General features: G+C 67.2%; 106 protein-coding genes, 4 pseudogenes and 1 riboswitch (2 of these 111 running past the window's edge). Of the genes and pseudogenes, 65 read left to right on the top strand and 45 right to left on the bottom strand.

From position 1 onward, the window contains the following. From A6W98_RS15695 to A6W98_RS15675, 5 genes are all read right to left on the bottom strand, one after another. Window positions 1-926, bottom strand: the 5' portion of a protein-coding gene (locus A6W98_RS15695; protein WP_042463022.1) for an aminotransferase. Its footprint begins 451 nt before the window's first position; only the first 926 of its 1,377 coding nucleotides appear in the window; the start codon lies at window positions 924-926; its stop codon lies beyond the left edge, outside the window. 72 nt (window positions 927-998) lie between these two features. After that, window positions 999-1,571 carry a PqiC family protein gene (locus A6W98_RS15690; protein WP_042463019.1) on the bottom strand — a complete coding sequence of 191 codons (573 nt, stop codon included), beginning with the start codon at window positions 1,569-1,571 and terminating at the stop codon, window positions 999-1,001. 1 nt (window position 1,572) lies between these two features. After that, window positions 1,573-3,657 carry an MlaD family protein gene (locus tag A6W98_RS15685; RefSeq protein ID WP_042463017.1) on the bottom strand — a complete coding sequence of 695 codons (2,085 nt, stop codon included), beginning with the start codon at window positions 3,655-3,657 and terminating at the stop codon, window positions 1,573-1,575. Then, a complete protein-coding gene (locus tag A6W98_RS15680) occupies window positions 3,654-4,262 on the bottom strand; it encodes a paraquat-inducible protein A (protein WP_042465259.1) in 609 nt (202 codons plus the stop codon). Before A6W98_RS15680 ends, A6W98_RS15685 begins: the two co-directional genes overlap by 4 nt. A 14-nt stretch (window positions 4,263-4,276) precedes the next feature. After that, the gene (locus A6W98_RS15675) at window positions 4,277-4,924 is read right to left on the bottom strand and encodes a paraquat-inducible protein A (RefSeq protein ID WP_042463015.1); all 648 of its coding nucleotides are present in this window, start codon (window positions 4,922-4,924) and stop codon (window positions 4,277-4,279) included. A gap of 408 nt (window positions 4,925-5,332) precedes the next feature. Here A6W98_RS15675 and A6W98_RS15670 point away from each other — a divergent pair, with 408 nt between their 5' ends. Continuing rightward, on the top strand, window positions 5,333-6,169 hold the full coding sequence (locus tag A6W98_RS15670; protein ID WP_052678093.1) for a glycosyl hydrolase: 837 nt from the start codon (window positions 5,333-5,335) through the stop codon (window positions 6,167-6,169). A gap of 246 nt (window positions 6,170-6,415) precedes the next feature. Further along, a complete protein-coding gene (locus A6W98_RS15665; protein WP_042463011.1) occupies window positions 6,416-7,315 on the top strand; it encodes a UTP--glucose-1-phosphate uridylyltransferase in 900 nt (299 codons plus the stop codon). A gap of 73 nt (window positions 7,316-7,388) precedes the next feature. Here A6W98_RS15665 and A6W98_RS15660 read toward each other — a convergent pair whose 3' ends face one another. Genes A6W98_RS15660 through A6W98_RS15650 form a run of 3 tightly spaced genes read right to left on the bottom strand, consistent with a single transcriptional unit; the run spans window position 7,389 to window position 10,548 of the window. Continuing rightward, window positions 7,389-8,453, bottom strand: a complete 1,065-nt coding sequence (locus tag A6W98_RS15660; protein ID WP_042465256.1) for a TRAP transporter substrate-binding protein — start codon at window positions 8,451-8,453, stop codon at window positions 7,389-7,391. Between the two features lie 20 nt (window positions 8,454-8,473). Beyond that, entirely contained in the window at window positions 8,474-10,012 is a 1,539-nt protein-coding gene (locus A6W98_RS15655; protein ID WP_042463009.1) for a TRAP transporter large permease, read from the bottom strand. Continuing rightward, the gene (locus A6W98_RS15650; protein WP_042463006.1) at window positions 10,009-10,548 is read right to left on the bottom strand and encodes a TRAP transporter small permease subunit; all 540 of its coding nucleotides are present in this window, start codon (window positions 10,546-10,548) and stop codon (window positions 10,009-10,011) included. Before A6W98_RS15650 ends, A6W98_RS15655 begins: the two co-directional genes overlap by 4 nt. A gap of 212 nt (window positions 10,549-10,760) precedes the next feature. Between A6W98_RS15650 and A6W98_RS15645 the strand changes: the two genes are divergently transcribed. The 13 genes from A6W98_RS15645 to A6W98_RS20470 all read left to right on the top strand — a co-directional run bounded on the left by A6W98_RS15645 (window position 10,761) and on the right by A6W98_RS20470 (window position 26,441). Further along, window positions 10,761-12,389 carry an FAD-dependent oxidoreductase gene (locus A6W98_RS15645; protein ID WP_042463004.1) on the top strand — a complete coding sequence of 543 codons (1,629 nt, stop codon included), beginning with the start codon at window positions 10,761-10,763 and terminating at the stop codon, window positions 12,387-12,389. 157 nt (window positions 12,390-12,546) lie between these two features. Further along, window positions 12,547-15,945 (top strand): transglutaminase family protein, encoded by a 3,399-nt coding sequence (locus A6W98_RS15640; protein WP_042463001.1) that lies wholly within the window; start codon window positions 12,547-12,549, stop codon window positions 15,943-15,945. Window position 15,946: 1 nt separating this feature from the next. After that, window positions 15,947-18,349, top strand: a complete 2,403-nt coding sequence (locus A6W98_RS15635; protein WP_042462998.1) for a circularly permuted type 2 ATP-grasp protein — start codon at window positions 15,947-15,949, stop codon at window positions 18,347-18,349. A 20-nt stretch (window positions 18,350-18,369) separates the two neighbouring features. Further along, window positions 18,370-19,248 (top strand): transglutaminase family protein, encoded by an 879-nt coding sequence (locus A6W98_RS15630; RefSeq protein WP_081251967.1) that lies wholly within the window; start codon window positions 18,370-18,372, stop codon window positions 19,246-19,248. Between the two features lie 256 nt (window positions 19,249-19,504). Further along, on the top strand, window positions 19,505-19,798 hold the full coding sequence (locus tag A6W98_RS15625) for a hypothetical protein (protein ID WP_042462996.1): 294 nt from the start codon (window positions 19,505-19,507) through the stop codon (window positions 19,796-19,798). Continuing rightward, window positions 19,795-20,163, top strand: a complete 369-nt coding sequence (locus tag A6W98_RS15620; protein WP_042462994.1) for a response regulator — start codon at window positions 19,795-19,797, stop codon at window positions 20,161-20,163. The genes A6W98_RS15625 and A6W98_RS15620 overlap by 4 nt, the downstream gene beginning before the upstream one ends. A gap of 3 nt (window positions 20,164-20,166) precedes the next feature. Continuing rightward, a complete protein-coding gene (locus A6W98_RS15615) occupies window positions 20,167-22,341 on the top strand; it encodes a chemotaxis protein CheA (RefSeq protein WP_042462992.1) in 2,175 nt (724 codons plus the stop codon). Then, a complete protein-coding gene (locus A6W98_RS15610) occupies window positions 22,316-22,783 on the top strand; it encodes a chemotaxis protein CheW (protein ID WP_042462990.1) in 468 nt (155 codons plus the stop codon). The genes A6W98_RS15615 and A6W98_RS15610 overlap by 26 nt, the downstream gene beginning before the upstream one ends. Next, the gene (locus A6W98_RS20480; RefSeq protein ID WP_072071709.1) at window positions 22,780-23,649 is read left to right on the top strand and encodes a CheR family methyltransferase; all 870 of its coding nucleotides are present in this window, start codon (window positions 22,780-22,782) and stop codon (window positions 23,647-23,649) included. The genes A6W98_RS15610 and A6W98_RS20480 overlap by 4 nt, the downstream gene beginning before the upstream one ends. Before the next feature lie 31 nt (window positions 23,650-23,680). Next, window positions 23,681-24,067, top strand: a complete 387-nt coding sequence (locus A6W98_RS15605) for a response regulator (RefSeq protein ID WP_042462987.1) — start codon at window positions 23,681-23,683, stop codon at window positions 24,065-24,067. Further along, entirely contained in the window at window positions 24,064-24,432 is a 369-nt protein-coding gene (locus A6W98_RS15600) for a hypothetical protein (protein WP_155734828.1), read from the top strand. The genes A6W98_RS15605 and A6W98_RS15600 overlap by 4 nt, the downstream gene beginning before the upstream one ends. 456 nt (window positions 24,433-24,888) lie before the next feature. Beyond that, on the top strand, window positions 24,889-25,881 hold the full coding sequence (locus A6W98_RS20475) for a CheB methylesterase domain-containing protein (protein WP_072071708.1): 993 nt from the start codon (window positions 24,889-24,891) through the stop codon (window positions 25,879-25,881). Continuing rightward, window positions 25,878-26,441, top strand: coding sequence for a chemotaxis protein CheD (locus A6W98_RS20470; protein ID WP_072071707.1), 564 nt, complete (start codon window positions 25,878-25,880; stop codon window positions 26,439-26,441). Before A6W98_RS20475 ends, A6W98_RS20470 begins: the two co-directional genes overlap by 4 nt. 91 nt (window positions 26,442-26,532) lie before the next feature. On the opposite strand, the pseudogene A6W98_RS20465 reads toward A6W98_RS20470, so the two are convergent. From A6W98_RS20465 to A6W98_RS15580, 5 genes and pseudogenes are all read right to left on the bottom strand, one after another. After that, window positions 26,533-26,682: pseudogene (locus A6W98_RS20465) on the bottom strand (integrase core domain-containing protein); the annotation flags it as partial. 34 nt (window positions 26,683-26,716) lie between these two features. Continuing rightward, a complete protein-coding gene (locus A6W98_RS15595; protein ID WP_042456999.1) occupies window positions 26,717-27,538 on the bottom strand; it encodes an IS3 family transposase in 822 nt (273 codons plus the stop codon). Next, window positions 27,535-27,852 carry a DUF1153 domain-containing protein gene (locus A6W98_RS15590; RefSeq protein ID WP_042456997.1) on the bottom strand — a complete coding sequence of 106 codons (318 nt, stop codon included), beginning with the start codon at window positions 27,850-27,852 and terminating at the stop codon, window positions 27,535-27,537. The genes A6W98_RS15595 and A6W98_RS15590 overlap by 4 nt, the downstream gene beginning before the upstream one ends. 47 nt (window positions 27,853-27,899) lie before the next feature. After that, a pseudogene (locus tag A6W98_RS22015) lies at window positions 27,900-28,319 on the bottom strand (IS3 family transposase); the annotation flags it as partial. Window positions 28,320-28,570: 251 nt separating this feature from the next. After that, window positions 28,571-28,957 carry a rhodanese-like domain-containing protein gene (locus A6W98_RS15580; RefSeq protein WP_042462983.1) on the bottom strand — a complete coding sequence of 129 codons (387 nt, stop codon included), beginning with the start codon at window positions 28,955-28,957 and terminating at the stop codon, window positions 28,571-28,573. A gap of 249 nt (window positions 28,958-29,206) precedes the next feature. On the opposite strand from A6W98_RS15580, the gene tatA reads away from it, so the two are divergent. The 4 genes from tatA to A6W98_RS15560 are packed head-to-tail and all read left to right on the top strand — an operon-like array spanning window position 29,207 to window position 31,658. Next, a complete protein-coding gene (gene tatA / locus A6W98_RS15575) occupies window positions 29,207-29,419 on the top strand; it encodes a twin-arginine translocase TatA/TatE family subunit (RefSeq protein WP_042462981.1) in 213 nt (70 codons plus the stop codon). Between the two features lie 24 nt (window positions 29,420-29,443). Further along, window positions 29,444-29,908: a Sec-independent protein translocase protein TatB gene (gene tatB / locus A6W98_RS15570; protein ID WP_042462978.1), complete on the top strand. Its 465-nt coding sequence runs from the start codon at window positions 29,444-29,446 to the stop codon at window positions 29,906-29,908. Then, a complete protein-coding gene (gene tatC / locus A6W98_RS15565; protein ID WP_042462974.1) occupies window positions 29,905-30,786 on the top strand; it encodes a twin-arginine translocase subunit TatC in 882 nt (293 codons plus the stop codon). Before tatB ends, tatC begins: the two co-directional genes overlap by 4 nt. Continuing rightward, complete coding sequence (locus A6W98_RS15560; protein ID WP_042462971.1) at window positions 30,783-31,658, top strand: ATP-binding protein; 876 nt, start codon at window positions 30,783-30,785, stop codon at window positions 31,656-31,658. The genes tatC and A6W98_RS15560 overlap by 4 nt, the downstream gene beginning before the upstream one ends. A 124-nt stretch (window positions 31,659-31,782) precedes the next feature. Here A6W98_RS15560 and A6W98_RS15555 read toward each other — a convergent pair whose 3' ends face one another. The 7 genes from A6W98_RS15555 to radA form a co-directional block, all read right to left on the bottom strand. After that, on the bottom strand, window positions 31,783-32,976 hold the full coding sequence (locus tag A6W98_RS15555) for a peptidoglycan DD-metalloendopeptidase family protein (RefSeq protein ID WP_075788330.1): 1,194 nt from the start codon (window positions 32,974-32,976) through the stop codon (window positions 31,783-31,785). Window positions 32,977-33,046: 70 nt separating this feature from the next. Beyond that, window positions 33,047-33,694: a protein-L-isoaspartate(D-aspartate) O-methyltransferase gene (locus A6W98_RS15550; protein WP_042462967.1), complete on the bottom strand. Its 648-nt coding sequence runs from the start codon at window positions 33,692-33,694 to the stop codon at window positions 33,047-33,049. Beyond that, entirely contained in the window at window positions 33,691-34,476 is a 786-nt protein-coding gene (gene surE / locus A6W98_RS15545; RefSeq protein ID WP_042462964.1) for a 5'/3'-nucleotidase SurE, read from the bottom strand. Before surE ends, A6W98_RS15550 begins: the two co-directional genes overlap by 4 nt. 177 nt (window positions 34,477-34,653) lie before the next feature. After that, window positions 34,654-35,316: an SDR family NAD(P)-dependent oxidoreductase gene (locus A6W98_RS15540; protein ID WP_042462961.1), complete on the bottom strand. Its 663-nt coding sequence runs from the start codon at window positions 35,314-35,316 to the stop codon at window positions 34,654-34,656. Between the two features lie 85 nt (window positions 35,317-35,401). After that, window positions 35,402-36,859, bottom strand: coding sequence for an amidophosphoribosyltransferase (gene purF / locus A6W98_RS15535; protein ID WP_042462960.1), 1,458 nt, complete (start codon window positions 36,857-36,859; stop codon window positions 35,402-35,404). A 166-nt stretch (window positions 36,860-37,025) separates the two neighbouring features. Continuing rightward, window positions 37,026-37,586: a CvpA family protein gene (locus tag A6W98_RS15530; protein WP_042462957.1), complete on the bottom strand. Its 561-nt coding sequence runs from the start codon at window positions 37,584-37,586 to the stop codon at window positions 37,026-37,028. 19 nt (window positions 37,587-37,605) lie between these two features. Continuing rightward, window positions 37,606-38,973: a DNA repair protein RadA gene (gene radA, locus A6W98_RS15525; RefSeq protein ID WP_042462955.1), complete on the bottom strand. Its 1,368-nt coding sequence runs from the start codon at window positions 38,971-38,973 to the stop codon at window positions 37,606-37,608. Window positions 38,974-39,095: 122 nt separating this feature from the next. Between radA and A6W98_RS15520 the strand changes: the two genes are divergently transcribed. The 23 genes and pseudogenes from A6W98_RS15520 (at window position 39,096) to A6W98_RS15415 (ending at window position 60,159) form a co-directional block, all read left to right on the top strand. Then, window positions 39,096-39,890, top strand: coding sequence for a crotonase/enoyl-CoA hydratase family protein (locus tag A6W98_RS15520; RefSeq protein WP_042462952.1), 795 nt, complete (start codon window positions 39,096-39,098; stop codon window positions 39,888-39,890). 293 nt (window positions 39,891-40,183) lie between these two features. Then, window positions 40,184-40,501: an NADH-quinone oxidoreductase subunit A gene (locus A6W98_RS15515; RefSeq protein WP_202923896.1), complete on the top strand. Its 318-nt coding sequence runs from the start codon at window positions 40,184-40,186 to the stop codon at window positions 40,499-40,501. Continuing rightward, on the top strand, window positions 40,492-41,025 hold the full coding sequence (locus A6W98_RS15510) for a NuoB/complex I 20 kDa subunit family protein (RefSeq protein WP_196760189.1): 534 nt from the start codon (window positions 40,492-40,494) through the stop codon (window positions 41,023-41,025). Before A6W98_RS15515 ends, A6W98_RS15510 begins: the two co-directional genes overlap by 10 nt. A 3-nt stretch (window positions 41,026-41,028) precedes the next feature. Next, window positions 41,029-41,631 carry an NADH-quinone oxidoreductase subunit C gene (locus tag A6W98_RS15505; protein WP_042462946.1) on the top strand — a complete coding sequence of 201 codons (603 nt, stop codon included), beginning with the start codon at window positions 41,029-41,031 and terminating at the stop codon, window positions 41,629-41,631. Beyond that, window positions 41,631-41,756 carry a hypothetical protein gene (locus A6W98_RS22155; RefSeq protein ID WP_256714908.1) on the top strand — a complete coding sequence of 42 codons (126 nt, stop codon included), beginning with the start codon at window positions 41,631-41,633 and terminating at the stop codon, window positions 41,754-41,756. Before A6W98_RS15505 ends, A6W98_RS22155 begins: the two co-directional genes overlap by 1 nt. A gap of 1 nt (window position 41,757) precedes the next feature. Further along, the gene (locus tag A6W98_RS15500; RefSeq protein WP_042462944.1) at window positions 41,758-42,969 is read left to right on the top strand and encodes an NADH-quinone oxidoreductase subunit D; all 1,212 of its coding nucleotides are present in this window, start codon (window positions 41,758-41,760) and stop codon (window positions 42,967-42,969) included. A 43-nt stretch (window positions 42,970-43,012) separates the two neighbouring features. After that, window positions 43,013-43,738, top strand: a pseudogene (gene nuoE / locus A6W98_RS15495) (NADH-quinone oxidoreductase subunit NuoE); the annotation flags it as partial. 144 nt (window positions 43,739-43,882) lie between these two features. Beyond that, window positions 43,883-44,494 carry an endonuclease gene (locus A6W98_RS22010; RefSeq protein WP_231098293.1) on the top strand — a complete coding sequence of 204 codons (612 nt, stop codon included), beginning with the start codon at window positions 43,883-43,885 and terminating at the stop codon, window positions 44,492-44,494. Between the two features lie 162 nt (window positions 44,495-44,656). Then, the gene (gene nuoF / locus A6W98_RS15485; protein WP_042462937.1) at window positions 44,657-45,952 is read left to right on the top strand and encodes an NADH-quinone oxidoreductase subunit NuoF; all 1,296 of its coding nucleotides are present in this window, start codon (window positions 44,657-44,659) and stop codon (window positions 45,950-45,952) included. Between the two features lie 2 nt (window positions 45,953-45,954). Further along, window positions 45,955-46,392, top strand: a complete 438-nt coding sequence (locus A6W98_RS15480) for a DUF5333 domain-containing protein (protein ID WP_052678091.1) — start codon at window positions 45,955-45,957, stop codon at window positions 46,390-46,392. A 148-nt stretch (window positions 46,393-46,540) separates the two neighbouring features. Further along, window positions 46,541-48,550 (top strand): NADH-quinone oxidoreductase subunit NuoG, encoded by a 2,010-nt coding sequence (gene nuoG / locus A6W98_RS15475; protein ID WP_042462935.1) that lies wholly within the window; start codon window positions 46,541-46,543, stop codon window positions 48,548-48,550. Between the two features lie 23 nt (window positions 48,551-48,573). Further along, entirely contained in the window at window positions 48,574-48,966 is a 393-nt protein-coding gene (locus A6W98_RS22005) for a hypothetical protein (protein ID WP_063490939.1), read from the top strand. Between the two features lie 16 nt (window positions 48,967-48,982). Then, the gene (nuoH, locus tag A6W98_RS15465; RefSeq protein WP_042462932.1) at window positions 48,983-50,020 is read left to right on the top strand and encodes an NADH-quinone oxidoreductase subunit NuoH; all 1,038 of its coding nucleotides are present in this window, start codon (window positions 48,983-48,985) and stop codon (window positions 50,018-50,020) included. A 1-nt stretch (window position 50,021) separates the two neighbouring features. After that, window positions 50,022-50,516, top strand: coding sequence for an NADH-quinone oxidoreductase subunit NuoI (gene nuoI / locus A6W98_RS15460; RefSeq protein WP_042462930.1), 495 nt, complete (start codon window positions 50,022-50,024; stop codon window positions 50,514-50,516). Then, entirely contained in the window at window positions 50,513-50,923 is a 411-nt protein-coding gene (locus A6W98_RS15455) for a carboxymuconolactone decarboxylase family protein (protein ID WP_042462928.1), read from the top strand. Before nuoI ends, A6W98_RS15455 begins: the two co-directional genes overlap by 4 nt. Continuing rightward, entirely contained in the window at window positions 50,920-51,534 is a 615-nt protein-coding gene (locus tag A6W98_RS15450; protein WP_042462925.1) for an NADH-quinone oxidoreductase subunit J, read from the top strand. Before A6W98_RS15455 ends, A6W98_RS15450 begins: the two co-directional genes overlap by 4 nt. Before the next feature lie 58 nt (window positions 51,535-51,592). Next, entirely contained in the window at window positions 51,593-51,898 is a 306-nt protein-coding gene (gene nuoK, locus A6W98_RS15445) for an NADH-quinone oxidoreductase subunit NuoK (RefSeq protein WP_042462923.1), read from the top strand. Between the two features lie 6 nt (window positions 51,899-51,904). Next, window positions 51,905-53,950 (top strand): NADH-quinone oxidoreductase subunit L, encoded by a 2,046-nt coding sequence (nuoL, locus tag A6W98_RS15440; protein ID WP_042462921.1) that lies wholly within the window; start codon window positions 51,905-51,907, stop codon window positions 53,948-53,950. After that, on the top strand, window positions 53,950-55,491 hold the full coding sequence (locus A6W98_RS15435) for an NADH-quinone oxidoreductase subunit M (RefSeq protein ID WP_042462919.1): 1,542 nt from the start codon (window positions 53,950-53,952) through the stop codon (window positions 55,489-55,491). The genes nuoL and A6W98_RS15435 overlap by 1 nt, the downstream gene beginning before the upstream one ends. A gap of 10 nt (window positions 55,492-55,501) precedes the next feature. Continuing rightward, window positions 55,502-56,944 carry an NADH-quinone oxidoreductase subunit NuoN gene (gene nuoN / locus A6W98_RS15430; protein WP_042462918.1) on the top strand — a complete coding sequence of 481 codons (1,443 nt, stop codon included), beginning with the start codon at window positions 55,502-55,504 and terminating at the stop codon, window positions 56,942-56,944. Continuing rightward, on the top strand, window positions 56,934-57,698 hold the full coding sequence (locus A6W98_RS15425; protein WP_042462916.1) for a biotin--[acetyl-CoA-carboxylase] ligase: 765 nt from the start codon (window positions 56,934-56,936) through the stop codon (window positions 57,696-57,698). The genes nuoN and A6W98_RS15425 overlap by 11 nt, the downstream gene beginning before the upstream one ends. Window positions 57,699-57,712: 14 nt before the next feature. Next, window positions 57,713-58,492, top strand: coding sequence for a type III pantothenate kinase (locus A6W98_RS15420; protein WP_042462914.1), 780 nt, complete (start codon window positions 57,713-57,715; stop codon window positions 58,490-58,492). After that, window positions 58,489-60,159 carry a ribonuclease J gene (locus A6W98_RS15415; protein ID WP_042462911.1) on the top strand — a complete coding sequence of 557 codons (1,671 nt, stop codon included), beginning with the start codon at window positions 58,489-58,491 and terminating at the stop codon, window positions 60,157-60,159. The genes A6W98_RS15420 and A6W98_RS15415 overlap by 4 nt, the downstream gene beginning before the upstream one ends. Before the next feature lie 124 nt (window positions 60,160-60,283). On the opposite strand, the gene A6W98_RS15410 is transcribed toward A6W98_RS15415, so the two are convergent. Both A6W98_RS15410 and A6W98_RS15405 read right to left on the bottom strand, forming a co-directional pair. Then, window positions 60,284-61,813, bottom strand: coding sequence for a DEAD/DEAH box helicase (locus A6W98_RS15410; RefSeq protein ID WP_042462909.1), 1,530 nt, complete (start codon window positions 61,811-61,813; stop codon window positions 60,284-60,286). 157 nt (window positions 61,814-61,970) lie between these two features. Next, window positions 61,971-62,561, bottom strand: coding sequence for an exopolysaccharide biosynthesis protein (locus A6W98_RS15405; RefSeq protein ID WP_042462906.1), 591 nt, complete (start codon window positions 62,559-62,561; stop codon window positions 61,971-61,973). 260 nt (window positions 62,562-62,821) lie between these two features. Between A6W98_RS15405 and A6W98_RS15400 the strand changes: the two genes are divergently transcribed. Continuing rightward, window positions 62,822-64,177, top strand: coding sequence for an esterase-like activity of phytase family protein (locus A6W98_RS15400; RefSeq protein ID WP_042462903.1), 1,356 nt, complete (start codon window positions 62,822-62,824; stop codon window positions 64,175-64,177). A 303-nt stretch (window positions 64,178-64,480) separates the two neighbouring features. Further along, entirely contained in the window at window positions 64,481-65,473 is a 993-nt protein-coding gene (locus A6W98_RS15395) for a lactate/malate family dehydrogenase (protein WP_042462900.1), read from the top strand. Between the two features lie 81 nt (window positions 65,474-65,554). Here A6W98_RS15395 and A6W98_RS15390 read toward each other — a convergent pair whose 3' ends face one another. From A6W98_RS15390 to A6W98_RS15380, 3 genes are read right to left on the bottom strand one after another with little or no spacing between them, the layout of a single operon-like run. Then, on the bottom strand, window positions 65,555-67,165 hold the full coding sequence (locus A6W98_RS15390; protein ID WP_042462897.1) for a peptide chain release factor 3: 1,611 nt from the start codon (window positions 67,163-67,165) through the stop codon (window positions 65,555-65,557). Window positions 67,166-67,219: 54 nt separating this feature from the next. Next, window positions 67,220-68,488: a pentapeptide repeat-containing protein gene (locus A6W98_RS15385; protein WP_052678090.1), complete on the bottom strand. Its 1,269-nt coding sequence runs from the start codon at window positions 68,486-68,488 to the stop codon at window positions 67,220-67,222. 60 nt (window positions 68,489-68,548) lie between these two features. Beyond that, window positions 68,549-69,379 carry a universal stress protein gene (locus A6W98_RS15380; RefSeq protein ID WP_042462894.1) on the bottom strand — a complete coding sequence of 277 codons (831 nt, stop codon included), beginning with the start codon at window positions 69,377-69,379 and terminating at the stop codon, window positions 68,549-68,551. 158 nt (window positions 69,380-69,537) lie between these two features. On the opposite strand from A6W98_RS15380, the gene A6W98_RS15375 reads away from it, so the two are divergent. Beyond that, a complete protein-coding gene (locus tag A6W98_RS15375) occupies window positions 69,538-70,170 on the top strand; it encodes a ParA family protein (RefSeq protein ID WP_042462891.1) in 633 nt (210 codons plus the stop codon). Between the two features lie 79 nt (window positions 70,171-70,249). After that, on the top strand, window positions 70,250-71,029 hold the full coding sequence (locus A6W98_RS15370; protein WP_042462888.1) for an SDR family oxidoreductase: 780 nt from the start codon (window positions 70,250-70,252) through the stop codon (window positions 71,027-71,029). 18 nt (window positions 71,030-71,047) lie between these two features. Here A6W98_RS15370 and A6W98_RS15365 read toward each other — a convergent pair whose 3' ends face one another. The 3 genes from A6W98_RS15365 to pepN all read right to left on the bottom strand — a co-directional run bounded on the left by A6W98_RS15365 (window position 71,048) and on the right by pepN (window position 75,066). Beyond that, entirely contained in the window at window positions 71,048-71,530 is a 483-nt protein-coding gene (locus A6W98_RS15365; protein WP_042462884.1) for a hypothetical protein, read from the bottom strand. Then, the gene (locus tag A6W98_RS15360) at window positions 71,530-72,405 is read right to left on the bottom strand and encodes a lysophospholipid acyltransferase family protein (protein ID WP_143540902.1); all 876 of its coding nucleotides are present in this window, start codon (window positions 72,403-72,405) and stop codon (window positions 71,530-71,532) included. Before A6W98_RS15360 ends, A6W98_RS15365 begins: the two co-directional genes overlap by 1 nt. Window positions 72,406-72,498: 93 nt before the next feature. After that, window positions 72,499-75,066, bottom strand: a complete 2,568-nt coding sequence (gene pepN, locus A6W98_RS15355) for an aminopeptidase N (RefSeq protein WP_042462881.1) — start codon at window positions 75,064-75,066, stop codon at window positions 72,499-72,501. Window positions 75,067-75,163: 97 nt separating this feature from the next. Between pepN and A6W98_RS15350 the strand changes: the two genes are divergently transcribed. The 3 genes from A6W98_RS15350 (at window position 75,164) to A6W98_RS15340 (ending at window position 77,943) form a co-directional block, all read left to right on the top strand. Continuing rightward, on the top strand, window positions 75,164-76,393 hold the full coding sequence (locus A6W98_RS15350; protein ID WP_052678089.1) for an FAD-binding domain-containing protein: 1,230 nt from the start codon (window positions 75,164-75,166) through the stop codon (window positions 76,391-76,393). Window positions 76,394-76,613: 220 nt separating this feature from the next. Beyond that, window positions 76,614-77,390, top strand: a complete 777-nt coding sequence (locus A6W98_RS15345; protein WP_042462878.1) for a gamma-glutamyl-gamma-aminobutyrate hydrolase family protein — start codon at window positions 76,614-76,616, stop codon at window positions 77,388-77,390. Between the two features lie 124 nt (window positions 77,391-77,514). Continuing rightward, on the top strand, window positions 77,515-77,943 hold the full coding sequence (locus A6W98_RS15340) for a c-type cytochrome (protein WP_042462877.1): 429 nt from the start codon (window positions 77,515-77,517) through the stop codon (window positions 77,941-77,943). 7 nt (window positions 77,944-77,950) lie between these two features. Here A6W98_RS15340 and A6W98_RS15335 read toward each other — a convergent pair whose 3' ends face one another. Together A6W98_RS15335 and kynU are read right to left on the bottom strand one after the other, a co-directional pair. Then, on the bottom strand, window positions 77,951-78,478 hold the full coding sequence (locus tag A6W98_RS15335) for a GNAT family N-acetyltransferase (protein WP_155734827.1): 528 nt from the start codon (window positions 78,476-78,478) through the stop codon (window positions 77,951-77,953). After that, window positions 78,436-79,629: a kynureninase gene (gene kynU / locus A6W98_RS15330; RefSeq protein ID WP_042462873.1), complete on the bottom strand. Its 1,194-nt coding sequence runs from the start codon at window positions 79,627-79,629 to the stop codon at window positions 78,436-78,438. Before kynU ends, A6W98_RS15335 begins: the two co-directional genes overlap by 43 nt. Window positions 79,630-79,756: 127 nt before the next feature. On the opposite strand from kynU, the gene A6W98_RS15325 reads away from it, so the two are divergent. The 7 genes from A6W98_RS15325 (at window position 79,757) to A6W98_RS15295 (ending at window position 87,976) form a co-directional block, all read left to right on the top strand. Then, entirely contained in the window at window positions 79,757-80,212 is a 456-nt protein-coding gene (locus A6W98_RS15325) for a methyltransferase family protein (protein ID WP_042462870.1), read from the top strand. 118 nt (window positions 80,213-80,330) lie between these two features. Then, window positions 80,331-81,905, top strand: coding sequence for a Re/Si-specific NAD(P)(+) transhydrogenase subunit alpha (locus A6W98_RS15320; RefSeq protein ID WP_042462868.1), 1,575 nt, complete (start codon window positions 80,331-80,333; stop codon window positions 81,903-81,905). 13 nt (window positions 81,906-81,918) lie between these two features. Next, the gene (locus A6W98_RS15315; RefSeq protein ID WP_042462865.1) at window positions 81,919-83,364 is read left to right on the top strand and encodes an NAD(P)(+) transhydrogenase (Re/Si-specific) subunit beta; all 1,446 of its coding nucleotides are present in this window, start codon (window positions 81,919-81,921) and stop codon (window positions 83,362-83,364) included. 287 nt (window positions 83,365-83,651) lie between these two features. Further along, window positions 83,652-84,935, top strand: coding sequence for a DUF3422 family protein (locus A6W98_RS15310; protein WP_042462863.1), 1,284 nt, complete (start codon window positions 83,652-83,654; stop codon window positions 84,933-84,935). A gap of 335 nt (window positions 84,936-85,270) precedes the next feature. Next, complete coding sequence (argE, locus tag A6W98_RS15305) at window positions 85,271-86,437, top strand: acetylornithine deacetylase (RefSeq protein WP_042462861.1); 1,167 nt, start codon at window positions 85,271-85,273, stop codon at window positions 86,435-86,437. A gap of 6 nt (window positions 86,438-86,443) precedes the next feature. Continuing rightward, complete coding sequence (locus A6W98_RS15300; protein ID WP_042462859.1) at window positions 86,444-87,610, top strand: M20 aminoacylase family protein; 1,167 nt, start codon at window positions 86,444-86,446, stop codon at window positions 87,608-87,610. 96 nt (window positions 87,611-87,706) lie between these two features. Continuing rightward, window positions 87,707-87,976 (top strand): hypothetical protein, encoded by a 270-nt coding sequence (locus A6W98_RS15295; protein WP_042462856.1) that lies wholly within the window; start codon window positions 87,707-87,709, stop codon window positions 87,974-87,976. Here the strand turns inward: A6W98_RS15295 and A6W98_RS15290 are convergent. The 12 genes from A6W98_RS15290 to A6W98_RS15235 form a co-directional block, all read right to left on the bottom strand. Beyond that, complete coding sequence (locus A6W98_RS15290; protein WP_042462853.1) at window positions 87,973-88,584, bottom strand: hypothetical protein; 612 nt, start codon at window positions 88,582-88,584, stop codon at window positions 87,973-87,975. The genes A6W98_RS15295 and A6W98_RS15290 overlap by 4 nt on opposite strands. 107 nt (window positions 88,585-88,691) lie before the next feature. Then, window positions 88,692-89,393, bottom strand: coding sequence for an HAD-IA family hydrolase (locus A6W98_RS15285; RefSeq protein WP_042462850.1), 702 nt, complete (start codon window positions 89,391-89,393; stop codon window positions 88,692-88,694). Further along, the gene (gene gph, locus A6W98_RS15280) at window positions 89,390-90,052 is read right to left on the bottom strand and encodes a phosphoglycolate phosphatase (protein WP_143540134.1); all 663 of its coding nucleotides are present in this window, start codon (window positions 90,050-90,052) and stop codon (window positions 89,390-89,392) included. The genes A6W98_RS15285 and gph overlap by 4 nt, the downstream gene beginning before the upstream one ends. After that, complete coding sequence (locus A6W98_RS15275; RefSeq protein ID WP_042462846.1) at window positions 90,049-90,606, bottom strand: thioredoxin family protein; 558 nt, start codon at window positions 90,604-90,606, stop codon at window positions 90,049-90,051. Before A6W98_RS15275 ends, gph begins: the two co-directional genes overlap by 4 nt. A 273-nt stretch (window positions 90,607-90,879) precedes the next feature. Next, complete coding sequence (gene rpe, locus A6W98_RS15270; RefSeq protein WP_042462844.1) at window positions 90,880-91,575, bottom strand: ribulose-phosphate 3-epimerase; 696 nt, start codon at window positions 91,573-91,575, stop codon at window positions 90,880-90,882. Between the two features lie 71 nt (window positions 91,576-91,646). Beyond that, window positions 91,647-93,035 carry a ribulose-bisphosphate carboxylase gene (locus A6W98_RS15265; protein WP_042462841.1) on the bottom strand — a complete coding sequence of 463 codons (1,389 nt, stop codon included), beginning with the start codon at window positions 93,033-93,035 and terminating at the stop codon, window positions 91,647-91,649. Between the two features lie 110 nt (window positions 93,036-93,145). Next, entirely contained in the window at window positions 93,146-94,210 is a 1,065-nt protein-coding gene (gene fba / locus A6W98_RS15260; protein ID WP_042462839.1) for a class II fructose-bisphosphate aldolase, read from the bottom strand. Between the two features lie 13 nt (window positions 94,211-94,223). Further along, window positions 94,224-95,432: a phosphoglycerate kinase gene (locus A6W98_RS15255; RefSeq protein ID WP_042462837.1), complete on the bottom strand. Its 1,209-nt coding sequence runs from the start codon at window positions 95,430-95,432 to the stop codon at window positions 94,224-94,226. Further along, on the bottom strand, window positions 95,432-96,433 hold the full coding sequence (gap, locus tag A6W98_RS15250) for a type I glyceraldehyde-3-phosphate dehydrogenase (protein ID WP_042462834.1): 1,002 nt from the start codon (window positions 96,431-96,433) through the stop codon (window positions 95,432-95,434). Before gap ends, A6W98_RS15255 begins: the two co-directional genes overlap by 1 nt. A gap of 17 nt (window positions 96,434-96,450) precedes the next feature. Then, entirely contained in the window at window positions 96,451-98,442 is a 1,992-nt protein-coding gene (gene tkt / locus A6W98_RS15245; protein ID WP_042462831.1) for a transketolase, read from the bottom strand. 10 nt (window positions 98,443-98,452) lie between these two features. Further along, a complete protein-coding gene (locus A6W98_RS15240; RefSeq protein WP_042462827.1) occupies window positions 98,453-99,325 on the bottom strand; it encodes a phosphoribulokinase in 873 nt (290 codons plus the stop codon). A gap of 17 nt (window positions 99,326-99,342) precedes the next feature. Further along, on the bottom strand, window positions 99,343-100,350 hold the full coding sequence (locus tag A6W98_RS15235; protein WP_042462824.1) for a class 1 fructose-bisphosphatase: 1,008 nt from the start codon (window positions 100,348-100,350) through the stop codon (window positions 99,343-99,345). A gap of 110 nt (window positions 100,351-100,460) precedes the next feature. Here A6W98_RS15235 and A6W98_RS15230 point away from each other — a divergent pair, with 110 nt between their 5' ends. From A6W98_RS15230 to A6W98_RS15190, 9 genes and pseudogenes are all read left to right on the top strand, one after another. After that, complete coding sequence (locus tag A6W98_RS15230) at window positions 100,461-101,387, top strand: LysR family transcriptional regulator (protein WP_042462821.1); 927 nt, start codon at window positions 100,461-100,463, stop codon at window positions 101,385-101,387. 145 nt (window positions 101,388-101,532) lie between these two features. Next, window positions 101,533-103,974 (top strand): heavy metal translocating P-type ATPase, encoded by a 2,442-nt coding sequence (locus tag A6W98_RS15225; RefSeq protein WP_042462819.1) that lies wholly within the window; start codon window positions 101,533-101,535, stop codon window positions 103,972-103,974. Continuing rightward, window positions 103,971-104,360 (top strand): Cu(I)-responsive transcriptional regulator, encoded by a 390-nt coding sequence (gene cueR / locus A6W98_RS15220; protein WP_042462816.1) that lies wholly within the window; start codon window positions 103,971-103,973, stop codon window positions 104,358-104,360. Before A6W98_RS15225 ends, cueR begins: the two co-directional genes overlap by 4 nt. A gap of 38 nt (window positions 104,361-104,398) precedes the next feature. Continuing rightward, window positions 104,399-104,608: riboswitch (cobalamin riboswitch) on the top strand. 186 nt (window positions 104,609-104,794) lie between these two features. Then, the gene (locus A6W98_RS15215; protein ID WP_042465238.1) at window positions 104,795-105,787 is read left to right on the top strand and encodes a FecCD family ABC transporter permease; all 993 of its coding nucleotides are present in this window, start codon (window positions 104,795-104,797) and stop codon (window positions 105,785-105,787) included. Next, complete coding sequence (locus A6W98_RS15210; protein WP_042462814.1) at window positions 105,784-106,542, top strand: ABC transporter ATP-binding protein; 759 nt, start codon at window positions 105,784-105,786, stop codon at window positions 106,540-106,542. The genes A6W98_RS15215 and A6W98_RS15210 overlap by 4 nt, the downstream gene beginning before the upstream one ends. Window positions 106,543-106,594: 52 nt before the next feature. Then, window positions 106,595-107,200: pseudogene (locus A6W98_RS15205) on the top strand (MotA/TolQ/ExbB proton channel family protein); the annotation flags it as partial. Then, window positions 107,200-107,583, top strand: a complete 384-nt coding sequence (locus A6W98_RS15200) for an ExbD/TolR family protein (RefSeq protein WP_042462809.1) — start codon at window positions 107,200-107,202, stop codon at window positions 107,581-107,583. The pseudogene A6W98_RS15205 and the gene A6W98_RS15200, both read left to right, overlap by 1 nt. A gap of 4 nt (window positions 107,584-107,587) precedes the next feature. Next, window positions 107,588-107,974, top strand: a complete 387-nt coding sequence (locus A6W98_RS15195) for an ExbD/TolR family protein (RefSeq protein WP_042462807.1) — start codon at window positions 107,588-107,590, stop codon at window positions 107,972-107,974. Continuing rightward, window positions 107,971-108,807 (top strand): TonB family protein, encoded by an 837-nt coding sequence (locus A6W98_RS15190; protein WP_052678088.1) that lies wholly within the window; start codon window positions 107,971-107,973, stop codon window positions 108,805-108,807. The genes A6W98_RS15195 and A6W98_RS15190 overlap by 4 nt, the downstream gene beginning before the upstream one ends. Window positions 108,808-108,996: 189 nt before the next feature. On the opposite strand, the gene A6W98_RS15185 is transcribed toward A6W98_RS15190, so the two are convergent. The 3 genes in view from A6W98_RS15185 to fdhF are tightly spaced (at most 6 nt apart) and all read right to left on the bottom strand, a layout consistent with a single transcriptional unit that may run on beyond the window. Beyond that, window positions 108,997-109,218: a formate dehydrogenase subunit delta gene (locus A6W98_RS15185; protein WP_042462804.1), complete on the bottom strand. Its 222-nt coding sequence runs from the start codon at window positions 109,216-109,218 to the stop codon at window positions 108,997-108,999. Next, a complete protein-coding gene (gene fdhD, locus A6W98_RS15180; protein WP_042462802.1) occupies window positions 109,208-110,026 on the bottom strand; it encodes a formate dehydrogenase accessory sulfurtransferase FdhD in 819 nt (272 codons plus the stop codon). Before fdhD ends, A6W98_RS15185 begins: the two co-directional genes overlap by 11 nt. A 6-nt stretch (window positions 110,027-110,032) precedes the next feature. Next, a protein-coding gene (gene fdhF, locus A6W98_RS15175) for a formate dehydrogenase subunit alpha (protein ID WP_042462800.1) crosses the window boundary here: on the bottom strand, window positions 110,033-110,898 show its 3' end. 2,005 nt of this gene lie beyond the right edge of the window; 866 of the gene's 2,871 nt are visible here — the last part of the coding sequence; its start codon lies beyond the right edge, outside the window; its stop codon occupies window positions 110,033-110,035.

Genomic DNA, 110,898 nt, shown 5'->3' with positions numbered 1-110,898 from the left:
AGCCGGTCGGCCAGATCGGGGCCGAGGATCACCGCGCCCATCGGGAAATAGCCTGCCGTCAGCGCCTTGGACGAGATGATGGCATCGGGGATGAAATCATAGGTCTCGCAGCCCCAGACATGGCCGGTGCGCCCGAAGCCGCAGATCACCTCGTCCGAGATCAGCGGGATGCCGTGTTTCTTCAGGATCGGCTGGATCGCCTGGAAATAGCCCGCGGAGGGCGGGATCGCGCCGCCTGCGCCCATGACGGGTTCGGCGAAGAACCCGGCGATGGTTTCGGCGCCTTCGCAGGCGATCACCTCTTCCAGCTCGGCGGCCATGCGGGCGGTGAACTCTGCCTCGGTCTCGCCGGGCCGGCCCTCGCGCCAGTAATGCGGGCAGGTCAGGTGGATGAAATCGGGCAGCGGCAGGCCGAAGAGCTCGTTATAGGGCTTGCCGGTCATCGAGGCCGACACCGCGGTCACGCCGTGATAGGCGTTCTTGCGTGTCAGGATCTTGCGGCGCCGGGGCTGGTCCTCGGCACGGGCCAGGAACCACAGCATCTTGACCAGCGTGTCATTCGCCTCGGAACCCGAATTGGTGTAGAAGACCCGCCCGCGCTGATAGGGCGAGACCTCGATCAGTTTCTCGCTCAGCATCACGGTCTGGTCCGACATCCGGCCGAAGAAGGCGTGATAGCCCGGGAAGCGGTCATATTGCGCCTTGGCGGCTGCGGTCAGCCCGGCATGGTCGAACCCCGCGACCATGTTCCAGAGGCCCGAATTGCCGTCCAGATAGCGGCGGCCATTGGTGTCGATGACATAGGGCCCCTCGCCATGGGTGATCACCACCGTGCCGCGCGCCTTGACCGAGGGCAGGTCGGTAAAGCCGTAGAAATTGGACGATTCGGCGCGGGCTTCCCAGCTGGCAGGGGCGGTATCGGGCATGTCGGGCTCCTTGGGGGATATGGCGGAGGGAGGCTAGCGCCGCCCGGAGGCGGGTGCAATCGGGCGCGGCATTCAGCGCAGGCCGGTTCTGGCGATCCGGGTGGCCAGCTCGCGCAGCGCGACGCCCCGGGCGGCGGCGATCTCGGCCGGTCCGGCGGGGGCTGCGATCGGGGCCGAGATCGCGAAGGGCACGGCGCGGTTCCGCCCGCCCGCATCGGGCGCGACGAAGAACTGCCCGGTCAGGCGGAAGGTGCCGTCGCTTTCGGCCAGCATGTCGGCCACCCGCACCTCGAGCGTGGCCTGGGCGCGGTCGAAGAAGGGCCAGGGCTCGGCCGCGACCTGGGCGCCGGTCATCCGGGCCAGCAGGCGCGCCAGATCCCGGGTGATGGCCCGGCTCGGATCGTCGGCCCAGAGCACGGCCGAGGACGAGGTCAGCGCGCCGCTGGCGCTGCGACTGTAGATCTCCTCGGAGGCGGCATAGGTCGGCAGCGACACGTCGCGGATCGCGACGCTGCGCCAGGCGACGGGCAGGCGCGGGCCGTCGACGGCCGCGTCGGGCACGGTATAGCGCTCGGGGCTGCCGCTGCAGGCGGTCAGCGCCAGGGCAAGCGGAACGAGGGCGGCAGGAAGCAGGCGATGTTTCATGTCAGCGTCCGAACAGGATCGAGTTGGGGTTGCGTTCCAGGGCCCGCGACAGCGCGGTCACGGCCTGGGCCGCGCGCTGGATCTCGCGCAGCGCGGTGTCGATCTCGCGGCCCATCCCGCGCGAGGCGTCGTAGCCCTCGATGGTGCTCGAGGCCTGACCCAGCACGGCCTGGGCCCGTGCCAGCAGGTCGGGCAGGTCGCGCGCGGCGGTCGAGATGTCATCGGCCGCCGAGCGCGCCGAGGCGAGGGTCGCATTGGCATTGCCGACGACCCCGCCCTCGCGCAGCTCGGCCAGCATCGCCGCCAGTTCGCGCAGCGCGGCGGAGAGGTCGGTCGGCAGGTCGCGGGCCTGATCGGTGTCGATCAGCCGGTCGGTGCTGTCGAGCAGGGCCGAGATCCGCCCCGCCAGCTCGTCCAGCGGCAGTGTCGCGGCCTGATCGGCCACCGCATTCAGCCGCGCGACCAGATCGGGCAGCCCGGCCGCGGCGGTATCGATGGTCTCCGCGGCCCCGGCGGCGGCGTCGAGCGCGGCGGTCAGGCGGCTCGCGGCATCGGCCTCGGCCAGCTGCCGGGCCAGCGTCTCGATGGCGGCGACGGTGCCATCGATCCGACCGGGCAGGGCCTGCATCTCGTCCGAGCCGACAATGCCGCGGGCCTCGCCCAGCAGCGCCCGGACCTCGCCCGGCACGGCGCGGATCTCGTCGCTGCCGGCCAGCGTGCTGACGCTGTTCAGCGCGTCGATGGCGCTTTGCATCAGATCCTCGATGGGCAGGTCGTTGATCCGGTTGTAGAGCCCCTCGGCGGTGGCCGAGACATCGGAAATGTCGCTGGCCGTGGTCGGGATCACCGGGTTCGGGTCGGCATCGCGATCGAGCTCGGCCGGTGCGGTCCCGGCGGTCTCGATCAGTTCGACCTTGAGCCTGCGGGTCAGGATCGAGGCGGTCGCGAGCCGTGCCCGCAGCCCATCGCGCACCCGTCCGGCGAGATAATCGAGCGCGTCCTCGGTGCTTGCGGGCGCCTCGAGCCCGAGCCTTGCGGGCTGGATCGCCAGCGTCGCCGCCAGCCGCACCCGGTCGTCGCCGAAGCGGTCGGCATCGACGGTGCCGTTCAACGCGGTGACGCGGCCGATCCGGAGACCGCCCAGCATGACCGGCGCGTCGATCGACAGCCCCTCGACATTCTCGGCGAAATAGGCGGTCAGCGTCAGCGCGGGGCCGTCCTTGGCGGCGAAGACGCTGGCGCGCGCGGTGGATTCGTCGGGATAGACCTCGAAGCGGGTATCGGGCTCGACCCGCTTGCCGCCCGAGACCACGCTCTGGAAGGTGACCCCGCCCGACAGCAGCGCCGCCACCGACGAGAAATCGACCCGGGCGCCGCCGGGGCCGAGCGAGAAGGAAAAGCCCGAACTGTCCCAGAACCGGGTCGAGCTCGAGATCAGCCGGTCATGGGGCGCGAAGACGATGGCATCGGCCTCGACGGTCGAGCCGTCCCGACTGACCTCGGCCTTGCCGATCCGTCCGACCTCGATCCCGCGATAGAGGATCGGCGCCTCTTCGGTCAGACCGGCATCGCTGGCGGCGCGCAGCCTCAGCCTGAGGCCGGGGCGGCCTTCGCGGTTGAGGGGTGCTGCGCTCTTGCCGCGGTGGCGTTCGACGAAGCCGTCGGGCGTGTCGTCCCAGATGCCCTGGATGAAAACCCCCGACAGCACGGTCGACAATCCGGTCACGCCGCGGGCGCTGACCTCGGGCTGGACCACCCAGAAGTCGGCGTCGCGGTCGACATAGGGCGCGACCGCCTTGTCGAGCCGGACCGAGACCAGCACCTCGCCGAGATTGTCGGTGAAGCCCACCTTCTCGACCAGGCCCACGGTCACGTCGCGGTAATGCAGCTCGGTCTCGCCCGCCTTGATGCCCGAGGCGGTCTCGAAGGTCAGTTCCAGCAGCGGGCCGCGCTCGACATAGCTGTGCCAGGCCACGCCCAGGGCGATGGTCAGCGCCGCGGCCGGGATCACCCAGACGATGGAAATGCGGTCGAGCAGGCCGCGGCTGGCCGGTTCGACCGGGGCTTCGGGGGGCAGATCGGTCATGCCATATGGCTCCGGGGGGCAGGAGGAGGATCGGTCTTGTCCCAAAGCAGGCGGCTGTCGAAGCTTTGGGCCGACAGCATGGTTGCGATGACCGAGACGGCGAAGAACAGGCTTGCGGTGCCGGGGCTGATCGACACCACCGCACCGAGCTGGACCAGCGAGGACAGGATGGCGACGACGAAGACGTCGATCATCGACCAGCGGCCGATATATTCGACCACCTCGTAAAGCTGCTGGCGCCGGACCCGGCTGAGGCGGCTGCCGCGGGTGATGCCGAGCGCCAGCCCGGCAACGGCGAGGAACTTGCCGATCGGGATCAGGACCGAGGCGGTCAGGATCACGGCGGCGATGCCCCAGTTGCCGTGACGGGCGATCTCGACCGCGCCGCCGATGATGGTGTTGTCCTGGGTCGTGACCAGGGTCCGGGTCTCGAGCATCGGGTAGATGTTGGCGGGCACATAGGCGATCAGCCCGAGGCACCACCAGGCCCAGACCCGCTGCAGCGAGAGCGGCGAGCGCTGGCTCAGCTTCTGGCCGCAGCGCGCGCAGTGCCGGGTCCCTGCGGGCCAGATCCGGGTGCAGCGGGTGCAGGCCACCAGGCCCATGTCGCGCGCGGTTCTCACCTGTCCAGAGATCTCCATACCGAATACCTGCACATGAAGGTGTCCTGTACCACGATCAGGATGACAAGGGCCGAGAACATCCAGAAGGCGGGGCCGAAGGCGACATGCGCGAGGTCCGAGATCTTGACCAGTGCGACCGCGCAGCCGATGGCGAAGACCTCGGCCATGGACCAGGGCCGCAGGGTCTCGGACAGCCGGAAGGCGGCGCGGGCATGCCGGGCGGGCGGGCGGTCGAACACGATGGGCGTGAGCACGTAGAGGATCAGAAGCGCCCTCAGCACCGGCACGAAGACGATCAGCGCCGCCACCGCCAGCGTCAGCACCAGCAGCATCGGGCGCCCGGCGAAGGCAAGCGCCGCGTCGAGGACCGAGGTGGCGTTGCTCATGCCGCCCGCCTCGACCTCGAGGAAGGGCGTCAGGGTCGCGGCGCAGATCAGCACCACCACCGTCAGGGCGACCGCGATCAGCCGCTGCCCGGCCTGGCGCTGAGGCGCGATCAGCACGGTATGGCAGCGCGCGCAGACCGCGCGTGCCCGGGGCGCGGGCTGGACCGCCCGGTAGACCGCGTCGCATTGCGGGCAGGCGATCAGCTCGGAGAGATCCTGCGCGGACAGATCGGGCTCGGTGGGCGAGGGGGCGGTCATCTGGATGTATCGGGGCCTTGGCAACGCAGCCCTCAGCATAGACCTCTCTTTGCTCTTATCCAGAGCCAACCGCTCCGGCGGCCGGATCGGGGATGCCCGAGCCGCTGAATTGTAGCCGCCGAATTGTGGCGGGCGGATCGGCTAGGCGTGGGGCATTCCTGCCCCTGTGGCCGCCGATCATGACGTGTTCCGAAGACGATGCCGGCGTGCCTGCGATCACCGTTTCGCAAGGCAGAACCAAATGTCCTTCGAATTCCCTAATGAAGCACGCCTTCCGCCACATTTTCTGCCCGCCTCGGAACTAGGCTTCCGGGCAAAGCGAGGGGTCGCTTGGCGAGGGATCGCTTCCTGCAAAAAGGAACGCGAGGGTCGCTTCCTGCGAGAGGACTGACAATGCCTGGAAAAACCATGTTTTTCCTTGCCGTCTGGCTTTTGTCCCTGACGGCTCCGGCTCTGGCCCAGAAAGCCGGCATCGGTGCCTGGGAGAACAGCCGCTATACCACGATCCGCTGGATCGAGGATCATCCCGCTCTGGGCTGGTATTACACATGGCGGACCGACCAGCTCTGGACCGGGAGGCCGGTCTCGCGCAGCGTCGAATTCGTGCCGATGATCCATTCCGAGCGCGATCTTGCGGCGGCAATCCGGTCGGATCGCCCGGTGCGGGCGCTGCTGGCCTTCAACGAACCCGACGGTCACGGCGCCCATCAAGGCGGATTGAGCGTCGCGCGCGCGCTCGCGCTCTGGCCGCAGGTCGAGGCGAAGGGGCGGGGGCTCCGGATCGGCAGCCCGGCCGTCACCAGGGACGGAACGCTCGGCCCCGGCTCCTGGCAGCGCCGCTTCATGACCGAGGCGGACCGGCGCGGCTACCGGATCGACTTCATGGCGGTGCATTACTATTCGACCGACGGCGATGTGGCGGCATTCCGGCGCTGGCTGCAGGCGGTGCATCGCGCCTATCGTCGCCCGATCTGGGTGACCGAATTCGCGCTGGTGGACTGGGACCGCCCGGGCGTAGGAAGCTATGCCGCCAGCGCGGCATTTCTCGAAGGCGCGGTCCGGATGATGGACGGGCTGCCCTTCGTCGAGCGCCATGCCTGGTTCGCCGCCAATCCCTATCCTTGGAAGGGCGCGGTGCCGAAGATCAATCTCGTCGACGATCACCTGCGGCCCACTCCGGCGGGGCAGGCCTTCCGCCGCGTGCTGTCCGAGCTGGGCGGGCGCGAGATCGCCCGTTCGGACTGATCCGCCGCCCCGATCTGCGGCCCCGGCAGGGGGCCGGTCCCGCTGTCCCAGCTGCGTTTCCGCGTGCGGTGTCTTTCCGGCCATGCGCCGATTTCAGGCGTGTGACGGCAGGCTTGTGACGAGAGGGGCGGGGCCGGGAGGCGGAGTTTTGCCGGAGCGCCGAGCAGAAAAGCGGCATCGGCTGAAACTTTTTGCGCCCATGCTCCGTTATGCTGCAGGTGCATTCTGTTATTTCAGGAGTTTCACATGATCCCTTCGCCCGTGCGGACCGCCATCTTTCCCGTCGCAGGGCTCGGAACCCGCTTTCTTCCCGCGACCAAGGCGACGCCGAAGGAACTGCTTCCGGTCATCGATACCCCGCTGATCCAGTTCGCCATCGACGAGGCGCGCGCGGCCGGGGTCGAACGCATGGTCTTCGTCAGTCACCCGTCGAAAACCGCCATCGAACGCCATGTGCGGGCCGATGCCGGGCTGATAGAGACGCTGCGTGCCCGCGGCAAGGCGCGGCTGGCGGCCGAGCTTGCGGCGGCGGCGCTGGACGAGGACGAGCACGAGGTCGAATTCGTGATGCAGCACGAGCAGCGCGGGCTCGGCCATGCCGTGCTTTGTGCCCGCTCCCATGTTTTGCCGGGGCCGGTGGCGGTGCTGCTGCCCGACGATCTGATCCTGTCCGAGCCGGGCTGTCTGGCGCAGATGGTCGAGGCCTATGGGCGCGCCGGGGCCGGGCATATGGTCGCCGCGATGGATGTGACGCCCGAGACCGTGTCGCGCTATGGCGTGCTCGATCCGACCGGGCAGGAGGGCCGGATCACCCGCGCGCGCGGCATGGTCGAGAAGCCCGCCGCGGCCGAGGCGCCCTCGATGAAGGCGGTGGTCGGGCGCTACATTCTCGATGCGGCGATCTTCGACACTCTGGCCAGTCAGGGCCCGGGCGCCAATGACGAGATCCAGCTGACCGATGCGATTGCCCGCGATGCGGCGCGGCTGGGGCTTGCGGGCTTCGGTTTCGACGGGGTGCGCTACGATTGCGGGTCCAAGTCGGGGATGCTGGACGCGACCCTGGCGCTGGCCAGCCGCGACCCCGATTGCGCCGAGGTGCTGGCGCGCTGGAGCGATGACAGCCAGACCGCGATCGCTGCCGAATAGGCCGCTCGGGACAGACGGAAAAGGGCCGCCCCGGCAGGGCGGCCCTTGTGGTTTCCCGGGGGAGGCGACAGGCTCAGCTGCGCCCGGCCAGAAGCGGCAGGGTCATCGCCTTGGCATAGTCGCGGGCCTCGGCCAGGGCCGGGTCGTAGCTGGCGCGCACCTTGGCCACGTCGGGATGTTCGGCGGCAAGCGCATCCTGCACCTCGTTCCAGGCATCGCGCTGGGCGGTGATGACATCTTCGGGGAAGTTGAGGAAGCGCACGCCCTGCGCCTTGAGCTCGGCCAGCGATTTGGCGTTGAAATGGTCGAACTGGCCCTGCACCTCATAGGCGGCGGCCAGCGCCGCGGCCTCGCAGATCGCCTGCAGGTCGGCCGGCAGCTCGTCCCAGGCGTCCTGGTTGAAGACAATGGACAGCCCCGCGCCGGGCTCGGTGAAGGCGGGCAGATAGCAGATATCGGTGATCTTCTGCAGCCCGAACGCCTGGTCGAGATGCGGCGAGACCCATTCGGCGGCGTCGATGGCGCCCGATTGCAGCGCCTGGAAGATCTCGGCCGGCGGCATCAGCACCGAATTGACGCCGAGCTTGCGGAACACCTCGCCGCCGAGCCCGGCGATGCGCATGTTCAGCCCCTTGAGGTCCTCGACGCTTTCGATCGGTTTCTTGAACCATCCGGCCGACTGGGTGTTCGAATTGCCGGAATAGAGCGGCTTGAGATTGCGCTCGGCATAGATCTCGTCCCAGACCTCCTGGCCGCCGCCCCAGCGCAGCCAGGCCATGTGCTCGACCGAGGTCATGCCGAAGGGCACGCCGGTGAACCAGTGCAGGGCGGGGTTCTTGCCCGCGGCGTAATAGGTTGGCCCATGCCCGACCGGGGCGTTTCCGGCCTGCACCGCATCCTCGACACCGAAGGCCGGCACCAGCTCGCCCGCGCCATAGACGGTGAAGCTCAGCCGGCCATCCGACATCGCGGCCACGCGCGCGGCGAAATTGGTGGCATTGGTGCCGACGGCGGGGGCCATCTTGGGAAAGGCGGTGGGCAGTTTCCAGTGGATCTTGCCCGAGGCGAGCGCAGGGCTGGCCAGCGTGCCGGTCGCGGCGATGCCGGCGCCCGTTTTCAGGAAGGTTCTGCGGTGCATCATGTCCTCTTGCGTTGCGCTTACCGGAATATCGCCTGTGGCAGCCAGGTCGCAAGCTCGGGCAGCGCGACCAGGACGCCCAGGGCCACGAGCTGCAGCGCCACGAAGGGCAGCACGCCGCGATAGGTGTCGAGCGTGGTGATGTCGGGCGGCGCGACCGAGCGGAAATAGAACAGCGCAAAGCCGAAGGGCGGCGTCAGGAACGAGGTCTGCAGGTTCATCGCGATCAGGATCGCGAACCAGACCGGCGAGATGTCGGTGCCGAGGATCGGCGGGCCCAGCAGCGGGACCACGATATAGATGATCTCGACCGCCTCGAGGATGAAGCCCAGGACGAAGATCACCGCCATCACCAGGAAGATCGCGGCCATGCCGCCGCCGGGCAGGCTGGCCATCAGCTCTTCGACGAGATGGTCGCCGCCGAAGCCGCGGAAGACCAGCGACAGCAGCGAGGCCGCGACCACGATGCCGAAGACCATGCCCGAGATCCGGACGGTGTCGCCCAGCGCGCCTTGCAGAAGGCCCGCGCGCCAGGTCCTAAGCCCCGCCATCAGCGTGCCCGCCGCGATCAGGGCCGCAGCACCCAGCGCCAGCAGCCCGGGCAGGGTGCCAAGCGCGGCCCGGCCGAGCCCGGCCATGCCCATGCCCACGAGGACCAGCGCCGCCAGCCCCGCCGAGGCGATCAGCCAGCGTCCGAAGGCGCCGCCTTCGGCCCGCTGCGCGGCCATCAGCATCGCCCCGATGGCGCCGAGTGCCGCCGCCTCGGTGGTGGTGGCGACGCCCGCGAGGATCGAGCCCAGCACCGCGAGGATCAGCAGGATCGGCGGCAGGAAGGTGAACAGGATTTCGGAGGCGGGCACCGGCTCGCGGGGCGCGCGCGGCTCGGGCGCGGGGCCGAGCCGAAGCGCGACATAGATCGCATAGATCGCGACCAGCATCAGCCCGGGCAGCAGCGCGCCCGCGAAGAGATCGCCGACCGAGACCGGGTCGGGGGCGAAATTGCCCGCCGCCTGCTGCGCCTCGAGATAGACATTGCCGATCTGGTCGCCCAGCAGCACCAGGATGATCGAGGGCGGGATCACCTGGCCCAGCGTGCCCGAGGCGCAGATCAGCCCCGCCGCCAGCCGCTTGTCGATCCCGGCCGAGCGCATCGCGGGCAGCGAGATCAGGACCAGCATCACCACCGTCGCCCCGATGATGCCCGTCGAGGCCGCGATCAGCGCCGAGAAGGCCAGCACGCTCAGCCCCATGCCGCGCGGCGAGCCGCGGGTCAGGCGGCCGAGCACGCCCAGCATGCGCTCGGCAAGCTGCGCGCGTTCAAGCAGAACTCCCATCAGTACGAAGAGCGGTACCGCCATCAGCAGCCGGTTCGACATCACGCCCCAGACCCGGCCGGGGAAGAAATTGAGGAAACTCAGGTCGAACAGCCCGAAGGCCGAGGCGATCAGCGCGGTCACGAGCGGCACGCCCGCGATGGCCAGCATCGCCGGGATGCCGCTGAGAATGCCGCCGAACAGCCCGAGCAACAGCGCGAGCAGCACGCCTTCCTGCCCGGTCATAGCGTCTCCTGCATGTCTTTGCCGTGATCGGAGGGTTTTCCGGACGGTTTCAGGATCATCGCGATCCCCTGCAGGATCATCAGCGCCGAGGCCAGCGGCAGCGCCGATTTGACGATGTAAAGCCCGCCGAGCCCGCCGGTCTCGATCGCGCCTTCGCGGATCGACCAGGAATAGGAAAGATCGGGCCAGAAGGCGCGGATCATCAGACCGAAGACCGGGATCAGGAAGACCAGCACCGCGACGATGTCGGCGATGCGGATATAGCGCGGCGACAGCCGCTCGGAGAAGACCTCGACCCGGACATGGCCGCCGCGCGCCAGCGTCACCGGAATGCTGAAGACCAGAAGGCTCGCGAAGGCATAATCGGCGGCGTTCTGGAACTGGATCGACCCGGTGCCGAAGCCGTAGCGCAGGATCACGATGGCCAGGGTCGCGCCGGTCAGGAACAGGGCCGCCACCACGCAGAAGGCCAGCGTGGCACGGTCGAGCCAGTGGCAAAGCCTGAGATAGGCGGTGAGGGCTGTGGCGCGTGTCATTGGTCCGGGCCATTGCCACAGACGGGACCGAACCGCAATTGGCGATCTGGACAGGATGCGGTCCCGCCCGGGGCCGCCGCGCCACGGTCCTGCAAGAAGTTCCCCCTATGACAATATACCGTCTGGCGGCGGGCAGGCGATGCTTTATGCTGCGACGCCGCAAGAGCCAGGCAGGACCGCCCGGCAGAACCGAGCAAGCACAGGAGCGCGCGATGGCGACCAGGATAGTGGTTCTGGGGGGCGGTTTCGGGGGCATGTATGCGGCCCGCGCGCTGCGCCGCCAGTTCGGCCGCAAGGCCGAGATCGAGGTGATCAACGGCCAGAACTATTTCGTCTTCCAGCCGCTTCTGCCCGAGGTCGCGGGCGGCTCGATCATGCCCGCGCATGCGGTCTCGCCGCTGCGGTTCATCCTCGGCGGCATCTTCGTGCGCAAGGCCGTGGTCGACAGCGTCGATTTCGACCGCAAGGTGGTGACCGTCTTCCAGGGCATCCAGCGGCGCCCGACCGAGATCGCCTATGACCATCTGGTGATCGCGCTGGGGCAGGGCACCGATTTCTCGCGGATGCCGGGGCTCGAGGAACATGCGCTGAAGATGAAGACGCTCGAGGATGCGCGCCGTCTGCGCGGCCATGTGATCGAGCAGCTCGAACATGCCCAGGTCACCCAGCTGCCCGATACCAAGCGCGGCGCGCTGACCTTCACCGTTGTCGGCGGCGGCTTCTCGGGGGTCGAGACGGTGGGCGAGATGAAGGAGATGATCGACCGCTCGCTGCGCTTCTATCCCAAGATCGATCCCTCAGAGGTGCGGGTGCAGCTGATCGAGTTCGCGCCGCGTATCCTGGGCGAGATGCCGAAGGAACTGGCCGATTACGCGGTCGGCCATCTCGAGCGCCACGGCATCGACATCAAGCTTGGCACCGGCGTGAAAAGCGCGACCCATCGCCAGCTTGTCACCACCACGGGCGAGGTGATCGACACTCGCACCATCGTGGCCACCATCGGCAATGCGCCGCTGCCGGTGGTGCAGCGGATGGGGCTGCCGCTCGACAAGGGGCGGATCCCGGTCGACCGGATGCTGCGGGTGCCGGGCGTCGAGGGCGTCTGGGCGCTGGGCGATTGCGCGCTGATCCCGCTGAAGGAGGGGGCCTCGGAACGGGCCGATTTCGCGCCGCCGACCGCGCAATTCGCGGTGCGCGAGGCCAAGCGGGTGGCCCAGAACATCGCGGCCACGGTCAAGGGGCGCGCGCCGAAGCCCTTCGCCTATGCCTCGCGCGGGGCGCTGGCCTCTCTGGGCGCCAAGCGCGGCGTCGCCAATGTGTTCGGCCGCAACATCACCGGCTTTCCCGCCTGGTTCATCTGGCGGTCCTATTACCTGGCACTCCTGCCCGGCATCGGCACCCGCATCCGGGTGATGATCAACTGGTCGCTCGACATGCTGGGGGCGCGCAGCCTGGTGCAGCTGAAATTCTACGGCAAACCGCCGCTGCGCTATGTCTATTACCGCGCGGGCGACCGGATCTACAATGCGGGCGACCGCTCGGACGGGTTCTATACGGTGATTACGGGCGCGGTCGAGATGGAGCGGCCCGATTCCGAAAGCGGCGCGATGACGACCCGGATCATCGGCCCGGGCGGGCATTTCGGCGAGCGGCTGATCCTCGGGGCGACCCGGCGCCGGACCACGGTGCGCGCCAAGGAGGATTGCAAGGTGCTGGTCATGAACCGCGAGGAATTCATGATGCTGGCCGAGGGGTTCGCGGCCTTCCGCGACTATTTCCAGCCTTATATGGAGGAACGCGGGGTCGCGCTTCCCGGTGGGGATGAAAAGGACGGCAGATAGGTCCGGACCCGTCTGAAAACCCGGCTTGGCCGCGGGCTTCGGACAGCGAAGCACGTTTTGGGACCCCGCTTCGGCCCGGTTGCGGCCGTAGCCGAGTTTACAGCGAGGCCAAAACCGTCTTTGCTGCCGCAGAGCTGCGCTAAGGTTTGGATCCTCCATGGCGATCACCGCGACCATCCGGCACCTGACCCATTATCGCTATGACCGTCTCGTGACGCTGGGGCCTCAGGTGATCCGGCTGCGGCCCGCGCCGCATAGCCGGACCCGGGTGATCTCGCATTCGCTGAAGGTCTCGCCCGGCGGACATTTCGTCAACCACCAGCAGGACCCCTATGGCAACTGGCTGTCGCGCTTCGTCTTTCCCGAGCCGGTGCGCGAGCTGAGGATCGAGGTCGATCTGGTCGCCGACATGACGGTCTACAACCCGTTCGATTTCTTCGTCGACGAGACGGCCGAGGACTGGCCCTTCGACTATCCGGCCGATCTGGCGGAGGACCTGTCGATCTACCGGAGCCCCGAGCCCGCGGGCGCGCGGATGCAGGCCTTCCTGGCCTCGGTCCCGCGCAAGAAGATCCGGACCATCGATTTCCTCGTCGCGCTGAACGCGCGGCTGGAACGCGAGATCGACTACCTGATCCGGATGGAGCCCGGGGTGCAGAGCCCTGAAGAGACGCTGAGGCTGACATCCGGGTCCTGCCGCGACACCAGCTGGCTGCTGGTGCAGGTGCTGCGCCATCTGGGCTTTGCCGCGCGCTTCGTCTCGGGCTATCTGATCCAGCTGAAACCCGATCTGGTGGCGCTGGACGGGCCTGCGGGCACCGATCACGACTTCACCGACCTGCATGCCTGGACCGAGGTCTTCCTGCCCGGCGCGGGCTGGGTCGGGCTGGATCCGACCAGCGGGCTTCTGACCGGCGAAAGCCATATCCCTCTGGCCGCGACGCCGCATTACCGTAACGCCGCGCCGATCTCGGGGATGGCAAGCCCGGCCGAGGTCGATTTCCGCTTTCACATGGAGGTGCATCGCACCGCCGAGCATCCCCGCATCACCAGACCATTCCCCGAGGATGCCTGGCAGGCGCTGGATGCGCTGGGCCAGAAGGTCGATGCCCGGATCGCGGCGCAGGACATGCGGCTGACCATGGGCGGCGAGCCCACCTTCGTCTCGATCGACGATTTCGAGGCCGAGGAATGGAACACGGGCGCCGTCGGCCCGATGAAGCGCGGGCTCGCCGACCGGCTGATCCGGCGGTTGCGCGACCGCTTCGCGCCCGGGGGCTTTCTGCATTACGGGCAGGGCAAGTGGTATCCGGGCGAGACGCTGCCGCGCTGGACCTTCTCGCTTTACTGGCGCCGCGACGGGGTGCCGGTCTGGAACAATCCGGACCTCATCGCCGAAGAGACCCACACCGGCGCCACCGCCGAGGATGCCGGACGTTTCCTGTCGGGGCTGGCCGAGGCCATCGGCGTGGGGGCGGAGTATGTCCAGGCCGCCTATGAGGACCCGGTGGAATGGATCCTCAGGGAAGCCGATCTGCCGGTCAACGTCACCCCCGAGGATGCGAAGCTGAAGGATCCCGAGACCCGTGCCCGGATCGCCCGGGTCTTCAGCCGCGGCCTGGATACCCCTGCGGGCTTTGCCCTGCCGATCCAGCGCTGGCAGTCGAAGGCGGCCGCCGGGCGCTGGCGGTCGGAACGCTGGAAGACGCGGCGCGGGCATCTCTTCCTGATCCCCGGCGACAGCCCGGTGGGCTTTCGCCTGCCGCTGGGGTCGCTGCCCTTCGTGCCGCCCTCGGCCTATCCTTACGTCTATCCGGCCGATCCCTCGGCCTCCTCCGGTCCGCTGCCCGATTTCCATGCCGGGCGCGAGGACCGCCGCCTTGCCCTGATGCAGGAACTCGAGAGGATCGCCCGCGAGCAAGAGACCGCCGCCATGCCCGCCGCGACGCCGGGCCGGACCCAGCCGGTGTCGGAGCCGCAGGCTGCGGGGCCGCGCCAGACCGTGATCGAACAGGGCGTCGATCCGAAGGCTGAGGCCGTGCGCACCGCCATCGCGGTCGAGCCGCGCGACGGACGGCTCTGTCTCTTCATGCCGCCGGTCGAGGCGCTGGAGGATTACCTGGAGCTTCTGGCCGCGGCCGAGGATACCGCCGCGACGCTGGGCCTGCCGATCCATGTCGAGGGCTACACCCCGCCCCAGGATGCGCGGATGAACGTGATCCGGGTCGCCCCCGATCCCGGCGTGCTCGAGGTCAATGTCCAGCCTGCGCAGAGCTGGGAGGACTGCAAGGCGATCACCTTCGGGGTCCATGAAGAGGCGCGGCAGTGCCGGCTGGGCGCCCAGAAGTTCATGATTGACGGCAGGCATTGCGGCACGGGCGGCGGCAACCATGTCGTGGTGGGCGGCGCCACGCCGATGGACTCGCCCTTCCTCAGGCGGCCCGATCTCCTGCGCTCGCTGATCCTCTACTGGCAGCGCCATCCCAGCCTGTCCTATCTGTTCTCGGGGCTTTTCATCGGCCCGACCAGCCAGGCGCCCCGCATCGACGAGGCCCGCCATGACAGCCTTTACGAGCTGGAAATCGCGCTGAGCCAGGTTCCCGATCCGGGCGAGGGCACGGCGACACCGCCCTGGCTGGTGGACCGGCTGTTGCGCAACATCCTGATCGACGTGACCGGCAATACCCACCGCACGGAGATCTGCATCGACAAGCTGTTTTCGCCCGACGGGCCGACAGGGCGGCTGGGGCTGGTCGAGTTCCGCGGCTTCGAGATGCCGCCCGATGCCAGGATGAGCCTCGCCCAGCAGGTGCTGATCCGGGCGATCCTGTCGCGGCTCTGGGACGATCCGGTCAAGGGCGCACCGATACGCTGGGGCACGGCGCTGCATGACCGGTTCATGCTGCCGCATTTCGTCTGGGCCGATTTCATGGAGGTTCTGCGCGACCTGCGGGACCATGGCTTTGCCTTCCGCACCGACTGGTACGAGGCGCAGGCCGAGTTCCGTTTCCCATTCTGCGGCGAGGTCGAATACGAGGGCGTGCATCTGGAATTGCGCCAGGCGCTGGAGCCCTGGCATGTGCTGGGCGAGCGCGGCGCCATCGGCGGCACGGTGCGCCATACCGACAGCTCGGTCGAGCGGATGCAGGTCAGGCTGACGACGACCAACCCGGGCCGCTACTCCGTCACCTGCAACCGCCGTGCGGTGCCGCTGGCCGAGACCGGGACCGGCGGCCTGCGGGTCGGCGGCGTGCGCTTCAAGGCCTGGCAGCCCGCCGAGGCGCTGCATCCGGTTCTGCCGGTCAATGCGCCGCTGGTCTTCGACATCTACGATGCCTGGTCGGGCCGGGCGCTGGGCGGCTGCACCTATCACGTCGCCCATCCCGGCGGGCGCAGCTATGACACCTTCCCGGTCAATGCCAACGAGGCCGAGGCGCGACGGCTCGCGCGGTTCGAGAAGATGGGGCATCATGCAGGCCAGTACCGGCCCGTTCCCGACCCCGTGCATCCCGAATTCCCGATGACGCTCGATCTGCGCCGCCCGCCCGGACCATGACATGACGGCACCCGAAGACACTGCCGAAGACCCGGTTCTCGCGCTGTTGCAGGGCTACAGCCCGCCGAATGGCGTGGCCGACGAGCTCTTGCGCCCCGATGGCAGCCTGCGCCCGGTCTGGCGGCCGCTGATCGAGCTTCTGGCGCGGCAGAGCCCCGAGCAGATGGCCGAGCGGTTCGCGCGCGGCGATCAGTACCTGCACGATGCGGGGGTCTATTACCGCCAGCACACCCAGAACGGCTCGGCGCTGCGCGACTGGCCGCTGTCGCATGTGCCGGTGGTGATCGACGGGGCGGAATGGCAGGGCCTGGTCGAGGGCATCGTGCAGCGGGCCGACCTGCTGGAACGGGTGATGGCCGATCTCTACGGCACGGGCGATCTGGTCGCGAACGGGCTTTTGCCGGCCGAGCTGATCGCGCGCAATCCCGAATGGCTGCGCCCGGTGGTGGGGATCCGGCCGCCATCGGGCCATTTCCTGCATTTCCTGGCCTTCGAGGTCGGGCGTTCGCCGGACGGGTCCTGGCTGGTGCTGGGCGACCGCACCCAGGCGCCCTCGGGCTCGGGTTTCGCGCTGGAGAACCGGATGGCGACCAGCCGGGTGTTCCAGGATCTCTTTCCCGCGGCCAATGTCGAGCGGCTGGCGGGGTTTTTCCGCGCCCATCGCAACGCGATGACGGCGCTGAAGGCGGGGGGCGAGGGCAAGGTCGCGATCCTGACGCCCGGGCATCATTCGGACACCTATTTCGAGCATGCCTATATCGCGCGCTATCTGGGGCTTCTGCTGCTGGAATGCGAGGATCTGAAGCTCGAGCGGGGGCGGCTGATGGTGCGCACCATCCATGGGCCGCAGCCGGTCAGCGTGCTGTGGCGGCGGCTCGATTCGCGCTTTGCCGACCCGCTGGAACTGGACGAGAATTCGGCGCTGGGCACGCCGGGCATGCTGGCGGCGCTGCGCGCGCAGGACGTCACCATGCTGAACTGTCTCGGCTCGGGCGTGCTGGAGGCCCGGGCGCTGATGGCCTTCCTGCCGAGGATCTGCGAAAAGCTGATGGGCGCGGCCCTGAAGCTGCCCAACATCGCCACCTGGTGGTGCGGGCAGGACTGGGAACGCAGCTATGTCTACGAGAACCTGCACCGGATGATGATCGGCCGGGCGCTGTCCTCGGACCTGCCCTTCGAGGTCGATGCCTCGACGGCCCTTGGCGGCGATTTCCGCGGCACCGCGCGGCGGCCGATCGGCGAATGGCTGGAACGGGACGGACCCGATCTGGTGGGGCAGGAGGCGGTGACGCTGTCGACGACGCCCGCGATGATCGATGGCCGGCTTCTGCCGCGGCCGGCGCTGATCCGGGTCTTTGCCACCCGGACGCCCGGGGGCTGGGTGGTGATGCCCGGCGGCTATGCCCGGATCGGGCGGTCGGGCGATCCGACCGCACTGGGCATGAAGAATGGCGGCTCGGTCGCCGATGTCTGGGTCACGAGCGAGCGGCCGGTCGAACCCGAGACGCTGACCGGGCCGGGCGAGGGGCCCTTCCTGCGGCGCGCGCCCAGCCTGTTGCCGAGCCGGGCGGCCGACAACCTGTTCTGGCTCGGTCGCTATATCGAACGCGCCGAGGCCCGGGTGCGGGAGCTGCGCGCCTATCATCTGCGATTGTCGGAGGGCGGCGATCCGGACTTGCCGCTGGTGGCGCGGCTCGGTGCCTTCATCGAGGGGTTCGGGGTCGATATCGGCGAGCCGGTCCCGGCCGCGGTGCTGGAGCTTTTCGAGGCCGCCCAGAGCTGTGCCGGCAAGGTCCGCGACCGGTTTTCGACCGATGGCTGGCATGCGCTGACCGATCTGTCCTTCACCGCGCGGGGCCATTTCAGTCGCGTGCCTCCCGGCGATCCGGCGGTCAGGGCGATGGGCGAGCTGCTGCGCAAGCTTGCCGGGTTTTCGGGGCTGGTGCATGAGAACATGTTCCGCTCGTCGGGCTGGCGCTTCCTGACGATGGGGCGCGCGCTGGAGCGGGCCGACCAGATGATCTCGCTGCTGACGGTCTTTGCCGATCCGGCCCAGCCGGCCGGCGGGTTCGACGTGGCGATCGAGGTCGGCGACAGCGTGATGACCCATCGTCGCCGCTATTCCGTCCATACCGACCGCAACACCCTGATCGACCTTCTGGGGCTGGATATCGGTAATCCGCGCTCCGTGCTCTTCCAGCTCGATCTTGTGCGCGAGCAGGAGCGGATGCTGGCGCGGAGCGCCCCCGGCGAGCCGATGTCCGACCTGGCCCGGGCGATCCTGCTGCTGCATACCGAGCTGTCGGCGGCGGTGCCCGAGGATATCGGTCCCGACCGGCTTTACCGGTTTCAGCAGGACGTCCGCGACATCTCGACATTGCTGACCCAGCGTTACCTGAGCTAGAGTTCCGGGAGGGACCGCGCGTGCCGATCGAATACGACATCCGCCTTGAAATCGGCTATGTCTATGACAGCCCGGCCGCCTCGACCCGCACGCTTCTGCGGATGCTGCCGCTGACCAATGGCGAGCAGACGCTGATTTCGGGCCGGGTCTCGGCCGATCCGGATCCGGATTTCCGGCGCGACGGGACCGATTTCTTCGGCAATGCCACCACAGAGATCGCCCATGACGCCGGCCAGACCGAGTTCCGCTTCCGCTTCAAGGGCCGGGTGCGGCGGATCCCGCGCGGCACCACGCTCGACCTTTCCTGCGGGCTGGGGGCGCTCGGGGCCGAGCTGCAGTCGATCCACAGCATTCTGCCGATGTCGCCGCATCACTTTCTGGGCGCCTCCGAACGGATCCGGCACGAGCCCGAGATCGCGGCCTTCGCCGAAGAGCTGACCGGGCCCGACATGTCGGTTCTGGCGGCGCTGAAGGCGGTGTCGCATGCCATTCACGAGCGATTCGATTTCGACCCTGAGGCGACCGAGGTGTCGACGCTTCCGATCGAGGCGTTCCGGAACCGGCGCGGGGTCTGTCAGGACATCAGTCAGGTCACCATCGCGTCGCTGCGCGCGATCGGGATCCCGGCCGGCTATGTCAGCGGCTTTCTGCGGACCGTTCCGCCGCCCGGGCAGTCGCGGCTGGAAGGGGCGGATGCCATGCATGCCTGGGTCAGGGCCTGGTGCGGGGTCGAAACCGGCTGGGTCGAGATCGACCCCACCAATGACATGCTGGCCGGTCCCGATCATATCGCGGTCGCGATCGGGCGCGATTACGCGGATGTGGCGCCGGTCAAGGGCTCGTCGCGGACCTCGGGCTCGCATCGGACGGATCACAAGGTGGATGTGATCCCGCTCTAGCCGCGATGCCGGAGATCCGGCGCAGACCTGCCGTTATTGCGACCAATTTTCGACGATTCGACAGGTCATCTCCGGCCCCGTCGCGCTTCGGAAGAATTCCGGCCGGATCCGCCTGTCCGTCTGACGGAGGTCGCGGCGGGGCAATCGCAAGGACAGGCCCCCGCGATCCTGGCTTCCGCCATTCATCACTTCTTAGGCTCTGCGGGGGTATTCACTTTTGAGCAGAGCGTACGTTGCAGGAACTCGAGGGATCGGAATGGAATCCGAATGCCAGTATGACCTCGACATCACCGATCCGGCCTGGTCGGAAGACGCAGGTGGTGTCATGAAATCCGTCTTGGAGGCGGCGCCGAAGAAGCTCCTTGTGCAGGCGGCCGAGGCGCCCGCCCAGAGCGCGCTTTCGGCCCAGCTTCTTCTATTCCTCAGACAATATGTGGAATCCAGCGGCGGCACCTTTTCGGTTGCCGACGCCTCGCCGGCCTTTTCCGAAGGACTGAGCCTTCTCGGCCTGCATGACATGATCCTTGGTACTGCGGAGGCCCAGCAATGATCAACATCCTTGCCATAGACGACTCGCTGACGATCCGCGAGATGGTGCGGGAAACGCTCAGTTCCGCCGGCTTTGCGGTGACGACGGCGAATGACGGTCAGGACGGTGTCGACCAGTTCTCGAAGGACCGCTACGACGCGGTCATCACCGACATCAACATGCCCAAGATGGACGGCTTCGGCGTGATCGAGCATATCCGCGGCGGCGGCACCAATGCGCGCGTGCCGATCCTGGTGCTGACCACCGAAAGCGGCGCCTCGCTGAAGGAACGTGCCCGTGCGGCCGGGGCGACCGGCTGGATCGTCAAGCCGTTTCAGGACGAAGGCCTGATCAGCGTGATCCGCCGGGTCACGGGGGCGCGCTGAGCCATGTCCCGCGACGATCTCAAGGCCACATTCTTCGCCGAGTGCGAAGACCTTCTGGACCAGCTTTCGGAAGGCACCGGCGAGCTGGAGGACGGAACGGCCACCGAGGAGACGGTTCACGCCATCTTCAGGGCTGTCCATTCGATCAAGGGTGCTGCCGGGGCTTTCGCCCTCGACACGCTGGTCAAGTTCGCCCATCGCCTGGAAACGGTGCTGGACCGCTTGCGCTCGGGGTCGCTGGTCCTCGATCCGGACTCGTTGCAGGTCATCCTGCGCTCGGGCGACATGCTGGCCGAACTGGTCGAGCTGGCACAGGCCGAAAGCGACGAGGAACCGCCGCAGATGGCCGAGCTCATCGAAAGCCTGGTCGCGCTTTCGGGGGCGGAAGAAGGCGGCCCCTCGGCGCCCGAACCCGACGAGGCGTTCGAGTTCGCGCCCGTCGCCTTCATGCCGATGTCCTTCGACGCCCCCGACGAGGAGCCCGAAGACGTCTACAAGATCCGCGTGCCCGCGATTGCCGACCTCTTTCGCAACGGTCATGATCCTTTTCTTCTCTTCTCCGAACTGGTCGCTTTGGGCCAGCTCGAGGTCTCCTGTGATGCCTCGGCCCTGCCTGTCTCCGAGGCATTCGATCCGGATCACTGCTACCTCTGCTGGGAACTGACGCTTACCGGCACGATGACCGAGGCCAGCATCCGCGATGCCTTTGTCTTCCTCGACGATATTTGCGAGATCGAGCAGGTTTCCGGCGGATCGGCCGCTTTGGGGGGCGACCTTCCCGGGCTTCAAAGCGAGGAAGGTCCCATGAGCGTTTCCGAGCCTGAAAACCCTTCCCTCCCGCAGGTCGCAGCTGAAGAAGCTGCGGCAGAACCGGCCACAGCGGCGTCTGCGACGTCCGAGCCGGCTGCGGCCGAAAAATCCAAGGCGGCGAAGCCCGCTGCGTCGATGCCCCAGACGACTCTTCGCGTCGACCCGGAACGGGTCGACCGGCTGATCAACACGGTGGGCGAGCTGATCATCAACCAGGCGGTGATCACGCAGAAGCTCCTGGCCTCCGGGATGGCGTCCAATTCGGACATCATGAGCGATCTCGACGATTACCAGTATCTTGCGCGCGAGCTTCAGGAGGGGGTGATGGCGATCCGCGCCCAGCCGGTGAAGCCATTGTTCCAGCGGATGCAGCGGATCGTTCGCGAGGCGGCGTATGGTTTGGGGAAGGACGTCGCGCTGATCTCGGAGGGCGAGTCGACGGAAGTCGACAAGACCCTGGTCGAACGTCTGGCCGAGCCGTTGACGCACATGATCCGCAACGCGGTGGATCATGGCATCGAAAGCTCCGAGAAACGCACGGCTGCCGGGAAACCGGCCCAGGGGACGATCAAGCTCTCTGCGGCACATTGCTCTGGCGATGTGCTGATCGAGATCTCCGATGACGGTGCCGGGCTCAATCGCAAGCGCATCTTCGAGAAGGCGGCAAGTCAGGGCCTGATCGCGGCAGACGCGAAGATGACAGATGCCGAGATCGACAATCTACTTTTCATGGCCGGGTTTTCGACGGCCGAGAAGGTGACCAACCTGTCGGGGCGCGGTGTCGGGATGGATGTGGTGAAGACCGCCATCACCTCGCTTGGCGGTCGCATCTCGATCAGCAGCCGTCCGGGGTTGGGCACGAAATTCTCGATCGCCCTTCCGCTGACCCTCGCTGTGATGGACGGAATGGTCATCCATGCGGCCGGCGAAACGCTGGTGGCGCCGCTTTCGAGCGTGGTCGAGACGATCCGCCCCAAGCCGAAGGATATTCTACCTTTTGGGCGGGAAGGACGACTGCTGTCGATACGCGGCACCTATGTTCCAATCGTGAACCTGGCCAAGCTTCTGGGTTTCCCGACGGATGCTGAAATCACTTCGGACAATATTCTGATCCTTATTCGCTCCGAGCAATCGGGTTTGGTCGCGCTCGCCGTCGATGATATCTCCGATCAACGTCAGGTCGTGATCAAGAGCCTCGAAGGAAATTACGGAGCGATCGAAGGAATTTCCGCTGCCACCATTCTGGGCGATGGCCGCATCGCCCTGATCATCGACACTGACGCCATCCTGTCCCTGGCCGGTCATTTTGGCCGGGATATGGCTTCCAGAGAGGAGATGGACTATGCCCAGACCGCAACAATGGGGTGATGACGACCTCCTGGAATTCGTCACTCTAAAGGCTGCAGGACAGAGTTTCTGCATTGAGATCACGCAAATTCGCGAAATCCGGAGGTGGACGCCGGTCACGGCGCTACCTCATGCCGAAGATGCGGTGCTCGGTGTGATGAACTTGCGCGGGGCGGTGATTCCGATCATCGACCTTGCTGCGCGCCTCGGTCTCGGTGAATGTGAGGCGTCGCCGCGCCATGTAATCATTGTTGTTGCGATCGGCTCGAAGACAATCGGTCTTCTGGTCGACTCGGTTTCCGAGATCCTGACAGTCGAAGGCAGCCAGATCTGCGACGCGCCGACCATGGGCGGTGGCGATATTCCGAATAGCATTCTGGGGCTGATCTCGATCGAAGAAGGCATGTCTCGTATTCTGGCGCCGGAGATTTTGGTGCCTCGTGGTCTGACGGATGCCGCATGAACGCTCCCTCGCCTTCGATGACCCCGCGCCGACGCTCTGATATCGTTTTCGAAGAAAGCGATTTTCAGAGGATAGCGGCATTTGCGAAGTCGGAATATGGCTTGCATCTCGAGCCGTCGAAAAAGGCCATGATCCATTCTCGACTTGGGAAAAGGATATCTGCTCTGAATCTCAAAGGATTCGCTGAGTATGATAAGTATCTGAAGGCAAATATCGAAGCGGAGAGCGAGCACTTCATTTCTGCTTTGACAACGAACGTCACGAATTTCTATCGTGAGAAACATCACTTCGAGCAGCTGCAAGCCGATGTTTTGCCAAAGCTCATCGAGCGCGCGCGATTAGGTGGACGAGTTCGACTCTGGTCTGCCGGTTGTTCCTCCGGGCCGGAACCCTACTCTTTGGCCGGAAGCGTTATCCTTCTCTGTCCCGAAGCGCCAAAGCTGAACATTCGAATTCTCGCGACAGATATCGATCCTTTCGTTCTGCGTCGGGCCGAGGCCGCGGTTTACAGCGACGAGGAGGCCAAAATTCCCCCGGGTGTCTGGGCTGATCAGGTGTTCGAGAAAGTCGTCGGAAAAAGAACGGAGTTTCGTGTGAGATCTGATGTTCATTCTCTTGTTTCGTTTCGACGGTTGAACATCAACGGCCCCTGGCCAATGTCAGGGCTTTTTGATGTGATCATGTGTCGAAATATGGCAATCTACTTTGATAGCCATACACAACAGACTCTCTGGCGCCGTCTCGCAGAGCAACTTGCTCCAGGCGGCATGCTGTTCATCGGTCATTCCGAGCGCGTATCCGGACCTGCCACCGCGCTGGTCGAGGCCGCCGGCGTGACGGCCTACAGAAAACGTTCCGCTTTGTAACTTGGAAGCGACAAGAGGAAAGGAATTACCGATGTCTCTCAAGGACAGTCTTAGGATCATGGTCGTTGACGACATGACCGTTAGTCGGGGGCTCGTGACCCAGGCATTGGAGGAACTTGGCATTTTCCACGTCGCGACCGAGGCAAGCGGCCGCGCCGCGCTGTCTAGACTCGCGGCCGATCCAGTTCACCTTGTGCTGGCCGATTACAACATGCCCGGAATGGACGGTTTGCAATTGCTCGAAGGGTTACGGCGCAACCGTTCGACACAGCGTATTGGCTATATTCTTGTGACAGGAACGCCGACCCCCGAACTTGTCCAGAAGGGGCAGCAACTTGGACTCAATAATATGGTGCGCAAACCGTTCACTACTGCGACCATGAAAAAGGCAATCGAAGCGGTGGTGGGGCGACTGTGACGCGTCACGACCTTCAACTTGTCAACGATGGTCCTCGCTTGCCGGAAATTATGGACGTTTTCGGCCATGAACTCCAGCATGCGGCGGAGCTTCTGCGACGTTACGAGAAAGCTGTCCTGGAACGGCAGGTGTCTCAGGCGGTGCGGCAGGGGGGCGCAAGCGAATTGCAACTCGTCGATCTGGTCATCCAGATCCTGGAGGATATGGCACCCTTCAGTCAGGATCTGGCGAAGCTCATGCCTGAGGAGACGCGTGTTCCAGAAAGCCTCATCGACCGGCTGCGCCTTGATCAACTGCGTGCAGTTATGGGCGGCGCAGAGATCCGGGACACCCCCCATTCCGGGGGAGATATCGACGTATTCTGATGTTTCAATGTGGGCCGGTGTAGAAAATGCTGACAGTAATAGTTTTTAAATCCGATGGCGACAAACTCGAACGTATAGCGTGGTACATCTTGGGGCGTGTGTGAAGCATTGTACAGCTGGTCGAGATGAGGCCATGGTCTTGGGGAAGAGAAAACCGAGGCTGTCGGTCAGTTACTTCCTGGTTTTTGTTAAGCCGTCGACGTGGCGAGAAGATCAAGTAAATGTTGCGGTAACGAATTTATATCGTGTTTGGCGAAGTCCTTGGTTTTCTTATGCGCATACCGTCGCTCCGCGCGCGCAAGGAATAGGACTTGTTCTTTGAAACGTTGCACCGGCTTTCTGGAGATGCCGTATGATCGAGATCATACGATGTTGTGTTGGTGCGGCTGAAAGTCACCGGCGGGTCTCAATTTGGTACCGGATGAAGCTCTAGGAGAGTGAAACAAGGATGGGGCCATGCGTGTAATGATTGCAGATGAACGGACGGAGACGAGAAACCGGATCGCGACCGCTGTCGAGCAGATGCGGGCGGTTTCGTTGGGGGCATGTGTATCGAATCTCAGCGAGGCCTACCACATTGCCGAGAGTCGTCCGCCGCAGGCAGTGATTGTTGCGGAGGCGCTGGCGCGCCTTGCCGAGTTTGAAGTGCTGCTGATGCTCTTCAAGGCGCTTGGGATTCGCTGCGTTGTTGTTAGTGAAACAGCGGCTGGCATGGCGCGCTTGCCGCCTTCGCTGATCCGTGAAGGCGTGGACGTAACGCATATTGACGCATCCGTCGAAGATTTGCGCCAGTGCCTTTTGCGTGTCCATTTGGGCCGAACCGCGCAAAACGCTTCCAGAAAGCAGTCTGATGCTGCAATGACGTTTCAACACGGACGTCTCGTCCTGCTGGGGGCGTCGACCGGCGGTGTTGATGCGCTTGTCAAAGTTCTTGAAGCTTTTCCGCCGAACTGTCCGCCGACATTGATCGTTCAACATACAAGCGAGTCCTTTAGTTCGGGACTGGCGCGCCTTCTTGATCGCAACACTGCCGCGACCGTGGAGGAGGCCCAGGACCAAGAGCCGTTAGTTCCGGGCCGCGTGCTGCTTGCTCCGGGCAAAACACACCATCTCGAGGTCGGGGTGACAGGGGCCCTTCGGTGTCGTCTCAGGCAAGGGCCGCTGCAAGCCGGTCACCGTCCGTCGGTAGACGCTCTATTTATGTCGGCGGTTCCTGTTGCGTCCAGGGTTTGCGCTGCCATTCTTACAGGAATGGGGCGAGATGGTGCTGAAGGCATGTTGGCGCTTCACCGCGCAGGTGCGCATACGATCGGACAGGACGAAAAGACATCTCTGGTCTACGGAATGCCTCGGGCGGCTTATGAGCTCGGCGGCGTTCGAGACAGACTGCCGCTCGCTTCGATTGGTCGGGCGGTTCTTGAAAACTGTAGCCGAAGGAGCGCGGCATGACACAGCAATCGCCAAGTCGGACACCCGGCAAAGACGCCTGGCCATCGCGTGTGCATTCGGTGGTACAGGGCGAATATCACGTATCGCGTGATCCTGATATCGTGCTCTCTACCGTTCTTGGCTCCTGTGTTGCAGCATGCATCTTCGATCCGCGTGTCGGACTGGGCGGAATGAACCACTTTCTGTTGCCTGGCGATGCAGAGTCGGGATCGACTGAACTGAAATACGGTGCCATGGCCATGGAGCTGCTTATAAATGAGTTGTTCAAGGCTGGTGCACGGCGATCCGATATGAAGGTGAAGCTTTTCGGGGGCGCGCGTGTTAGTGCCGCTTTCAGGGATATTGGTGCTCGAAATGTTGATTTCGCACGTTCTTACATTAGACGTGAGGGGTTCGAGGTCGTTTCTGAAAGTTTAGGTGGCATGCAAGCCCGGCGTCTCCACTTCAGGCCAGTGACCGGAGCTGCAAGATTGGTGCTCCTCCCCCCCACAGAGGCGCCGGCCGAAAAACGAATGCCGTTGCCAAAGGCGAAGGCCGATATCGACATCACTTTGTTTTAGGTTGCCTATGGCGCGAAATTGATATCGACGTCTATCAACAGGCTCTGGAGCTTCGCACCATCTGACCTGCTCCCCGTAGAGTCCGCGGTTATTAGTTCGCTCTGTTCAGGTTTTGGTCCTCTACTGACCGTTGGTGATACTCCCGCGGGGTGAGTCCGTGGAGGCTCGAATGCGGGCGGTGGTGATTGTAATCCTCGCGCCAAGCCGCGATCAGGTCTCGGGCATGGCGCAAGTTGGCAAACATGTTTGTATCGACCCAGCTGAATCTGCTTAGGTTAAGCCGCTAATGTGAATGCCTCGGCAGGCGTGCGCATGGCAAGGGCCTGATGAGGGCGGCGTTTGTTGTAGAAGCTGATCCAGTCACCGATGACGCGCATCGCGTGCTGGATGGTCTCAAAACGGTGGCGATGCACGCATTGCTCCTTCAGCGTCCGGATGAAGCGTTCGACCATGCCGTTCTGGTGGGGACAGTGTGGGGTGATGAACTCCTGCTTCAGACCGTAGCTGCGGGCGATCTTGGTGAAGTGGTGGCTGGTGAAGACCAGACCGTTGTCCGACCTCAGCAGGAACTCTTTCTCGACCTTGCCCAAAGTGCCGAACCTGGCGATCAGGGCGTGCTCGAGGGCGGCGCTGGCGGTCGTGGCTTTGCCGGACTTCGACAGATGCCAGCCCAGCAACTCTCGGTTGTGGCAGTCGATCACCAACGCCAAGGAAGCCCAGCCGTCCTTGCCCGTCCAGATACGGGCGAGATCCGTCGACCAGCGCTCGTTCGGCGCAGCCGCAACCGACGGCACGGCCTGGATGCGAGGCCGCATGCCCACGGCACGCTTGCGCACCTGCCAGCCCTTGATCTGGAAGATCCGCTGCACGGTGTTCTTGTTGAACCCCAGGAGCCAAGCCACGGTCCGATAGCCAAAGGACGGCTCTTCCTCGATCAGCTTCTTGATCGGCTCGGAAAAGCGGGCCTCGACCTTAGGCGCAGCCTTCACCGGCTTGTAGTAGACCGTCCGCCTCGGGATGCCGAACCAGGCACACAGCTTGGCGACGGACACAACGACGCCCTCGGCAATGAGGCCCTGCTGGGTGCGACGGATCAATTCCCGTCCTGCGCATCCAGCAGGGCCTGCAGCTTTTTTCGCGCCCGCAGCTCCAGCATCGCCTCTCCATAGGCTTCCTGCAGGTCCCGGAGCTGCTTCTCGTATTGCTCGCGGATGTCGAGCGGGTTGGCGCGCAGCGAGTTCTCCATGCCGCGCTTGGCATCCTCGACCCAGCCCTCGATCTCGGAGGGCGTCAGGTCGAAGGACCGGCTTGCCTCCGACGCGGTCGTCTTGCCTTGGATGATCTCGATGACGAGCGCCGTTTTACGCTTCGCCGTCAACCGCTTGATGCTGTCGTCCATCGTCTTACTCATGGCTACGTTCTCCCTTGTAGCATGAGCAGGTTTTCAGTGGGTCGATACATCAGGGCTGACAGCTCCCGATCCACGCTGCGCCGGCTGATGAAGGTATCGACGACGGTCGCCAGGCATTCCTTGGTAACGTCGGCGATCACGTTCAGGATATGCAGGCGCCGGCTGGACGTGAGCTGATCATGCACGAAATCGACCGACCGGCGGACATTCGGCACTGCCTCCACGAGGAGGGCTGCCCGCGTGCCAGTGGCCTTCTTGCGGCCTCGCCTGCGCTTCACCGACAGCCCTTCTTCCCGGTAGAGGTGCTCGGTCTTCTTGCGGTTCTCCAGTAGGCCTTCCTAGCGCAGCAGGACGTGCAAGCGTCGATAGCTGTACCGCCGACGTTCCCCGGCTAGCTCGCGCATCCGCTCCCGGAGCCGGTTATCGCCCGGCCGCCGGGCGCAATACCGGATCATCGACCGATCAGCGCGGCATCGGGGTTGCCAGCGGCATGGCATTGTGCGGTTACCGCGATGTCGAAGGCGATATACCGAGAAGCCAGCGCTTCAAGCGCGCCACATCGGTGTCTATCACATCGACAGAGCCGTCGAGGCGCCATCAGTTCCAGCCCAATGCCAAAGCCAACATACAAACGGCCGGGGCAAGCGTCCACCATGGGCCTCAGAACGCTCGTACGGGCTGCGGGCGGCGTGATGCCGCCCGGCCGCGATGGGGCGGATCAGTCCGTCTTGGCGTTGACCCGGATCGGTGCGCCCGAGGCCATGTCGGTGCCGGTATAGGGTTTGAGCGCGGCCTTCCAGGCGGCAAAGCCACCTTCGAGATGTGCCACCCGGTCATGACCCGCGGCCAGCCAGGCCTCGGCGACCTTGCGCGAGCGCACTCCCGATCCGCAGTGAAACACCAGACGCTTGTCGCCGCCCTCCGGCAGGAAGGCCGGATCGAACCCCGCCAGCGGCAGCAGCAGCGCTCCGCGGATATGCTCGAACAGGTATTCCTGCGGCGTCCTCACGTCGATCGTCACCACCTCGCCGGCCGCCATTGCCGCCTCGAGGTCGTCGCAATCCCAGTGTTCCAGTACCTTGCCGTTAACGTCCTCGCTGTGCATCCGGTTCTCTCCATCCGTTATCTGCCGCGGTCCTGTCTGTCCCGCGACGGGAGAGTGAAAGGATTTCGCCCTCGCCCGCAAGGGGGCGCGGTGCGGAATGGCCCGGGTCAGGCAGGGCCAAACAGGTGGGGTAGGGGCAAATAATCGCGCCGCGCAGGGAGAATGGGTCTTTGAACCGGCGGCAAGACTCAATAGATGTGTCTCACCTGTATCGCAAGGGGGCCGGTCGCGCCCCCGAGGGAGAAGACCATGCTGAACAATATCGGCCTGCCGGGCCTTCTGCTGATCGCCGTCGTCGTGCTCGTGCTGTTCGGGCGCGGCAAGATCTCGTCGCTGATGGGCGAGGTCGGCAAGGGCATAACCGCCTTCAAGAAGGGTGTGAAGGAAGAGACCGAAGAGGCGCAGAAAAGCCTCGAATCCACCCGCGACGTCACCCCCGAGACCGAGAAAGACAAGGCGTAATCCGCCGCTTGCGAGCCTGATCCCATGTTCGATATCGGCTGGACTGAACTTCTGCTGATCGGCATCGTGGCGCTGATCGTCGTGGGTCCGAAGGACCTGCCCGGGATGTTCCGCACGCTTGGGCGTTTCACCGCCAAGGCGCGCAACATGGCGCGCGAGTTTCAGCGCGCGATGGACGATGCTGCGGATCAGAGCGGGGTCCGCGAGACCGTCGACGATCTCAAGGACATCGCCGATCCGCGCAAGCTCGGGCTCGATCGCCTGAACGAGGCCGCCGACCGGTTCGAGAAATGGGAGCCGAAGCTGCCCAAGCCCGGTGAAAGCGCCAGCCCGGCCACCGACGCGCGGGCGGCCAAGGCCGAGAAGATCCGCAGGGCCATGGCCGAGACGGGCGCGGCGAAGCGTGCCGCGCCGGAGGCCGCCGAGGGTGACGTTCCGGCGCCGGAAGACATCCCCGACAAGACGCCCGACAGAACGAGCGATGCATGACCCGGGATGACATTGACGATACCTCCGCGCCGCTGATCGAGCATCTTGCCGAGCTGCGCACCAGGCTGATCTATGCGCTGGCGGCCTTCGTCGCGGGGATGGTGGCCTGTTTCATGGTCTGGAACCCGCTCTTCAATGTCCTGACCCATCCGATCTGCTCGGCGCTGGCCGAGCGCGGGCAGGAATGCGGGCTCTATCTGATCAAGCTGCAGGAAGGCTTCTTCGTCGCGATCCAGATTTCGCTGGTCGGCGGCTTCGCCCTGGCCTTTCCGTTCATTGCCTTCCAGCTCTGGCGCTTCGTCGCGCCGGGGCTTTACCGTTCGGAAAAGCGGGCCTTCCTGCCATTCCTGCTGGCCTCGCCCTTCATGTTCATTCTGGGCGCCGCCTTCGCCTATTTCATCATCACGCCGCTGGCTTTCGACTTCTTCCTGGGCTTCCAGCAGGCGGGCTCGCTCGGGGCCGAGGGCGGCGGTCAGTCCGAAACGGCGGGCATCACCTTCCATGGTTCGGTGCAGGAATACCTGTCGCTGACGATCAAGTTCATCCTGGCCTTCGGGCTCTGCTTTCAGTTGCCGGTGCTTCTGACGCTGATGGGCAAGGCCGAGCTGGTCTCGGCAGCCGGGCTGGGCTCGGTGCGGAAATATGCGGTGGTGGGCATCCTCGTGCTCGCAGCGGTCGTCACGCCGCCCGATGTCATCACCCAGGTGATCTTGTTCACGGTGGTCTACGGGCTTTACGAGATTTCGATCCTGCTGGTGCGGCGCGGCGAGAAAACGCGCGAGAAAGAGCTGCGCGCCCAGGGACTGTGGTTCGACGACGATGAGGACGAGCCAGAGGAAGGGCCGGCGACCGGGCCTGAGGCAGAGTCCCGGCCATGACGGTGCAGAGCGCAGAGTCCCGCTTCGGCCCGGAGGCGGCCGACAGCCTGAAGCGCATCGCCGAGGCGCTGGAACGGCGCTTCCCCGCGCCGGCGGCGGCACCGGATTTCGCGGCGGCCGAGGCGTTTCTCTGGCATGTCGCGCCGGACCGGCTGAGCCCGGTTCCCGAGGTCAATCGGGTCGATCTGACGCTGCTGCAGGGTATCGACCGGTCGCGCGACACGCTGCTCGAGAACACCCGCCATTTCGCCCGGGGCCTGCCCGCCAATAACGCGCTTCTCTGGGGCGCACGCGGCATGGGCAAGTCGAGCCTTGTGAAGGCGGTCCATGCTGCTGTGGCGGCCGAGGGGTATCCGCTGAAGCTGGTCGAGGTTCAGCGCGAGGATCTGCCCTCGGTCGGGCGGCTGCTGGGGCTGCTGCGCGGGGCGGACGAACGCTTCGTGCTGTTTTGCGACGACCTGTCCTTCAGCCATGACGACCAGCATTACAAGTCGCTGAAGGCGGTTCTTGACGGCGGGATCGAGGGGCGGCCCGCCAATGTCGTCTTCTACGCCACCTCGAACCGGCGCCACCTGATGCCCCGCGACATGATCGAGAATGAACGTTCGACCGCGATCAGCCCCTCCGAGGCGACCGAAGAGAAGGTGTCGCTTTCCGACCGGTTCGGGCTCTGGCTCGGGTTCCACCCCTGCAGCCAGGACGAGTACCTGGCGATGATCGGCGCCTATTGCGCCGCGCATGGGATCGAGATCGACCCCGAGACGCTCCGCGCCGAGGCGATCGAATGGCAGGCCACCCGCGGGGCGCGCTCGGGGCGCGTCGCCTGGCAGTTCTTCAACGATCTCGCGGCGCGTCGCGGCGTCCGGATCTGACCGTCCGAGCTTCCGCTTCTTCTTGGTTCAAATACCCTTACCGGCGCCGCAGGCGCCGGTACTAAAATCTTCGACGAAGATTTTTGCCCGGAGGGCGCCCCGTTAGGGGGCGCCTCGCGGGCTCTTACGGTGTCAGATACGGCATCGGATCGACGCTTTCGAACCCCTTGCGAAGCTCGAAATGCAGGAAGGCGGGATTGCCCGAGCGCACCTGTGCCACGGTCTGGCCACGGGTGACCTTGGCCCCCTTCTGCACCGCGATCCCGTCGATATTGGCATAGACCGACAGCATGTTGTCGGCATGCCGGACGACGAGGATCGGGACCTGGTCGGTGTCGCGGGTGATCGCCGCCACGGTGCCGTCGGCGGCTGCCTTCACCGCGGTACCGGCCTTGGCCGAGATGTCGACGCCGTCATTCTTGCCCTTCTGATAGCCGCGGATGATGCTGCCCGAGACCGGCATCGCGAAGCGGGCTGTCGCGGCTGTCGCTTCCTTGGCCATCTGCGGCGAGGCCGGCACCGCTGGCTTGGCCGTGGTCTCGGGCCTGGGCAGCGGTGTTGCCGCCGAGGGCGGGGGAGAAACGGCCGAGCCCTGGCCGGGCTTCTCGGTGGTCTGCGCCGCCGCTGCCGCAGAAGCGCCAGCCGTCGCCGTGCCGCTCTGGCGGCGGGGCTCGCTTGCCACCGGGATCAGCAGATACTGGCCCTCGCGCACGGTCAGGTCGGGGCCGAGCCCGTTCCAGTCCGCCAGCGCGCGTGGCGTGACATTGTAAAGCCGGGCAATCGAATAGGCGGTCTCGCCGCGCGCCACCTTGTGGCGGACCGGCTCCTGCCCCGTGGGCTTGCTTGCCGCCGGGGCCGTGCCCCCCGCCCGGTCGAGCGCATCGCCCGCCAGCGTCGCGATATCGACCTGGCCCGCCGGGGTGATGGTGCCGTTGCCGGCCGGGGCCGCAGCGACGCCGCTGCCGGATTCGGCGACCCGGCGGGGCAGGGCGATGATCTCGCCGTTATTGAGCCTGGCCGTCTCGGAAATGCCGTTATAGCTGGCCAGCTCGGAGGCGGGCAGCCCGACCCGGCCGGCGACATCTGCCAGCCGGTCGCCATGCCGGGCGACCGCGACCTGATAGGTCGGGTAGGAGATCACGCCGCGCCGATCCGGCTCGGGCCGGGGGGCGGCCTCGACCCGCGGCGGTGTCGGGTTGTTGCCGAGATTGCGGAAATCATAGTCCCAGCCGCTTTCGCAGCCGGCGACCAGGGTCATCCCCAGGCCAAGGGCCAGAAGCCGGGCCGGCAACCGGCGGGCGGGGAAAATAAGGTCCATCGCTCGATCCTCGCTGCGTACGGGGCCCGTTTCGCCGGACCCTCGCGTCTCTCTTCTCTTGCCCCGGCCCTCAGTCCTGACCAAGCCCCTCGAGGAGGGGCACGAACCGGACCTGCCTGAGCTCGTCATAGTCAAAGCCGTTCTCGCCGCGGGTGACCTTGATCAGCCGCTGCACCGTGTCGGACTGGCCGACCGGCACGATCATGATACCGCCAACCCGCAACTGCGCCAATAGGGGCCCGGGCGGGTCCTCGGCGGCGGCGGTCACCAGAATGCGGTCGAAGGGCGCCTGATCGGGCAGCCCGCGCGAGCCGTCGGCGGCCATCGCGGTGACATTGGTCAGCCCCAGCGCCTCGAACCGCTTCTGCGCCGCGGCGGCAAGCCTGCGGTGGCGTTCCAGCGTATAGACCCGGCGCGACAGACGCGACAGCACCGCCGCCTGATAGCCCGAGCCGGTGCCGATCTCGAGCACCTTGTTGCGCGGTTGCAGGTCCAGCGCCTGGGTCATGATCGCGACCACCGAGGGCTGGCTGATGGTCTGGCCGCAGGCGATCGGCAGGGGGGTGTCGTCATAGGCGTGCTGCGCGAAATGGCCGGTGACGAACTGGCCGCGGTCGATCTCCTCCATCGCGGTCAGAACACGCCTGTCGGTCACGCCCCTGGACCTGAGCGCGAACAGGAACTGCATCTTGCGCTCGGCGGTCGGGTCGTCGGTCATCCCAGTCGGGCCTTCACGTCGGCGATGCAGTCATGCGCGGTCAGATCGGCGCGAAGCGGCGTCACCGCGATATAGCCGTCGAGGTTCAGCGCCGCGTCCGAGCCGGGCGCGGTCGGCAGGTTCTGCGCGCCGCCCCGGATCCAGAGGAACTTGCGCCCCGAGGGCGACAGATGCGGCTCGACCCCGAAGGAGGCATCGCGGCGGTAGCCCTGCGGTCCGACCTTCAGCCCCTTGACCTGATCGGCCGGAACCGGCGGGAAATTCACGTTGTAGAACAGCCGGTAATCGGCCCCGTCCCAGGTCCCCCGGTCGAGCAGCGCATTGACCGTGGCGGCGCCATGGGCGGCCGCGGCCTCGAATTGCAGGTCGTCATCGTAATTCAGCGGCCCGAGATATTGCGACAGGGCGATGGCGGGCAGGCCCTGCAGCGCGGCTTCCATCGCGCCGCCGATCGTGCCCGAATAAAGCACGTTCTCGGCGGCGTTGTTGCCGCGATTGACGCCCGACAGAACCAGATCTGGGCGGGCATCGGTCATCACGTCGTAAAGCCCGGCCAGCACGCAATCGGCAGGCGAGCCTTCGGCCGCGAACCGGCGCGGGCCCAGCTCGGCGATCATCATCGGGCGGGTATAGGAAATCATGTGGCCCACGCCCGACTGTTCGAAAGCGGGGGCGACGACCCAGACCTCGCCGGTGGGGCCGGCTACCTCGGCCGCGATGGCCTCGAGCACCGCCAGACCGGGCGCGTTGATCCCGTCGTCATTCGTGATGAGAATGCGCATACCTGCTCAACCTTGCCTTATTGCCCTTCCATAGTGGAGCGGACCCGAGGCGTAAAGGCGATGCCGGGGTCCGTGGCCGGAAACCTTGCGGGGAAGGGCGGTTATGCCCGCGCCTGTCCTTGAGAGGACGCCCCGGAGGCATGGAGGGTCTCCGGGGGCCGGGCGCAAGGGACCGGGTCAGGCCAGCCCGAGCTCGGCGGCCATGCGGCGCGCCTCGTCGGCCGGACGCGCCAGCGCCTCGGTATTCTCGCCGGGATAAAGCCGGTTGCGGTGGTTGGTGGGCATCGGCGCGGGCACGAAGCGGCGGACATGCACGTCCTGCAGCCGGGCCTGCTCGGCCTCCCAGGCCTGGAACAGCGCGCGCTGCGCGGCCTTGCAGGCGGCATAGGCGCCAAGGAAGGGGCCCTCGGCCTGATCGTCGATCAGGACGGCGCTGCCGCCGCCCGGCGCGACCCTGAGAAGCGGCGCGATGAAGGAGACCAGCACGCCCAGCGCCTCGACATCGGCCTTGACCGCCTTGGTCCAGAACGGCAGGTCGATCTGCTCGGCCGGGCTGAAGGGCGGCGACTGGATCGCGGCATGGACCCACAGATCGACATGGCCCCAGCGGTCGTAGATGCCCCGGCACAGCGTGCGCATGGCGTCGGTTTCGGTGATGTCCATGGGCGCCAGCGTCGCGCTGCCGCCCAGGGCCTTGATCCGGTCGTCGAGTTCCTCGAGCGCGCCGGTGGTGCGGCCGACGGCGACGACATGATAGCCGGCACGAGCCAGCTCTTCGGCAACCGCCGCGCCGAATCCGCGCGAGGCGCCAGTCACAAGGGCGAGTTTCTGGTCTGTCATGGACGGTCCTTGGAATACCTGAGCGATGGCGTCAAGATCCCGGCCCCGGGCGGGACCGGCCGGGCGACAATCCGGCGCAGGCGGCCTATTCGGCCGCCTTGGTCTGGAAGCCCTTCTGGATCATGTCGCTTGGCGCCACCGGGTAATCGCCCGAGAAGCAGGCATCGCAATATTGCGGGCAGCGGTCATTGCGGCCGCCGGCCTCGCCCACGGCCCGGTAAAGCCCGTCGAGCGAGATGAACTTGAGACTGTCGACGCCCAGATGCTCGCACATCTCGTCCTCGGACATCCGGCTGGCCAGAAGCTTGTCGCGCTGGGGCGTGTCGACGCCATAGAAGCAGGGCCAGGCGGTGGGCGGGCTCGCGATTCGGAAATGCACCTCGGCCGCGCCCGCATCCAGGATCATCTCGCGGATCTTCTGGCTGGTCGTGCCGCGCACCACGCTGTCATCGACGAGGATGATCCGCTTGCCGGCGATCAGGGCGCGATTGACGTTCAGCTTGAGCCGGACGCCCATGTTGCGGATCTGCTCGGTCGGCTCGATGAAGGTCCGGCCCATATACTGGTTGCGGATGATCCCCATGCCGTAGGGGATGCCGCTTTCATGCGAATAGCCGATGGCGGCGGGCGTGCCGCTGTCGGGCACCGGGCAGACCAAGTCGGCCTCGACCGGCGCCTCGCGGGCCAGTTCGATCCCGATCTGGCGCCGGGTCTCGTAGACCGACCGGCCGCCAAGGATCGAGTCGGGGCGCGAGAAATAGACATGCTCGAAGATGCAGAAGCGCGAGGCGCGGCGTTCGAACGGCTGGAAGCTCTCGACGCCCTTCTCGGGCGAGATCAGGACCATTTCGCCCGGCTCGATCTCGCGCACGAATTCGGCGCCGATGATGTCGAGTGCGCAGGTCTCGGAACTCAGGACCCAGCCCTCGCCGATCCGTCCCAGCACCAGCGGCCGCACCCCCAGCGGGTCGCGCACGCCGATCAGCTTGGTGCGGGTCATGGCAACCACCGAAAAGGCGCCCTCGACCCGGCGCAGCGCGTCCTTCATCCGCTCGGGGATGGTCTTCTGGAACGAGCGCGCCATCAGGTGGATGATGCATTCGCTGTCGGACGAGCTCTGGAAGATCGAGCCGTGCTGGATCAGTTCGCGGCGCAGCGCCACGGCATTGGTGATGTTGCCGTTATGGGCGATGGCGGCCCCGCCCATGGCGAATTCGCCGAAGAAGGGCTGGACGTCGCGGATCGCGGTCTGGCCTTTCGATCCGGCGGTCGAATAGCGGACATGACCGATGGCGAGCGACCCGGGCAGGGTCTCCATCAGGCTGGCCTTGGTGAAGTTGTCGCGGACATAGCCGAAGCGGCGGGCCGACTGGAACCCGCTTTCGGGCGCGTAGGAGACGATGCCGCCCGCTTCCTGGCCGCGATGCTGCAGCGCATGCAGGCCGAGGGCCACGAAGTTGGCGGCATCCGCCAGGCCGATCACGCCGAAGACGCCGCATTCCTCCTTGAGCTTGTCATCGTCGAAGGGATGCGAAGGCGGCATGGTACGGGGGGAATGCGGGCGCATGGGCAGCGGGGCTCCGAATCCGACTGAGGAAGTTGGGCTCTCTCTAGTCGCTCCGGCGCGCGGTGTCACGAAAGGATCATGAACAAGGCTTCACGGCCCCGCGACTCTGGCAGGGCCGGGGGCGCAAGAGCGCGACGGGGGCTTACTGCGGCGCGCCGCAGGTGCCCACGAGCTGTTCGTATTGGGTGGTCAGCCAGCCCAGCGCCTGTTCGGGGTCGGTCTCGGCGATCTTGGCGGTCAGCGAGGCGAAGACCGCCGAGGAGCGCGAATTCTCGACTGCGGGGAAGCTGTGATCGGTGATCACCATGCCGTAGACGAAGAAGGCGACTGCCACCAGCAGCGCGCCGCGCGCCGCGCCGAACAGAAAGCCGAGGCTCTGGTCGACGCCCCCCAGCACCGAGCCCTGGATCATCGAGGACAGGAGCGGCGTGAACAGCGACACGATCACCAGCGCCACCGCGAAGACCGCCGCGAAGGAGGCCATGATCGAGATCTCGCAGGAACTGCCGATGAAATCGCCCAGGTAGGGGATCTCGCGCACTAGCGGCTCGGCCTGCGGTGCGAAGGTGAAGGCCATGATCGCGGCGATGATCCAGCCCGCGATGGCCATGATCTCGCGCACCATCCCCCGGGAATAGGCGAGAATGGCCGAGACCAGGATCACGGCGGCAACAATGCCGTCAACGACGGTGAATGACTCCATGGACTCGTCCCTCCTCGGGCTAACCGGCGCCGAAAATTTCCCCGACGAAGGCGGTCAGGTCGGGCATCTGCCGGACCTTCATGCCGCCGGGTGCGCCGAGCTTGCTGCGTTCGGGCGCGATGGCGCTGGAAAAACCAAGTTTCAGCGCCTCTTTCAACCGGTTTTCGGTCTGGGCCACCGGACGCAATGCCCCGGACAGGGAAATTTCGCCGAAAAGAACGCAGTCTGGCGGCAATGCCACATCCTCGCGGGCCGATAGCAGCGCGGCCGCGACCGCCAGATCGGCGGCGGGTTCGGTCACCTTCAGCCCGCCGGCCACGTTCAGATAGACATCGAAGCCCGCAAAGGGGATGCCGCAGCGCGCCTCGAGCACCGCGAGCGTGGTCGAGAGCCGCCCGGCATCGAGCCCGACGGCGCTCCGTCTCGGCGTACCCAGCGGCGAGGGCGCGACCAGCGCCTGGATTTCGGTCAGAACGGGCCGCGTGCCCTCGATCCCCGCGAAGACGGCGGCGCCGGGGGCAGGGGTGCCGCGTTGGGACAGAAACAGCGCCGAGGGGTTCGCGACCTCGGCAAGCCCGCCGCCGGTCATCTCGAAGACGCCGATCTCGTCGGCCGGGCCGAAGCGGTTCTTGACGCTGCGCAGGATCCGGAACTGGTGGCCGCGCTCGCCCTCGAAATACAGCACGGTGTCGACCATGTGCTCGACCACGCGCGGGCCCGCGATCTGGCCCTCCTTGGTGACATGGCCGACCAGCATCACCGCGGTGCCGTGGCGCTTGGCGAAGACGGTCAGCTCATGCGCCGAAGCGCGCACCTGCGCGACAGAGCCCGGCGCGCTGTCGACCATGTCGGCCCAGAGGGTCTGGATCGAATCGAGAATCGCCAGATCGGGCTTTTCGGCCTCGAGCGTGGTCAGGATCGCGCGAAGGTCGGTTTCGGTGGCCAGCTTCACCGGCGCCTCGGCCAGCCCCAGCCGGCGCGCCCGCATCCGGACCTGGGCGCCGGCTTCCTCGCCCGAGATATAGAGGCATTTGAGCCCCTGATTGGCGAAGGCGGCGGCGGCTTGCAACAGAAGCGTCGACTTGCCGATGCCGGGATCGCCGCCGACCAGAATCGCCGAGGCCGGGACCAGCCCGCCGCCCAGCACCCGGTCGAACTCGCTCAGCCCCGAGGCGGCGCGGGGCGGTTCGGGCTCGGAGGTCGCCAGATCGCTGAGCGCCAGCCGCCGTCCGCGCGCGGCGCCCAGGGATTTCGAGGCCGGGCCCGCGCTTAGCGGCGCATCCTCGGTGATGGTGTTCCAGGCGCCGCAGGCGTCGCAGCGCCCGGACCATTTGTTCTGGGTCGCGCCGCAGGCGGTGCAGGTGAAGACGGTTGTCGGTTTGGCCATGCCCCTAGCTGCCCGAGCCGGGGCGCCGTTTCAAGGCCGCATCGGCGGGGCTCCGGGCGCTTGGCCGCGGCGCCGGGCGCGGCTAGGGTCGCAGAGGCCGGGAAGGCATCGGGAGGAGCGACATGCAGGATGATCTGGAGATCGGGATCGATGCGCGCGGCGTGGCACGGGTCACGTTGCGGCGCGAGGACAAGCATAATGCGTTGTCGGCAGATCTGATCGCGGGGCTCGACGAGGCCGCGCGGCGGCTCGGTGCCGATCCGGCGGTGCGCGCGGTGGTGCTGACCGGGGCGGGCGAAAGCTTCTGCGCCGGCGGCGATCTGGCATGGATGACGGCACAGATGCAGGCCGATGCCGCGACCCGCGCGGCCGAGGCGCGCAAGCTTGCGACCATGCTGCGCGCGCTGAACGAGATGCCCAAGCCGCTGATCGGCCGGGTCCAGGGCCAGGCCTTCGGCGGTGGCATCGGACTGATCTCGGTCTGCGATGTGGCTGTCGGGGTCGAGACCGCGCGTTTCGCCCTGACCGAAACCCGGCTGGGGCTGATTCCCGCCACCATCGGCCCCTATGTCGTGGCGCGGCTGGGCGAGGCCGGTGCCAGGCGGGTATTCATGTCGGGGCGGCGCTTCGACGCGGCCGAGGCGGTGTCGCTCGGCCTGCTGGCGCGCGCGGTGCCCGGCGAGTCGCTGGAGGCCGCCGTCGAGGCCGAGGTCGCGCCCTATCTGGCCTGCGCCCCGGGCGCGGTCGCGCGGGCCAAGGCGCAGGTGCTGAGCCTCGGGCCGCGGATCGGCGAGGCAGAGATCGAAGCGAGCATTGCGCGCCTTGTCGCAGCCTGGGAAACCGAGGAGGCTGCCGAGGGAATCGCGGCCTTCTTTGCCCGCCGCAAACCGGCCTGGAGCGCCCCGGCCGAGCCCTGAAACGCCCCGTTTTCGGGCTCTGAGCCGTCAGAAAACTAAGATTTTACAGATCTTTGGCGGCAAAAGCCGAGGCGCGGCATTTTCAATGCGCACGACTGTATACATTTCTGCCGCGGCGCTGTAACAGAGGGGCGCGGATCGCGGGGCGGGCCTGTTGACCCCCTGCCGCGGCCCCGACTAACGTCACGGTCGGAAAACCAGTGCGCGCGGCACCGGGCCGCGCGCGGCAAGATAGGGAGACCGAGGTGGACCAGCTCCTGAGCAACTACCTTCCCATTGCTATATTCTTCGGCATGTCCATTGCGCTGGGGCTTATCCTGATGCTCTCGGCGGTGATCGTGGCAGTTCGCCACCCCGATCCCGAGAAGCTCTCGGCCTATGAATGCGGCTTCAACGCCTTCGACGATGCGCGGATGACCTTCGATGTCCGGTTCTACCTCGTGGCGATCCTTTTCATCATCTTTGACCTCGAGATTGCATTTCTCTTCCCTTGGGCCGTCGCTTTCGGCACCATCGGTCTTGTCGGGTTCTGGTCGATGATGGTTTTTCTCGCCGTTCTCACGATCGGCTTTGCCTATGAATGGAAGAAAGGGGCGCTCGAATGGGCGTGATGACCGGCCCCAATACTGCTGGGGGCGACCGCGAGGTGGCCACCCAGGCGCTGAATGCCGAGCTGCAGGACCGGGGTTTCCTCGTGACCTCTACGGCTGACATCATCAACTGGGCGCGCACCGGCAGCCTGCACTGGATGACCTTCGGTCTTGCCTGCTGCGCTATCGAGATGATGCAGGTTTCGATGCCGCGCTACGATCTGGAACGCTTCGGCACCGCGCCGCGCGCCAGTCCGCGCCAGTCCGACCTGATGATCGTGGCGGGCACGCTGACCAACAAGATGGCGCCGGCGCTGCGCAAGGTCTACGACCAGATGCCCGAGCCGCGTTATGTGATCTCGATGGGGTCCTGCGCCAATGGCGGCGGCTATTACCACTATTCCTATTCGGTGGTGCGCGGCTGCGACCGGATCGTGCCGGTCGACATCTACGTGCCGGGCTGTCCGCCCACGGCCGAAGCCCTGCTTTACGGATTGTTGCAGCTTCAGCGCAAGATCCGCCGCACCGGGACCATCGTGAGGTAAGCCATGGATGAGTCGCTGAAAGAACTCGGCGCCCTGATCGCGGCCAAGCGCCCCGATTGCGTGATCGGCTGGGAGGTCGCGCATCGCGAGCTCAATATCGACGCCGCACCCGCCGCGATCGTCGCCTTCACCGAATTCCTGCGCTCGGATGCGGGCTGCCGGTTCTCGTCGCTGGTCGACATCACCGCCGTCGATCATCCCGAGCGCGAGGCGCGCTTCGTCGTCGTCTATCACTTCCTGTCGATGTATCAGAACCAGCGGATCCGCATCCGCTGCGCGCTGCGCGAGGACGAGATGATTCCCTCGATCGTGTCCGTGCACCCCTCGGCCAACTGGTTCGAGCGCGAGGTGTTCGACATGTTCGGCATCATCTTCTCGGGCCATCCCGATCTGCGTCGGCTGCTGACCGATTACGGCTTCCGCGGCCATCCGCTGCGCAAGGATTTCCCGACCACCGGCTATACCGAGGTCCGCTATGACGAGGCGCAGAAGCGCGTGGTCTACGAGCCGGTGAACCTGGTGCAGGAATTCCGCCAGTTCGACTTCATGTCGCCCTGGGAAGGGGCCGATTATATCCTGCCCGGCGACGAGAAGGCGAAGGCGTGATGGAACGGTTCTGCTGCATCCCCGCCATCGCCCGTTCCGGCGGCAACGACGATCGCGCGGCCGCTTTCCGGCCGGCGCGGCAACAGATGTCCGGGGCTGGCGCGGCCACCCGGACGGAGGTCTGAGATGAAGGACAACGCCTTCCAGGACGTGCGGACCGGCGAACAGAAGATCCGCAACTTCAACATCAACTTCGGCCCGCAACACCCTGCGGCGCACGGGGTTCTCCGGCTTGTGCTGGAACTTGACGGCGAGATCGTCGAGCGCGCCGACCCGCATATCGGGCTGCTTCACCGCGGCACCGAGAAGCTGATGGAAAGCCGCACCTACCTGCAGAACCTGCCCTATCTCGACCGGCTCGACTATGTCGCGCCGATGAACCAGGAACATGCCTGGTGTCTGGCCGTCGAGAAGCTGACCGGCACCGAGGTGCCGCGCCGGGCGCAGCTGATCCGGGTGCTGTTCTCGGAAATCGGCCGGGTGCTGAACCACTTGCTGAACGTCACCACGCAGGCCATGGATGTGGGGGCGCTGACGCCGCCGCTCTGGGGCTTCGAGGAACGCGAGAAGCTGATGGTGTTCTACGAGCGGGCCTGCGGGGCGCGGCTTCACGCCGCCTATTTCCGGCCCGGCGGCGTGCATCAGGACCTGACGCCGCAGCTGATCGAGGATATCGACGCCTGGGCCGAGGCCTTCCCCCGCGTGGTCGACGATATCAACGGCCTCCTGACCGAGAACCGGATCTTCAAGCAGCGCAATGTCGATATCGGTGTCGTCACCGAACAGGACATTCTCGACTGGGGCTTCTCGGGCGTGATGGTGCGCGGCTCGGGGCTGGCCTGGGATCTGCGCCGCTCGCAGCCCTATGAATGCTATGACGAGTTCGACTTCGAGATCCCGGTGGGCAAGAACGGCGATTGTTACGACCGCTATCTGGTGCGCATGGAAGAGATCCGGCAGTCGACCCGGATCATCCGCCAGGCCTGCGCCAAGCTGCGCAAGGAGCCGGGCGAGGTGCTGGCGCGCGGCAAGATCACGCCGCCGAAGCGCGGCGACATGAAGACCTCGATGGAAGCCCTGATCCATCACTTCAAGCTTTACACCGAAGGGTTCCACGTGCCCGCGGGCGAGGTCTATGCCGCGGTCGAGGCGCCGAAGGGCGAATTCGGCGTCTACATGGTGGCCGACGGCACCAACAAGCCCTACCGCGCCAAGCTGCGCGCGCCGGGCTTCCTGCACATGCAGGCGATGGACTTTGTCTCGAAGGGCCACATGCTGGCCGACGTGGCGGCGATCATCGGCACGCTCGACATCGTGTTCGGCGAGGTCGACAGATGACACGCGCCGCCCAACCCCAAGCTTTCGAAGAGTTTTCCGACCGATGCTGAGACGCCTTCACCCCGAGCAGCCCGACAGTTTCGCCTTCACGCCCGAGAACCGCAAATGGGCCGAGGCGCAGCTGACGAAATATCCCGAAGGACGCCAGGCCTCGGCCGTGATCCCGCTTCTGTGGCGCGCGCAGGAGCAGGAAGGCTGGCTGACCCGTCCGGCGATCGAATATGTCGCCGACATGCTGGGCATGGCCTATATCCGCGTGCTTGAGGTCGCGACCTTCTACTTCATGTTCCAGCTTTCCCCGGTGGGCTCGGTCGCGCATGTGCAGGTCTGCGGCACGACTTCCTGTCTGATCTGCGGCGCCGAGGACCTGATCTCGGTCTGCAAGGAAAAGATCGCGCCCGAGCCGCATATGCTCTCGGCCGATGGCCGGTTCAGCTGGGAAGAGGTCGAATGCCTCGGGGCCTGCTCGAACGCGCCGATGATCCAGGTCGGCAAGGATTATTACGAGGATCTCACCGCCGAGAGCCTTGGTGCGATCCTCGACACGCTGGCGCGCGGCGAGGTTCCGGTGCCGGGGCCGCAGAACGGCCGCTTTGCCTCGGAACCCAAGGGCGGGCTTTCCAGCCTGGCCGATGGCGAGAAGGCCAACGCGCATAATGCGTCGGTCGCGCGGGCTCTGGCGGTCGGCGACGGTATCAAGCGGATTGACGGGACCGAAGTGCCTCTTTTGACGCCCTGGCAGGGCGCGGGGGCTGCGGCGGAAGACGTCAAGACAGACGGAAGTTAAAGCGTTACAAATGGCGTCGGAGAACAACCGTCGTAGCGGAGAGAACGCATGAACATTTCTCGCACAGAAGCAAGATTCAAGTTTGCCATCTTCTGGTGGCTGGTCGCCGCGCTTTGCGGTCTGACCGTGGCCACCATCGGCTATGGTGTCGGCCTCTGGGCTCTGGGCGCCTTTGTCGGCGGCTTCGGCACCTTCGTGGTCGCCGGCGTTGTCCTGACCTGGGCCTTCTGCCATACCGACGCCGAATTCTCGGCGATGGTGGCCAAGAAGCGCGAGGCCATGGCCGCCATGAAGCCCTATCGCGATGCCAATGCGGCGATCGTGGTCCCGAACCGTCCGAAGCCCGGCGGTCCGAAAGTGGCCCCGACCGTGCCGAGATCGACGCCGAAGGCGGCCGCCGCTCCTGCGGCCCGTGTTGCGCCGAAGGCCGACGCCGCGGAGACCTCGTCCCCAAAGCCTGAGGCGGCGCCCACTGCCGCCCAAGAAAAGGTGGGGAACGGTCCTGCCGCGCTGTCGGCTCCTCGGGCCGGTGGTGCCGACGACCTGAAGAAGATCAAGGGCGTCGGTCCGAAACTGGAAAAACAGGTGAACGATCTGGGGATCTACCACTACGATCAGATCGCATCCTGGACGGCCGCGGACGTGGCCTGGATGGATGAGAACCTGGAAGGCTTCAAGGGCCGTGTCAGCCGGGATGACTGGGTGGCACAGGCCAGGGCTCTGGCCAAGGAAGGCTGAGCCTGCAGGGCAGGGAGGACCCGACGCCGCCTGGCGGCGCGGACTTCCCCTCCTGCACAGACGATGCGATTGTGCCCGGCGGGCGGCCATGCCTGCCTGCCGGACGCGCCAAGACCCAGCAGGCCGCGAGGCCGCGTCAGGACAACACAGCGGGGACGAACCATGCTGACGGATCAGGATCGGATCTTTACCAATCTTTACGGGATGTCCGACCGCACACTTTCCGGCGCGCGCGCCCGCGGACATTGGGACGGCACGGCTCAGATCATCGCCAAGGGCCGGGACTGGATCATCGACGAGATGAAGAAATCCGGTTTGCGCGGCCGTGGCGGGGCGGGTTTCCCTACCGGGCTTAAATGGTCCTTCATGCCGAAGGAAAGTGACGGAAGGCCGCACTACCTTGTCATCAATGCCGACGAGTCCGAGCCGGGCACCTGCAAGGACCGCGAGATCATGCGGCATGACCCGCATACGCTGATCGAGGGCGCGCTGATCGCCTCTTTCGCGATGCAGGCCCATGCCTGCTACATCTACATCCGCGGCGAATATATCCGCGAGCGCGAGGCGTTGCAGGCGGCCATCGACGAGGCCTATGATGCCGGGCTTCTGGGGCGGAACGCCGCCAAGACCGGCTGGGATTTCGATCTTTACCTGGCCCATGGCGCGGGCGCCTATATCTGCGGCGAGGAAACCGCGCTTCTGGAAAGCCTCGAGGGCAAGAAGGGCATGCCGCGGATGAAACCGCCATTCCCGGCGGGCGCCGGGCTTTACGGCTGCCCGACCACGGTCAACAACGTGGAATCGATCGCGGTGGTGCCGACCATCCTGCGCCGCGGCGGCGACTGGTTCTCGTCTTTCGGCCGCCCGAACAATGCCGGCACCAAGCTGTTCGCGATCTCGGGCCATGTGAACCGGCCCTGCGTGGTCGAGGAAAGCATGTCGATCGGCCTGCGCGAGTTGCTCGACCGCCATTGCGGCGGGGTGCGCGGCGGCTGGGAAAACCTCAAGGCGGTGATCCCGGGCGGCTCGTCGGTGCCGCTTCTGCCGGCGCAGATCTGCGAAGACGCGGTGATGGATTTCGACTGGCTGCGCGAGCAGAAATCGGGCCTCGGCACCGCGGCGGTGATCGTGATGGATCAGTCGACCGATGTCATCAAGGCGATCTGGCGGCTGGCCTCTTTCTACAAGCATGAAAGCTGCGGCCAGTGCACGCCCTGCCGCGAAGGCACCGGCTGGATGATGCGGGTGATGGACCGGCTGGTGCGCGGCGAGGCCGAGATCGAAGAGATCGACATGCTCTTCGACGTGACCAGACAGGTCGAGGGCCACACCATCTGTGCGCTCGGCGATGCCGCGGCCTGGCCGATCCAGGGCCTGATCCGGCATTTCCGCGATGAAATCGAGGACCGGATCCGCGCCCGCAAGACCGGCCGCACCAGCGCCGTGGCCGCCGAGTGAGCTTGACGGCGGTCATATCGCCCCTGGGACGGGCCGCGGCTTTTGCCGCCGGGCTTGGTCTTGCCGCCACGGTTTCGGCCGCGGGCGCCGAGCCGCGTCCGGCGCTTGGCGAGCAGACCGAGATCGTCCGGGGGCTGCAGGTGATCGCGACCGCCGACATGATCCGCAAGAAATGCCCCACGATCGGGGCGCGTATGCTGACCGCTTTCGGCTATATGCAGCGGCTCAAATCGAAGGCCACGCGGCTTGGCTATCCGGATGCCGAGATCCGTGCCTTCGTCGAGGACAAGGCCGAAAAGGCCCGGGTCGAGACCGCCGCCCGCAACTGGCTCACGGCCCGCGGCGTGCGGCTCGACGAGCCCCAGAGCTATTGCCCCGTGGGCCTGGCCGAGATCCGGTCCCGGACCGAGATCGGCCGTCTTCTGAGGGCGCGCCAGTGATGACGGCGCGGGCAGGAACAGACGGGAGGGCGGCCGGGCGGGCCGCGCCTGCGGCAGGGACGGGCGCCGGGCGCGCCCGATCCGGGATCTAGGACGCGTGCCCCGCCGGATCGGGGCGGGACGACGCAGCAAGCGACAAGGCAAGAGCATGGCAGAGCTACGCAAGATCATCATCGACGGCACCGAGATCGAGGTCGACCCGGCCATGACGGTGCTTCAGGCCTGCGAAGTCGCCGGGATCGAGATCCCGCGCTTCTGCTACCATGAGCGCCTCTCCATCGCCGGCAACTGCCGGATGTGCCTGGTCGAGATCGTCGGCGGCCCGCCCAAGCCCGCCGCCTCCTGCGCGATGCAGGTCAAGGACCTGCGCCCCGGCCCCGAAGGCGCGCCGCCGGTCGTGAAGACCAATTCGCCCATGGTGAAAAAGGCCCGCGAAGGGGTGATGGAGTTCCTGCTCATCAACCACCCGCTCGACTGCCCGATCTGCGACCAGGGCGGCGAATGCGACCTGCAGGACCAGGCGATGGCCTATGGCGTCGATTTCAGCCGCTATCGCGAGCCCAAGCGCGCCTCGATCGACCCCGATCTGGGCCCGCTGGTCGGTACCTGCATGACCCGCTGTATCTCCTGCACCCGCTGCGTGCGCTTCACCACCGAGGTGGCGGGGATCACCCAGATGGGCCAGACCGGCCGCGGCGAGGATGCCGAGATCACCTCCTATCTGGGCCAGACGCTGGACAGCGAGCTGCAGGGCAACATCATCGATCTTTGCCCGGTCGGCGCGCTGACCTCGAAGCCCTATGCCTTCACCGCCCGGCCCTGGGAACTGACCAAGACCGAAACCATCGACGTGATGGATGCGCTCGGCTCGAATATCCGGGTCGATACCAAGGGCCGCGAAGTGATGCGGATCCTGCCTCGCAACCATGACGGCGTGAACGAGGAATGGATCTCGGACAAGACCCGCTTCGTCTGGGACGGGCTGAAACGCCAGCGTCTCGACCGGCCCTATATCCGCGAGAACGGCAAGCTGCGTCCGGCGAGCTGGGCCGAGGCGCTGCGCGCCGCTGCCGCCGCCATGACCGGCCGCAAGGTGACCGGGCTGATCGGCGATCTGGCCCCGGTCGAGGCAATCTTCGCGCTGAAATCCCTGGTCGAGGGTCTGGGCGGCACGGTCGAATGCCGGACCGACGGCGCCCGGCTGCCCGCGGGCAACCGGTCGGCCTATGTCGGGACCGCGGCGATCGAGGATATCGACAGCGCCCGCCAGATCTACCTGATCGGCAGCAATCCGCGTGCCGAGGCCCCGGTTCTGAACGCCCGCATCCGCAAGGCCTGGATGCATGGCGCGGCCGTGCATCGGGTCGGCCCTGCCGTTGACCTGACCTATGACGTGATCGAGGAAGGCGCCGACCGTGCCGCGCTGGTCCGGCTGGCGGGTTCGGCCGAAAAGACTGAGAACGCTCTGGTGATCGTCGGGCAGGGGGCCCTGACCGAGGCCGATGGCGAAGCCGTCCTCAGCCAGGCGATGGCGCTGGCCGGGCGGCTGGGCGGGGGGCTTCTGGTGCTGCACAGCGCCGCCTCGCGCGTCGGCGCGATGGATCTGGGCGCCGTGGCCGAAGGCGGCATCGAGGCCGCGACCGGCGACGCCGAGGTGATCTACAATCTCGGGGCCGACGAGGTCGAGATCGGCGCCGGGCCCTTCGTGATCTATCAGGGCAGCCATGGCGATCGCGGCGCGCATCGTGCCGACGTGATCCTGCCCGGCGCGGCCTATACCGAAGAGGCCGGGCTGTTCGTCAATACCGAGGGCCGGCCGCAACTGGCGGTTCGCGCGGGCTTCCCGCCGGGCGAGGCCAAGGAGAACTGGGCGATCCTGCGGGCGCTGTCGGCCGAGCTTGAGGCCAGGTTGCCCTTCGACAGCCTGACCCAGCTGCGGCGCAAGCTGACCGAGGCGCATCCCGATTTCCGGCTGGTCGACGAGGTGATCGAGAATCCCTGGCGGCCGCTGGACCTGGCCGAGCCGGGCCGGGCCGAGTTCCGCTATGCGGTCAGGGATTTCTACCTGACCAACCCGATCGCGCGGGCCTCGGCGCTGATGGCCGAGCTGTCGGCCAATGCCAAGGCCCGGCGCGCGGCGCCGATGGCGGCCGAATAGGGGTGGCCAGGGGCGCGCGGCATATGGCGGGGCTGGCCCTCGCGGTTGCGACCGGCAGCGCGGCGGGCTGTTCGCCCTTGCCCGGTGCCAGCGCCCCGGGCCGCACGCCCGCCTATCTCGGCGCCGAGACGGTGGCGCTGAAGGACGGCCTGGTCGAGGTGGCGCTGCGGATGCGCGCCCCGGACGGGGTCGGGGGGCTCGACGATTACGGGCGCTGCGCGGTTGCGCGGCATGCGCTCGACAACGGCTACGGCTTCGCGCGCCATCTGCGCACGACGCTTGGCCGGGAAGGGGGCGGCGTCTGGACGGCGGACGCGGTCTACATGATGACAAGGACGTTTCCGCGAGGCGTCAGCCGGGTCGATGCCCGGCAGGAAATACGGGACTGCGCCACGCGGGGCATACCGACGGTCTGAGGAATGACGAGGCGAGATGGCTGACTTCATGGATACCGGCATTGGGCTGGCGCTGACGATCATGGGACATGGCCTGATGGTCATTGCCTTCGTGATGATCTCGCTGCTGTTCCTGGTCTATGGCGACCGGAAGATCTGGGCGGCGGTGCAGATGCGGCGCGGGCCCAACGTGGTGGGGGTGTTCGGGCTGCTGCAGACCGTCGCCGACGCCCTGAAATACGTGGTCAAGGAGGTGATCATACCGGCGGGGGCGGACCGGCCGGTCTTCCTGATCGCGCCGCTGATCGCCTTCGTGATGCCGCTGCTCTGCTGGGCGGTGATCCCGTTCTCGGACCGGCTGGTGATGGCCGACATCAATGTCGCCGTCCTGTACATCCTCGCGATCTCGTCTCTCGAGGTCTACGGCGTGATCATGGGCGGCTGGGCCTCGAACTCGAAATACGCCTTCCTCGGCTCGCTGCGCTCGGCGGCGCAGATGATCTCCTACGAGGTGTCGATCGGGCTGATCATCATCGGCGTCATCCTCTCGACCGGCTCGCTGAACTTCGGTGACATCGTTGCGGCGCAGGACGGGCGGTTCGGCTTCCTGTCCTGGTACTGGCTGCCGCATTTCCCGATGGTGTTCCTGTTCTTCATCTCGGCGCTGGCCGAGACCAACCGCCCGCCCTTCGACCTGCCCGAGGCCGAATCCGAACTCGTTGCCGGCTATCAGGTGGAATACGGCTCGACGCCCTTCCTGCTGTTCATGGCCTGCGAATATATCGCGATGTTCCTGATGTGCGCGCTGATGAGCATCCTGTTCTTCGGCGGCTGGCTGTCGCCCGTCCCGGGCCTGCCCGACGGCGCGATCTGGATGGTCGGCAAGATGGCGGTGTTCTTCTTCCTCTTCGCGATGGTCAAGGCCATCGTGCCCCGCTACCGCTACGACCAGCTGATGCGGCTGGGCTGGAAGGTGTTCCTGCCGATGTCGCTGATCTGGGTCGTCGCGGTGGCCTTCTTCGCACAATTCGAGCTGTTCGGCGGCGCCTATGCCCGCTGGGCAGTGGGAGGCTGACATGGCTGCAATCGACTGGCAAAGGGCGGGCAAGTACTTCCTGCTCATGGATTTCCTTCAGGGCTTCAGGCTCGGGATGAAATATTTCTTCGCGCCGAAGGCCACGCTGAGCTATCCGCATGAAAAGGGGCCGCTCAGCCCGCGGTTCCGCGGCGAGCATGCGCTCCGGCGCTATCCCTCGGGCGAGGAACGCTGCATCGCCTGCAAGCTCTGCGAGGCGATCTGCCCGGCCCAGGCCATCACCATCGATGCCGAACCCCGCGAGGACGGCTCGCGCCGGACCACGCGCTACGACATCGACATGACCAAATGCATCTATTGCGGCTTCTGCCAGGAGGCCTGCCCGGTCGATGCCATCGTCGAGGGCCCGAATTTCGAATTCGCGACCGAGACCCGCGAGGAGCTGTTCTACGACAAGCAGAAACTGCTTGAGAATGGCGACCGCTGGGAGGCCGAGATCGCCCGCAACCTCGAACTGGATGCGCCCTACAGATGAGCGGATACGCCAAACTCTTCGAACAGATGCTGGAGCAGAGCCACAAGATGGCCCGCACCTTCAACCCGGCGCTGGAAAGCTTCCAGGTGCACGGGTTCGACAAGCTGATCCCGACCATGCCCAAGGATTTCATGGACATGATGTGGGGCAACACGTTCAACCCCGACGGGCTGGACAGCAAGACCCGGCTTCTGGTCGTGGTCGCGGGGCTGACGGTCCTGGGCGCGCAGGCCGATGCCCAGTTCAAGATCGCCGTGCGCCATGCGCTCGAGGCCGGGGCGACGGAACGCGAGATCGCCGAGGTGATCTACCAGATGGCGATGCTGGGCGGCATTCCCGCCATGAGCCGGGCGCTGGACCTGGCGCAGACGGTATTCGACGAAACGGACGAGGAGACGGGCAAATGACCCTGGGTGAATTCGCGTTCTATGCGTTTTCTGTGGTGACCGTGGTCTCGGGCCTGTTCGTGGTCCTGGCGCGCAACCCCGTGCATTCGGTGCTGTGGCTGATCCTGGCCTTTCTCAGCTCGGCCGGGCTTTTCGTTCTGCTGGGGGCCGAATTCGTGGCGATGCTGATGGTCATCGTCTATGTCGGCGCGGTCGCGGTCCTGTTCCTCTTCGTGGTGATGATGCTCGATGTCGATTTCACCGAGCTCAAGGCGAAGATGGCGGCCTATTTCCCCATCGCGGGGCTGATCGGGGCGGTTTTCCTGGCCCAGCTGGTCCTGGTCTACGGGGCCTGGAAAAGCGCGGACGGGGCCGCGGCGCTGCGTGGCGCGCCGACGCCGGACCCGGCCGAGATCCACAACACGCTGGCGATCGGACAGCTCATCTATGTCGACTACATCCATCTCTTCCAGGCCGCGGGGCTGGTGCTGCTGGTCGCGATGGTCGGTGCCATCGTGCTGACCCTGCGCCACCGGCCCAATGTCAAACGCCAGAACGTGCTGGCGCAGATGTATCGCGATCCGGCGAAGGCGATGGAGCTGAAGGACGTGAAACCGGGGCAGGGCCTGTGACAGGCCCCGCAACCCCGGAACGCAAGGGACTAGCGGGCGGACGGCCCGGAGGAACGGAATGATCGGACTGGAACATTACCTGACGGTGGCCGCGGCGTTGTTCGTCATCGCCATCTTCGGGATCTTCGTGAACCGCAAGAACGTGATCGTCATCCTGATGTCGATCGAGCTGATGCTCTTGTCGGTCAATATCAACCTTGTCGCCTTCTCGGCCTATCTGGGCGATCTGGTCGGCCAGATCTTCACCATGTTCGTGCTGACCGTCGCTGCTGCCGAAGCCGCCATCGGGCTTGCCATCCTGGTTTGCTTCTACCGCAACCGCGGGTCGATCGCGGTCGACGATGTCAACGTGATGAAAGGCTAGGGGCTCATGGAAAAGATCATCCTCTTCGCCCCGCTGATCGGCGCGCTTCTGTGCGGCTTCGGCTACCGGATGTTCGGCGAGAAGGCCGCGATGTGGATCACCACGGCGATGGTGTTCCTGTCGATGCTGTTCTCCTGGGTCGTGTTCACGGGCTTCGACGGCGAGATGCGCCAGGTCGAGATCTTCCGCTGGATCGACAGCGGCAGCCTGGTGGCCGACTGGTCGATCCGGATCGACCGGCTGACCGCGATCATGCTGATCGTGGTGACGACGGTCTCGGCCTTCGTCCATCTCTACAGCTTCGGCTACATGGCGCATGATCCCGAATGGCGCGAGGGCGAAAGCTACAAGCCGCGCTTCTTCGCCTATCTGTCCTTCTTCACCTTCACCATGCTGGCGCTGGTGACGGCCGACAACCTCGTGCAGCTGTTCTTCGGCTGGGAGGGCGTGGGCGTCGCCTCCTACCTCTTGATCGGGTTCTATTACCGCAAGCCCTCGGCCAATGCCGCGGCGATCAAGGCCTTCGTGGTCAACCGGGTCGGCGATTTCGGCTTCCTGCTGGCGATGGCCTCGCTGTTCTTCCTGCTCGACAGCGTCAGCTTCGACGACATCTTCGACAAGGCGCCCGAGCTGGCGACGACCCAGCTCAGCTTCCTGAGCGGCAGCTGGAGCGCGGCCAATGTGGTGGGCGTGCTGCTCTTCATCGGCGCGATGGGGAAATCGGCGCAGCTTTTCCTGCATACCTGGCTGCCCGACGCGATGGAGGGGCCGACCCCGGTCTCGGCGCTGATCCACGCCGCGACCATGGTCACGGCCGGGGTGTTCCTCGTCTGCCGGATGTCGCCGGTGCTGGAATTCGCACCCGATGCCAAGGCGATGATCGTCTTCATCGGCGCGCTGACCGCCTTCTTCGCGGCGACCATCGGTCTTGTGCAGAACGACATCAAGCGGGTGATCGCCTATTCGACCTGTTCGCAGCTGGGCTACATGTTCGTGGCCGCGGGCGTCGGCGTCTATTCGGCGGCGATGTTCCACCTGCTGACCCATGCCTTCTTCAAGGCGCTGCTGTTCCTCGGGGCGGGCTCGGTCATCCATGCCATGCATCACGAGCAGGACATGCGGAACTATGGCGGTCTGAGGACCAAGATCCCCTATACCTTCGGTGCGATGATGATCGGGACGCTGGCGATCACCGGTGTCGGCATTCCGCTGACCCATATCGGCTTTGCAGGGTTCCTCTCGAAGGATGCCATCATCGAGAGCGCCTGGGGCGGCGGTGCCAACCTGGCCTTCTGGATGCTCGTGATCGCGGCGGCCTTCACCAGCTTCTATTCCTGGCGGCTGATCTTCCTGACCTTCTTCGGCAAGGCGCGGGGCGACAAGCATGCGCATGAGCATGCCCATGAAAGCCCCTGGACCATGCTGGTTCCGCTGGGTGTGCTGAGCGTCGGCGCGGTGCTGGCGGGGATGCTGTGGTACGGCGACTTCTTCGGCGACCATGACAAGGTGAACCGGTTCTACGGCGTGCCCTCGCATGAGGTCGCTGCCGCGGCCGGCGAACATGGCGGGACCGCCGCCGAGGGTGCGGCCGCGCTGCCGGGGCAGGGGGCGATCTATACCGCGCCCGACAACCACGCGATGGAAAATGCGCATGAGGCGCCGAAATGGGTCAAGGCCTCGCCCTTCCTGGCGATGCTGGGAGGCTTCGCCGTGGCCTGGCTGTTCTATATCAGCTCGCCCGAGCTTCCGGCCCGGACCGCGCGCGCGGCCCGTCCGCTCTACCTGTTCCTGCTGAACAAGTGGTATTTCGACGAGCTTTATGACGCGATCATCGTCCAGCCCGCGCGCAATATCGGCCGGGCGCTCTGGAAAGGAGGCGATGGCGGCATCATCGATGGCGGCATCAACGGGGTGGCGATGGGCATCGTGCCCTTCTTCACCCGCCTCGCGGGCCGACTGCAGTCGGGCTACGTCTATCACTATGCCTTCGCCATGGTCATCGGCATCGCCGTGCTCGTCACCTGGATGGCGCTGACCGGGGGAGCCCAGTAATGGACAACCTGCTTTCCATCATCACCTTCACCCCGCTGATCGCGGCGCTGATCCTGGGCGTGTTCCTCAAGGGCGACAGCGCCTCGGACCAGGCCAATGCGAAATGGGTGGCGCTGATCGCGACGACGGCGACCTTCCTGATCTCGCTCTTCGTGCTGTTCCAGTTCGAGCCCTCGGACCCCGGCTTCCAGTTCGTCGAGGATCGTTCGTGGCTCTTGGGTCTGCGCTACAAGATGGGCGTCGACGGCATCTCGGTCCTGTTCGTGATGCTGACCACCTTCCTGATGCCGATCACCATCGGTGCCTGCTGGACGGTGACCTACCGGGTCAAGGAATACATGATCGCCTTCCTGGTGCTCGAGACGCTGATGCTCGGCGTGTTCTGCGCGCTGGATCTGGTGCTGTTCTACCTGTTCTTCGAAGGCGGCCTGATCCCGATGTTCCTGATCATCGGCATCTGGGGCGGCAAGGACCGGATCTACGCCACCTTCAAGTTCTTCCTCTACACCTTCCTCGGCTCGGTGCTGATGCTGGTGGCGATGCTGGCGATGTATATCGATGCCGGCACCACCGACATCCCGACCCTGCTGACGCATCAGTTCAGCGCGGGCGACATCGTGATCGGCGGCAAGACCGTGGTCGGCGGCATGCAGACCTTCCTGTGGCTGGCCTTCTTCGCCTCCTTCGCGGTCAAGATGCCGATGTGGCCGGTCCATACCTGGCTGCCCGACGCCCACGTGCAGGCGCCGACGGCGGGTTCGGTGGTGCTGGCGGCGATCATGCTGAAGATGGGGGGCTACGGCTTCCTGCGCTTCAGCCTGCCGATGTTCCCGGTGGCCTCGGATATCTGGGCGCCGCTGGTCTTCTGGCTCTCGGCCATCGCCATCGTCTACACCTCGCTGGTGGCCCTGGCGCAGAAGGACATGAAGAAGCTGATCGCCTATTCCTCGGTCGCCCATATGGGCTACGTGACCATCGGGATCTTCGCGGCGAACCGGCAGGGCCTCGACGGGGCGATCTTCCAGATGCTGAGCCACGGCTTCGTCTCGGGCGCGCTGTTCCTCTGCGTCGGCGTCATCTATGACCGGATGCATACCCGCGAGATCGAGGCCTATGGCGGGCTCGTGAACCGGATGCCGGCCTATGCGCTGATCTTCATGCTGTTCACCATGGCCAATGTCGGCCTGCCGGGCACCAGCGGCTTCATCGGCGAGTTCCTGACGCTGGCGGGCATCTTCCAGGTCAATACCTGGGTGGCGGCGGTCGCGGCGACCGGCGTGATCCTGTCGGCATCCTATGCGCTCTGGCTCTATCGCCGGGTGGTCTTCGGCGACCTGATCAAGGAATCGCTCCGGACCATCAGCGACATGAACCTGCGCGAGCGGGCGATCTTCGCGCCGCTGGTGGCGATGACCCTGCTTCTGGGCGTCTATCCGGCTTTGGTGACCGACATCATCGGGCCCTCGGTCGAGGCGCTTATTTCGAACTACCAGACGGCACTGGCCGAGACCCCGGTCTCGACCCAGCTGGCCGGAAACTGAGGGGAACGAGATGATCTCTGACGATCTTTCCGTCGTCCTGCCGGAAATCATCCTTTCGGTCTACGCGATGCTGGCACTGGTCGGGGCCGTCTATACCGGCAAGGACAGGGCGGCACCTGTGCTGGTCTGGACCACCTCGGCGCTGATGCTGGCGCTGGCGGTCTGGATCGGCGTGACCGCCGGGCCGACCGAAACCGCCTTCGGCGGCGCGCTGATCGATGACGGCTTCGCGCGCTTTGCCAAGGTGGTGGTGCTGGCCTCTGCTGCACTCGTGATGCTGATGAGCCAGGACTACATGCGGCGCCAGAAGACGCTGCTGTTCGAATTCCCGGTACTGATCACGCTGGGTGTCGTCGGCATGATGCTGATGGTCTCGGCGGGCGATCTGATGATGCTCTACATGGGGCTCGAGCTGCAGTCGCTGGCGCTTTACGTCGTCGCCGCGATCCGGCGCGACAATGTCCGCTCGACCGAGGCGGGGCTGAAATACTTCGTGCTGGGCGCGCTGTCCTCGGGGCTTCTGCTTTACGGCGCCTCGCTGACCTACGGCTATGCCGGGACCACGCTGTTCTCGGGCATCCTCGCCTCGATCGGCGACGGCCAGATCGGCGTCGGGCTTCTGTTCGGGCTGGTCTTCATGATCACCGGGCTGGCCTTCAAGATCTCGGCGGTGCCCTTCCACATGTGGACGCCGGACGTCTACGAGGGCGCGCCGACGCCGGTGACCGCCTTCTTTGCGACGGCGCCGAAGATGGCCGCCATCGCGCTGTTCGCGCGGGTGCTGTTCGACGCCTTCGGCACGGTCACCGGCGACTGGGGGCAGGTGCTGGCGGTGCTGGCGCTGCTGTCGATGTTCCTCGGCGCCTTTGCCGGGATCGGCCAGCGCAACTTCAAGCGGCTGATGGCCTATTCCTCGATCGCGCATATGGGCTTTGCGCTGATGGGGCTGGTTGCGGGCACCGCGCTCGGCGTGCAGGCGATGCTGGTCTACATGGCGATCTATGTCACCATGAGCATCGGCACCTTCGCCTTCATCATGGGCATGGAGAAGGACGGCCAGCCGGTCACCGACATCCGCAGCCTGAACATGTATGCCTCCTCCGAGCCGCTGAAGGCGCTGGCGCTGATGATGCTGATGTTCAGCCTCGCGGGCGTGCCGCCCTTCGTGGGCTTCTTCGGCAAGTTCTACGTCATCAGGGCGGCGGTCGATGCGGGCTATGTCTGGCTGGCGGTGGCGGGCGTGATCGCCTCGGTTATCTCGGCCTTCTACTACCTGCGCATCGTCTTCTACATGTATTTCGGCGAAGAGGGCGACCGCAGGCTGGACGGGTCGATGCCGCCGGTATTGTGGGGCATCATGATGGTCGCCTCCTTCGCGATGATCCTCGGCGTCGTGAACCTGTTCGGCGTCGAGGGGCTTGCGCTCGCTGCGGCCCAGACCCTTGTCAACTGAGGGCGAGGGCTGGCACTGGCCGGCCGGACATGACCTGATCCTGCTCGATGAGGTCGACAGCACCATGGCCGAGGCGCGCCGACGGCGCGACCTCGACCGCCCGACCTGGATCGTCGCCCGCCGTCAGACGGCGGGCGTCGGCCGTCGGGGCCGGGCCTGGGGGGCCCCGGGGGGCAATCTGGCGGCGACGCTTGTCTTCGCGCCGGGATGTCCGCCCGCGACCGCGGCGCTTTATTCCTTCGTGACCTCCTTCGCGCTTTACGCCACCTGCCTGGCCTATCTCGACGACCGCGACGCGATCACGCTGAAATGGCCCAATGACGTGTTGCTGAACGGCGGCAAGCTGGCCGGCATCCTGCTTGAATCCGAGGGCACGATGACCGGGGTCGGGCGGCTGGCGATCGGGCTCGGGGTCAATCTCAACGCCTTGCCCGAGGCGGCGATGATCGAGCCCCGCGCCCTGATGCCCGCGACCCTGGCCGAAGAGATCGGAGAGCCCGTCGATCCGCTTGAATTCCTCGCCTTCTTCGCCGAGCATTTCGACCATCAGGACCGGTTCTTCCGCGAGAACGGCTTCGGGCCGCTGCGATCGGCCTGGCTTGAGCGGGCGGCGCGTCTTGGCGATACCATCACCGCGCGCATGGGCGCCGAGGAAGTCTCGGGGCGGTTCCTGACGGTGGACGAGGACGGTCAGCTTGTCATAGAGACGCCGGGCGGCCGACGTGCGATTGCCGCTGCGGACGTGTTCTTCTGACCGGGGGGATCCCCATGCTTCTCTGCATCGATTGCGGCAATACCAATACGGTCTTCTCGCTCTGGGACGGCACGCGGTTTCTCTGCACGCTGCGCACCGCCACCGAACACACGCGCACCGCCGATCAGTATTACGTCTGGTTCTCGACCCTGCTCGACCGCTACGGCATCGAGCCCGAGATCGCGGATGTGATCATCTCGTCGACGGTGCCGCGGGTGGTGTTCAATCTGCGGGTCTTCACCGACCGGTTCTTCGGGCTGCGGCCGCTGGTGGTGGGCAAGCCCGAATGCCTGCTGCCGCATGAGGCGCGGGTCGATCTGGGCACCAATGTCGGCCCCGACCGGCTGGTCAATACGGCCGGCGCCTTCGACCGGCATGGCGGCGATCTGATCCTGGTCGATTTCGGGACAGCGACCACCTTCGACGTGGTCGCCCATGACGGCGCCTATGTCGGCGGCGTGATCGCGCCCGGGGTCAATCTCAGCCTCGAGGCGCTGCACATGGCGGCCGCGGCGCTGCCGCATGTGGACGTGACCCAGCCGACGCGGGTGATCGGAACCAACACCATCACCTGCATGCAATCGGGCGTCTTCTGGGGCTATATCGGGCTGGTGCGCGAGATCTGCGGCCGGATCCGGGCCGAATACGACCGGCCGATGCGGATTATCGGCACCGGGGGGCTTGCGCCGCTCTTCGCGCAGGGCGATGTCCTGTTCGACCGGATCGAGGACGATCTGACCATGCACGGGCTGACAGTGATCCACGCCTATAACAAGGAAAACGGGGCGACATGAGCAAGAACAGACTGATCTACCTTCCTCTCGGCGGCGCCGGGGAAATCGGCATGAACGCCTATGTCTACGGCTATGGCGCTCCGGGGAAGGAGCGTCTGATCCTCGTCGACCTGGGCGTGACCTTTCCCAACATGGAGACGAGCCCCGGCGTCGATCTGATCTTCGCCGACATGGCCTGGCTCGAGGAACGTCGCGACCGGCTCGAGGCGATCTTCATCACCCATGCCCATGAGGACCATGTCGGCGCTTTGGGCCATCTCTGGCCGCGGCTCAAGGCCCCGGTCTATGCCCGGCCCTTCACCGGTACCCTCGCCCGGCTGAAGATGGAGGATCAGGGCCAGGACCCCGAAACCGTGCGTTTCGTCGAGCCCTGGCCAAACCGGATCGAGGCGGGCCCGTTCCAGGTGTCCTATCTGCCGGTCTCGCATTCGATTCCGGAAAGCTCGGGGCTGGTGATCGACACGCCGGTCGGGCGGATCGTCCATACCGGCGATTTCAAGCTCGACCGCACGCCCATCGTCGGCGACCCGTTCGACCCCGTTCTCTGGGGCGAGGTCGCGGCCGAGGGGGTCAAGGTCCTGACCTGCGATTCCACCAATGTCTTCTCGCCCAATCCGGGCCGCTCGGAAACCACGGTGGGGCCGGCGATCCGCCAGCTGGTCGAGCGCGCCGAGGGCATGGTGGTGGCCACCACCTTCGCCTCGAACATCGCGCGGCTGAAGACGCTGGCCGAGGCCGGGCGCGATGCGGGCCGGTCGGTCTGCCTGCTGGGCCGGGCGATGCGCCGGATGGTCGAGGCGGGTATCGAAAGCGGCGTGCTGACCGATTTTCCCAAGGTCGTCAGCCCCGAGGAGGCCTCCGATCTTCCCCGCGACAAGGTGATGCTGATCGTGACCGGCAGCCAGGGCGAACGGCGCGCGGCCTCGGCCCAGCTTTCGCGTGGCAAGTATATGGGCCTGACGCTGGCGGCGGGCGATCTGTTCCTGTTCTCGTCGAAGACCATTCCCGGAAACGAGCGCGAGGTGATCCGCATCATCAACGCGCTGTCCGAGATGGGCGTGGATGTGGTGTCGGACGATACCGATCTCTACCATGTCTCGGGGCATGCCAACCGGCCGGACCTGTCGCGCATCCATACTCTGATGAAGCCCGATATGGTGGTGCCGATGCATGGCGAACACCGTCACCTGCGCGAACATGTCAAGCTGGCCGCCGAGAACGGCCTGCCGGCCGTGGTGGCGGTCAACGGGACCATGCTCGACCTGACCGGCGAACGGCCGCAACCGGCCGAGTTCATCGAGACCGGCCGGACCTATCTCGACGGGGCGGTGCAGATCGGTGCGCTGGACGGGATCGTGCGCGACCGTATCCGGATGGCGCTGAGGGGGCTCGTGGTCGTGACCGCGATCCTCGACGAGGAGGATGAACCGCTGGGCGAGCCCTGGGTCGATCTCAGCGGCCTGCCCGAGACCGGGCGGTCGCGCGCGGCGCTGTCGGAGGTGATCGAAGAGGATCTCGACCAGTTCCTGCGCCGGGCCGATGACAAGACCCTGGCCGATGACGACAAGCTCGAGGAAGCGATGCGCAGGATCGTGCGCCAGACCGCCCAGGGTGAGATCGGCAAGAAGCCCGAGGTGGTCGTGGTGATCAGCCGGCTCAGCGCCTGAGGCGGGGAGGGCGCCGCTAGGGCGCCCCTTTCCGTTTCCCGCACATCAAAAAGGCGCCTGCGCGGCGCCTTTTTTCGTGTCCGGGTCCGCCGCGCCTGTCGGCGCGGCGATGTCCGTCAGGACGTCATTCGGCGTCCTGTTCCACCGGTTCATCGGCCGTAGCCGGTTCGGCCTCGGTCCGGGGCTTGAACGAGCGCAGCAGGAAAGCCGGCATGTGATCGCCCATCCCCACCACCGGCTCGTCGCGATGGCCGCGGCCGCCGCTGCGGCGCGGGCTCTGGTGACGGGTCTGCGGCTTGTTGCGGTCCTGGCTTTCGCTACGCTCGGTCCGTTCCGACCGTTCGGGGCGACGCTCGTTCCGCGGCGGCCGGGCGCTCTCGCGCGGTTCCTCGCTGCGTTCCGGACTGGCCGGGGCGGCCTGGACTTCCGGGGCGGCTGCGGCCTCGGCATCGCCCTCATGGCGCTTGTTGCGGCGCGAGCGGTTGCCCCGATCCTCGCCGCCGCTCTTGAGCGGGCTCTCGACGCGCGGGATCTTCTTCTCGACCAGATCCTCGATCGCGGTCAGCCATTTCTCGTCATAGGGGACGCAGATCGTCAGCGCCTTGCCATCGCGGCCGGCACGGCCGGTCCGGCCGATCCGGTGTACGTAATCCTCGGCATGAGAGGGCACGTCATAGTTAAAGACATGGCTCACCGCGGGCACGTCGAGGCCGCGCGCGGCCACATCCGAGGCGATCAGGAAGCGCAGCTTGCCATCGCGGAAGGATTCCAGCGTCCGGGTCCGCTGCGACTGGTCGAGATCGCCATGGATCGGCGCCGCGTCATAGCCATGGGCCTTGAGCGACTTGGCGACGATGTCAACCTCGGTCTTGCGGTTGCAGAAGATGATGGCGTTCTTGCAGCCCTCGCCCTCGCGTTCGATCAGGGCCCGCAGCAATTCGCGCTTTTCCTTGGCCTGCCGGTCCTTGCGCGAGGCGGTGTAGCAGATCACCGCCTGCTCGATGTTCTCGGCGGCGCTGGCGCGGCGGGCGACCTCGATCTTGGCCGGGGCCGACAGGAAGGTGTTGGTCACGCGCTCGATCTCGGGGGCCATGGTGGCCGAGAAGAACAGCGTTTGCCGGGTGAAGGGGGTCAGCTGGAAGATGCGCTCGATATCGGGGATGAAGCCCATGTCGAGCATCCGGTCGGCCTCGTCCACCACCATGATCTGGACGCCGGTCAAAAGCAGCTTGCCGCGCTCGAAATGGTCGAGCAGGCGGCCGGGCGTCGCGATCAGGACGTCGACGCCCTTGTCGATCAGCGCGTCCTGTTCCTTGAAGCTGACGCCGCCGATCAACAGCGCCTTGGTCAGCTTGGTCTTCTTGGCGTAGATATCGAAATTCTCGGCGCATTGCGCGGCAAGCTCGCGGGTCGGTGCCAGCACCAGGCTGCGCGGCATCCGGGCCCGGGCACGGCCGCGGCCGAGCAGGGTGATCATCGGCAGCACGAAGCTGGCGGTCTTGCCGGTGCCGGTCTGGGCGATGCCCAGAACGTCGCGGCCTTCGAGCGCGGGCGGAATGGCCCCGGCCTGGATCGGGGTCGGCGCGGTGTAGCCTGCGTCGGAGACGGCGGATAGAACCTTGGGGTCGAGCCCCAGTTCGGCAAAAGTTGTCATGTAAGTCCTTGGCTCAGTTGCGGCATCATGGCCGCACCTGTCGCACGCGGCCTAGACCGGCCGTATTGCCGGTCAGATCCTATTTCGCGGCTCGATAGAGGAAACCGGCGCTTTCGTCAAGGTGAAGGGCAGGCGATGCCCGCAATGGTGCGGCAGCTCAGGTGAAGACACGCCATATGAAGATGATCTCGGGGCCCATGAGCGCATAGGCCAGGGCGGCGACCAGCCCGTCCCGGGTCGAGAGCGCGAGCCCCAGCATCAGCACATGCAGCGACAGCACGAAGGGCAGGCCCGGGATGAAGCCCAGCAGGAAGATCAGCACGCCCGTTCCGATCAGGATCAGCGCGATCAGCCGGGTCGCGATCCGGCCCTCGATCAGCGCGACCAGCCGCGGTGTCAGCAGTGGCCGCAGCCAGAGCGCGGCGGGCTGGGCGCGGGCGACCGACACCGCCAGCACATGGCCCGAGATATGCACGCGCCGCAGCCTTGCGGGCAGCCAGAGCGTGGTCTCGCCGGTCATCATCCGCCCGCCGATCAGAATCATGAAGATCGCCACAACCCCGGGCAGGCCGGGAAGCATTCCGACCGGCAGGATCAGGAAGGCCGACAGCATCACCAGCAGCGGCCCGAAGCCGCGCGCGCCCAGGGCCTCGACGAGATCCGCGATGCTGATCCGGTCATTGGCCAGCGCCAGCGCCGCCAGGTCCTCCAGCAGGCTCGAAATGATCCAGTCGTCTTGGGAATTCATCGGCAGGTCGGCAGGAGGAAGAAAGGGGCGCGCGTCATTCCGGGATGTCCTGGCTGTCCCCTGTTGATTGCTGCAAGGCCGCGATCTTTCATGGATATCGCGGCAGGCTGCCGTGTCGAGGATGTCGCGGCGCGCTGCCGGAAATCAAGGGGCCGCGACATTCGGACGTGGTTTCATAGAACTTACACCGGCTGGATTCATGGCTGTCACAAGGCAAGGGTAGGGCAGCGGCGACTGTAACATCCATTCGGGACTCCCCCATGAAAAACAGCATGTTCCTGCTTTCCGCAGCCGCCTTGACCCTGGCGGCGCCGGCCTTCGCCGAAGACGTCTTTCCGGCGAAACTTGCAGGCCACGCCGTCCTGCCGGCGATGACCATGGTCGCGCCGCCCGCCGATGCGCCGCGCGATGCCTGGATTTCGGGCAAGTTCACCGGGGGCGCCCGGAACATGGTGCCGATGTCGGCGATGGGCGATACCGGCGGGCTGCACGGGCATCGCGAGACCGGCATCGCGCTGCCGTTCATCGGTCAGCCGCTGCAGGGCTTTTCGGGCTTCGCGATGGCGCGTGCCGAGGATGGCTCGGTCTATGCGCTGACCGATAACGGCTTCGGCTCGAAGGCCAACAGCCCCGATGCGATGCTGTTCTTCCACCGCATCCTGCCCGATTTCGGGACCGGCAAGGTGGACGTCAAGGAAACCGTCTTCCTGCGCGACCCCGGTTTCAAGGTGCCCTTCCGCATCGCCTATGAGGGCAGCGAGGGCCGCTATCTGACCGGCGCCGATTTCGATCTGGAAAGCATCCAGCTGGTCGACGGCTCGCTCTGGATCGGCGAGGAATTCGGTCCCTATCTGCTGAATGTCTCGCTCGACGGCGTGGTGCTGGGCGTCTACCCGACGATGGCCGATGGCAAGGAGCTGCGCGGCCCCGACAACCCGGCCGTCTCGGCGACCTCGCTGCCCGGCCGCGACTGGAAGTCGCAGCGCTCGGGCGGCTACGAGGGCATGGCGCTTCAGCCCGGCACCGGCACGCTCTGGGCGATGCTGGAAAAGCCGATCCTCGGCGATGACGGCAAGACCGAGGGCGACTTCCTGCGGGTGATGGCCTTCGACACGGCTGCGAAGGAATGGACCGGCGAGATGTTCCGGTTCGCGCTCGACGAGGCTGCGACGGCGATCGGCGATTTCAACTTCATCGACGACACCCATGCGCTGGTGATCGAGCGCGACAATGGCGAGGGCGATCCCAGCCTGAAATGCGACGGCGAGGCGGCGCCCGACTGCTTCCCGGAACCCGCGATGCACAAGTGGATCGTGCTGATCGACACCTCGGATGTCGATGCCGAGGGCTATGTCCGCCGGATCGGTCATATCGACCTGATGGATATCGCCGATCCCGACGGGGTGGCGCGTCTTCAAACCGACGCGGCGCGCGATCTGTCGGGTCGGTTCACCTTCCCCTTCTTCACCATCGAGGATGTGATGCGGGTGGACGACACCCATATCCTGGTCGCCAATGACAACAACCTGCCCTTCTCCTCGGGCCGCAAGCTGGATGCCGCGGCCGATAACGAGGTGATCCTGCTGGAGGTGCCCGAGCTTCTCTCGGCGCAGTGACGGCTTCCGCCTCACATTGACAAAAGGACGGCGCGGGGGGCCCCTCGCGCCGTTCTTATCTCCGGCAGAAGAGGTGGCGGCATTATCCGCCTGTTGTCTTTTCCATTTCGGCCGCTGCCCAAACCTGATTTAGCTCCGGACAGCTCCCGTGCGGGCTCCGGCGCCGAGGCCCCCTGCGGCCAGCGGCCTGACCGATGCCACGCAGCCTCCGTCCGCCCCGGCCCGGTGCGAGAGCGGCCCTCGGACGTTTCTGCCTCCAGCGGGGCTGTCCGGCGGCCGTCTGGAAGATGCAAGGAGAAGAGAATGCATACCAACAAGCTCGTGGTCGTCGGGGCAGGGCATGTCGGGTCCTATGTCCTGGCCGATGCCATGAAGATCGGCCTCTTTGCCGAGATCGGGGTCATCGACATTCTGGGGAACGTCGCCTTCGGCGAGGCGCTTGACCAGGCGCAGGCGACGGCTCTGCCCTACATGAGCAATATCAAGGTCACCTCGGGCGGCTATGAGCAATGTGCCGACGCCGATGTGATCGTCGTGGCCGCGGGGCCCAGTGTCATTCGCGACCCCGAAAACCCCAAAGCCGAGCCCGACCGTACCCTGCTGACCACCACCAATTGCAAGGTGATCCGCGAGGTGATGGCGGGCATCGTCAAGCACACGACCGAGGCCATCGTCATCCTGATCACCAACCCGCTCGACACCATGGTCTACATCGCCGAGAACGAGTTCGGCTATCCGCGCGGGCGGGTCTTCGGAACCGGGACGATGCTCGACTCGGCACGGCTGCGCAAGGTCGTCGCCGATGCCTATGGGATCGACCCGAAATCGGTCACCGGCTTCATGATGGGCGAACATGGCAGCACCGCCTTCCCGGTCCTCAGCCATGTCAATGTCGCGGGCATCCCCTTCGCCGAGCTCGACCGCCATTTCGAGGCCCTGGGCGACATCCGTTCCCCCGAGACGGTCAAGGCCCGGGTGATCAGCGCCGCCTATGACGTCTTCAACGGCAAGGGCTGGACCAATGCGGGCGTCGCCCAGTCGGCGGTGACGATGGCGCGCGCCGTTCTGCTCGACGAACGCAGCGTCTTTCCTGCCTGCACCACCCTGCGCGGGCAGTACGGCCATGACGGCGACGTGGCGCTGAGCATGCCCTGCCTGCTGGGCCGCGAAGGGATCGTGAAACAGCTTCCGGTCGGACTGAATGCCTGGGAGGCAGAGAAGCTTGCCGAGAGCATCGCCTTCATCCAGGCGACCATGCGCGATGCCGGAACCGGGCCTGACAAGGCCGTCGCCTGACGCGCGCGCGGTCCGGGCGGAAGCGCTCCGGGTCGCCGCAAAGGCAAAGGCGGGCGCACCCTGCCGCCCGCCATTCCGAAATCAGCCGGTCTGCATTTCCTTGGTCGCGGACAGCGTCAGTTCGGGATGGTCGCGCAGCACGCGGTCGATGTCCCATTGCAGCCGCGTCATGTAGACCACGTCGCCGTCATTGTCGGTGGCCATGTGCTGCTTGTTCTTCTGAACGAAGCCGTCCACGTCGGCCTTCTCGCCATGGACCCAGCGGGCCGAGGTGAATTGCGAGGGCTCGAAGCGCACCGGCAGGCCGTATTCCAGCTCGATCCGGCTGGCCAGCACCTCGAATTGCAGCGCGCCGACGACGCCGACGATGAAGCCCGAGCCCACCATCGGCTTGAAGACCTTGGCCGCGCCCTCCTCGGCGAATTGCATCAGGGCCTTGTCGAGATGCTTGGCCTTCATCGGATCGCCCGCCCGGCAGTTCTTCAGCAGCTCCGGCGCGAAGGAAGGAATGCCCGTGACCTTCAGCGCCTCGCCCTCGGTCAGCGTGTCGCCGATGCGCAACTGTCCGTGGTTCGGGATGCCGATGATGTCGCCCGCCCAGGCCTCCTCGGCCAGTTCGCGGTCGGCGGCCAGGAACAGCACCGGGCTCGACACCGTGATCGGTTTCTTCGAGCGCACATGGGTCAGCTTCATGCCCCGCTGGAAATGCCCCGAGGCCAGCCGCACGAAGGCTACCCGGTCGCGGTGCTTGGGGTCCATGTTGGCCTGCACCTTGAACACGAAGCCCGCGACCTTGGGTTCCTCGGGCGCGATCTGGCGCGACTCGGCCGGCTGGATCTGCGGCTCGGGGCCATAATTGGCGATGCCGTCCATCAGCTCCTTGACGCCGAACGAGTTGATCGCCGAGCCGAACCAGATCGGCGTCATCTGGCCTTCCAGCACCGCCTGCGGGTCGAGCGCGGGCAGAAGCTCCTTCGCCATCTCGACCTCCTCGATCAGCTTCTCGCGCAGATCCTGGGGCACATGCTCGGCCAGTTTCGGATCGTCGAGCCCCTCGATCTTGATCGACTCGGCCACCTTGTTGCGGTCAGCCCGGTCCATCAGCTCGAGCCGGTTCCTGAGCATGTCGTAGCAGCCCAGAAACTCGCGCCCGACCCCGATCGGCCAGGAGGCGGGCGTGACATGGATCGCCAGCATCTCCTGGATCTCGTCGATGATCTCGAAGGTGTCGCGGCTTTCGCGGTCCATCTTGTTGCAGAAGGTCAGGATCGGCAGATCGCGCAGCCGGCAGACCTCGAACAGCTTGCGGGTCTGGCTTTCCACCCCCTTGGCGCCGTCAATCACCATCACCGCGGCATCGACCGCGGTCAGGGTGCGGTAGGTGTCCTCGGAAAAGTCGCTGTGACCAGGCGTGTCGACCAGATTGAAGCGGAAGCGTTCATAGTCGAAGGACATCGCCGAGGCCGAGACGGAAATGCCGCGGTCCTGCTCCATCTTCATGAAGTCCGAGCGCGTCCGCCGCGCCTCGCCCTTGGCGCGCACCTGCCCGGCCATCTGGATCGCGCCACCGTAAAGCAGGAACTTCTCGGTCAGCGTGGTCTTGCCCGCATCGGGGTGCGAGATGATGGCAAAGGTGCGCCTCCGGGCAATTTCCGGCGGCAGGGCGGGGCGGTTCGACGGGGCATCCAGCATGGCCGCGGATATAGGTCAGGCGCGGAGCCCGCGCAATCGCCATCGGTGCGGCGTTCAGGGGCCGCGGCGCCCTTCCACGATCAGGCGGATGGTCGAGGCGCCGATCACACCAGCCGCAATCGGGGCGCCCAGATTGACCGGGATGCCGAAGCAGCCAAACAGGCCCGAGCAGGCGCCGATGAGCCCGATCTTCCAGAAGTTGCCATAGGTGCCGGTGTCGTTGTCTAGATACCGGACCGCGAGGTCGATCTTCCCGGCGATGTCGATCAGGATTTCCTTGATCCGCCTGGCCTCTTCGGGCGTCACTTTCTGGTCGGGCTCTGCGACCGGAATGGCCTCATGCAGCCTTTGAACCGCGATCAGCGTTTCGTTCAGGAAGTTGAGCTTGGCATTGTAGTCTGAAAGGGCCTCGGCGTCGTTGGGGATGGCGGTCATGCGGTGTGCCGCGATCTCGTTCTGAATCTGTCCGGCGATATACTCGGCAAGGACTGCTGTCTCGGGGTAGCTGGCCTGTAGCGCATGTCTGAGTTCGGCAACCGGGCGTTCTTGAACCTTGGCCCGGATCGAGGGCGAACTGGATGCGGCGGCAGAACTGTCGTCCCCTTTAACGCCGTGGCTGTGAGGCCCCGGCGGTTCCGGATCGGGCCAATGCGCCGGATGATGCAGGCCGTCGGGCAGGATCGTTCCGGTATCGCCTTCCATGGTGTCGAGCTGAGCTTGTGTCAGCGCCCGGGTCTGCGACAAATTCGTATACTCGGGCGTGCCGACATCTTTTATACCCACGCCCGAGGATACGATTCGAACATCCGCCTCCCCGAGGTTCGCCCCCTCGAGATCCGCCCCCCCGAGGTCCGCCCCCCCGAGGTTCGCCCCCCTGAGGTTCGCCTCCCTGAGGTTCGCCCTCCTGAGGTTCGCCCCCCCGAGGTTCGCCTCCCTGAGGTCCGCCCCCCTGAGGTTCGCCCCCCAGAGGTTCGCCCTCCAGAGGTTCGTCCCCCAGAGGTTCGCCCTCCAGAGGTCTGCCTCCCCGAGGTTCGCCCCCCAGATGTCCGCCGCCCCGAGGTTCGCCTCCCTGAGGTTCGCCCCCACGAGGCTCGCCTCCCTGAGGTCCGCCACCCTGAGGTCCGCCTCCCCGAGGTCCGCCCCCCTGAGGTCCGCTCGCAAAAGCGGAATGCGGCCCTCTTCAAGCTTCCTAGAACTCTCGAACGCCGCCCGGATATCCATCCCGGACAGATCCGGAATGAACGCATCGCGCTCCCGCTTCCGCCGTGCGTTCCACGCCGCGACGCCTTCCAGCAGCCAGTACAGATGTAGGGGATTGCCCATGGCCCGTCTCCTCCGTCCGGGCGGAGCCTAGATCGGCCCCGCCGAGGCGTAAAGCGAGCGCTAGCGCGCGATCAACAGGTCGCAGGGCGGGTGGCGCATCAGGTCATTGGCCAGCGAGCCCAGGATCGAGGGCGCGTCGCCCGCGCGGCCATGGGCGCCCAAGACCAGAAGGTCGGGGGCATGGTCCTCGATCTCGCGGTTCAGCACGACATGGGCCGCGCCCTCGACGATGTCGATCTCGGCCAGCCTTTCGGGCAGGTCGGCATCGCTGCGCCATTCGGCCAGGCGCATCTCGGCGCTGCGCCGGAACGGGGCGATGGCGATCGAGCTGCCATGCGGCGCGACGAAGCCGCGATAGGGGATGTGCAGCGCATGCACGCCATGGATCGTGGCCTCGGGCGCGAGATCTGCCGCGATCTTGACGGCGGCGGTCGAGGCCGGGGCGAAGTCGAGCGCGGCCAGCAGCGCGGCATAGTCGTGATCGACCGGATCGCGGACCAGCAGGACCGGGCGCGCGGCATGGCGGACGATCCGCTCCATCGTGGTTTCGCGGATCAGGTCGAGGAAGGGCCGGTCGCGATGCAGGCCCAGCACGATCAGCGCGGCGTCGATCTCCTCGGCCAGAAGCGGGATCGCGGCGCTCGGATCGCCGGTCAGGATGCGGGTGTCGTGCCGGACCTCGGCCGAATGCGGGATCGAGGCGGCGAAGCGGGCAAGCCGGGTCTCGGCGGCTTCGGCCAGCGGACGGGCCACGTCCTCGGGCAGGTCGCTGTCGATCACTGCGGCCAGAAGGATGTCGGCCCCTGTCCAGCTTGCCAGGCGAAAGGCCCGGTTCACGGCGCGGTCGGCACGGGGGCTGAGATCGGTTGCTACCAGGAACGTGGCGGTCATGTCGGTCTCCCTCGGATATATCCGGTCAAGGTCGGGGCGCGGAGGGGGGCTTTCAAGGGCGACATATTGTTAGTATGTATATACATTGCATAGCGAATGTCATGATTGGTTAAAGAAGGCCTCGGGCGGAACCGGCCCCGGGCAGAGGGTGGGGAAGAATGAAGACGGTCCTGATCGCCAATCCCAAGGGCGGCTGCGGCAAGACGACGATTGCGGTCACGCTGGCCGCGGCTCTGGCCGATGGCGGCTGGAAGGTGGCGCTGGCCGATGCCGACCCGCAGAAATCGGCGCTTCGCTGGCTCCGGCGGCGGCCCGCGGCGGCCTCGGCGATCCGCGGCCTCGACTGGTCGGGCGGTCGCGGGGCCGGAAAGCCGGGCAAGGGGATCGGCTGGCTGATCGTCGATGCGCCGGGGGCGCTGCCGGATGCGGCCGCGGCCGGGCTGGTGGACGAGGCGCGCGCGGTGGTGGTGCCGGTGCTTCCTTCTGTCTTCGATGCCGAGGCGACCCGGCGGTTCCTGAGCGAGATCGCCGAGTTCAAGCGCATCCGGAAAGGCAAGGTCGAGGTCGATCTGGTGGCGAACCGGGTCCGGGCGCGCGGGCGCGACGCGGCCTGGATCCGGGACATGGCCGAGCGGGTCGGGCAGGCGCCGGTGGCGGAAATCTCGGACCGTGTGGCCTATGGCGATCTTGCCGAGCAGGGGCTGACGGTGTTCGACCGGCCGCAGCGCGCCTATGCGCCGCTTCGGGCGCAATGGACCCCGCTGCTGGCGGCGCTGACCTCCCGGGGATGAGGCGCGGCCCCGATGGCATGACTTCCGTCCCCTCCGGCGGGCTGGTAAGCCGGAGGGGAAACGCGACAGGGAGGCTTTCATGGATCTTGGTCTTGCGGGCAAACGGGCGCTGGTCTGCGCCGCGTCGAAAGGGTTGGGGCGGGGTTGTGCCGAGGCTTTGGCCGAAGCCGGTGTCGATCTCGTCATCAATGCCCGCGGCGCCGAGGCGCTTCTGGCCACGTCCGAGGAGATCCGCCGCGCTCATGGCGTTGCGGTCACGCCGGTCGCCGCCGATATCGTCTCGGAAGAGGGCCGCGCGACGGTGCTGGAGGCCGCGGGGCAGGTCGATATCCTCGTCACCAATGCCGGCGGTCCGCCGCCGGGCCTGTGGTCGGACTGGGAACGCGATGATTTCATCGCGGCGCTCGACGCCAACATGCTGACGCCCATTGCGCTGATGAAGGCGCTGCTGCCGGGGATGATCGAGCGCGGCTGGGGGCGGGTCGTCAACATCACCAGCCAGTCGGTGAAGGCGCCGATCCCGGTGCTGGGGCTGTCGAATTCCGCCCGCGCCGGGCTGACCGGCTATGTCGCGGGCACCGCGCGTCAGGTGGCGCCGCATGGCGTGACCATCAACAACCTTCTGCCCGGCATCCACGCCACCGACCGGGCGGTCGCGCTCGATCGCGGCGTGGCCGAGGCCGAGGGGATTGCGCTGGCCGAGGCCCGGACCCGGCGCGAGGCCACGATCCCGGCCCGGCGCTACGGCACGCCCGGGGAATTCGGCGCGGCCTGTGCGTTCCTGTGCTCGCGTCAGGCCGGGTTCATCGTCGGCCAGAACATCCTCCTGGATGGCGGGGCGACCAACGCCACGCTCTGAGCGGGCGTCCGGGGCTTGCTAACTGCCTTGCCGGCCGGATGCGCCGCCGTTTCTGTGCCGACGAAGGTAGTCCTCGACGAAGCTGCGGGTGATGCGCTGATTGCCGGGGTCGCGCTCGAAACCCGGGATGTCGGAGGGGACCTGTCCCGACAGGCTGGCATCGCTCTGGGCGGCCAGCCAGCGCCGGAACCCGGCAGCATCCGCGAAGGACAGGTATGCCGGCGCGCAGGGCCAGCCGTCGAGCGAGCGCGACAGGAAGAACCGCCCCGCCGCCCGGTCGTGAAACAGCCCGTGCCCGGTATAGTCGCGATGCGTCCGCACGATGGCGGCCTCGCCCCAGACCGCAGAGGTGGCTTCCAGGAACGCGACCGCCCGGCGGGCGAGATCCTCGCCGAAGGGGGTATCGTCGGGCAGGGGGGCTCCCCGGGCCCCGGGAGCCTGCGGCGCGGCCCCCTTCGCCCGGGCGCCGCCATGCAGGACCCGCAGAAGGCGCCGCGGCATCAGCCCAGGGCTGTCGACTTGATCCAGCTCGGCTTGCGCGAATTCTGCAGCAGGCTCACCCGCGGCGCATAGCGGCCGCCCAGCGCCAGGGTCGCGGCGCGCAGCATCTCGATCCCTTCCTCCGAACGCACCGGCAGAGCCCCCGGCGGGATCGGGCGGCCGACCGTCATCCGGTAGGGCTGGCGGTTCTTGTTCAGGGTCTCGTGGAACAGCGTGATGTCGCGCAGCGTCGGATGAAGCAGGTCGAACAGGTAGAACAGCACCGAGTTCCGCGACCGGATATTGACCGGGATCACCGGCAGATCGAACTTGCGCGCGATCATCGCCGCCGAGGCCATCCAAGGCCGTTCATGCAGCGACAGCCCGCGCCGCTTGGCCAGCCGTCCGGCGGGGAAGATCACCGCCAGCCGTCCCTTCTCGATGGCGGCGCGGGTATAGGCCATGGTCTCGCGGGTCTTGGCATGGCTGCGCTTCTCCTCGCGCCACTCGACCGGGGCGATGATCTCTTCCATCTGCGGCAGCACCCTGAGGATGTCCCGGTTGGCGTAGAAGAAGAGATCGGGCCGCCGCTGACGTAGGAGGCTCCAGAGCATCACCCCGTCGGCGATGCCGGTCGGGTGGTTCGCCACGATCATCGCGGGGCCCGTGGCCGGGATGTTCTCGATCCCGGTCCCGCGCACGTCCCGGGCCAGAAGCCGCGCCATCTCGTCCATGATCACGGGAGAGGGATGATCCTGCAGCACCTCGCCCAGCGCCACGGTCCGGTCATATCCCAGCAGACCGTTCAGCACGCGCCGGGACGGTACGCTCCAGGGATGGTCGGCGAAAAGCCAGGGCGCGCGTTCCTCGATGAGCGGATCGATTCGTTCTTTCATGCGCCTTGTCACCACACCCCAACAACATTTCCGTGACACCAGAGCCGATTCGACCGGCCCCGGTCAAAGCCTATCGCATTCCCTCGCATCGGCTCAGTCGGCGCTCTGCCCGGCCGCCAGCAGACGCCCGATCATTTCGCCCATGTCCGGGCTCAAACCCTCGCGGGCGGCAATCCGTTCCATCGCCGCCTTCGATTTTGCCCGGCGCCCGGCATCGTAGCGCGCCCAGGTCTCGAAGGCGGTCGACATCCGCGCCGCGGTCTGCGGGTTCACGCCATCGAGCCGGATCAGCCAGTCGGCCAGCAGATCGTAGCCCGCGCCCGAGGGGTCGTGGAAGCCCGCCGCATTGGCGGTCAGCCCGCCGATCACCGCCCGGAAGCGGTTGGGGTTCTTCCAGGTGAAATCGGGATGCTCGGTCAGCGCGCGGGTCACCGCGACCGCGCGCTCGGGCGCAGCAAGGCTCGCCTGCAACCCGAACCACTTGTCCATCACCAGACGGTCATCGCCCCAGCGCCGGGCAAAGCGGTCGAGCGCCTCTTCCGCGCCGCCGGTTTCCACCAGCACGCTCAGCGCGCCGATCTCGTCGGTCATGTTGTCGGCCGCCGCGAAATGCGCCCGTGCCTGCGCGCCGCCATCGAGCCGCGCGATGTAGCCAAGCGCCACCAGCCTCAGCGCGCGCCGCCCGGCATCGGCAGCCCCCGGGCTGTAGGGGCCGGGGCAGGTCATCTGCCTGTAGAGCCCGGGCCAGAGCGGTTCGAGATGGCGGGCGATGGCGCTCCGGGCGGTTTCGCGCGCGGCATGGATCGCCAGCGGGTCGGGCACGGTGCCGCGCCCGGCCAGCGCCTCGGCCAGTTCGTCCTCGCCCGGCAGGCGCAGCGCCAGCGCCCGGAAGGCCGGGTCGAGCGCCTCGTCGCGCGCGACAGATGCCAGCGCCTCGAGCCAGGCCGGCGCGGGGGCCGCGCCCTCTGTCACCATCTCGATCAGGATCTCGCGGGCGAGCGACCGCCCGGCTTCCCATTTGTTGAACGGATCGGTGTCATGGGCCAGCAGGAAGGCCCGTTCCTCGGACGAGCTGTCACGCTCGAGGATCACCGGCGCCGAGAAGCCGCGCAAGAGCGAGGGCACGGGTTTTGCCCCGAGCCCCTCGAACACGGCCTCCTGCCGCGCCTCGGTCAGCTCGATCACCGTCGTCGGCAGCACCTCGTCGCCATTGGGCGACAACAGCCCCAGCGCCAGCGGAATGACCTGCGGCGCCTTCTCTACCTGCCCCGGTGTGGGGGGTGTTTCCTGTTCCAGATGAAGGGTGTAGGTGCCGTTCTTGAAGTCTTCCGTGACCTTCACCCGGGGCGTGCCGGCCTGCGAATACCAGCGCTTGAACCCGGTCAGGTCGCGGCCCGTGGCATCCTCGAAGACCTGCAGCCAGTCCTCGATGGTGCAGGCCTGCCCGTCATGGCGGCTGAAATAGAGATCGAGCGCCTTCCTGTACCCCTCGGGACCGACCAGGCGGCGCAGCATGCCGATCAGCTCGGCGCCCTTCTCATAGACGGTCGCGGTGTAGAAATTGTTGATCTCGGTATAGCTTTCGGGGCGCACCGGATGCGCCAGCGGGCCGTTATCCTCGCGGAACTGGCGCGCGCGCAGCGTCATCACATCCTCGATCCGCTTGACTGCGGCGGACCGCATGTCGGCCGAGAATTGCGAGTCGCGGAAGACCGTCAGCCCCTCTTTCAGCGACAGCTGGAACCAGTCGCGGCAGGTGATCCGGTCGCCGGTCCAGTTGTGGAAATATTCATGCGCGATGATCCGCTCGATATTCTCGTAATCGCGGTCGGTCGCGGTCTCGGGGCTGGCCAGAACATAGCGCGAGTTGAAGATGTTCAGCCCCTTGTTCTCCATCGCGCCCATGTTGAAATCGTCGACCGCGACGATGTTGAACACGTCGAGGTCATAGGCCCGGCCATAGACCTCTTCGTCCCAGCGCATCGAGCGGATCAGGCTGTCGAGCGCGTAATCGGCCTTGCCCTGATCGGCGGGGCGGACCCAGATGTTGAGATCGACCTCGCGACCTTCCGAGGTGGTGTAGCGTTCCGATGTCGCGACCAGCTCGCCCGCGACCAGCGCGAAAAGATAGCTCGGTTTCGGCCAGGGATCGTCCCATTCGGCAAAGCCCGTGCCCCGGGCCACCGGATTGCCGTTCGACAAGAGGACCGGCAGGTCGCTTTCGATGCGGACCCGGAACGGCGCCATCACATCGGGGCGGTCCGGGTAGAACGTGATCTTCCTGAAACCTTCCGCCTCGCATTGCGTGCAATACATGCCGTTCGACATGTAAAGCCCTTCAAGCGCTGTGTTTTCTTTCGGTGCGATCTCGACTTCGCAGTCCCAGAGGAACGGCGCGTCGGGCACCTCGCAGCTCAGCCCCGTGGGAGTGATCTCGGGGGTGACGGGGTGGCCGTCGATCGCCGCCGAGATCAGCGCCAGCTCCTCGCCATGCAGGAAGAACCGGCGGTCGGTCGCGGCCGGATTGGGGCGGAAGGCGATCCTCGCGCGCACCCGGGTCTCTGTCGGGGCCAGGCGGAAGGTCAGCTCGACCCGGTCCACCAGGAAACCGAAGGGGGTGTAGTCTTTCAGGAAAACGGGTTGCGGCGTGGCGTCTGTCATCTGTCTCTCCACTGGGCACCTCCCTGACCTATACCCCTGAGGCCCAAGCGCAAGATGCCCTTGGCGGGAGTAGCGATGTTCGATTTATGTTCCTGCCATGGGCGTGACGATTCTCAGCTTCGGGCGCGATCTGCGGGTGGAAGACCATCCGGCGCTGTCCCGCGCGGGCCAGGAGGCGGGCGCGGAAGGCGGTGCGGTCCTGCCGGTTTTCATCGTCGATCCGGCGGTCTGGTCGGCGCCCGAGGCCTCTGCGCGGCAATGGCGGGTGGTGGCCGAGGGGCTGGCCTCGCTTTCGGCCGCGCTCGCGGCGCGGGGCGCGGCGCTGCAGGTCGAGATCGGGCCACCGGCCGAGGTGCTGGACCGGCTTGCCGCGCGCTGGCCCGTCGCGCGCGGGCTGGCGTTGGGCGCCCAGCCGCCAGCCGAGGACTGGGCGCGGCGGCGCGGCCTGCCCTGGAGGCCCGTGGCCGCGCCCCGGCGCCCGGCTCCGCCGCTCGGCGAGCTGACCACGCCGCCCGGACTGGAGCCGGGACCGATCCCTGAAGCGCGCGATCTGGGGCTCGGCTTCGATCCCTGCCCGGGCCGGCCGCGCGGTGGCCGGTCCGAGGCCGAGCGGGCCCTGGCCGCGGCACTGGCGGGCGCCGATCCCGATGCCGCGCTGTCGGCGCATCTGGCCTGGGGCGCGCTGTCGGCGGGTGAGGCGGCGCGGGCGGCCCGCCTTGCGCCCGAAGAGCCGGGCGCGCGCCGCCTCGCTTCCTGGCTGGCCCGGCGCGCCCGGTTTCAGCGGGTCCCGGCCGCCGATCCCGAGCCTGTGGCCGCGCCCCCGAACCCTGCGGCCGATGCGCGACTGGCGGCCTGGGCGCGTGGCGAGACCGGGCTGCCCGCGGTCGATGCCGCGATGCGCGCGCTGATCCATGACGGCATGCTCGATGCCGGGCGGCGCGGGCTTCTGGCCGCGGTCGGCTGCGGTCAACTCGGGCTCGATCCGGGCGCCTGCTGTCGGGTCCTGGCGCGGCTCTCGGCCGATCACGATCCGCGCCTGCACGGGGCTCAGTTCCGCGCGGCGGCGGCGCGGCGCGTCGATCCGCTGCGCTGGGCGCGCGCGGCCGATCCCGAGGGGGTATTCCTGCGCAGATGGCTGCCCGAGCTGGCTGATCTGCCGCCCGACGCGCTGCATGCGCCCTGGACCTGCCCGGCAGCGGCGCGGCGATTGGGGCGCCGCTATCCGCATCCGCTGGTCGCGCCCGGTCGCTGCCGGCCGACGGGCTCTCGGTCCGCAAGCCCGGCCGCGCGGCGGCAGGATTCGCGGCAACTGGCCTTCGATCTGTGAGATTGGCGGGCGCACAGGGGCTGTGCGGCTCCCGGCCGGAGCGGGGAAGCCCGGGCGCGTCATGCCCCGGAAAACGGGCGGAGGGGCCGCAAAACCTGCGTTTGCCGCCTGTTCGCTCCCGTCACGCGCCCAGACATCGCGCGTGCGGCGCCGGGGCGCGGCCCTTCACCCTTTGGCAAAAGCGCTATATCGTCGCGCGGAACAGGCAAACGAGGATCCCATGGCGCGCCCCAGGGTCGGCATCATCGGCAACAGCTTTCTGATCAACGACGAATACCCCGCCCATGCCGGTGGCACGATGAATTCCGAGGCGGTGGCCGAGGTGGCGGGGGCGCTGCCGCTTCTGATCCCGGCCGATCCGCGCTTTGTCAGCGTGCCCGAGCTGGTCGAGTGTTTCGATGGCTTCCTGTTCACCGGCGGGCGGCCCAACGTCCATCCCGAGGAATATGGCGAGGCCGAGACCGAGGCGCATGGCGCCTTCGACCGGGCGCGCGACGCCATCGCCTTGCCGCTGATCCGGGCGCTGGTCGAACGCGGTCAGCCCTTCTTCGCGATCTGCCGCGGCTTTCAGGAGGTCAATGTCGCGATGGGCGGCACGCTTCATCCCGAAATCCGCGACCTGCCGGGGCGCATCAACCATCGGATGCCGCCCGACGGGACGCTCGACGAGAAATTCGCCCTGCGCCACATGGTGACGCTGACCGAAGGCGGCCTGTTCCATCGCATTCTCGGCGCGACCGAGGTGATGACCAACACCCTGCACGGGCAGGGCATCAAGCGGCCGGGGCCCAGGATCGTGATCGAGGGGGTGGCGCCCGACGGCACGCCCGAGGCGATCCATGTTGCCGACGCGCCGGGCTTTGCGCTGGCGGTGCAGTGGCATCCCGAATACCGCGCCGCACGCGACCCGGTCTCGCGGCCGCTGTTCGAGGCCTTCGGCAAGGCCGTCGCCGACTGGGCGCGGGGCGACCGCCCGGCGGTGCTGAAGACGGCCTGAAGCGGGTTCCGGGCCGGTTCTCCGACGGTTTGAAGCGCCTGCGCACGCGCTCGTGACTTGAGCTTCCAGTTGCCGGAGCCTCTAGGCGTCTCGCCGCAAGACCGAAAACGGCGGAGACGAGACGATGAAACGACCCTTTCTGATCGGCGTGGCGGGCGGGGCCGCGGTTGCGGTCGGCCTTGGCGGCTGGCTCTGGCTGCAGCGCCCCGGGGCGGATGTCGAGGCTGGCGGGCCGCGCGCTCTGGTGCAGGTCGAGATGCCCCGGCTGAGCCCGCAGGCCGAGGCCGGGCAGGCGGTGTTTTCGGACAATTGCGCCCAGTGTCACGGCACCCGGGCCGATGGGCGCGAGGGGCTCGGCCCGCCGCTGATCCACCCGATCTACGAACCGGACCACCATGGCGATTACGCCTTCCTGCGGGCGGCGCGGCAGGGGGTAAGGGCCCATCACTGGGGCTTCGGCGACATGGCGCCGGTGCCGGGTGTCAGCACCGCCGACATTGCCTCCGTGGTCCGTTTCGTGCGCGAGGTGCAGCGGGCCAACGGTATCCGTTGATCGCTGGTTAAAGCTCTATTTCCATGCGGAAATTCGTCAGTGCCACGCCATGGCGGATGACGCTTTGCCGGGCGGTCTCGCGCCAGCCATGGCGCGCGAAGAAGGGGCGGGCGACAAGGCTGGCCTCGGTCGAGAGATGGTTGAGGCCCGAACGGCGCGCCTCGCGCAGGATCGCCTGCAACAACGCCCGGCCGATGCCGCGCCCGGTCCAGTCGGGCGAGACATAGGCGAAGTCGAGATAGCCGTCCTTGCCCAGCGTCATGAAACCGGCCGGCAGGCCGCGGATTTCGGCGATGACGGTGTGGCGGCTCAGCAGCTTGTCTTCCCAGTCTGGCGGGGCCTCGGGCGAGGGCGACCAGGCATCGCGCTCTGCGGGCGAATAGCTGAGGGCTGCGCCGCGATGGACCGCGTCGTGAAACAGCGCCCGGGTCGGACCGCCATCGCCCGGCCGCGCCCGGCGCAGCCGCATCCGGACCCGCGGCGCGGCGGGGCTCAGGTCACGGCGGCGCGGGCGCGGTAGGTCGGGTCGTCCCACAGCCGGTTCTCCATCACGTCCTGAAGGATCAGCGCCGCGCGCCGGATCTCGTCCTCGCCGATATAAAGCGGCGCGATGCCGAACCGCATGATGTCGGGCGCGCGGAAATCGCCCACCACGCCGCGCGCGATCAGCGCCTGGACCGCGGCATAGCTTTCCTCGAAGCGGAACGAGACCTGGCTGCCGCGCTGCAGGGGATCGCGCGGCGAGGCCAGCGCAAGCTGCGGGCAGCGGCTCTCGACCTCGGCGATGAAAAGCTCGGAAAGCTCGATCGAGCGGGCGCGGATATCGGTCATCGACACCCCGTCCCAGACCCCGAGCGCGGCCTCGAGCGCGGCCATCTGCAGGACCGGCGGCGTGCCGACGCGCATCCGGTCGATGCCCTCGCCCGGGCGATAGCCCTGCTCGAAGGCGAAGGGCGCGGCATGGCCGAGCCAGCCCGACAGCGCGGGCAGCGCCATGTCGGAATGGCGCGGCGCGACATAGATGAAGGCCGGCGCGCCCGGCCCGGCATTGAGGTATTTATAGGTGCAGCCGGCCGCGAAATCGGCGCCGCTGCCCGCCAGATCGATCGGAAGCGCGCCCGCCGAATGGGCCAGGTCCCAGACCGTCAGCGCCCCCGCAGCCTGCGCGCGCGCCGAGATCGCCGCCATGTCATGCAGGCGCCCTGTGCGATAATCGACCTCGGTCAGCATCACCACGGCGATATCCTCGTCGATGGCGGCCTCGACCTCCTCGGGGGCGACGATGCGCAGCTCGTGGTCCTGGCCGAGGCTCTTGATCAGCCCCTGGGCCATGTAGAGATCGGTCGGGAAATTGCCCGAGTCGCTCAGCACGACGCGGCGCTCGGGCCGCATCGCCAGCGCCGCGGCAAGCGCCTGGTAGACCTTGATCGACAGCGTGTCGCCGATCACGACCGTTCCCGGCTCGGCGCCGATCAGCCGACCGACATGGCGGCCAAGCACGCGGGGCATGGCCATCCAGCCGGCCTTGTTCCAGCCGCCGATCAGCATCTCGCCCCATTCCTCGCGCACCGCCTGCGCCGCCCGTGCCTCGGCCGCGACGGGCATCGGCCCGAGCGAATTGCCGTCGAGATAGATCACCCCCTCGGGAATGTGGAACTGGGCGCGCGTTGCCGCGAAATCGGTCATTTATGGGTCCCCCTGGGCAAAGGATTGGCGCGAAAGCGCCCCCGGCGCAAGGGGCGGGACGATTCAGCCCCTTGATCGCGGCCCTCGGGACTCTCTAAACGGGGGCGGTATGCGTGACGGAGATCCGATGGCCCGGTTGCTGCACTACCTGGACCTGCCGCCGGTCTGGTTGGCCCTGTTCGCGGGGCTTGCCTGGGCGCAGTCGCTGGCGTTGCCGTTCGCCTTTCTGGGCCGGGCGGGCGATGTCGCGGGCGGGCTGGCGCTGGCCTTCGGGCTGGGGCTGTCGGTCTGGGCGGCGCTCGGGGTGGTTCTGGCCCGCACCTCGCTGATTCCGCGGCAACGTCCCGATCGGCTGGTGGTGACGGGGCCGTATCGCTTTTCCCGCAATCCGATCTATCTTGCCGACGCGGTCATCCTGCTGGGGCTGATCCTGATCTGGGACGCGTTGCCGAGCCTGATCCTGGTGCCGCTTTTCCCGAAACTGATCGAATGGCGCTTCATCCGCCGGGAAGAGGCGCTGATCCACGAGGCCTTCGGGCCGGAATATGACGCCTATTGCCGACAGGTCGGGCGCTGGATCTGAACCCGCGGAAACTCCGGGACAAGGGATGCGCCGATCCTGAAACTTGTGAAACATTGTTGCGCAATGCTATGAGACAGCGGCCTTAAGCGGCCCAACGCCTGAAAGAGGGGACAAGAACGTGAAAATCGGGGCACCGAAAGAGATTCTGGAGGGCGAGGCCCGCGTGGCCATGACCCCCGACTCTGCGGTCCAGCTTCGGAAGCTGGGCTATGACTGTCTGATCGAAACCGGGGCGGGAGTGGCCGCGGGGTTTGCCGATGCCGCCTATGAGGAGGCCGGCGTCAAGGTGGTTCGCTCGGCCGAGGCGCTGTGGCAGGGCGCCGACATCGTCATCAAGGTGCGCGAGCCCGCCGCCGAGGAAGTGGCGCGGCTGCGCAAGGGCCAGACGCTGATCAGCTTCTTCTGGCCGGCCCAGAACGAGGCGCTGCTCGAGCAGTGCAAGGCCAAGGGCGCCAATGTGATCGCGATGGACATGGTGCCGCGGATCAGCCGCGCCCAGAAGATGGATGCGCTGTCCTCGATGGCCAATATCGCGGGTTACCGCGCGGTGATCGAGGCGGGCTCGAATTTCGGCCGCTTCTTCACCGGGCAGGTGACGGCGGCGGGCAAGGTGCCGCCGGCCAAGGTGCTGGTGGTCGGCGCCGGTGTGGCCGGTCTGGCCGCGATCGGCACCGCGACCTCGCTGGGCGCCATGGTCTACGCCTTCGACGTGCGCCCCGAAGTGGCCGAGCAGATCTCGTCGATGGGGGCGGAATTCGTCTATCTCGACTTCGAGGAGGACGCGGCCGACGGTTCGGAAACGGGCGGCTATGCCAAGCCCTCCTCGCCGGAATTCCGCGAAAAGCAGCTTGCGAAATTCCGCGAGCTCGCGCCCGACATGGACATCGTCATCACCACCGCGCTGATCCCCGGCCGTCCCGCGCCCAAGCTCTGGCTCGAGGACATGGTCGCGGCGATGAAGCCCGGCTCGGTCATCGTCGATCTGGCCGCCGAGAAGGGCGGCAACTGCGACCTGACCCGGCCCGGCGAGAAGATCGTCAGCGACAATGGCGTGACGGTGGTGGGCTATACCGATTTCGCCAGCCGGATGGCGACGCAATCCTCGACGCTTTACGCCACCAACATCCGTCACATGATGACCGATCTGACCCCCGACAAGGACGGCCAGGTCGTGCATAACATGGAAGATGACGTGATCCGGGGCGCGACCGTCACCCATGAGGGCGAGATCACCTTCCCGCCGCCGCCGCCCAAGGTGAAGGCGATCGCGGCCGCCCCCAAGAAGGACAAGCCCAAGGAGCTGACCCCCGAAGAGAAGAAGGCCCAGGAGGCCGCCGCCTTCCGCAAGCAGACGATCACCCAGATCGGCATGCTGGGCGTTGGCGCGCTTCTGATGCTTCTGGTCGGGGCCTTCGCGCCGGCAAGCTTCATGAGCCATTTCATCGTCTTCGCGCTGAGCTGCTTCGTCGGCTTCCAGGTGATCTGGAATGTCAGCCACTCGCTGCACACGCCGCTGATGGCGGTGACCAACGCGATCTCGGGCATCATCATTCTCGGCGCGCTTCTGCAGATCGGGTCGGGCAACTGGCTGGTGGTGATCCTCGCCACGATCTCGGTCCTGATCGCGACGATCAACATAGTGGGTGGCTTCCTGGTGACACGCCGGATGCTGGCCATGTTCCAGAAATCTTAAGGGGGCAGGGGATATGTCCATCGGTATCGTTTCCGCGGCCTATATCGCCGCCGCCGTTCTCTTCATCCTCGCGCTCGGCGGGCTGTCGAACCAGGAAAAGGCCAAGCGCGCCGTCTGGTACGGCATCGTCGGCATGGGGCTTGCCGTGCTGGGCACCGTGTTCGGCCCGGGCATCGGCCATTACTGGCTGCTCGTGCCGGCCGTCGCGATCGGCGGCTATGCGGGCTACGAGGTCGCGCGCCGGGTCGAGATGACCGAAATGCCGCAGCTGGTGGCGGCGCTGCACAGCTTCGTCGGCCTCGCTGCGGTCTTCATCGGGCTCAATGCCCAGCTCGAGCTGAACCATGTGATGGCGCTGAAGGCGGCAGATGACGGCGCCGCGGTCGAGGCGCTGCGGGGCTTTGCCTCGGTGCTGGCGCACAAGACTCCGGTCGAGATCTCGATCCTGAAAGTCGAGGTCTTCCTCGGCATCTTCATCGGGGCGGTGACCTTCACCGGCTCGGTCGTGGCCTTCGCCAAGCTCGCGGGCCGGATCGACGGCAAGCCGCACAAGCTTCCGGGCGGTCATATGCTGAACCTCGCGGCGCTCCTGCTGTCGATCGCGCTGGGCTATCTCTACTTCACCGGCGCGGGCATCTGGACCATGGTCCTGATGGCGATCCTCGCGGGCTTCATCGGCTGGCATCTGATCATGGGCATCGGCGGCGCCGACATGCCGGTCGTGGTCTCGATGCTGAACAGCTATTCGGGCTGGGCCGCGGCCGCCATCGGCTTCACGCTGGGCAATGACCTGCTGATCGTGACCGGGGCGCTGGTCGGCTCGTCGGGGGCGATCCTCAGCTACATCATGTGCCGCGCGATGAACCGGCATTTCGTCAGCGTGATCCTGGGCGGCTTCGGCGGCACCGGCGGCCCCGCGGCCGAGGTCGAGGGCGAGATGGTCGCGATCGACGCCGATGGCGTGGCCGCGGCGCTCGAGGATGCCGACAGCGTCATCATCGTGCCGGGCTACGGCATGGCGGTGGCCCAGGCCCAGAACTCGGTCTCGGTGCTGACCGAGCATCTCAGGAAGCAGGGCAAGACCGTGCGCTTCGCCATCCACCCGGTGGCGGGCCGTCTTCCGGGGCACATGAACGTGCTCCTGGCAGAAGCCAAGGTGCCCTATGACATCGTCATGGAGATGGACGAGATCAACGAGGACTTCCCTCAGACCGACGTCGCCATCGTCATCGGCTCGAACGACATCGTGAACCCGGCGGCGCAGGACGATCCGAACTCGCCCATCGCCGGCATGCCGGTTCTCGAGGTCTGGAAGGCCAAGCAGGTGATCGTGTCGAAACGCGGACAGGGCACCGGCTATTCGGGGATCGAGAACCCGCTCTTCTACAAGGAGAACACGCGGATGTTCTATGGCGATGCGAAGCAGAGCCTCGACAAGCTGCTGACGCTGATCCGCTGATCCGCTCCAGGATCGAAACCCCGAGACGCCCCGCCCCACCGGCGGGGCGTCTTGTCTTTGGCGGGTGGAAAAAGGCGCGCCTGCGGCGCTCGCTTTCAGGGGCGGCCCTTGCGGGCCGCGACTTTTGGGGTATTTGGACCAAGAAGAAAACGGCGCTTGTCTTCTTCTTGGCGAAAATACCCGCGGCCCGCAGGGGCCGCGCGCCTTTGGGCGCGCCCTGACGCGTTTACAAATCGCCCGGCTTGGCTAGAGGTGGTGTAATTCGCGCGAACAGAAGGCCAGCCTCCATGCCGATCCAGGACCATCCGCTGCGCTATGCGCTGACCAACGAGTTGCACACGCGACCTTTCCCCTCGCTGCAGGCGCCCTGCCATGCCGCCTTTCTTGCGATCAAGCCGCCGCTCGACGCCGCGATCCGCGACCGCGATGCCGACCGCGCCCATGTGATCGACCTGCTCGACCGGTTCGGGGCACAGCATCCCAAGCCCGGAGATACCCATTTCTTCGGCCAGATGGGGCGGCACAAGCTGAAATGGGAAAGCCATACCGAATTCTCCACCTATACCATCTTCACCCCCGGCGTGGCCGACCGCCCCTTCGATCCGACCGCCTTCGAGGTGTTTCCCGACGACTGGCTCGAAACCGCGCCGGGCGCGCGGCTGACCTCGGCCCTGATCCGGATCGAGCAGATCAGCGACGGGCGGGCGGAGATCTGCGACCGCTTCGGCGAATGGTTCGCTCCCGACAGCCTGTCGGCCGCGGCGATCCTCGACGGCGCTGCGGTCATGGCCACCGATTTCCGCATCGACACTGGCGGTCACATGCGGATGGCGATCTTCGTGCAGCCCGAGATCGGTCAGCGCCGGATCGGCCGCATCGTGCAGCGCCTGACCGAGATCGAGACCTACAAGGCGATGTCGATGCTGGGCCTGCCCCGGGCGCGGCAGATCAATGCGCGCCTCGCCGAGCTGGAGCCGCAGCTGAGCGCGCTGGTGGGCGAGATGACCGGCGGCCAGCGCCAGCCCGAAGAGACTCTGCGCAACCTGCTGGCGGTCTCGGCCGAGCTGGAAAGCCTGCTGGCGCAATCCGCCTTCCGGTTTTCTGCCACGACCGCCTATGAGGCCCTGGTGCATCAGCGGGTCGAGGTGCTGCGCGAGGAACGCTTCCAGCACCGCCAGACCTTCCAGGAATTCATGATGCGCCGCTACGACCCCTCGATGCGGACGGTGAAGGCCAGCGAGGCGCAGCTCGATTCGATGACCCGGCGCGCGGTCCGCGCGGCCAACCTCTTGCGGACGCAGGTCGATGTGGAACGCTCGGCCCAGAACCAGAAGCTTCTGGAAAGCATGGACCGGCGCGCCGATCTGCAGCTGCGCCTGCAGCGCACGGTCGAGGGGCTGTCGGTGGTGGCGATCAGCTATTACGCTGTCAGCTTGGTGTCCTACATGATCGCGCCCGGGGCCGAGGCGCTGGCGGTTTCGAAAGCCCTGGCGACGGCGGTGGTGACGCCGGTGGTGGTCCTGGCGGTCTGGCTGATGATCCGGCAGCTGCGCAAGGGCATGGAGCATTGAGCCTCGCGCCCTGACAGACGCGCAGCGCGGACCCGTTCTGCCGATCCCTGCCTGCCGCTGCGGCGGCAGCGTCGGGACAACCCCAAGACGGCGCGAAGCGGCTGGTCTCCGCAGTGCGGGCGACTGCGATAGGCGGCAGGCCGTGCTGCGGGACCGGGGCCGGATCCCCGGCGGCGAGGAAATTCGGTCGCGGGCTTCCTGCGTCCCGGGGCGGCCCCCGGTTTCCGGTCCTTTCGCGCGCGCGGTTCGATCCGCCGTTCCGGCTTTCGGCCTTCGCGCTTGACCTTGTCGGGGGCGGCCCCCAGTCTCGACCAAAGACCCTTCCGGAGATCCCCATGTCCAGCCTGCTCTCGCCCCGGCAAATATTTGAAAAGCTTGTTTCCTTCCCGACCGTCAGCCGCGACGGCAACCTTGCGCTGGTCGATTGGGTCGAGGGCTATCTGACCGAGGCCGGGATCGCCGCCAGCCGGGTCTGGAACCCGGCGCGGTCCAAGGCGGGGCTTTATGCCCATGCCGGCCCGCAGGTCGCGGGCGGCGTGATGCTGTCGGGCCATAGCGATGTTGTGCCGGTCGACGGCCAGGACTGGAGCTCGGACCCCTGGGAACTGACCGAGCGGGGCGGGCGGCTTTACGGCCGCGGCGCCTGCGACATGAAGGGCTTCGACGCGCTGGCGATCTGGGCCATGGTCGAGGCGCAGCGCGCGGAGGTGGCGCGACCGCTGCAGCTGGCGCTGACCTATGACGAGGAATTCGGCTGCCTTGGCGCGCCGCCGCTGATCGCGCAGATGGCGCGCGAGGGCTTTCCGAAGGCCGCGGCGGTCGTCGTGGGCGAGCCCTCGATGATGCAGGTGGTGACCGGCCACAAGGGCAATATCGGCTTCGGGATCCGGCTGAGGGGCCATGAGGTGCATTCCTCGCTGCAGCATCGGGGCGTCTCGGCGGTGATGGAGGCGGGGCGGCTGATCCAGTGGGCCAACGAGGCCAATGACCGCAATCGCGCCCGCGCCCCCGCAGGCGATGACGGGCTGTTCGATCCGCCCTGGACCAGCGTGCATGTCGGCGAGATCGCGGGCGGCACCGCGCAGAACATCACCGCTGCCGATTGCCGGATGGGGCTCGATTATCGCTGCGTGCCCTCGGACAGCCTCGAGGCCTGCCGCGCGGCTCTGCTGGCCGAGGTGGCGCGGATCGAGGCGGGCATGAAGGCCGTCCATCCCGGGGCGGGCATCGCGGTCGAGGAAACCTTCTCGGTGCCCGCGCTCGCCCCCGAACAGGACGGTGCGGCCGAGGCGCTGGCGCGGCGGCTGACCGGCGACAACGCCACCCATGTGGTCAGCTACGCGACCGAGGCCGGGCAGTTCCAGGAGGGCGGTTTCTCGACCGTGGTCTGCGGTCCCGGCGACATCGCGCAGGCGCATCAGCCCGACGAATACATCACCCTCGAGCAGTTCCGGCAGGGCGAGGCCTTCATGACACGGCTGCTGGCCCATCTGCAGGAGTAGAGGCGCATGCCCGTCAGGAACCGTCTCGCCGAGTTGCAGCCCGAGATCGCCGCCTGGCGCCGTGACATCCACGAGAATCCCGAGCTGATGTACGACCTGCCGCGCACCTCGGCGCTGGTGGCGGAAAAGCTCCGGGACTTCGGCTGCGACGAGGTGGTCGAGGGCATCGGGCGCTCGGGTGTCGTCGGCGTGATCCGGGGCCGCTCGGACGGGCAGGGGCGGGCGATCGGGCTGCGCGCCGACATGGACGCGCTGCCGATCCACGAGGCGACGGGGCTGCCCTATGCCTCGAAGACGCCCGGCAGGATGCATGCCTGCGGCCATGACGGCCATACCGCGATGTTGCTGGGGGCCGCCAGATACCTGGCCGAGACCCGCAATTTCGAGGGCCGCGCCGTGGTGATCTTCCAGCCCGCCGAAGAGGGCGGGGCGGGCGGTCTGGCGATGTGCGAGGACGGGGTGATGGAGCGTTTCGGCATTGCCGAGGTCTATGGCCTGCACAACATGCCCGGCATCCCGGTCGGCACCTTCGCGATCCGGCCGGGGCCGATCATGGCCGCGACCGACGAATTCGACATCACCGTCACCGGCAGGGGCGGCCATGCCGCCAAGCCGCATGACTGCATCGACAGCACGCTGGCGGCCTCGCATATCGTCGTCGCGCTGCAATCCATCGCCGCGCGCAATGCCGACCCGCTGAAACAGATCGTGGTCTCGGTCTGCAGCTTCCGCACCGAATCCGAGGCCTATAACGTGATCCCGCAGACCGTCCGGCTGAAAGGCACGGTCCGGACGCTGGAGCAGGGGATGCGCGATCTGGGCGAGGTACGCGTTCTGGCGGTGGCCGAGGCGACGGCCGCGGCCTATGGCGCGACGGCCGAGCTGTGCTACAGGCGGGGCTATCCGGTGACGGCCAACGCGCCCGATCAGACCGATTTCGCGGCCGCGATGGCCGAGAAGGTCTCGGGCCGGGTCGACAGGGCCACCGCGCCGCTGATGGGGGGCGAGGATTTCAGCTACATGCTGCTCGAACGCCCCGGCGCCTATATCTTCCTCGGCAATGGCGACACCGCCTCGGTGCATCACCCGGCCTATGATTTCGACGACGCGGCCATTCCCTTCGGCGCGTCCTGGTTCGTCGAACTGGTCGAGACCCGCCTGGCCGCGGGCTGAGAGGGGGCGGACCTTCCCCTGCGCTGTCTGGGCCTATGGCGCGCTTTCGGGGCAGGGGATACCCTGCCGGAAAAGAGGCGCCAGCGAGGGGACCCCATGACCGGAGTGAATGACGAGCGGTTTCCGAAAAGCCTGATCCAGGCCGACCGGATCGTGACCGATACCAAATGGAATACCGCCGAGAACGGCTCGACCCCGTTTTCCGATTTCTTCGGGGTTGCGATGCTGTCGAAGGGGGCGGTCACGGCGGCGCTGACGACACGGCGGGCGACCCCCTTCTCGGGCGCGCTGCACCTGCCGCTGGTGTTCCGCCGTCGCTCGAAGACGCGGCTCTGGACCGGCGGCAGGCTGCTGTCCTGGGGCTAGACGGAAGGCCCGGCGTCGCGACGTTTTCTACCTGCAGCTCTGAGCTGCGGAAGGCAGATGCCTTCGATCCGCGCGACTTGCGCGGCGATGGTGGCGTCCATCGTGCCGCGGTCTTCAGATGGGACGCCCGGAGTGAGTTTCTTCCATTTCGCTTGGCGCTCGTCGGGGGACAATTCGGCCCGCCACCCGACGTCCGCGAACACGATATCGAACTGTTTCATCAGCTCTCCGATGGCTTGTTCGAGGTCGGCGTCGAACAGCGCTTTTGCGGTCGGCAGGCAGTCGGCCAATGACCGACGGGCAAGAGACGCGGTTTCGCGGAGCGTCTCGTAATAGCTGTGAGCCTTGGCGGCCTCTGACGTCAGGGCCTCTGCACCGTCCTGCAAGCCCCTCTGAGCAGATCCGGGCGCGAAGAGGTTCGCCGCCGCATGACGCAGATCGCCCAGGCTTCGCCTGGCGTCATAGGTTGCGATCAATATCCGCTCGGCCTGATCGATCCGGCGCTCAGAGATCTTCTGTTCACGCCAGCTTTCGAACGTTCCGGAGCCGAGGCGCGCGGCCCAAATGACCGCGAAGGCCCCGACAATTGTGCCGATACCCGAGAGCACACTGCCCAGAGCGGATCAGTCCGCATGTGTCCAGCCCATATTGTCCTGCCTGCTTTCCGTTCTGGATCCGGGAATGAGCGTACCGATCAGACGCCGGTCGGTACAGGCTAGCAGCTCAGGAGCATCGCCTTCAGGATCAAGGGCCAGTTGTGCTGTTCCAGCGTCGGGGCGCAATATGCGGCGCCGGTGAAGTCGTCCTCCGCAGTATAGGTGCTGGGGGTGATGACGACGCCAAGCCCGGCGGCCCGCGCCGATTGCAGCCCGATATGGGAATCCTCGAAGGCCAGGCAGTCGCGTGCGGGCAGCCCCAGCCGGTCAAGCGCCAGCCGGTAGATCCCGGGATCGGGCTTCTTCCTCGCGACCTCGTCGCCCGCGGCGATGACATCGAAGACCCGGTCCGCAGGCTTGCCCCAGCAGGCCCGCAACAGCGCCTCGACATTGGGCCGCGAGGAGGTGGTGGCCATGGCGATCGCCATCTCGGCCTCGCGCGCATGCAGGATCAGGTCCTCGACCCCGGGGCGCAGGCCGACCGCGCCCTCGGCGATCATCCGGCCATAGGTCTCGGTCTTCTCGGCATGAAGCCGCAGGAGATCGGCCTCGGGCAGCCGCGCCGCCTCGGGCAGCCCGGCCTGAAAGGCGCGCAGCCGCTCCTTGCCGCCGCCGGTCTTGAGAAGAACGGCATAGTCCTCGCGCGACCAGTGCCAGTCGAGCCCGCGGGCGGCGAAGCTTGCGTTGAACGCCGCCCGGTGGGTTTCCTCGGTCTCGGCCAGCGTGCCGTCGAGATCGAAGATCAGGGCCCTGATGGTCATCTCAGCTCGTCGGCGAGCCGCGCCACGATGGCGACCAGCACGTCGTAATCGGAAAACCGCGCATCCTGCGGGATGTCGTCGACATCCTCGGCGCGGTGATAGCCCTCGGTGAACAGCGCAAAACGCATGCCGGTGGCCTGCGCCGTGGCCGCGTCGATCTCGCTGTCGCCGACGAAGACGGCCTGTTTCGCGCCCAGCTGCTCGCAGACCGCATGCAGCGGTTTCGGGTCGGGTTTCCTGGCCTCGACCGTATCGCCGCCGACCACCGCCGAGAAGAAGCCGTCGATGCCGAAGGTCTTGAGGATGGCGCGCGAGGGCGCTTCGGGCTTGTTGGTGCAGACGCCCATCGCCCAGCCCTCGTCGCGGAACTGTTCCAGCGCGTCCTCGACGCCGGGATACAGCGTCGTCAGCGTTGCCGGGTCGGCCTCGTAATGACCGAGGAAGGCCTCGACCATGGCGTCGCGCTGGCCGGGTTCAAGCCCGCGGGCCTTGATCACCCGTTCCATCAGCACCGGCACCCCGTCGCCGATGAAGGCGCGGATGGTGTCGAGGTCGAGCGCCTCGCGGTCAAGCCCGGCCAGCGTCCGGTTCACGGCGGCATGGATGTCCGGGGCGCTGTCGATCAGCGTTCCGTCGAGGTCGAAGATGATGGCCTTCACGCGGCGTCCTTCCATTTGATCGAACAGCCCATCGACGGGATCTGCTCTTGCGGTCCGTGGCCGGTATGGGCCACCTGCAGCATTGCCTCGTACAGGTCGCGCCGCAGGTCCGCGGGCCCGGCCTCCTTGCGCGAGGCATCGAGGCGGCCGCGATACTGCAATTCCAGCAGGCTGTTGAAGCCGAAGAAATCCGGGGTGCAGATGGCGTTATAGGCACGCGCGACCGATTGGTCCTCGTCATGGAGATAGGGGAAGGGAAGGTCAAGTTCCGCCGCCACCTTCTTCATGCCCTCGAAGCTGTCCTCGGGATAGGCGTCCGCGTCATTAGAGCAGATCGCGCAGATGCCGACCCCCATCGCCTGCAGATCGCGTGCGTCGCGGAGGATGCGGTCGCGCACGGCAAGCACATAGGGGCAATGGTTGCAGATGAACATGATCAGCGTGCCCATCGGCCCGTGCACGTCCGAAAGCGTATGCAGCCTGCCATCGGTGCCGGGCAGGCTGAAATCCGGGGCCTGCCAGCCGAAATCGCAGATCGGGGGAGAGACGGCCATGGGGAACCTCCTTCGGATGGCTTGTCTGTCGGAGCAGAAGTTAACGCGGATCGGGCCGCTTGCCAGCCGCTTTGTCGCATCCCGGCCCGGGCGGTATCGGGCGGAGGGGGCGATCTGCGGCGGCCGGTTCCCGGGCTTTCCGCCGGGGTGGGCCTTCGGCGTGGCCAGCCGCTGACAAGGAAAGACCGGCGCAGCGCCTGCGCCGGTCCCGGACCGTTGCCGCGTGGTTCCGCCGCACCGGTCGGCTCCGTTCGGGCGGCGTTGTCGCGGGCGTCAGGCCGCTTTCTGCGCGCCCTCGGCCGCCTCGCGGATCGCGCGGATGTTCCGGCCGTAGACCTCCGGCGCCTCGACCGAGCCGCCCTTGAAGACGGCCGAGCCCGCGACCAGCACATTCGCACCGGCCTCGACGACAAGCGGCGCGGTCTCGGTGGTGACACCGCCATCGATCTGGATATGGACCGGGCGGTCTCCGATCATCGCGCGGACGCGGCGGATCTTGTCGAGACAGGAGGGGATGAATTTCTGCCCGCCGAAGCCCGGGTTCACGGTCATGATCAGCACCATGTCGCAAAGATCGAGGATATGCTCGACGCTTTCCGCAGGCGTCGCGGGGTTCAGCACCACGCCCGCCTTCACGCCCTGCGCCCGGATCGCCTGCAGGGTGCGGTGGATATGCGGGCCGGCCTCGAAATGGGCGGTGATCATGTCGGCGCCCGCCTCGGCATAGGCCTCGATATAGGCGTCGACCGGCGAGATCATCAGATGCACGTCCATGAAGGTCTTCACATGCGGGCGGAAGGCCTTCACCGCGGGCGGGCCGAAGGTCAGGTTCGGGACGAAATGCCCGTCCATCACGTCGACATGCACCCAGTCGGCGCCCTCTGCCTCGATGGCCCGGATCTCGGCGCCGAAATTCGCGAAATCGGCGGACAGGATCGAGGGCGCGATCTTGATCGAACGGTCGAACATCTTTGGGTTCCTCCCGATAGGGCCGGATTTTCAGGGAAGGCGCGGCCCCGTCACGGGGCCGCACAGGTCGTTCATTCGGCGGCTTCGGTCACGCCCAGCTTCTCGCGCCAGCCGGGGAACAGCTTGTCGGCATCGAAGGGGAAGCTCTCGAAGGCGCGGGCCAGTTCCTTGTGCTCCTTGGCGTAGTCGACGAGGTTGACGCCCGCCTTCCAGGCGTCATGGGCCTGGTGCAGCGAGATCGCGCCCGCGGTGCCGCCGTCGACATGCCCGAAGGCGCCGCCGCCCGAGGTCTGGATCACGTTGGAATGGCCAAGATTGTCGAAGAAGCCCGGCAGCCGCAGCGCGTTCATGCCGCCCGAGATGATCGGGGTCGTGGGTTTCATGCCCAGCCATTCCTGGCGGTAGAAGGGGCCCTCGGCCACATCCTCGGTCAGCATGAAGGCCATGATCTTGTCCGACGGATCGCCCTCCATCTTGCCGAAGCCCATGGTGCCGGTATGGATCCCCGATGCGCCCTGCAGACGCGACATCTTGGACAGCACGAAGGCGGTATAGCCGCGTTGCGATTCCGGCGAGGTGATGGCGCCGTGGCCCGCCCGGTGATAGTGCAGGAACTGGTGCGGGAAGGCGCGGCGCGCGGTGGTGATCGCCGCGGGACCCGCCACGTAGCCGTCGACGAGGAAGGCGACGTGATCGGCATTCTCGCCGAAGGTTTCGAGGATATACTCGCCGCGGGCCAGCATTTCATAGTGGTCGTCGGCGGTGATGTTGGCCGAGAACAGCTTGGCCTCGCCGGTCTTGTCCTGGGCGCGCTTCATGGCGTCCGAGACCAGACGGATCGTCTCCTTCAGCGGCGCGAAGACCTGGTTGCCCTGGGGCTCGTCATTCTTGATGAAATCGCCGCCCAGCCAGAATTCGTAGCAGGCATCGGCGAAGGGCTGCGGTCGCAGGCCGAGTTTCGGCTTGATGATGGTGCCCACCACCATGCCGCCATCGGTGACGCTGCGGCCCAGAACGCGCCACATGTCGGCGATGTTCATCGCGGGCCCGTCGAAGAGCCGCAGATAGGCGGGCGGCACGTAGAAGTCGCGCATCTTGGCATGCGCCACGTCGCCCATACCCTGGTTGTTGCCGATCGTCAGCGTCAGGAACGAGGCCAGCATGGCGCGGCCGTCGATGATGTTGCGGTCGAACAGCTCGACCGGATAGGCGATCTTCGTCACGCCGTTCTCGGGGTCGATCTCGTAGACGAGCGCATCGACGCCCTTGGTGAAATCGTCTGTGGTGTGCACCTCGACATTGGTGCCGGTCGAGCTTTCGGCGGCGAAATGCGCCGCGGTGGCAAGGTAGTCCCCGTCCCCCTTGGGCGTCATCGTATAGGCGCAAAGCACGTGGCGGCCGCCGGCGATGAGAGCTTTCTCATCGAGGTCGAGGCGGGCATATCGGTTCGACTGATCCATTTCCTATGGCCTTTCGGTTCGTCTGGTCCCCGGGTTCCGGTGGTCTTCGTTCTACGTTGCGCGCGTTTCCGGAGCGGGCCCGGCCCTTGCGGGGGCCGGGCGCCAGCGGGTCATTTCGTCTTGGGATCGAGGCTGCCCTCGGCATAGCGTTTCGCCATGTCATCCATCGGGATCGACTTGATCCGCGAGGCATTGCCGGCGGTGCCGAAGCGCTCGAAGCGGTCCTTGCAGAGCTTGGTCATCTCGGCCATCGCGGGTTTGAGGAATTTCCGCGGGTCGAATTCGGCCGGGTTTTCCTTGGCGATGCGGCGGAAGGTGCCGGTCATCGCCATCCGGTTGTCGGTGTCGATATTGACCTTGCGCACGCCCATCTTGATGCCGCGCTCGATCTCCTCGACCGGCACGCCGTAGGTCTGGGGCATCGCGCCGCCATTCTCGTTGATGAGATCCTGCAGGTATTGCGGCACCGAGGAGGAGCCGTGCATGACGAGGTGCGTGTCGGGCAGCTTGGCGTGGATCTTCTCGATCACGCTCATCGCCAGGGTCTCGCCGGTCGGCTTCTGGGTGAACTTGTAGGCGCCATGCGAGGTGCCGCAGGCGATGGCCAGCGCGTCGACCTTGGTCTTCGAGACGAAATCGGCGGCCTGGTCGGGATCGGTCAGAAGCTGGTCGCGCGACAGCTCGCCCTCGGCGCCATGGCCGTCCTCGGCCTCGCCCTTGCCGGTCTCGAGGCTGCCAAGAACGCCCAGCTCGCCCTCGACCGAGGCGCCGACCCAATGCGCCATGTCGGCGACGCGCTTGGTGATGTCGACGTTGTATTCATAGGAGGCCGGGGTCTTGCCGTCGCCTTCCAGCGAGCCGTCCATCATCACCGAGGTGAAGCCGTGCTTGATCGCCCCCAGACAGGTGGCCTCGTTGTTCCCGTGGTCCTGATGCATGCAAAGCGGGATCCCGGGATAGATCTCGGCCAGCGCCTCGATCATCTTGGCCAGCATGATGTCATTGGCATATTGCCGCGCGCCGCGGCTGGCCTGGATGATGACCGGCGCGTCACAGGCCTTGGCGGCCTCCATGATCGACAGCCCCTGTTCCATGTTGTTGATGTTGAAGGCGGGCACGCCGTAGCCGTGCTCGGCCGCATGGTCCAGAAGTTGGCGAAGGGTGATAAGGGCCATCGTTAAATCTCCGTCAGTCTGCGCGTTTTGCGCGTTCCAAAGCTTCGAGGCCGGGGAGCGGGCGTCCTTCCAGCCATTCGAGAAATGCTCCACCGGCGGTGGAGACATAGGTGAAATCATGGGCATGGCCCGAGCGGTTCAGCGCGACCAGCGTATCGCCGCCGCCCGCCACCGAGACGCACAGCCCGGCGCGGGTCTGTTCGGCCACGGTCTCGGCCAGCGCCCGGGTCGCGGCGTCGAAGGGCGGGGTCTCGCAGGTGCCCAGCGGGCCGTTCCAGACGATGGTCCGGGCGCTGCGCAGGATGCCGCGATAAAGCTCGACCGTATCGGGACCCAGATCGTAGACCCGACGGTTCGGGCGGATGCCGCCCAGCGGCACCGGATAGGCATGGCCGCCCGCATGCTGAAGCCCGTCGACGACGAAATCCCTCGGCATCACGATCCGGCAGCCCGCGACCTCGGCCAGCGCGGCGATCTCTAGAAGGTCGTCGGCCAGTTCCGGCTCGCAGAAGGACCGCCCGATGCTGTAGCCGCGGGCGAAGAGAAAGCTGTTGGCCAGTCCGCCGCCCAGCAGGATGGTGCCGACCCGGCGCACCAGGCGCTTCATCAGCCCCAGCCGTTCGGCCATCGACTGCCCGCCCATCAGCGCCACCGAGGGCGAGGGCGGCGCGTCGAGCGCGCGTCCGAGCTGGGCCAGCTCCTCCAGCAGGAGCGGCCCCGCCGCGACCTGCCCGGCCGCGTCGACCGCCGCCGTGGTCGAGGCATGCAGCCGGTGACAGCAGGAAAAGGCGTCATTGACATAGATGTCGCCAAGCCGGGCCAGTTCGGCCCCGAGCCGCGGGTCGTTGCGCTCTTCGCCGCGCTCGAAGCGCAGGTTCTCGCACAGCAGCACTTCGCCCGGGGCCAGATCCTGGCCGAGGCGTTCGGCCATCGGCCCGGCGCAGGTATCGACGAACCGCACCGGTGCCTCCAGCGCGTCGGCCAGCGCACCCTGAACCCGTTCCAGCGTCAGCGCCGGGGTCATTTCGCCGCCAGGACGGCCCAGATGGCTCAGCACCACCAGCCGCGCGCCCCGGGCCAGAAGCGGCTTCATGCCGCTTGCAAAGCGGGTGATGCGGGTGGCGTCGGTGACCCCGGCGGGCCCGAGCGGAACGTTCAGATCCGCCCGGACTGCCAGGCGCCTGCCCGCAACATCCAGCGATGTCAGGGGCAGGCCCGCCATCAGATCAGCGCCCCCATCGCAACGGCGGTATCCGCCATGCGGTTGGAGAAGCCCCACTCGTTGTCATACCAGCTCAGGATCCGGACCATGTTGCCGTCCATCACCTTGGTCTGGTCCATGTGGAAGACCGAGGAATGCTGGTCGTGGTTGAAGTCCGACGAAACCAGTTTCTCGTCGGTATAGCCAAGCACGCCCTTCATCGGGCCGTCGGCCGCCGCCCGGATGGCCGCGTTGACCTCCTCGACGGTGGTGTCGCGCCCGGCCTCGAACACCAGGTCCACGACCGAGACATTCGGGGTCGGCACGCGGATCGCGACGCCGTCGAGCTTGCCGTTCAGTTCCGGCAGCACGAGGCCCACGGCCTTGGCGGCCCCGGTCGAGGTCGGGATCATCGACATCGCCGCCGCGCGGGCGCGATAGAGGTCCTTGTGCATGGTGTCCAGCGTCGGCTGGTCGCCGGTATAGCTGTGGATCGTGGTCATGAAGCCGCGGGTGATGCCGATGGCGTCGTTCAGGGCCTTGGCCACCGGCGACAGGCAGTTGGTGGTGCAGGAGGCATTCGAGACCACCAGATCGTCCTTGGTCAGCACGTCATGGTTGACGCCATAGACGATGGTCTTGTCGGCCCCGGCCCCCGGCGCCGAGATCAGCACCCGCTTGGAGCCGTTCTCCAGATGGATCGCGGCCTTGTCGCGGGCGGTGAAGATGCCGGTGCATTCCAGCGCCACGTCGACATCGCCCCAGGGCAGCTCCTTCGGGTCGCGGATCGCGGTCACCTTGATCGGGCCGCGGCCCACGTCGATGGTATCGCCGTCGACGGTCACGGTGCCCGGGAAGCGGCCGTGAACGCTGTCGTAGCGCATCAGATGGGCATTGGTCTCGACCGGACCCAGATCGTTGATCGCGACCACCTCGATATCGGTGCGGCCCGATTCAACGATGGCCCGCAACACGTTGCGCCCGATCCGGCCAAAGCCGTTGATTGCTACCTTGACTGTCATCTTCCACCCTTCTCGTCTTACTTGATCAGTTTCTTCGCGGCGGCGGCCACGGCTTCGGCAGTGATGCCGAAGTGTTTGTAAAGGTCGTCGGCCGGCGCCGAGGCGCCGAAGCCGGTCATGCCAACGAAGGCGGATCCGGCGCCCAGAAGCGGCGCCCAGCCCTGTTCCACGGCGGCCTCGACCCCGACCCGGGGCGCGTCGCCAAGGACCGACGCCCGGTAGGCATCGTCCTGCGCTGCGAATAGCTCGAAACAGGGGGCAGAGACAACGGCGGCCCTGACATCCTGGCGCGCCAGTTCGTCGGCCGCGGTCATCGCGATCTCGACTTCCGAGCCGGTGGCGATCAGGGTGACGTCGCGGCCGCCCTCGGGCTCGCGCAGCACATAGGCGCCCTTCGCGGTCAGGTTCTCGGTCCGGTGCTCGGTCCGCAGGCAGGGCAGGCCCTGCCGCGACAGCGCCAGAAGGCTCGGGGTCTTGTCCGAGGTCGCGGCGATTTCCCAGGCCTCGGCGGTCTCGACCACATCGGCCGGGCGGAAGACGTTGAGGTTGGGCATGGCCCGCAGCGAGGCCAGATGCTCGACCGGCTGGTGGGTCGGGCCGTCCTCGCCCAGACCGATCGAATCATGCGTCATCACATAGGCGACCGGCAGCCCCATCAGCGCCGAGAGCCGGATCGCGGGCCGGGCATAGTCGGCGAAGACGAGGAAGGTGCCGCCATAGGGGAAGAAGCCGCCATGCAGCGCGATGCCGTTCATCGCCGCCGACATGCCGAATTCGCGGATCCCGTAATGGATGTAATTGCCGCCGTAATTGTCTTTCGACACCGGCGACATGCCCTTGGTCAGGGTCAGGTTCGAGCCGGTCAGGTCGGCCGAGCCGCCGATGGCGTTGGGCAGGGTGGCATTGACCACGGCCAGCGCCATCTCCGAGGCCTTCCGGGTCGCGACCTTGGGCGCGTCGGCCGAAAGCTGCTGCTTGTAGGCGGTGATCGCCTCGGCCATGGCGGCCTTGTCGGGCCCGGCCAGCGATTTCTCGAAGGCGCCGCCATGCTCGGCACAGAGCAGACGCGCCTCCCAGCCCTCGCGGGCCTCGCGGCCGCGTGCGGCGACCGCATGCCAGGCGGTATAGACCTCTTTCGGCAGGGTGAAGGCCTCATGGGTCCAGCCAAGGGCCGCCCGGGTCGCGGCGATCTCGTCGGCGCCGAGCGGCGCGCCATGGACCTTGTGGCTGCCGGCCTTGTTGGGCGCGCCCTGGCCGATCACGGTCTTGCAGTCGATCAGCGAGGGGCGGGGGTCCTTGCGCGCGTCCTCGATGGCGGCGGCGACGGCCTCGCGGTCATGGCCGTCGACCTCGGCCACATGCCATCCGGCGGCGGCGAAGCGGGCCTTCTGGTCGACCGAGGTCGACAGTTCGGTCGAGCCGTCGATGGTGATCTTGTTGTCGTCCCACAGCACGATCATCCGGCCCAGCTGCCAGTGCCCGGCCATGTCGATGGCCTCGTGGCTGATGCCCTCCATCAGGCAGCCGTCGCCCGCGATGACATAGGTGTAGTGATCGACCAGGTCGTCGCCGAAGCGGGCATTGTGCATGCGTTCGGCCAGCGCCATGCCGACCGCGGTGGTGATGCCCTGTCCCAGCGGGCCGGTGGTGGTCTCGATGCCCTCGGCATGGCCGTATTCCGGATGCCCCGCCGTGCGCGCGCCCCATTGCCGGAAGCTGCGGATCTGGTCCATGTCCATGTCGGCATAGCCCAGCATGTGGTTGATCGAATAGACCAGCATCGAGCCATGCCCGGCCGACAGCACGAAGCGGTCGCGGTCGGCCCATTTCGGGCAGGACGGGTCGATCTGCATGAACCGGTTGAACAGCACCGCGGCCACATCGGCCATGCCCATCGGCATGCCGGGATGGCCCGAATTGGCGGCCTGCACCGCATCCATGGTCAGGACACGGATCGCGGTGGCCATCAGCGCTTCGGCGCTGGTGTCGATCTTGGTGGGCGCGTTCATTTTGGGCTCCTCAGGCGCGTTTGGATTCGGAGACGAGACGGTTGATCATCGGCGTCAGGATCAGCTGCATCGCGAGATCGAGCTTGCCGCCCGGGATCACGATCGAATTGGCGCGGCTCATCCAGGATCCGTGGATCATCGAGACCAGGTAGGAAAAGTCGATCCCGCGGGGGTTCTTGAAGCGGATGACCACCAGGCTTTCATCCGCGGTCGGGATCCAGCGGGCGACGAAGGGGTTCGAGGTATCGACCACCGGCACACGCTGGAAGTTGATGTCGGTTTCGGTGAATTGCGGGCAGATGCAATGCACATAGGCATACATCCGGCGCAGGATCACGTCGCGGATCGCCTCGGTCGTGTAGCCGCGCTTTTCCTTGTCGCGATGGATTTTCTGGATCCATTCGAGGTTGATCACCGGCACCACGCCGATCTTGAGATCGGCATGGCTGGCGATGTCGACCTCGTCATTGACGACCGAGCCGTGAAGCCCCTCGTAGAACAAGAGGTCCGAGTCCTCGGCGAAGGGCGCCCAGTCGGTGAACTCGCCCGGCGCCACGCCGCGCTTCGCGGATTCCTCGGCATCATGCACGTAGTGGCGGGTGCGCCCGGTGCCGGTCTCGCCATATTGCCGGAACACCTCTTCGAGGATCTTCAGCTCGTTGGCCTCGTAGCTGAAATGGCTGAACCCCGCATCGCCCTCGGCATAGTGACGGTCGAGCTCGGCCTTCATGTCCTTGCGGTTGAAGCGGTGGAAGGCGTCGCCCTCGATCGAGACCGCGTTCACGCCCTCGCGCCGGAAGATCTGGTCGAAGGTGTGCTTGACCGTCGAGGTACCCGCCCCGGAGGAGCCGGTGACGGAGATGATCGGGTGCTTCTTGCTCATGACAGTCCTCCAGGAACTCAGACGCGGAACAGGCCGCGGTTGCCGAACAGGGCGTTGACCTCTTCATCCGGCAGATCGTGATAGGCGGCGATGCGGCTGACCTTGTCGGTCGAGCCGAAGACGAAAGGCGTGCGGGCGTGCAGCTTCTCGGCGGTCTTGCCGAGGATCGGGTCCTGGGCGTCGGTGGCAAGGCCTCCGGCCTGCTGGATCACGAAGGCGATGGGCGCGCATTCATAGACCATCCGAAGCCGTCCGCGGGCATAGCCCTTGCGCGCGTCGCCGGGATAGAGAAAGACGCCGCCCCGGGTCAGGATCCGGTGCGTCTCGGCCACCAGCGAGGCGACCCAGCGCATGTTGAAATTCGAGGCGCGCGGGCCTTCCTCGCCGGCCAGGCAGTCGTCGATATAGGCCCGGATCGGGCGCGACCAGTGCCGGTAATTCGAGGCGTTGATGGCGAATTCCCGCGAGGTATCGGGGATCTTGATCGCCTCGGCCACCAGCACGAACTGCTTGCTGTCGGGGTCCAGAAGATATTCCTGGGTGCCGTTGCCGAAGGTGCAGACCAGCATCGTCTGCGGCCCGTAGATGATGTAGCCCCCCGCGACCTGCTGGTCGGTCGGGCGCAGGAAGCTGGCATCGGGATCCTCTGCGGCCTCGAAGATCGAGAAGATCGTGCCGATCGAGACATTGACGTCGATATTCGACGAGCCGTCCAGCGGGTCGATCGCCAGCGCATAGGCGCCCTCGGGGTCGAGAACCGCGACCGTGTCCTGTTCCTCCGAGGCGTAGTGGCGGACATTGGCGGCCTTGAGGCGTTCGCAGAAGGCATCGTCTGCCATCAGGTCAAGCGCCTTCTGGGTGTCGCCGCCGGTATTCTCGCCCACGGCCGCCCCCAGCGCCCCGCCCAGCGGGCCGCGCTGGATCACCCGCGAAAGATCGATGCCGACCTCGCAAAGCGCATTCATGATCGGCTGAAGCGCGGCGGGGATATGCTGCAAATCCCTGATCGGATTTTCCGTTTGCATAAAATTCTCCCGAATCTGGCGGCAACTTGTCGTTATTGGTTGCTAGAGGATGACGGGATGGTAGAGAATTTAAAAACCCGGAAGCTGTATTAGATTTTTTTGAAAACATAATGTCGACGCTCCGACCCGAGGCCATAACCTTCAAGCAACTCAGGGCGTTGTGCGCCGTGGCCGAGCACGGCACGCTGACCGCTGCGGCCGAATCCATTCACCTCACGACCCCGGCCGTTCATACCCAGCTGCGCCAGCTCGAAGAGAATTTCGGTGCGCGTCTGGTCGATCGCGGGCCGCAGGGCGTGGCGCGACTCACGCTGCAGGGCGAGGCGGCGCTGGTGGGCGCACGCGCCATTGAGACCGCGCTCGAGGCCTGCGTCGATCATGTCCGCGCGCTCAATGACGGGATGGAGGGGATGGTCACGCTGGGCGTGGTCGCCACCGCCAAGTATTTCGCGCCGCGTCTGGTGGCCGAGCTGCATCGCGCCTTTGCCGAGATCGACGTGATCCTGCGCGTGGGCTCGCGCGAGATGGTGGTGTCGGCCTTGCAGGCGGCGAGCGTCGATATCGCGATCATGGGGCGACCGCCCCGGCTGCCCGCGGTGCATGCGACGGTGCTCGGCCCGCATCCGCATGTGCTGATCGCGCCGCCCGATCATCCGCTCGCCGGACAGGGGCGGATCGCGGCCGAGCGGGTGCTGGCCGAGACCTTTCTTGCGCGCGAGGCCGAGTCGGGCACCCGGGTCCTGATGGAGCGGTTCATCGAGCGGCTGGGCAAGGGGCGGCCGCAGCGGGTGGTCGAACTGGAAAGCAACGAAACCATCAAGCAGGCGGTGATGGCGGGGCTCGGGGTTGCGCTGATCTCGCGCCATACCGTGGCCGGGGAACTGGCTGCGGGGCGTCTGGTCGAGCTTGATGCGCCATCGCTGCCCCTGGTGCGTCAATGGTTCCTGGTCCATCGCAGCGACACCGCGCTCAGCGCGGCCGGGCGGCGGATCCACGGCTATATCGTGGGACGGCAGGGGGCCTTCCTGCCCCGATAGCCCGGTCCCGACCCCGAATTTTCGTCGAAAATTCGCGCGGGCTGCGGGCCTGCGCCTTCCGCGGCCGCCGATTTCGGCAAGGGGTTGACCTTCCAGCGACTGGAGGCCCTATCTCGGGAGGGCGTTCGCCGTGAAGGAGGCTGCCATGACCGCTATGACCACAACCAGACTGAAGCTCGAGGGGCTGCATTGCGCGGGCTGCGTGCGGCGGGTCGAGCGCGCCCTGACCGAGCTGCCCGATGTCGGTGCCGCCCGGGTCAATCTTGCCACCGGGTCCGCCGAGATCGAGCATTCGGGCCCGGTCGCGCCGCTGATCGGGGCCGTCGAGGGCGTGGGCTTCGGCGTCGGGCAGACCGAGATCGCGCTTGCGGTCGAGGGCGCCAGTTGCGCCTCCTGCACCGGTCGGATCGAGCGGACGCTGATGGCCCAGCCCGGCGTGCTTTCGGCGTCGATGAACCTTGCAAGCGGCCAGGCCCGCGTCACCCTGGCCGAAGGGCTGGACGATGCCGCCGCACTTGCCCGCGCGGTCACCGAGGCGGGCTATCCCGCGACCCCGCTGCGCGCCGAGGCCCGGCCCGAGCCCGGCGCGGCCCAGGCCGCCGAGGCCCGCGCACTTGCCCGTCGCGCCTGGACCGCGGGGCTTCTGGCGCTGCCGGTCGTGCTTCTGGAAATGGGCGGGCATGTGGCGCCCGGTGCCCGCGAGGCGCTTGCCGGGATCGTCTCGGAGACCGGTCTGCGCATCGTCTCCTTCCTGCTGACCACCGCGATCCTCGCCGGTCCCGGCCGCGCCTTCTTCGTCAAGGGGGTGCCGCTGCTGCTGAAGGGCGCGCCGGACATGAACGCGCTGGTCGCGCTCGGCACCGCTGCTGCCTGGGGCTATTCGACCCTTGCGACCTTCGCCCCCGGCCTGCTGCCCGAGGGGACGGCGCATGTCTATTTCGAGGCCGCCGCGGTCATCGTCACCCTGATCCTGGTCGGCCGCAGCCTCGAGGCCCGCGCCCGCGGCCGCACCGGCGAGGCGATCCGGCATCTTCTGGGCCTGCAACCGCGCAGCGCCCGGGTGGTGACGGAAACCGGCCTCGAAGATCGGCCCGTTGAGCAACTCGCGCCCGGCGATCTGATCGAGATCCGGCCCGGCGAGCGCATCCCCACCGATGGCGAGATCGTCGAGGGGCAGGGGCCGGTCGACGAATCGATGCTGACCGGCGAGCCGATGCCGGTCGACAAGGCGCCCGGCGACGCGGTCACGGGCGGCACCGTCAACGGGGCGTCCTCGCTGCGCTTCCGCGCCACCCGGGTCGGCCGCGATACCGCGCTGGCGCAGATCGTGGCGATGGTCGAGACGGCGCAGGGCGCCAAGCTGCCGGTGCAGGCGCTGGCCGACCGGATCACCGGCATTTTCGTGCCCGCCGTGCTGGCCGCCGCCGCGCTGACGGTTGCGATCTGGCTGGTCTTCGGCCCCGATCCGGCGCTGGGCCTCGCGCTGGTCGCGGGCGTCTCGGTGCTGATCGTCGCCTGTCCCTGCGCCATGGGGCTGGCCACGCCGACCTCGGTGATGGTGGGCACGGGCCGCGCCGCCGAGATGGGGGTGCTGTTCCGCAAGGGCGACGCGCTGCAAGGCCTGTCGGCTGTGGCGACGGTTGCCTTCGACAAGACCGGCACCCTGACCGAGGGCCATCCGGAACTGACCGGGATCCGGCTTGCCGACGGCTTTGAGAAAGGCGATGTCCTGGCCGCCGCCGCCGCGCTCGAGGCCCGCTCGGAACATCCGCTCGCGCAGGCGATCCTGGCCGCCGCGCCCGATCATCCCGAGGCCGAGGGGGTCGAGGCCTTGCCCGGTTATGGCGTCAGGGGGCGGGTCGGCGGCCGTGACGTCCTGGTGGGCGCCGAACGGCTGATGGTGCGCGAGGGCATCGCGCCGGGCCCGCTCGAGGCCCAAGCCGCGACGCTGGCCGCGACCGGCGCGACCCCGGTCTTCGTGGCCATCGACGGAGCGATGGCCGGGGTGCTGGCCCTGGCCGACCCGATCAAGCCCGGGGCCCGGGACGCCATCGCCGGGCTGCACCGGATGGGTGTGGCGACCGCGCTGATCACCGGCGATACCGAGCCGACCGCGCGCGCCGTCGCGGCCGAGCTTGGCATCGACCATGTCGTGGCGGGCGTCCTGCCCGGCGGCAAGGTCGAGGCGCTGGAGGGGCTTCGCGCCGACGGCCCTGTCGCCTTCGTCGGCGACGGGCTGAACGACGCGCCGGCGCTGGCCGCGGCCGATGTGGGGCTCGCCATCGGCACCGGCACCGATGTCGCCATCGAGGCGGGCGACGTGGTGCTGATGTCGGGCGATCCGCAAGGCGTCGTCAATGCGCTCCATGTCAGCCGCCGGACCCTGGCCAATATCCGTCAGAACCTGTTCTGGGCCTTCGCCTATAACGTCGCGCTCATTCCGGTCGCGGCAGGCGTGCTCTACCCGCTGAACGGCCTCTTGCTGTCGCCGATGCTGGCGGCGGGGGCGATGGCCTGTTCAAGCCTCTTCGTGCTGTCGAATGCCCTTCGGCTGCGCGGGCTCGGCCCGCTGGAGGCCCGCTCATGAATATCGGCGACATCTCGAAAGCCACCGGGCTGCCGGCCAAGACCATCCGCTATTACGAGGAAATCGGTCTGATCCGCCCCGCCCGGGGCGCCAATGGCTACCGGCATTTCTCGGAGACCGACCGGCACAACCTGACCTTTCTGGGCCGGGCCCGGTCGCTGGGCTTTTCGATCGAGGAATGCCGGGCGCTTCTGGCGCTTTACACCGACAAGGACCGCGCCAGCGCCAATGTGAAACAGATCGCCCGCGTCCATCTGGCGCAGATCGACGCCAAGATCGCCGAATTGCAGGCGATGCGCGCCACCCTGGCCGAGCTGGTTTCGGCCTGCGCGGGCGATCAGCGCCCCGATTGCCCGATCCTGAAGGGGCTGGCCGGGGAAGGCTGAGCCGCCCGCAAAGGGCTTTGACAATGCGCCCCGATCGGCTAGGCAGGGGCCACTTCGGTTCCGGCCCGCAAGGCCGGAGAAAAGGGAACGCGGTGCGCCTTGCCCCTCGGGGCGCGGCAATTCCGCGGCTGCCCCCGCAACTGTAGGCGGAGAGCGCGGCTGACAGATGCCACTGGGCCAAGGGCCCGGGAAGGCCAGCCAAGCGACGACCCGCAAGCCAGGAGACCTGCCGGAGCGACGATCACCCTTTCCGGGCGCGGGGCGCGCCCCGGAGCGGCCAGCCCGCAGCGGTGAGACAGATCACCGTCCGGGGGGCTGGCCCGACCGCCGATGCGCCCCGGACCGCCCGCAAGGGCAGGGAAGGCAGGGCGATGGACGATCCGAACGAAACAGGGGCCGAAGACAGGACCGGGCCGCGCGGCCGGGACGCGCGCATGAGGGGGCAGGGGCTCTTCTGGGCGTTGGCGCTGCTGGTGGCGGCGCTGTTCCTGTTGTCCTTGCTGATCGGGCCTGCCGGGCTTTCGGTCCGCGAGAGCTTCTCGGCGCTCCTGGCCGGGCGCGGCGAGGCGGCGGTGCTGGTCATGCGCGAGATCCGGTTGCCGCGGGCGATCCTTGCCGTGCTGGTGGGGGCGAGCCTCGGGCTGTCGGGCGCCGCGTTGCAGGGCTACATGCGCAACCCGCTGGCCGAGCCGGGCCTGATCGGGGTGTCCTCGAGCGCGGCGCTGGGCGCGGTGCTGGCGCTTCAGACCGGGCTGGCCTCGGCGCATGTTCTGGCGCTGCCTGCATCGGCACTGACGGGCGCGCTGATCGCGGTCTCGCTTCTGCTGCTCTTGGCCGGGCCGCGCGGCGGCGCCTTCACGCTGATCCTTGCGGGCATCGCGCTCTCGGCGCTGGCGGGCGCGCTGACCCAGCTGGTCCTGAACCTTTCGCCCAACCCCTATGCCACGGCCGATATCGTGTTCTGGCTGATGGGCTCGCTGGCCGACCGGTCCTTCACCCATGTCTGGCTGGCCCTGCCGCTGACGGTGCTGGGCTGGATGCTGCTGGCCGGGCTCGGCCGCGGGCTCGACGCGCTGACGCTGGGCGAGGATGCGGCCGCGGCGCTGGGCATCCGGCTGGGGCGGCTGCGGCTTGCGCTTGTCATTGGCGTCGCCGCCTCGGTCGGGGCGGGGGTGGCGGTGGCGGGCGCCATCGGCTTTGTCGGGCTGATCGTGCCGCATCTCCTGCGCCCGCTGGTCGGCGCCCGGCCTGCGCGGCTGTTGCCGGCCTCGGCGCTGGGGGGCGCGGCACTTCTGCTGGCCGCCGATATCGGCGTGCGGCTGGTGCTGCCCGACCGCGACCTCAAGCTGGGCGTCGTCACCGCGCTGATCGGGGCGCCGCTCTTCATCCGGCTGATCTACCGGACCCGGGCGGAGGCGGGCGCATGACCGGGCTCGAGCTTTCCCATCTGACCGTCCGGCGCGGGACCCGCCCGGTGGTCGAGGATGTCACCGCGACGCTTTCCCCCGGCGACTGCGTGGGGCTCGTCGGCCCCAATGGCGCGGGCAAGACCACCCTGATGCGCGCGGCACTCGGGCTGGTGCCGCACAGGGGCAGCTCGAGCCTCGCGCGGCTTGCCCCCTCCGAGCGCGCCCGCATCGCCGCCTGGCTGCCGCAGATGCGCGAGATCGCCTGGCCGGTCAGCGTCGAGACCCTGGTCGGGCTCGGCCGCACGCCGCATCTGGGGCCGGGCCAGGGTCCCGGGCCGCGCGACCGCGCCGCCATTGCCGGGGCGTTGGACCGGCTCGGGCTGGCCGGTTTCGCCGGACGCCGCGCGACTGAACTCTCGGGCGGCGAACAGGCACGGGTGCTGATCGCCCGGGCGCTGGCGCAGGAGGCGCCGGTCCTGATGGCCGACGAACCCATCGCCGGGCTCGACCCGGCGCATCAGTTCACCACCATGGAGCTGTTTGCGGGGCTCGCCGCCGAGGGCCGCCTCGTGATGATCTCGCTCCATGATCTGGGGCTGGCGGTCCGGTTCTGCACCCGGCTCCTGCTGATGCATCGCGGGCGTCTGGTGGCCGACGGCCCGCCCCGCGCGGTGCTGAGCGAGGCCAATCTGGCCGAGGTCTTCGGGCTGCGGGCCTATCTGGCCGACACCCCCGACGGCCCGGTCTTCCAGCCGCTCGAGGTGGTGCGATGACCCCGAATTCCTGCCCGACCGAGGAGCCTGCCGCATGATCGATCCGATCCTTTCCTTCCTTCAGACCGGCGGCGCGGCGATGTGGGCCATCGCGGCCCTGTCGGTGGTGACGCTCAGCCTCATCCTCTGGAAGCTCTGGCGCCTCGCGCTGATGGGCGCCTTTGCCGGCGCCCGGGCCGAGCGGTCGGTCGCGCTCTGGCAGGAGGGCGCGCGCGCGGCGGCGGCTGAGGCGGTCTCGGGCCGGGTCGGGCTGCGGGCGCGGCTGGTTCGCGCGGCCATCGGGGCGTTGTCGCTGGGCCTGCCCGAGGCCAAGGCCCGCGAAGAGACCACCCGTGTCGCCCGGCGGCTGCTGGTCGAGCTTCGCTCGGGGCTTCGGGCGCTGGAGCTGATCGCGGTGATCGCGCCGCTTCTGGGGCTTCTGGGCACCGTTCTGGGCATGATCGACGCCTTCCAGGCGCTGCAATCGGCGGGCGCTGCGGCCGATCCCGCCGATCTGGCGGGCGGTATCTGGGAGGCGCTTCTGACCACGGCGGCGGGCATGGCGGTGGCGATCCCGGCGGCGGTCGCGCTGAGCTGGTTCGAATCCGTTGCCGACAGCGCCCGGGCCGACATGGAGGATCTCGCGACCCGGCTGTTCCTGGCGACCGAGGCCGGGTGATGTTCAGCTTCGACACGCCCCGGCGGCCGCGCCGCCCGAGCCTCACGCCGATGATCGACGTGGTCTTCCTGTTGCTGGTCTTCTTCATGATCGCCGCGCGTTTCGGCCCCGAGGCCGGGATCGAGATCGTCGCGGCACAGGCTGGGGGCGCGGGCGACTGGCAGGGCCCGCCGCGTCTGGTCGAGGTGGGGCCCTCGGGGCTTTCGCTGAACGGGCAGGCGATGGCGCCCGACCAGATCGCGGCCGAACTGGCGCGGATCACGCCCGCGCCCGGCGATCCGGTTCTGCTCCGCGCCCGGGACGGCGCCGATCTGCAGGCGCTGGTCGATGCGATGGAGGCGCTCGGCCAGGCCGGGGTCACGGGGCTCATGCTGGTGGAGTGAGGCGATGTTCACATTCGGCGAAGACGACCGGCAAGGCACACGCGGCGAAAGCATCGTGCCGATGATCAATGTCGTCTTCCTGCTGCTGATCTTCTTTCTGATGAGCGCGCGCCTGGTGCCGCCCGCGCCCTTCGAGGCAGAGCCGCCCCGCGCGGACGGGGCCGAGCCCGCCGCGGGCGAGATGCTGCACCTGTCGGCCGCGGGCGATCTGGCCTTCGGCGCGGCGCGCGGCGAGGCGGTCTTCGCGGCGCTCGCCGCCCGTCCCGAGGCGGCCGGACCGCTGGTGATCCGGGCCGATGCCGGGGTCGAGGCGGCAGCATTGGCGCGTCTTGCCGCGCGGCTGACCGCCGAGGGACGCGGTCCGTTGCGGCTGGTGACGGTGCCACGATGAGGGGCGCGGGCGAGCTTCTGGCCTTCGTGCCGCTGGCGCTGGCGCTTCATGTCGGGGCCTTCGCGCTGGCGCGCCTGCCGCTTGGCGGCGTCGCCGGGGCTGCGGGCGGGCCGGGGGGCGATGCACTGGTGACGCTGGCGGCGGCGCCTGCCTCCTATGCCGGGCTTGCCGAGGACTGGACCGAGGCCCCGGCGATGCAGGCCGCGCCGGTGGATCTGCCCGCTCCGGAGGTCCCGCCTGAAAGCGACCCGGCCGCCATGCCCGAGCGCGCCTTGGCGCCGGTTCCGGCCCTGCCCAAGCTCGCCGCGATTCTGCCCGAGGCGGACCTTCCCGATCCGCCGGAGCGGCCCGAAAGGATCAGGGCCGCGCCCGACCCGGCTCTGGCGCTTCGGCCCGAACCCCGCCCGGATCGCCCGGCCAAAGCCGCCCGGTCAGCCCCCCCATCCGAGGCCCGCGCGGCGCAGGTGGCGCGGGGCGGCTCGGCGGCCGCCGAGGCGGGCGCGGGGGCGACGGGCGGGGCGCCGACGCTCTCGCCCGCCCGCGCCTCGGCGCTGCGGGCCGAATGGGGCGCGCGGATCCTGGCGCGTGTCGATCGCCGGCACCGCTATCCGAGGGGCACGCGGGCCAGCGGCCGGGCGCTGGTCGAACTGGTGCTGGCGCGCGACGGGCGGCTTTTATCGGTCCGGCTGGTCCGGAGCGCGGGCGATCCGAGGCTCGACGATGCCGCGCTGGCGGCGGTGCGCCGGGCCGGGCGGTTTCCGCCCGCGCCGGAGGGGCTTGGCGCGTCCCGCTACAGCTTTACCCTGCCGCTCCGCTTCGAGTGGAAGGGGTAGGCGGCACGCGGCCCAAGGCCCGGGCCGCGTTTCTTTGGGGCGCTGCGACCTGAGACCGTCGCGTCCCCGCCCGATGACGCAGGAAATACCCGCCCGGGCGACCCGGTTGCGGGGCGGGCTCAGGGCCGTGCGCCCGCTTTCGGGTGACTGGCAGGAAAGCCCGAAGACCGGTCTTTCCGGGATCGGCCCTCAGGCGGTCGCGGGGCGCCGGATCAGCGCGGCCGCGCCCCGCACCCGGTCGGAAAGATCCGCGTCCGGGGTCTCGGCCAGGACCAGCAGCCGCGCCCGCATCCGCGGGTCCCAGAACTGGTCGATATGCTCGGCGATGGCGGCTTCGGCCTCGTCCCCTGGCAGGCGGGCGAAGGCGATGGCGATCTGGTTGGCCATATAGGCAAGCTTTTCAGGGGTCATGGGGGATCTCCGCCGCGGCGATCCGCCGGGCATGGCTGTGAATGTCAAGGCTCTGGCCGCGGGCCCGGGCGACGAGGGTCAGACCTGCGGCCTCGGCCGCAGCGACGGCGCGCAGGGTGGGGGCCGAGACCGCGATCAGAGCCGGCGCGCGGGCAAGAACCGCCTTCTGCACCAGCTCGATCGAGACCCGCGAGGTCAGCAGGATCGCGCCCCCCGAGGCGTCGCGCCCCAGCCGGGCCAGCCGTCCCACCAGCTTGTCGAGCGCATTGTGCCGCCCGACATCCTCGCAAAGCGCGACCAGCCCTTCCGAGCGGGTCCAGAACCCCGCCGCATGGGCCGCGCGGGTGGCGCCGTGCAACTCCTGGCCCAGACCGAGCGCGGTCATCGCCTCGGCGATCTCGGGCGGCGTCAGGCAGGGCCCGCCCGGTGGCAGCACCGGCAGCGGCCGGGTCGCGGCCGCGAGGCTTTCGACGCCGCAAAGCCCGCAGCCGACCGGCCCCTCCATGCTGCGCCGACGCCCGGCCAGCCGCGCGCCCAGCCCGGGCGCCAGCCAGATCCGCAGCTCGATCCCCTCGTCATGATCGGCGCGCTCGATCCGCGCGATCTGGTCGGGGCGCTCGACGATGCCTTCGCTCAGCGAGAAGCCCAGCGCGAAATCGTCGAGATCGGCGGGGCTGGCCAGCATCACCGCATGGGTGGTGCCGTCATAGCAAAGCGCGACCGGGACCTCTTCGGCCAGCCGCCGGATGTCGGGCGCGGCCCCGTCGGGGCCGACGCTTTGCACCTGCGATGTCGCCCAGGGCCGCATCCGGGCTCATTCCGCCGCGGGCAGGATGCGGCGGGCGGCGCGGGCATGGGCGGCGTAATCCTCCTGCCAGTCCGAGGGCCCGTTCGACAGCGCCACCTGAACCGCCGTCACCTTGTATTCGGGGCAGTTCGTCGCCCAGTCGGAATAGTCCGAGGTCACCACATTGGCCTGGGTCTCGGGATGGTGGAAGGTGGTGTAGACGACGCCGGGGCTGACCCGGTCGGTCAGCGTGGCCCGCAGCGAGGTCTCGCCCGAGCGCGAGGCGAGGCGCACCCAGTCGCCCTCGGCGATGCCCCGGGTTTCCGCGTCATGGGGGTGGATCTCCAGCCGGTCCTCGCCATGCCAGGCGGTATTGGCGGTGCGCCGGGTCTGGGCGCCCACATTGTACTGGCTGAGGATCCGCCCCGTCGTCAGCAGGAGCGGGAAACGCGGGCCGGTGCGCTCGTCGGTCGGCACATAGTCGGTGATGACGAACAGCCCCTTGCCGCGCACGAAGCCTGCCTCGTGCATGACCGGCGTGCCCCTGGGGGCGGCCTCGTTGCAGGGCCATTGCACCGAGCCCTCGCGCTCGAGCAGATCGTAGCTGACGCCCGCGAAGCTGGGGGTGGTGGCGGCGATCTCGTCCATGATCTCGGAAGGGTGGTCATAGTCCCAGCCCGCGCCCATGGCATTGGCCAGCGCCATGGTGACCTCCCAGTCGGCCAGCCCGGTCATGGGCGCCATCACCCGGCGGACACGGTTCAGCCGGCGCTCGGCATTGGTGAAGGTGCCGTCCTTTTCCAGGAAACTCGAGCCCGGCAGGAAGACATGGGCGTAATTCGCGGTCTCGTTCAGGAAAAGATCGTGGACGATGACGCAATCCATCGCCGCCA

Origin of the sequence: Rhodovulum sulfidophilum DSM 1374 (assembly GCF_001633165.1) — a bacterium.
Classification (GTDB): domain Bacteria; phylum Pseudomonadota; class Alphaproteobacteria; order Rhodobacterales; family Rhodobacteraceae; genus Rhodovulum; species Rhodovulum sulfidophilum.
The sequence above is the reverse complement of the archived record's forward strand: the minus strand, read 5'-3'. Positions and strand labels throughout refer to the sequence as shown.

Excerpts from the sequence above, each read along its gene's own strand:
- A6W98_RS20480 (WP_072071709.1), top strand. The coding sequence starts at position 22,780 with ATGAACGCTCCCTCGCCTTCGATGACCCCGCGCCGACGCTCTGATATC.
- A6W98_RS15210 (WP_042462814.1), top strand. The coding sequence starts at position 105,784 with ATGACCGGGCTCGAGCTTTCCCATCTGACCGTCCGGCGCGGGACCCGC.
- nuoL (WP_042462921.1), top strand. The coding sequence starts at position 51,905 with ATGGAAAAGATCATCCTCTTCGCCCCGCTGATCGGCGCGCTTCTGTGC.
- A6W98_RS15610 (WP_042462990.1), top strand. The coding sequence starts at position 22,316 with ATGCCCAGACCGCAACAATGGGGTGATGACGACCTCCTGGAATTCGTC.
- cueR (WP_042462816.1), top strand. The coding sequence starts at position 103,971 with ATGAATATCGGCGACATCTCGAAAGCCACCGGGCTGCCGGCCAAGACC.
- surE (WP_042462964.1), bottom strand. The coding sequence starts at position 34,476 with ATGCGCATTCTCATCACGAATGACGACGGGATCAACGCGCCCGGTCTG.
- A6W98_RS15520 (WP_042462952.1), top strand. The coding sequence starts at position 39,096 with ATGCAGGATGATCTGGAGATCGGGATCGATGCGCGCGGCGTGGCACGG.
- A6W98_RS22155 (WP_256714908.1), top strand. The coding sequence starts at position 41,631 with ATGGAACGGTTCTGCTGCATCCCCGCCATCGCCCGTTCCGGCGGCAAC.
- nuoI (WP_042462930.1), top strand. The coding sequence starts at position 50,022 with ATGGCTGCAATCGACTGGCAAAGGGCGGGCAAGTACTTCCTGCTCATG.
- fdhD (WP_042462802.1), bottom strand. The coding sequence starts at position 110,026 with ATGCGGCCCTGGGCGACATCGCAGGTGCAAAGCGTCGGCCCCGACGGG.
- A6W98_RS15500 (WP_042462944.1), top strand. The coding sequence starts at position 41,758 with ATGAAGGACAACGCCTTCCAGGACGTGCGGACCGGCGAACAGAAGATC.
- A6W98_RS15370 (WP_042462888.1), top strand. The coding sequence starts at position 70,250 with ATGGATCTTGGTCTTGCGGGCAAACGGGCGCTGGTCTGCGCCGCGTCG.
- A6W98_RS15420 (WP_042462914.1), top strand. The coding sequence starts at position 57,713 with ATGCTTCTCTGCATCGATTGCGGCAATACCAATACGGTCTTCTCGCTC.
- A6W98_RS15360 (WP_143540902.1), bottom strand. The coding sequence starts at position 72,405 with ATGAAAGAACGAATCGATCCGCTCATCGAGGAACGCGCGCCCTGGCTT.
- pepN (WP_042462881.1), bottom strand. The coding sequence starts at position 75,066 with ATGACAGACGCCACGCCGCAACCCGTTTTCCTGAAAGACTACACCCCC.
- tatB (WP_042462978.1), top strand. The coding sequence starts at position 29,444 with ATGTTCGATATCGGCTGGACTGAACTTCTGCTGATCGGCATCGTGGCG.
- A6W98_RS15325 (WP_042462870.1), top strand. The coding sequence starts at position 79,757 with ATGGCCCGGTTGCTGCACTACCTGGACCTGCCGCCGGTCTGGTTGGCC.
- A6W98_RS15390 (WP_042462897.1), bottom strand. The coding sequence starts at position 67,165 with ATGCTGGATGCCCCGTCGAACCGCCCCGCCCTGCCGCCGGAAATTGCC.
- A6W98_RS15555 (WP_075788330.1), bottom strand. The coding sequence starts at position 32,976 with ATGGACCTTATTTTCCCCGCCCGCCGGTTGCCGGCCCGGCTTCTGGCC.
- A6W98_RS15195 (WP_042462807.1), top strand. The coding sequence starts at position 107,588 with ATGTTCACATTCGGCGAAGACGACCGGCAAGGCACACGCGGCGAAAGC.
- kynU (WP_042462873.1), bottom strand. The coding sequence starts at position 79,629 with ATGACCGATTTCGCGGCAACGCGCGCCCAGTTCCACATTCCCGAGGGG.
- A6W98_RS20470 (WP_072071707.1), top strand. The coding sequence starts at position 25,878 with ATGACACAGCAATCGCCAAGTCGGACACCCGGCAAAGACGCCTGGCCA.
- A6W98_RS15240 (WP_042462827.1), bottom strand. The coding sequence starts at position 99,325 with ATGAGCAAGAAGCACCCGATCATCTCCGTCACCGGCTCCTCCGGGGCG.
- nuoH (WP_042462932.1), top strand. The coding sequence starts at position 48,983 with ATGGCTGACTTCATGGATACCGGCATTGGGCTGGCGCTGACGATCATG.
- A6W98_RS15190 (WP_052678088.1), top strand. The coding sequence starts at position 107,971 with ATGAGGGGCGCGGGCGAGCTTCTGGCCTTCGTGCCGCTGGCGCTGGCG.
- A6W98_RS15645 (WP_042463004.1), top strand. The coding sequence starts at position 10,761 with ATGGCGACCAGGATAGTGGTTCTGGGGGGCGGTTTCGGGGGCATGTAT.
- A6W98_RS15225 (WP_042462819.1), top strand. The coding sequence starts at position 101,533 with ATGACCGCTATGACCACAACCAGACTGAAGCTCGAGGGGCTGCATTGC.
- A6W98_RS15255 (WP_042462837.1), bottom strand. The coding sequence starts at position 95,432 with ATGGCGGGCCTGCCCCTGACATCGCTGGATGTTGCGGGCAGGCGCCTG.
- nuoG (WP_042462935.1), top strand. The coding sequence starts at position 46,541 with ATGGCAGAGCTACGCAAGATCATCATCGACGGCACCGAGATCGAGGTC.
- A6W98_RS15560 (WP_042462971.1), top strand. The coding sequence starts at position 30,783 with ATGACGGTGCAGAGCGCAGAGTCCCGCTTCGGCCCGGAGGCGGCCGAC.
- A6W98_RS15620 (WP_042462994.1), top strand. The coding sequence starts at position 19,795 with ATGATCAACATCCTTGCCATAGACGACTCGCTGACGATCCGCGAGATG.
- A6W98_RS15515 (WP_202923896.1), top strand. The coding sequence starts at position 40,184 with ATGTCCATTGCGCTGGGGCTTATCCTGATGCTCTCGGCGGTGATCGTG.
- A6W98_RS15675 (WP_042463015.1), bottom strand. The coding sequence starts at position 4,924 with ATGACCGCCCCCTCGCCCACCGAGCCCGATCTGTCCGCGCAGGATCTC.
- A6W98_RS15235 (WP_042462824.1), bottom strand. The coding sequence starts at position 100,350 with ATGCAAACGGAAAATCCGATCAGGGATTTGCAGCATATCCCCGCCGCG.
- nuoK (WP_042462923.1), top strand. The coding sequence starts at position 51,593 with ATGATCGGACTGGAACATTACCTGACGGTGGCCGCGGCGTTGTTCGTC.
- A6W98_RS15530 (WP_042462957.1), bottom strand. The coding sequence starts at position 37,586 with ATGGAGTCATTCACCGTCGTTGACGGCATTGTTGCCGCCGTGATCCTG.
- A6W98_RS15275 (WP_042462846.1), bottom strand. The coding sequence starts at position 90,606 with ATGGCCGTCTCTCCCCCGATCTGCGATTTCGGCTGGCAGGCCCCGGAT.
- purF (WP_042462960.1), bottom strand. The coding sequence starts at position 36,859 with ATGCCGCCTTCGCATCCCTTCGACGATGACAAGCTCAAGGAGGAATGC.
- A6W98_RS15405 (WP_042462906.1), bottom strand. The coding sequence starts at position 62,561 with ATGAATTCCCAAGACGACTGGATCATTTCGAGCCTGCTGGAGGACCTG.
- A6W98_RS15350 (WP_052678089.1), top strand. The coding sequence starts at position 75,164 with ATGGGCGTGACGATTCTCAGCTTCGGGCGCGATCTGCGGGTGGAAGAC.
- nuoN (WP_042462918.1), top strand. The coding sequence starts at position 55,502 with ATGATCTCTGACGATCTTTCCGTCGTCCTGCCGGAAATCATCCTTTCG.
- A6W98_RS15685 (WP_042463017.1), bottom strand. The coding sequence starts at position 3,657 with ATGACCGATCTGCCCCCCGAAGCCCCGGTCGAACCGGCCAGCCGCGGC.
- A6W98_RS15450 (WP_042462925.1), top strand. The coding sequence starts at position 50,920 with ATGACCCTGGGTGAATTCGCGTTCTATGCGTTTTCTGTGGTGACCGTG.
- A6W98_RS15680 (WP_042465259.1), bottom strand. The coding sequence starts at position 4,262 with ATGGGCCTGGTGGCCTGCACCCGCTGCACCCGGATCTGGCCCGCAGGG.
- radA (WP_042462955.1), bottom strand. The coding sequence starts at position 38,973 with ATGGCCAAACCGACAACCGTCTTCACCTGCACCGCCTGCGGCGCGACC.
- A6W98_RS15615 (WP_042462992.1), top strand. The coding sequence starts at position 20,167 with ATGTCCCGCGACGATCTCAAGGCCACATTCTTCGCCGAGTGCGAAGAC.
- A6W98_RS15625 (WP_042462996.1), top strand. The coding sequence starts at position 19,505 with ATGGAATCCGAATGCCAGTATGACCTCGACATCACCGATCCGGCCTGG.
- A6W98_RS22005 (WP_063490939.1), top strand. The coding sequence starts at position 48,574 with ATGGCGGGGCTGGCCCTCGCGGTTGCGACCGGCAGCGCGGCGGGCTGT.
- A6W98_RS15340 (WP_042462877.1), top strand. The coding sequence starts at position 77,515 with ATGAAACGACCCTTTCTGATCGGCGTGGCGGGCGGGGCCGCGGTTGCG.
- A6W98_RS15400 (WP_042462903.1), top strand. The coding sequence starts at position 62,822 with ATGAAAAACAGCATGTTCCTGCTTTCCGCAGCCGCCTTGACCCTGGCG.
- A6W98_RS15365 (WP_042462884.1), bottom strand. The coding sequence starts at position 71,530 with ATGCCGCGGCGCCTTCTGCGGGTCCTGCATGGCGGCGCCCGGGCGAAG.
- A6W98_RS15380 (WP_042462894.1), bottom strand. The coding sequence starts at position 69,379 with ATGACCGCCACGTTCCTGGTAGCAACCGATCTCAGCCCCCGTGCCGAC.
- A6W98_RS15435 (WP_042462919.1), top strand. The coding sequence starts at position 53,950 with ATGGACAACCTGCTTTCCATCATCACCTTCACCCCGCTGATCGCGGCG.
- tatC (WP_042462974.1), top strand. The coding sequence starts at position 29,905 with ATGACCCGGGATGACATTGACGATACCTCCGCGCCGCTGATCGAGCAT.
- A6W98_RS15510 (WP_196760189.1), top strand. The coding sequence starts at position 40,492 with ATGGGCGTGATGACCGGCCCCAATACTGCTGGGGGCGACCGCGAGGTG.
- A6W98_RS15385 (WP_052678090.1), bottom strand. The coding sequence starts at position 68,488 with ATGGGCAATCCCCTACATCTGTACTGGCTGCTGGAAGGCGTCGCGGCG.
- A6W98_RS15550 (WP_042462967.1), bottom strand. The coding sequence starts at position 33,694 with ATGACCGACGACCCGACCGCCGAGCGCAAGATGCAGTTCCTGTTCGCG.
- A6W98_RS15540 (WP_042462961.1), bottom strand. The coding sequence starts at position 35,316 with ATGACAGACCAGAAACTCGCCCTTGTGACTGGCGCCTCGCGCGGATTC.
- A6W98_RS15295 (WP_042462856.1), top strand. The coding sequence starts at position 87,707 with ATGACCGGAGTGAATGACGAGCGGTTTCCGAAAAGCCTGATCCAGGCC.
- A6W98_RS15310 (WP_042462863.1), top strand. The coding sequence starts at position 83,652 with ATGCCGATCCAGGACCATCCGCTGCGCTATGCGCTGACCAACGAGTTG.
- tatA (WP_042462981.1), top strand. The coding sequence starts at position 29,207 with ATGCTGAACAATATCGGCCTGCCGGGCCTTCTGCTGATCGCCGTCGTC.
- A6W98_RS15580 (WP_042462983.1), bottom strand. The coding sequence starts at position 28,957 with ATGCACAGCGAGGACGTTAACGGCAAGGTACTGGAACACTGGGATTGC.
- A6W98_RS20475 (WP_072071708.1), top strand. The coding sequence starts at position 24,889 with ATGCGTGTAATGATTGCAGATGAACGGACGGAGACGAGAAACCGGATC.
- A6W98_RS15410 (WP_042462909.1), bottom strand. The coding sequence starts at position 61,813 with ATGACAACTTTTGCCGAACTGGGGCTCGACCCCAAGGTTCTATCCGCC.
- A6W98_RS15590 (WP_042456997.1), bottom strand. The coding sequence starts at position 27,852 with ATGAGTAAGACGATGGACGACAGCATCAAGCGGTTGACGGCGAAGCGT.
- A6W98_RS15660 (WP_042465256.1), bottom strand. The coding sequence starts at position 8,453 with ATGCACCGCAGAACCTTCCTGAAAACGGGCGCCGGCATCGCCGCGACC.
- tkt (WP_042462831.1), bottom strand. The coding sequence starts at position 98,442 with ATGAACGCGCCCACCAAGATCGACACCAGCGCCGAAGCGCTGATGGCC.
- A6W98_RS15230 (WP_042462821.1), top strand. The coding sequence starts at position 100,461 with ATGTCGACGCTCCGACCCGAGGCCATAACCTTCAAGCAACTCAGGGCG.
- A6W98_RS15670 (WP_052678093.1), top strand. The coding sequence starts at position 5,333 with ATGTTTTTCCTTGCCGTCTGGCTTTTGTCCCTGACGGCTCCGGCTCTG.
- A6W98_RS15690 (WP_042463019.1), bottom strand. The coding sequence starts at position 1,571 with ATGAAACATCGCCTGCTTCCTGCCGCCCTCGTTCCGCTTGCCCTGGCG.
- A6W98_RS15635 (WP_042462998.1), top strand. The coding sequence starts at position 15,947 with ATGACGGCACCCGAAGACACTGCCGAAGACCCGGTTCTCGCGCTGTTG.
- gap (WP_042462834.1), bottom strand. The coding sequence starts at position 96,433 with ATGACAGTCAAGGTAGCAATCAACGGCTTTGGCCGGATCGGGCGCAAC.
- argE (WP_042462861.1), top strand. The coding sequence starts at position 85,271 with ATGTCCAGCCTGCTCTCGCCCCGGCAAATATTTGAAAAGCTTGTTTCC.
- A6W98_RS15300 (WP_042462859.1), top strand. The coding sequence starts at position 86,444 with ATGCCCGTCAGGAACCGTCTCGCCGAGTTGCAGCCCGAGATCGCCGCC.
- A6W98_RS15265 (WP_042462841.1), bottom strand. The coding sequence starts at position 93,035 with ATGGATCAGTCGAACCGATATGCCCGCCTCGACCTCGATGAGAAAGCT.
- A6W98_RS15665 (WP_042463011.1), top strand. The coding sequence starts at position 6,416 with ATGATCCCTTCGCCCGTGCGGACCGCCATCTTTCCCGTCGCAGGGCTC.
- A6W98_RS15395 (WP_042462900.1), top strand. The coding sequence starts at position 64,481 with ATGCATACCAACAAGCTCGTGGTCGTCGGGGCAGGGCATGTCGGGTCC.
- A6W98_RS15505 (WP_042462946.1), top strand. The coding sequence starts at position 41,029 with ATGGATGAGTCGCTGAAAGAACTCGGCGCCCTGATCGCGGCCAAGCGC.
- A6W98_RS15315 (WP_042462865.1), top strand. The coding sequence starts at position 81,919 with ATGTCCATCGGTATCGTTTCCGCGGCCTATATCGCCGCCGCCGTTCTC.
- A6W98_RS15285 (WP_042462850.1), bottom strand. The coding sequence starts at position 89,393 with ATGACCATCAGGGCCCTGATCTTCGATCTCGACGGCACGCTGGCCGAG.
- A6W98_RS15655 (WP_042463009.1), bottom strand. The coding sequence starts at position 10,012 with ATGACCGGGCAGGAAGGCGTGCTGCTCGCGCTGTTGCTCGGGCTGTTC.
- A6W98_RS15640 (WP_042463001.1), top strand. The coding sequence starts at position 12,547 with ATGGCGATCACCGCGACCATCCGGCACCTGACCCATTATCGCTATGAC.
- rpe (WP_042462844.1), bottom strand. The coding sequence starts at position 91,575 with ATGTTCGACCGTTCGATCAAGATCGCGCCCTCGATCCTGTCCGCCGAT.
- A6W98_RS15455 (WP_042462928.1), top strand. The coding sequence starts at position 50,513 with ATGAGCGGATACGCCAAACTCTTCGAACAGATGCTGGAGCAGAGCCAC.
- A6W98_RS15605 (WP_042462987.1), top strand. The coding sequence starts at position 23,681 with ATGTCTCTCAAGGACAGTCTTAGGATCATGGTCGTTGACGACATGACC.
- A6W98_RS15415 (WP_042462911.1), top strand. The coding sequence starts at position 58,489 with ATGAGCAAGAACAGACTGATCTACCTTCCTCTCGGCGGCGCCGGGGAA.
- nuoF (WP_042462937.1), top strand. The coding sequence starts at position 44,657 with ATGCTGACGGATCAGGATCGGATCTTTACCAATCTTTACGGGATGTCC.
- fba (WP_042462839.1), bottom strand. The coding sequence starts at position 94,210 with ATGGCCCTTATCACCCTTCGCCAACTTCTGGACCATGCGGCCGAGCAC.
- A6W98_RS15215 (WP_042465238.1), top strand. The coding sequence starts at position 104,795 with ATGAGGGGGCAGGGGCTCTTCTGGGCGTTGGCGCTGCTGGTGGCGGCG.
- A6W98_RS15375 (WP_042462891.1), top strand. The coding sequence starts at position 69,538 with ATGAAGACGGTCCTGATCGCCAATCCCAAGGGCGGCTGCGGCAAGACG.
- A6W98_RS15345 (WP_042462878.1), top strand. The coding sequence starts at position 76,614 with ATGGCGCGCCCCAGGGTCGGCATCATCGGCAACAGCTTTCTGATCAAC.
- A6W98_RS15200 (WP_042462809.1), top strand. The coding sequence starts at position 107,200 with ATGTTCAGCTTCGACACGCCCCGGCGGCCGCGCCGCCCGAGCCTCACG.
- A6W98_RS15650 (WP_042463006.1), bottom strand. The coding sequence starts at position 10,548 with ATGACACGCGCCACAGCCCTCACCGCCTATCTCAGGCTTTGCCACTGG.
- A6W98_RS15185 (WP_042462804.1), bottom strand. The coding sequence starts at position 109,218 with ATGACCCCTGAAAAGCTTGCCTATATGGCCAACCAGATCGCCATCGCC.